Below are 115343 nucleotides of genomic sequence, written 5' to 3'. Positions count from 1 at the left end.
TGCCGGTTATCTCCGACACGGATACGACGCGCCGGCTTCCGTCGTGGAGCCGCTGCACCTGAACGATCAGGTCGATCGCCGCGGCGATCTGTCCGCGAATGCTCATCAGGGTCATGGGCAGGCCGGCCATGCCGACCATCTGCTCCAGTCGGGAGATCGCATCGCGCGGCGTATTGGCGTGAACGGTACACATCGACCCTTCGTGACCGGTGTTCATGGCCTGCAGCATGTCGAACGCCTCCTCGCCGCGCACCTCGCCGACGATGATGCGGTCGGGGCGCATGCGAAGCGCGTTTTTCAGGAGTTCGCGCTGGCGCAGTTCGTTGCGCCCGTCCAGCGTCGGCGGCTTGGTCTCCATCCGGCACACGTGGGTCTGCTGCAACTGAAGCTCCGCGGCATCCTCGATCGTGATCAGCCGCTCCTTGTCCGAAATCTTCGAGGACAATGCATTGAGCAGCGTGGTCTTGCCCGATCCGGTGCCCCCGGAGACGACGATCGACATGCGCCCCTGCACGGCCGCCACCAGGAGGATCCGCATTGCGTCGGCCATCGAGCCGGACTGTACGAGACGGTCCATCGTGAGCGGGTGGCGCGAGAATTTTCGGATCGAGACCATGGGTCCATCCACGGCCACCGGGCGAATGGCCACGTTGACGCGCGAGCCGTCCGCAAGCCTGGCATCGACCAGTGGCGTCGACTCGTCGACACGCCGGCCGACCGCGGAGACGATCTTGTTGATCACCCGCAGCAGATGATCCTCGTCCTTGAACCGGATGTCCGTCAGTTCGAGCTGGCCATTGCGTTCAATGAAGATCTGGCTGTGATTGTTTACAAGGATATCGGCGATGCTGTCGTCTTTCAGGAGCGGCTCGATCGGGCCGAGACCGAGCATTTCATTGGTCGTATCCTCGATCAGAAGATCCAGTTCGCGCGCGCTGAGCGGGAAATGCCTGTCGCGGATGTATTCCCGGACGATCGGACGGATCTCCGTTGCCAGTTCGTCGCTGCTCATCGTGTCGATGAAGCCGAGGTTTATCTTGTCGAGCAGGTATTTGTGCAGGTCGACCCGCTGCGCAAGCATGTCGCTCTTGCCGGATTTCCCGGCAGATTTTGCGTCCGTCTCAGACGAAACAGCGCTGTCCACTCCTTGCGGCGCATCGGGTGCGGGCTGCTCCGCACCAGCGCCGGCGGAGGGCCGCGGCTCCTCACCGGGTTTGAAAAACCGCCCCATGAAAGCATTCGCCATTGTTTCTCGTTGCTCCCGGCTGCCTGTTGTCGTCTTGCAAACTTGCGCCCAAACACTTCAAAGCTTACGCTATGGAATGTTTATTTTACGATAACTTTGGTCCCGATTTTCACGTTTTCGTAGAGTTCAAGAACATCTTTATTTGATAGGCGGAAGCATCCGGAGGATACAAAATCGCCGACACTCCCTGTGTCGTTCGTACCGTGAATGCGGTACAAGGTATCCGTGCCGTTCCTGTAAAGATAAAGAGCCCTTGCCCCCAGCGGATTGTGCGGCCCCGGCGGCACCATTTCCGGCAATCCCGGCTCACGTGCGCGCATTTCGCTCGGCGGGCGCCAGGACGGCCATTCCGCCTTGTGGCCGACTTTCACGACGCCCGTCCAGGTAAAGCCGTCCCGTCCGACACCGATACTGTAGCGGGCGACGGTCGCGGCATCCAGGACCACGTCCAGCGTGCGGTCCTGCGTGGAAATGATGATCGTTCCGGACCGCTCGCCCGTTTCCAGGGAAACGATCTGCTTTGATGCCGGCCCATGGCTGCGCGGAACCTTCCAGCCGGCCGCGTGGGCACTCACCGCCCCGGCGCCGGCCATGGCGAGACTGCAGGCCACGACAACCAGCCAGGTTCTGATCATGGACAATGGGTTCATCAACCGACCTCCCTCAAACTGTCAGCCAGCCGGCTGACATTCTTGTCGAATTTCGATCTGGGACTGACCTCGTTCGGCAGAATGCCGTGATTGACGGCCCGCATCATCACGTCCCGCTCATCCTGGATGATGACGAAACTGTCGTCCTTGAAGATCTTGCCGATTTCCGCGGAGCCGAGCCCGGATCCGAACAGACCGCCTCCATAAGCCTTGTTGGCGATTATCTGCACCGTCCTGCTCTCTCCGCGCAGCCGGGCAATACGGCTTTTCAGAAGCTTGGCGGACTGAAGCGCAGGTATCGACACGGCCGTGACGATCGTGATTGAGTTCACCGATGAGATGACCTTCTCGCGCCAGGGCGTTTCGTAATAGGGCAGATCAAGGACGGTGTGATCGTTCTGGAAAGCGATCACGTCCAGCATGCGCAGCACAAGCTCGTTGGTGCGCGGGGAAAGCAGAAGCTCGGGCTTGAAGAACGAGAACAGTGAAAATCCCGCTTCGTGCTGATTTCGAACCAGGTCTATGAACTCGGTATCGACGCGCTTCGGGTTGTCCAGGGCGCTTTCAAGGTCATACGGATTGATCGAATTGAGATAGGCACCGCAATCCGCCGCGGCAAAATCCAGGTCGAAAAGCGCCACACGCGGCTTGCGGCGTTTGCGGGTCCTGGCAAGGTGGTGCGCAAGGGTCAGCGCGACCGTCGTGCCGCCGGCGCCGCCTCCCGCCGAAACAACGGCGTGAACGAAGCCGCTGCCTGCCTTCACTGTATTCATGTGAGTGTTTATCGCTTCCAGAAACGAGCGCCGCTCCAGCGGCTTGCGCAGCCAGTCCTTGCCGTTGAGCTGGAAAAGCAGCCGGATCTGGCTGTTCTCGAGATGATCGGAGACCAGAACAAGCGGCGTTTCGCCGATCTCCGCCCGGATCTCTGCCAGGGCGGGTCCTTGAAGCAACTCGCCATTGCCGACGTCGAAGACGATCAGGTCGAACTGGTCGGTATCGATGCCCTCGAACGATTTCGGGAAATTGGCCAGCGTCAGCCGTGTGGTCTCGTACTGCGGCAGCGTCGAAATCGCCCCTTCCGTGAACTCGAGCATATCCGCATCATCAGAACAGATCAGAATACGATGTCGTTGCGTTACGCTTCCATATGAACTCATAAAAACGCCTTCCAGTAATTCTGCCTGCCGTAAGTGTGGGCTTTCAATGGCCTGTCCCTTCGACGCTCCCCCGGGCGAAGAAATGCACACACTCCCTCATCCTGAGGAGGACCGTCAGGTCCGTCTCGAAGGATGGGCGGCATACTCCGAGCAAGTGGCCCATCCTTCGAGACAGCGCTTCGCGCTTCCTCAGGATGAGGTTGTGAGCGATCTTGATATGGGCTTCCCTCACGGCCGGATCGCAGCATCGTGCTCCCAATACCGGCGGCCCGTGCCAAATCGAGGGATATACGGTCGGACGGATCATGATCGTTTACAGCCGGCGTTACGTACAATCGTCATCCGGACCTTCTCGGAGATCTTCCGTACTTACCGTCACCGGAAAACCCGGAACGTTGATAGTACCCAGCCCCAATAGCTGGCCGACGACCGGCAGGTCGAATTGCACATTGCGAAGCTCCAGCCTGAGCGAGACCACCGGCCCTTCCGGCCGCCCGTGATAGCCGAGCCCGCTTTGCTCATAGATGACGACCACATTGTCGGGGCCGAAATCGGGTTGCTGGAAATAGGTTGCCATGCCCGGCCATGTGCTTCCCGCCACCCCGTTTACCAACCTGTCGAGCCTAGCGGCGACGCAATTGTTTTCGTCGGGACCACATTGCGAAACGGTGGCGCTGCTTGCCGGGATCAGTTCGCCGCCGAGCGCGGGATCGAAAGCGAAGACCGTTTCGAAATCCTCTGTCAACGGACAGGAGACTGCGGCCTTGCGCGCGCCAAGCTGCACCGCCTTTGCCGCCTGGTTCCACTGATGCATGCCATAGGAGAATTCGATCAGCGCCGAGACCACCAGAACCATGATCGGAAACACGATCAGCCCTTCGGTGAGTGAGATCCCGTCCCTGTCGCTCCAGAAGCCGCGAAGCAGAAAACGCACTACCATCCGATGTCCCTCTGCTGATGATCGAGGGTGACGGTGATGTCATCGATACCGAGGAAACCGAACAGCGGCGAATGCAAAATGGTATGGGTGGTGCTGGCGGTGACCACGTCCTGCGCCGCCTGAGAAGTGCGGATGATCGTGATCGGACTGGTGGCCGCATCCCAGCCGGGAACGCGAAGGGTCCCGCTGCCCGACACGCTGCCGTAATAGGCAATGTTCCTGGCGGTGGCATCGCAGGCCGCCTCGTCACGGATTAGAGGGTCAGTGTCAGGGTCAGTATTTGTGTGGCATCGGGCAACATATCTGACCGCATCGCGAAGGCCTGTGGTGATTTGCTCGCGCTGCCACAGCATGCCCCCGAACTCGAGGATGGCCACGGCGAAGAAGGTCAGGAACGGAACGACCAGGATCGCCTCGGTCATGATGGCGCCCTCCCGCTCAGCAAAAAAGGAGCGGATATGGCTGACGAAATGGCGAACTCTCACGGTCATCGCACCAGCACCGATTCCTCACGGAAGGAGTCGTCGATCAGACCGAAACCGCCCTTCCCCGTCACATCGACGATCTCAAGCGAGAATTCCCTGTTGCTGCCATCTGATACGGCGGGCCTTGTCAGGAACATGAGCGTGTAAGCTTCTACCGGAATATCGGTCGCAGCCCCCTTCAGCTCGCTTTCATGTTCCTGGCAATTGATGACAGCCGAGAAGATCTGGCGCCGGTCGGCAACAGCTTCGCCTGAGGTATGGCACATGCGCTTGTTGCCGGTCTCCTCATTTGCCGAAGCGTGCACATGCGTGCTCTGCGCCAGTTCATGGAGATAGATGTCATATCGGGACGGGACGAAATCCCCGACAGGGTTCGGATTATGATGAACGGAATTCCTAATGTCTAACCTGACATCACTGTGATCGGGCAGCGCATCCGGATCTTTCAAGACCCACGCACCGTCAACTTCCTCGTAAGGACTTTCGGTCAAACCATCGTGCGTAACGTGCCAATACTCATCGAACTGCGTTGCGGTCAATGCAGCGGAAACCTGCCCTCCTGAACTGAGGGGCTCCCCGCCTTCGCCACGCGGCAATCCCATCGCCATGCCGGGGTCTTCTTCCGGGTCATAGTCCTTGCAGTCCTGTGCGGCATTGCCTGTGATCTTCTGTCCGAAGCGGGCGTTCTTGTCCGGCTTGTGTGCGGCGACATTGTTCTTGAAATTGGCATTATAGAGACCAAGGCGCGTATTAATTCCGTGCTCAACCGGGCCCACGGTCGCGCCAGGCTCGGTATCGACGCCCTTTCGACCATAGCAAACGCCGGGATTTCCGGTGGCAAGTGCGTTCGCCAGTACATTAGCGCCGGACCCGTAGGTTCTCAGGAACCCGAAGTTGCCTGGGAGCGTCGAGGAGGCACCCGAATTCTGAAACAGGATCTCTTTGCCGTATGTGTCCCCATCGTTGAAATGGTCGTTGAACGTCGGTTCATCATCCGGCGTCGCGGTTTCTTCAAACGGGTTGCAGATATAAATCGGCGTCACTTCGCAGGCAGCAAAGGTATAGACGGCCACCGCTTCTGTCGAAACATTGATCGTATCGCGTCCGCCGATCGGCAGAGGGAACATGGTCGTCAGGCTCTGCGGCTTTGCACGGACAAGAGCGTACTGTGCCTCATCGGGAGTTGCGGCTTCATTGGTTGCAACAAACGCATCATCGATGGGTGTGTCATCGCTTGCCGGAATGTCGGTCAAAAAAATCAGGTCAACGGTGCTCGCGTCAGCATCGCTCGCGTCATAAACGACGTTGATCTTGGAGCCAAAACTGAGGCCGGTCCCGCCTTGACCGAACCAGGCTTCATTCTGGCTGAGCTCTTCAACTGCGGCCGTTGCCCGGGTGATGGCATCGCCGCGTCCGTCGAGTTCACGCGCGCCGGCGATCGCCATCGCGTCGACGGCGTTCTGCAGGTCCGTGTGAAGATTGTGGATCCTCGACGCGTCGAGGACGAGAACCGCGAAGCCCATGATCAGGGGCATCGCGATAAGTGCGAGCGTCAGCGCATAGCCGTTTTCATCGCAAAACCAGCTTCTTCCAAGCCGTCTGCATCGAGCTGTGAATTTTGGCGTATTCACCATATGACCGGCCTTTCCTAACTCTCATGAAGCCTCTGTCACACAATGCCCTGAGCTTGCCCACCGCTCCGATTTGACCTATTGCACTTCCGCGGATCCTGACGCACCGGATTGTATCACGACGTCCGGGTCACCCGGCGTCAGATAGCGCCCCTGCGCCGTCAGCACGGCTCTTCCATCACCGGGAATGTAGGTATGAGCTGCCGCGGCCGGGAAAGGCGTGATGGTGTGGATGCCGATATTGGCTTCCATTGCATTCCCGGACCCGAGCGTGACGGTGTCGCGGCGGTTCATGTAATCCGCGCAGCCGGAAACCAGCGTCGCAATTGCGAGACCTGCAATGACCTTGAGACAATCACTTTTTCGAATAAACATACCCATCCTCGAACTGCAAATCGATCATGTGGCCATACGGGCCCACGATACCGTCCCCGTTTTTGATTTTCCGGGTCATGTCCTTGTCGACCTCGAGCATCCCCAAGGCAAACAGTTCGAAGTCATCGGAAGAACGGGCCTGGTCAAGCGGCGTTACAAGCTTTTCGCTCGGGTCCGCCGGGCGCACCAGACGGGGAGTGACCACAATCACCAGGTCGGTTTCACGCTTTTGAAAGCTGGTCGAGCGGAAAAGCGCGCCGAGCACCGGCACCTGGCCGAGCCACGGCAGTTGCTGGACGTCCCTCGCATTCACCGTTTCGAGCAATCCGGCCAGGCCGAAGCTTTGCCCGTCGCGCAATTCCACCACGGCCTCGGCCCGGCGTGACGAGAAACCGGGATTGCCGTTCACGTCAATCGACGTATCGATATCGCTGACCTCGGTCAGAACCCGCAGGTTGATGCGCGCACCATCCAGCACCGTCGGCACGAATTCCAGACGAACGCCGAACGGCCGGTAGTCGGTGGAGGTTGCAACCCCGCCCGCATTCGAAATGGCGGTCTGAATGGGCACTTCACCACCGACATGAAAACGTGCCGCTTCGCCGCTGATCGTCGTCAGGTTCGGCTGCGCCAGACGCCGGACAAGCCCCTTGCCTTCCAGCGCGTCGATCAGGATGTCGATATTGAACCCTGAAATGCTCAGAACCTGGGCGACGAGGGTGCCGAAGGGAAGCGCCCCCTGCTGGGTCGGGCTGCCCCCGGCTCCAAGCAGTGTCTCGAGCAGCCCGGTATCCTCGTCGACACCGACACCTCCGCGGCGGCCGATAGCGCCGATCGCATTGTTGCCGCGGCCGAACCAGTTGATGCCGAGGTCGCGGCCGATCTGGCGGCTGGCTTCCAGAACACGCACTTCGAGCGCCACCTGCTGCGGCGCCCGAACGGCGAGCGCATTGATCACCGGGCTCTCGGAAAACTGCTGGGCGACTTCGAGGACCCGCGTGAGCTGGACGGCATCGAGAACGGATCCGCTCAACTGGATCTTGTTGCCGACATTTGACACACTGATGGCCGCCCCGGGCGCAGCCGCACGCACGGCGGCGCCGACTTCGGAGAAATCAAGCTGTACCTTGACTTCAATGATCCCGATAAGGGCCTTGTCGTCGTTGTAGATCGATATGTTGGTAATGCCCAGTGCCTTGCCCTGGATGTAGAGCGACTGCTCGGTCAGGGGCACGATGTCGGCGACATTCGGGTTGCCGACCACGAGATCGGAAAAGGCGCGATTGGTTCTCACCGTCAATGTGGATCCCAGGCGGACCTCCACATTCGAAACGCTGGCGCTGCTGATAGACACCGATATGTTGTCCACCTGGGCCAGACCCGGTGTCGCAACGGCACCCAGCCCTACGCCTGCGATTACCAGTACAAGAAGCGTGCTAAACCGAAACACACACTGACGGCGAAAAAACCAAACCAAAGATCTACACTTCATACCCGCGCCCAAATAACAGTTACTGTCCAAGAGCCGAACCGACATTGAGGTCCTTGCCAACCTTGTATTCAACCCGGTCCACACCACGCGACACACCTATAACAGCGAATCGTGGGATCGTCTTGGTGATTATATCGTCATTGTCGTTCATATCACTTAATTCTTCCGTAACGACATCCCCGATCACGCCGAAAGATACCGGAGCCCCGCCAAGATCAGCGACATTGACCGGCTGGATCTGCTCGAAAGCGGCAGAGGCGTTGTTGCGCAAGGCAAGCGAGAGCTGCCCGACCCTTTGCGCGAGCACCAGCTTCTGCGCCTCGTTCGTGGAGACTTCCAGGGTCACGGTACGCACGACGGAAGGCTTGTTGGTCCGATCGTCCGCGAGCTGGTCGATCGCAAGAACCTTGACGCCCTGCAGCAGCACGTCCGTATAGGCGCCGGCCGTATCGGAGCGCTGTTGTGTCCGGGTCAGCAGGATGTCGACACGGTCTCCGGGAAGGACAAATCCGGCAACGCCGAGCACATCATTAACGCCGATCGAAACGGCCTTCATGCCTGGCGTGACGGCGGACGACAGAGTGGCGCGTTCTCCGAAACCCGTGATTTTCGTTGCAAGAACCGGCTCGCCGGGTTCGATCGACCCCTTAACGAAGCGCGCCTGCTCGCCATCACCGAGAATTTCCTCGATTGTCTGGAACGCCCCCTCGGGCAGCTTTTCGGCCGGCCACTCGATTGTCTTGAACGAGTGCTTCTCAAGGCGCGCGCCGAAGCTCAGCTTCTGGGCCGCGACAACGATTTCACCCGCCTCAACACGCGGCTCGGCAAGCGTGCTCAGCATGGCCAGGCGTTGCTGGTTCAGATAGGTCTTGGCTGCCATAACAGCTGCAACGCCCAGCATGGCGGACACCGCGATACTGAAAAACGTTGATCTACGCATAACTGCCTCCATTGGCTTACGCCCGGAACGCCGGACACGGGCCGTCACGACGTGACCGCCACAAAAACTGCCCAGTTTTTACCCTTAATATTGCAAAGCCAAGCGCAGACCAATTCCACTGCCATCTTACGCTTTAGGCGCGTTTGATTTACTATTTTTGGCAAGTTGCTGTATTTATAGAGTTTATGGCAACCAATCAGTGGAACGATATGAATACGGCAGCCGCGCCACCTCACATGGCGCGGCCGCAGGACTTACCATTAGCCACCAGCAGGAGGGGGCGTAAGAGTGGTTGTCCACCAGGTTCCCCAGCTGGTCCACGCAGCCGCCAGATTTGAGCCCGCAGTCGTAACTGCAAGGATGACCCCACCAATCAACAAGCCGAGAAGCATCAGATATTCAGTAAGCGCAACCCCGTCTTCCTCGCGGGAGAATGCCTTGATCATTTCAACCATTTTCATAACCTTTTCCCCTTATAATTGTCGGAACGGCAACGGTTTTTGGATCTCTTGCCGCAACGGAGGGCGCCCCAAAATCTTCAAGGGATTGCCTTGCTCCTGACTTTATTTAATAAAATTTTAACAATTGGGAGTCAACGAAATATAACTCTGCGTAAGCACTGTCTTAAAATATAGTTAACTACCACAACCAAAGATTGTTTTTACTTGAACTATTCGCGTAAGAATATTGTACTTCTGAATTTTTCTTGATGTATCGGCAAAACAGACAAGGAAATAGATGCATAATCAGGGATTTCATCGGCATTTACGACAGTTTACTGTAATTATTCGGAAAATGACACAATTCCATTTCCTGTTATTGAAGAATAACACATACAATACAAAGACAAATGAGATGCATTTGAATAACTATTGATATGACCTAGATGAGCGTTCCTTGCCTTGAAGGCACTCGCAAGCATTACTCGTCAACACAACCGGGGGAAACAGCATGATCGAAGCGCCGGCCGCGCCGAACAGCCTTGAGGAGACCGGGCTGGAACAGGACTTCCTGCACAAGCTTGTCGCAAAGACGCTTCACGTGCACGGTACCATGACACCTTCGGCGATCGTCCGCGAAACCTGCCTGCCGATCACCGTGGTTTCGGCCCTTCTGTCGGAACTGCAACGCCTGCAGATCATCGAGGCAAAGGGGCTTGCCGGGGCAGACATGCGGTCCGAACTGCGTTATGCCCTCGGCGGCAGGGGCATACCCTTCGCGCTCGAGGCCATGGCGCAATCCCAATATGTCGGCCCAGCGCCGGTCAGCCTCGAGGCCTTTCACGATCAAATAAAAATGCAGACGATTTCCCGGGAACACGTCAACCGGGACGACCTCGTCCGTAGCCTGTCCCACCTGGTGTTGCCGGAAGAGCTGGTCGACCGGCTGGGACCCGCCATCAACTCCGCCCGGTCGATCCTGTTTTACGGCGACCCCGGCAACGGCAAGACCAGCATAGCGGAAGCGATAGGCACAGCTTTCAAGGACACGATCTATCTTCCCCACGCCATCGAAGTGGGCGGGCAGATCATCAATTTTTTCGACACGACCCTTCACACACGGGCCGAGCAGCTCCCTGCCAATGTCGAGCCCGCCGCGCGAAAGCCGTCGTATGATGCCCGCTGGGTTGCCTGCAAACGCCCTGCGGTCCTGACCGGTGGTGAACTCACGCTGGCCATGCTCGACCTGGCCTATAATCCGGTCTCGAATTTTTATGAGGCGCCCATCCACCTGAAAGCGGTCGGCGGGATCTTCATCGTCGACGATTTTGGCCGCCAGCAGACACCTCCGCAGACGGTCCTCAACCGCTGGATCATACCGCTGGAGCGCAAGTTCGATTTTCTAACCCTGCACACCGGGAAGAAGTTTTCCATTCCCTTCGACCAGCTGGTGATCTTCTCGACCAACATCGATCCGCACAAGCTTGCGGACGCGGCCGGGCTGCGGCGCCTCTACTACAAGCTCCACATTCCAACACCGACAGCGTCCGACTATCGGCGGATCTTCCTCAACGCCTGCGATCAGGTCGGCATACCTTTCGACGAAGCAACCTTCGAGCGTTTTTTCAGGAAGTATTATGTTGATAGAAACGTTCCTCCGGCCGGACACCATCCCAAGTACCTGTTGGATTTCATCCATTCGGTATGCAGCTACAAGGGTCAGCCGGCGGCAATGAACGACGACCTTTTGGATGGCGCCTGGAACAACTTGCATGTCGTATAGTGAAGTACAAGAGGGAACTAACCTGCTAACCACTGCCCGAACAAAGCCTCGTGCCAGTTCGCCAACGAGATGAGGCGAACGAAGTCCGGCCGGCACGCTGCGCATGAGAAGGATGCTGCGAGTATGCGGTCTGATCGCAAGAAAAAGCACGCCAGCGGTCTGCGATGGTGCAGATAGAACGGACTATCCCGGGAGAATACCAGCTCATGACGAAGGCGATATACGTTTATAGATATGCCATCTTGTTGCTTGTCTTGCATGTGGCAGCTAGCGTTTTCGCTTTCGAATACTTTAAGTCTACACCAGTAATAATTACAAGCTCAGTTTATGTAACATATGCGGCTTTATGCGCAATTATCGCCGCCCCCTGTATTTTGATTGCCCTCACAATAAAACTATTTGTAAATAAGCATCCCAATCCTACAACTGAGCTTATTCAAATGTCTCGTTTCTGGTTTAATAACAACCATAACGGCATCCACATCATCACAACTTACGTTTTATTTCTTGCTACGTTTTCGGTCTTTGGAACGGTAAAATCGACCCTGCCGCAATTGGTCCCGTTTCAGTACGACTTGTTTTTCTACCAACTGGATCAGAAAATCTTCGGTGTAGATCCATATGAGTTGCTGCTGCCAATATTCGGTGGCGATTGGCAGTTGTTCATCCTGAACAACGCCTACCAAGCATGGCTCGTGGCAATGGTCGCTTCTATCCTATGGGTCACGTTTTCGAGCAATCATTTACGCCGGTTGGAATACCTTTTTGCGAGTATTTTATCCTTTGCCATTTCAGGAAACCTACTTGCTGTGACGTTTTCGTCTGCGGGGCCCTGTTTTTTCGGGCCGCTGCTTGGCCTTGACTATTATGCGCCGCTGCTTGACCATCTCAACGAAGTCAATGAAAGAACCGGCACCGTCTGGGCGCTCGTTGGACAGCATTTACTTTGGGATTATTATGCCAACAGCAAAGGTTTTATATCCGGTATTTCCGCGATGCCAAGCCTGCACACGATATTTGCATGGCTCTGGGTTTTCGCTGCGTGGCAACATCGCGCGCTCAGGATCGTTACAATCATATACGCAATCATGATCTTCATTGGCTCCATCGTGCTGGGATGGCACTACGCGGTGGACGGAATAGCCGGCTTCGTTCTGGCGCTACTGGCCTGGGCGGCGGCCCGTCCGATCGCCAGGGCCTCCTTGCGCGGTGCTGAAGGTCCGGCAGGGGTCTTTGCTTCCGATCAACTGCAAAAAACCGGCAGTCCGGCGCGCAAAACGATCCGTTCTTAACCGTTGCCTAACTCCCTTACGTCAAGCTTGCCTAAGTGACGGGGGAATCATCATGAAACGGCTCATCTTTATTTCCGAACTGAGTGTCGTTGCCGGGCTCTTGCTGCTGACGGCTTTCTTCGGTGTCCGGCTCTGGATCGGACTGGATCCGTCAAGTCCCCTGGCCTGGCGGGCCTTTCTTGAAATGCCTGACGTGATCCGCGAGCCGGCCAACCTGTTCTACTACGGGACCGGTCTGCCGGTCGCCTATTGCGCCGCCTTCTTCGCTCTTGCCACCGGCGTCGGAATAGCCCTCATGCGGGCAACAAATCACCTGAGGCTGCGGCTCGTCTTTTTCAACGCCGCGGTATTGGCCTTCTGCATAGGATACGGACTGGAATTCTTCCAGCTCCCGGTCATGCCGGGCAGCATCAACGAAACGATAGCTTCCGTGATCATCGGCCTGCGCCAGTTCGAGCCCGTGCAGACGATCTTTCTGGCGCTGCTGACCGTTTCGCTGATGAATTCTCACAAGGACATTCTCTACGCCCTGGCGCACAAGTGAACTCGCAAACAGCTTGTTCTTAGCGGCAGGCACCGGCTGCGGGGAACGGTGCTGAGCGCGCCTTGATATCCGCCAATCCGGAGGACCGGACTTGGAATTTGCCGCCTTCTATATCTGCCTTGCCGCCTCTGCTGCATTCTTCGGCTATGTCGCGGTTCAGGACTTCCGCAACTGGAAAATCCGCAACAGGGACGTTCTGATCCTGTGCGGATTTTATACGGTTACGGCGTTTGCCGGACTGTCGACCACCGACATCGCGCTGCAGCACTATGTCGACCCGGCGAGAGACCTCTCCGCCGCAGCGCTTCTCTTTGCCCTGGGCTTCGTCTTCTGGGCTTTCAAGCTGTTCGGAGCCGGCGATGCGAAGCTGCTGTTCCCGACCGGCCTGTTCGTCGGCTGGGATCATATGCTTCTGTTCTCCATCGGCCTGCTCGGCTTTGCCTTTGTGATCCTTGTCGTGCTCAAGTCGCCTTTTCTCAATGCGATCGCGCACACGCGGGTCGGCGTGAGGCTGCATGAAATCGGCAGCACGAGAAAAACGCCCTATGGCGTCGTCATCGTTCTGGCGCTCTATCTGGTGATGTTCGCGAAGTTCGTCGCGTAATACGGATCGCCTCCGCAACACGCTGGTGACCTGCCACGGTGCGTTACCGTTTCTTTTCGAAGCGGATCTTGCCGTCTTCCGTGACGACGCGCCGGAACATCGGAGAGCCCTGGGGCGCCCCGCTGGCAGTGTCCGCGCTTGCCCCGTCACCAGAGCCTGCACCAATACCTGCTTCACCCGCACGCGTGTTTCTCTTGATGTCGCGGATCTGATCCTCGATATAGGCGCCGGTTTCCTGCAGCGTCCCGTTCACCGCCATCAACTCCGACTGTAAACCCTCGATCCGGTCGTCCGTCCGTTCCAACCGGTTCTGAAAACCGGTATTCATGAGATTGATCTTGCCGACGATGCGCTCTTCCAGCTTCTTCAACTCGCCCAGTTCCGCATTGATCTGACGCAGTTTGGAAACGGTGGTCCAGGAAAACACCAGCGCGACCAGCAAGATCACGGCTGTCAGCAGGGAAGCGGCGTTCAAGGCGATCAGGATACGGAATCTGTTCGTTTCGCCAAAATTCGAAGTGCCAGAGTTCGAAGTGCCCGCATTCGAAGCGCCGTCACCAGCCGCTTCGCGTGCTGGCGCAACCAGACGCGTCCCAGCGTTCGGTGATTTGGCCGTCTTGTCCACTTTGGTCAACTTCATACCCTCTGAAGCCGAGCCGCTCGCCCCGTCATCCCCGTTTGGCAAATGACACGCTGTTTCGCATGAGTTCCAGGTTGTTGGCGGTCACCTCATTGGAGGGATCGATTTCGTAGGCCTTCAGAAAGTAGCGGCGGGCAACGAGCAGGTCGCCCCTCAGGAGATGCGAATAGCCGCGGTTGTTCAGATATTCCGGCCGGTTGGGGACCATCTGGGCGAGCCGCTGATAACCCTGGTCCGCATTGTCGAACCGGCCGATCATGTCCGCCGAAGCCGCGTATCCGAGCCAGGCTGCCGGATCCTTGGGATAGACTTCCACTGCCCGCTTGTAGATGGCATAGGACTTTCCGTAGTTCTTTTCCTTGAACTGCACGTTCCCTTGAGCAAGCAACTCGTCGTCCCGGTAATAGGAGACGTCGGGCAGGTCCTTTACTGAAGCGGCACTGTCTCCGAAGCTCGAGTATTCACCGAATTCACCGGACTGGCAGCCAACCAAGATCAGAATGGTCGCAGCGAGTACCGCGCCCTTCCCGATGATCTGCATACCCATCAACTACCCCCAACTGGACCCTGTTTCGCAAGCCCGTTTCCGCCACGTTTTCCGCGGGTGGCTCGCAAGGATGAATAGATCACATCCACTCGGCATGCCCGCAAATCCATCCGCCGTCGCCACGGCCTGCGCCAAGCGATCACCCCGAAGACGGCCTTTTGTGACACATTATCCACCCGAAGGAAATTAAGAGACTGTTTAAATTGACCCTACGGGACCCATAGAATGTTCATAGAGTGAGCATGTTGCATTTTGGCCACGCTTGTTCTCTCCTGCCACCGCAAAATACCACCAGGGCGAGATCGAATTGCAAGTGAACAACCGATTCGGGAAAAGATGGCAGGCCGGAAACTTACTGATGTCGCGAATCCGGATCCCGGAAAAGCCCGCAATTTGGGCGCTCCACAGCCTGCTGGCCCTGCACAGCCCCCTCAGCCACTCTTGTCACTAATCGAACGGAGCCCGGCCGGCCACCGTCAGAATGTCGGCGGCGTGCAGGCACTGATGACTTCGCACGGGTGCGGCCCGACGCATCTGAAGCGGTGCGGCCGGCGGCTTTCGAAATAGTAGGCATCGCCCGGCCCCAGGATTTTCCGCTCGTCCCCGACCGTGACCTCCAGCCGCCCGGACAAGACGATCCCGCCCTCTTCGCCATCATGGACCAGAGGCACCTTGCCGGTGTCCGTGCCGGGCTGATAGCACTCCTTCAAAATCTGCAGATTGCGTCCGAAGAGATTATCGCCCACCTGCCGGTAGGAGATGCCGCCCTTGCCGATCTCCACCAGTTCCTGCGCCTGGTAGAAGGCCTTCTTCGGACGGTCCGGTTCGAAGGCGAAGAATTCGGACAGGCCGATGGGAATGCCGTCGAGGATACGCTTGAGCGCACCCACCGACGGGTTGGTGGCATTGGACTCAATCAGCGAAATGGTCGAGTTGGTAACGCCGGTCCGCTTCGCCAGTTCACGCTGGGAAAGATTATGCGCCATGCGAATGTGGCGCAGGCGCCCGCCAATATCGATTGTCATGCCGCAAGCCTGTTGAGGGTGTTGAATATTTCGAAAATCATCAATTATCCCGCATGGAATTTCAAGGCGATAATTCCGATCAGAAAAGGACTTGTTCCGAATTCAAATCGTACGGACACTCCGCGTAAACGAGGAGACCCCGATGAACATCCATTCCAAGTCCAATGCGCCGGTTCTCGACAGCTACTGGATGCCGTTTACGGCCAACCGGCAGTTCAAGGCCGCGCCGCGCCTCTTCACCGCTGCCAAGGGAATGCACTACACCACCGATGACGGCCGCCGGGTGCTGGACGGCACCGCGGGCCTGTGGTGCGTCAACGCAGGACATGGACGGGAGCAGATCACCCGTGCGGTCGAGCATCAGCTCGCAACGCTCGACTACGCCCCGTCCTTCCAGATGGGCCATCCCATCGCCTTCGACTTCGCCGAGCGGCTGGCGGCCCTTGCCCCGGGCAGCCAGGACAACAAGCTGGACCGGGTCTTCTTCACCGGATCCGGGTCGGAGTCCGTCGACACGGCGCTGAAGATCGCCGTCGCTTACCAGCGCGCCATCGGCCAGGGCACCCGCACCCGCCTGATCGGGCGCGAACGCGGCTATCACGGGGTCGGCTTCGGCGGCATAACGGTCGGCGGCCTCGTCAACAACCGGCGCGTCTTCCCGCAGCTTCCCGGGGCCGATCACCTGCGCCACACCCACGATCTTGAAAGGAACGCCTTCACCAGGGGCCAGCCCGAACACGGGGCGGACCTTGCGGACGATCTGGAGCGCCTCGTCGTCCTCCACGGCGCCGAGACGATCGCCGCCTGCATCGTAGAACCGGTCGCCGGCTCCACCGGCGTCCTGCTCCCTCCCAAGGGCTACCTGCAGCGCCTGCGCGACATCTGCACGAAACACGGCATTCTGCTCATCTTCGACGAAGTCATCACCGGCTTCGGCCGCCTGGGCGCTCCCTTTGCCGCGGACTATTTCGGCGTCACTCCGGATCTGGTCACCACCGCCAAGGGGCTCACCAACGGCGCGATCCCGATGGGTGCGGTTTTCGCAAGCCGTACAGTCCACGACGCCCTGATGAACGGACCGGAAGCCGCCATCGAGCTGTTCCACGGCTACACCTATTCCGGCCACCCGGCCGCCTGCGCCGCGGGCCTGGCAACCCTCGACATCTACGAGCAGGAAGGCCTACTCACCCGTGCGAGCCGCCTCGAGAGCCAGTGGCACGAGGCCATCCACAGCCTGGCCGGCCTGCCGAAGGTCATCGACATCCGCACCATCGGCCTCGTCGCCGGCATCGAACTCGCCTCCCGCCCGGATGCGGCCGGGACGCGGGCCTATGAGGTCTTCGTCAAGTGTTTCGAAAAGGGTCTGCTGATCCGCGTCACCGGCGACATCATCGCCCTGTCGCCGCCGCTGATCGTCGAAGAGGATCAGATCGGCGAAATCGTTTCGGTGCTCGGAGACGTTCTGCGACAGGTCAGTTAGACAAGCCCGATAACAATAATCCTTTCGTCGTCCTCCCGGCCAAGCGCAGCGCGAGCCGGGAGGACGACGTTGACGGATAATCAAACTCAAGCCGCGGCGCGGTCGATGATGATGTGCGGCTCCCCGCGCGAGCAGGACTCGATCCTGGCCTCGACCCGGTAGATCTCGCGCATGAGATCCGGCGTGATGACTTCTGCCGACGGCCCGGCCGCGACCATCCGGCCCGAGGCCAGCACGATGGTGTTGGTGCAGTAGCGCAGGGCATGATTGAGATCGTGCAGGGCGATCAGCACCAGCATGCCCTTGCGGCGGGCGAGCGCCTGCATGAAGTTCAGCACTTCCACCTGACGGTAAAGATCGAGTGCCGAGGTCGGCTCGTCCATCAACAGGACCTGCGGATCGCGCACCAGCGCCTGCGCGATCGAGACGAGCTGGCGCTGTCCTCCGGAGAGTTCACCGAGATTGCGGAAGGCCAGGTCGGTGATCTGCAGGGCCTGCAGGATCCGGTCGATCTCGACCAGCTCATGGTCATGCACCCGCCATCCGGCCCCCTGCTTGGCGGCGAGCAGAATTGATTCATAGACCGTGAGCACCGCGTTGGCGCTCGTGTCCTGGGGCATGTAGCGAATGGCCTCCCGCGCTTCGGAGCGGGCGCCTTCCAGAACCACCGTGCCCGGGCCTTTCAAAAGACCGGCCACGCGCTTGAACAGCGTCGACTTGCCGGCGGCGTTGGGGCCGATCACCGCGGTCATTTCCCCGCCGCGGATCTCGGGCGTGGAGATGCCCTCGACCATCAGTTCGGCACCGTATTTCGCACCCAGTTCATGAAGCTTGAGCGTTACCAAGAGTTCCTCCGGTCAGCAAAGATCAGCGCGAAGAAGAAGGGCACGCCCACAAGCGCGGTGATGACGCCGATGGGCAGGACTGCACCGGGCAGGATCATCTTGGAGACCACCGAGGTCGCCGACAGCATCAGCGAGCCGCACAGGATCGCTGCCGGCAGGAAGAAGCGCTGGTCCTCCCCGACGAGCATGCGGGCAACATGCGGCCCCACCAGGCCGACAAACCCGATCGTTCCGACGAAGGAAACCGGAATGGCCGCCAAGAGGCTGACGCCGAGCAGGGTCTTGAGGCGCAGCGAGCGGATGTTCACCCCGAAGCTCGCCGCCTTGGCATCGCCCAGCCGCAGCGCTGTCAGCGGCCAGGCGTTGCGGGCGAAGAACGGCACGCAGACGACCAGCACCGCGAAGGTTGCATAGACCTTGCCCCACGTGGCCTTGGTGAGCGAGCCCATGGTCCAGAAGACGACCGCCGCCAGCGCCTGTTCGGAGGCGAGATATTGCAGCAGCGAAAGCAGCGCGTTGAACGTGAACACCAGCGCGATCCCCAGAAGGACAATGGTCTGGACGGTCACGCCCCGGAAGGTGGAAAACACGTAGATGAACAGCGATGCGCCCATCGCCATGATGAAGGCGTTGAACGGCACCATGTACTGGACGGCCGCCGGAAAGATGGCAACGCCCGCGACAAGGCCGAGCGCGGCGCCGAAACCGGCGGCGGCCGAAATCCCGAGGGTGAACGGGCTGGCCAGCGGATTCTGCCAGGATGGTCTGCATCTGGGCACCGGCGAGCGAGAGGCACCCGCCGACCGAGATGGCCATCAGGGCGATCGGCATGCGGATATCCCAGATCACCACCCGCGTCTGCAGATCGGCGCTGCCGGGGAAGAACAGCGCCGACAGGACCTCGCTCAGGGGATAGCGCGCCGGGCCGAGCGCAAGGTCCAGGGAGAATGTCGCCGCCAGGGCAGCGAAAAGGCCGCCGATGATCAGCAGCCGCCTGAAGCTGAGGGCGCGGTATAAGCCGCGCCCCGTTTCGACCGGAACCGTGTCCGTCGCCTGCATGTCAGCCATCCGATTTCAGCGAGACGAAGTAGCCCGGCCGGTAGTCGATCGGCAGGAACCGGTCATGCAGCTCCTTGAAGGTGGCATCCGGATCGATATCGGCAAACAGGTCCGGATTCAGCCACTTGGCGATCTGCTGGATGGCCACGAACTGGTACGGACTGTTGTAGAACTGGTGCCAGATGGCGTGCACGTTGCCCTCCTGCACGGCCTTGACGCCCGTGAAGCCCGGCCGCTCCATCAGGTTGGCAAGCTTTTCCGACGTGACCTCCGGATCCGCGCCGCTGCCGACGCCCACCCATGCGCCGCCGGGCACATAGAGGTCCCAGTTGGCCCCGGTGACGATCACGTGGTCCGGATTGGACGCGATGATCTGCTCCGGGTTCACGGTGCCGAAGGTGCCCGGAATGATGTTGCTGGCCATGTTCGTGCCGCCGGCAAGTTCCACCATCATGCCGAAATTCTCGTTGCCGAAGGACATGCAGCAATCGTCGGAATAGCCGCCGGCTCGCTCCATGAAGACGACCGGCCGCTTCAGGTCCTTTTCCGCTGCCAGCCGGTCGGTGACTTTCGCGATTTCTTCGGCACGGAACCTGATGAAGGCTTCCGCCTGCTCTTCCTTGTCGTAGAGCTTGCCGATGATGCGCATGGACGGCTCCGTATGGGCCATCGGCTTTTCGCGGAAGTCGATGAAGACGACCGGAATCCCGACCTTCTCCAGCTTCTCGATGTATCCGCCCTCTTCGGTCGCCGCCTTGGCGTCGATGTTGAGGATGATCACATCCGGATCGAGGGCAACGGCCTGCTCGACATCGAAGGTCCCGTCCTTCATGCCGCCAAAGGTCGGCAGCTCCGCCATTTCCGGATATTTTTCGAGATACTGGTGATAGCCGTCATTATCGGCCTTCTCGAAATCGTCGCGCCAGCCGACGACGCGCCTGAACGGCTCTTCGGTATCCAGCGCCGCGGTGAAATAGATCTGGCGGCCTTCGCCGAGAATGACCTTTTCCACCGGGCCCTCGACCTGGACGGTCCGTCCGGTGATGTCGGTAACGGTGATGGTATCGGCCGCTGCCGCGCCGGCCGGTAGGAGCGCTGCTGTCAGCAGCACAGAAGCTGCGAAATCCCTGATCTTGGTCACGTCTGCCTCGGAATAAGAAAAGATAAAACTGGAGCTTTATACTCCTGTTTTGGTCTTATTTTTCATGACTGCCACAGTCAAGTTTTATCTTTTGGAAGCATTCCAACCTGGAGTAGGGCAAGCGCGACGCGCGATGTTCGCCGGGCCCCTCCGCGCGCGCCGTGCATGCCGGTCAGCACGACAGCGCCGAAGGGAGTGGCGCCGGCGGAAAATCGTCACCTTCAGATGCAGCGCCCGCCATCAACCTCCATGGCAACGCCGGTGACCATGCCGGCCTCGTCCGAACACAGGAAACAGGCGGCGTTGCCCATGTCCTCGGGGGTAGAGAACCGCCCGATCGGGATCGTTGAAAGGAACTTGGCGCGCATTTCGGGAGTGTCCTCGCCCATGAAGCTTTTCAGCAGAGGCGTTTCCCCGGCCACCGGGCAGATCGCATTGACGCGCACGCCGGAGGGAGCAAGTTCCACCGCCATGGTCTTGGTGGCGGTGATCATCCAGCCTTTCGAGGCATTGTACCAGTTGAGGCGCGGGCGCGGGCTGAGGCCTGCGGTCGAGGCGACATTCAGGATCGCGCCCGTGCCGGCCGCGATCATCCGGGGCGCGAAATGCCGCGCCGTCAGATAGACCGACTTGCAGTTGACCGCCATCACGCGGTCGAACTCCTCTTCGCTGACGTCCTGCATCGGCTTGGGCAGATGGGTAATGCCGGCATTGTTGACCAGGATGTCGACTGTCCCGAACGTGGTGAAGGCGGTTTCGGCCAGCAGTTTGACACTGTCATTCGAAGCGACGTCGACCTTTACCGCGATGCCGCCCACTTCGCTGGCGATCTCTTCGCCGAGGGCAATGTTCAGATCCGCAATCAGGACCCTTGCCCCCTCGGCCGCGAACTTGCGCACGATACCTGCCCCGAACCCGGAAGCCCCACCCGTCACGATGGCTGTTTTTCCCTGCAATCTCATCTCGATCTCCCGTTCATATTCCTGCTCTCCGCCGTCATCAGAACCGTTGCTCCAAGACGCGCGATCCTTTGTATCTTTCCGCAAACCCCTCATCCTGAGGCGGCGCAAAGCGCCGTCTCGAAGGACGAGGTTTTCGGCTATCGAGGCCCCTCACGGTTCGTCATCCCGGCCAAGCGCAGCGCGAGCCGGGACCGGAGAGCCCCAACCTTCAAGGCTTCAAGCCGACGGTCCGGCTCTCCGACCGCGGTTTCCCGCGTTGCTTCATCCGCTCAATGGACGCCCCACAGGTTCAGCCGTGATAGGCCGCGACCGTCTTCAGCACCGTGAAACCGTAGAGCGCCTCGAACCCCTTTTCGCGGCCGTGGCCGGACTTGCCCATGCCGCCGAAGGGCAGTTCGACCCCGCCGCCGGCGCCGTAATTGTTGATGAAGACCTGGCCGGTGCGGATCTTCTTCGCCACCCGCATCTGCCGCGCGCCGTCGCGGGACCAGATGCTCGCCACGAGGCCGTAGTCGGTGCCATTGGCGATCGCGACGGCCTGCTCCTCGTCGTCGAAGGGAATGACGACCTGAACCGGACCGAAAATCTCGTCCTGCGCCAGGGTGTGCGTCGGGGAGACACCGGCAAACAGCGTCGGCCTGACATAGTTGCCGCCATCGGGAGCATCGCGCAGGACACCCTCGGCGGCCTTTTCAAGATCCGTACCGCGACCCAGGAAACCGGAGACGATCGACTTCTGCCTGGCCGAGATCAGCGGACCGACATCGAGATCGGCAAGGGCCGGCCCGACCTGGAGCGAGGAATACCGGGCGGCCATGCGCTCGACCACCTGATCGTGGAGCGAGCGATGGACGAGAATGCGCGAGGAGGCCGAACAGGTCTGGCCGGCGTTCTGGATGCCGGCATTCACCAGAAACGGCAGCGCGGCGTCCAGATCCGCGTCGGCAAAGACCAGCTGGGGTGACTTGCCGCCCAGTTCCAAGGTGACGGGCACCACGTTCCTTGCCGCCGCGGTCTGCACCTGAACTCCCGTCGCGACGGAGCCGGTGAAACTGATGTGGTTCACCCCCGGATGCGCGGAAAGCGCGGCACCGGCCTCCGAGCCAAGCCCCGGCACGACGTTCAGCGCTCCGTCCGGCAGCCCGGCCTGCTGTGCCAGATCGGCAAAGGCGAGTGCCGTCAGGCAGGCGTCTTCGGCCGGTTTCAGGACGCAGGCGTTCCCGGTCGCAAGCGCCGCCCCGACGGACCGGCCGATGATCTGCATCGGATAGTTCCAGGGAACGATATGGCCGGTCACCCCGTGCGGTTCGCGCAACGTGTAGACCGTATAGCCGTCGAGATAGGGGATCGTCTCCCCATGAAGCTTGTCGGCCGCTCCGCCGTAAAACTCCAGATAGCGCGCCAGGGCGAGCGCATCGGCGCGTGCCTGCTTCAGCGGCTTGCCGACGTCGATGGCCTCGATCCGCGCAAGATCCTCGACCCGTTCCAGCACCTTCTGGCTGATGCGGAACAGCAGGCGGCCGCGCTCGGCCGCCGTCAGCTTGCCCCACGGCCCTACCCTCGCCGCCTCGGCGGCGGCAACGGCGGCGTCGATGTCCTGCCCATTGCCCCGCGCAATCGCTCCTATCTGCTCACCGGTGGAGGGGTTATTGAGCGGCAGCGTCTCGCCGCTCGCCGAGGCAACCCATTTCCCGCCGATCAGGCATTTCCCCGGATCGTACCAAAGATTCAGCTCCTGGCTCATGCATCCTCCAGATGTCTCAACTGACAGCGGCCATGTCCGCCGGCAGGACCGGGGCCGCGGCCACCAGTTGTCGCGTGTAATCGTGTTTCGGGGCATCGAAGACGGAGCCGGTCGGGCCCTCCTCGACAATCTTTCCGGCTTTCATGACCAGCACCCGGTCTGTGATCGAGCGGACGACGCTGAGGTCATGGCTGATGAAGAGATAGGTCAGGCCGAACCGGTCGCTCAGGGAGGCCAGGAGGTCGAGCACCTGCGCGCGCACCGAGACGTCCAGCGCCGAGACCGCTTCGTCCAGGATGATCAGGTCCGGCTTGATGATCAGCGCGCGGGCGATCGCGATGCGCTGACGCTGGCCGCCGCTGAACTCGTGGATGTATTTGTGCCGGTCGTCCGCGCTCAGCCCGACACTCTCCAGCGCCTCGACAATGGCGTTGTCCCGGTCCGCTCCCCTCGGCGGCTCATCGAGCAGGTGGAACGGCTCGGTGACCAGCCGGTCGACCTTCCAGCGCGGATTGAAGCTGCCATAGGGATCCTGGAACACCACCTGCATGCGCCGGCGGACTGCCCTGTTCGCGTGGCTGCCGGTATAGACCGGCTGTCCGTCAAACAGGATCTCGCCGCCCTGCACCTCCTCCAAGCCGAGAATGGCCCGGGTCAGGGTGGACTTTCCGCAGCCGGATCTCGCCGACGAGCCCCAGGCTTTCGCCCTTGCGAATGGTAAAGCTGACCTCATCGACGGCCCGAAACTGCGATGCCCCGCCCCACCAGCCGTGGCTGTGGGTAACATAGTCGCGCACCACGCTGCGCACTTCCAGAAGCGGATGGTCCGCCCTCTCCCCGGCCCGCTCGGGAACATGGCTCGAGGCTTCCAGGAGTGCCTGCGAATAAGGATGCTTCATGTTGGCGAACAGCGCCTTTGCCGCGCCGGCCTCCACGACTTCGCCCTTGCGCATGATCACCAGGTCGTCGGCAAGATCGGCGACGACTGCAAGATCGTGGCTGATCAGCATCAGCCCCATGCCGTCTTCGGCCACCAGCCGCTTCAACAGGTCGAGGATCTGCGCCTGGGTGGTGACATCGAGCGCGGTGGTCGGCTCGTCGGCGATCAGCAGCCTGGGCCGGAGCGCGATCGCCATGGCGATCACCACCCGCTGGCGCTGACCGCCGGAGAGCTCGTGCGGATAGCGCGACAGCGGGAACCGGTCCTGCGGCAGCTCGGCCCGCCTGAGCGCTTCGGCCGCCCGGGCCAGAGCCTCTTTTTTCGAGACCTTTTCGTGGATCAGGATCGTCTCGGCAACCTGCGCCCCGATGGTCTTCAGCGGATTGAGCGCGGTCATCGGCTCCTGAAACACCATCCCGACATCCCGCCCGCGGATCCGGCACAGCTCGGCTTCGCTTTTCGACAGGATCTCCTCGCCCGCAAGGAAAATCCGGCCCGAGCACTGCGTGCCGTTGGGCAGAAGCTGCATGACGCTGAAGGCGGTGATCGATTTGCCCGACCCGCTTTCGCCGATGACGCCGAGGATGTGTGCGGGGTGGACGCTCATGGAGACGTTTTCAAGGATCGGCAGGCCATGGATTGCCAGCGACAGGTTTTCGATCGTCAGAAGGCTCATGAGCGGGCCCTCCGCAGTTTCGGATCGAGAAGGTCACGCAGTCCGTCGCCGGTCAGGTTGAGCCCGAGCACGGTGAGAAGAATGGCCAGTCCCGGAAACAGTGCCAGATGCGGCGCAAGCGAGATCATCGTCTGGCTGTCGGCGAGCATGCGGCCCCAACTGGCCGTCGGCGGCTGCGCGCCGAGCCCGACATAGCTGAGGCCCGCTTCGGCCAGGATGCCGAGCGAGAACTGGATCGTGCCATGGACGATCAGCAGGTTGGCGACGTTCGGCAGGATATGCTCCAGCGAGATCCTCGCCGCACCCTTGCCCGCCACCCGGGCCGCCAGGATATAGTCCCGGCTCCAGAGCGACAGCGCCGCGCCACGCGTCAGCCGCGCGAAAACGGGAATGTTGAAGATTCCGATGGCGATGATGGCATTGAGGGCCGAGGCACCGAAAACGGCGGTGATCATGACGGCGATCAGCAGGCTCGGAAACGCGAACACCAGGTCGTTGGACCGCATGATGAATTCGTCCGCAAACCCGCCCTTGCGCGCCGCGGCCGCAAGTCCCAGCGGCACGCCGGCGAGCATGCCGATGCCCACGGCCACCAGAGCGACCGCAATCGAGGTGCGCGCGCCGACCATGATCATGCTCAGGATATCCCGGCCGAACTGGTCGGTGCCGAACGGATGGGAGAGCGACGGCGGCTTCATCCGGGCGGAAATGTCCAGGACCGTTATGTCATAGGGCACCCAGACGAGGCTCAGGAGAGCGGCGCCGGCGAAGACCAGGGTCAGCAGAGCGCCGGGAAGAAGCGTCCGGCTGTGGGCGAGGAAGCTCATCTAGCGCCGCCTTCTCAGACGCGGGTCGACCAGCGCATAGGCCATATCGACGGCGAAATTGACCATGATCACCGCGAAGACGAGCAGCATGACGATGCTTTCGACGACGATGATGTCGCGGGCACTGATCGACTGGAACACCAGGCGGCCAAGACCGGGCAGAAAGAAGACGTTCTCGATGATGATCGCCCCGGCCAGCAGGAAGGAGAACTGCAGACCCATGATGGTCAGCACCGGGATCAGCGCGTTGCGCAGCGCGTGGCGCCACAGCGCTTGGCGGCGGTTGAGCCCCTTGGCCCGAGCCGTGCGGATGAAGTCCTCGCCGAGCGTGTCGAGCAGGCTGGAGCGCATCACGCGGGTGAGAATGCTGGCCTGCGGCAGGGCCAGGGCAATGGCCGGCAGGGTCAGGGCTTTCATAGCCACGAAGAACCCGGCGTCCCAGCCCGGAAAGCCGCCGGCGGAAAACCAGCGCAGATTGATGGCAAAGACCAGCACCATCAGCATGGCGAACCAGAAGTTGGGAATGGCAACGCCCAGCTGGGTCACGCCCATGACCGAGGCGTCCACATAGGACCCGCGCCGGGAGGCCGCCCAGATGCCGGCTGGAAAAGCGATCAGGGTACTCAGCGTCAGGGCGTAGAGCGCCAGCGGCAGCGACACCCACAGCCTGTCGCCGATCATTTCGGCGACAGGGGTGCGGTAGGTGTAGGAAACGCCGAAATCGCCGGTCAGCAATCCCCCCGTCCAGGAGAGGTAACGCTGCAGGATGGACCCGGTGAGGCCAAGCTCTTGCCTGAGGGCCGCAAGCGTATCCTCCTGGGCGTTGAGGCCGAGCATATAGGCGGCCGGATCGCCCGGCACCACTTCCAGCGCCAGGAAGATGACGATGGATGCAGCCACGAGGCTCAGCCCGAGGGACAGCAATCTCTTGAGGAAATACCGCAGCATGAACCCGTTATGCGCCTGTCGGCGGGCTGTTTCCGGCTGGACCGGAGAGGATTAGACGAGATGGCACCCGCGCCCCGGCGCGGGTGCCTGTGTTGCAGGCAGGCTCACTCTTCCCAATGGACGGCGGTCAGGTCGGTCGCCTGGGTGGGCTGGTTCTTCCAGAGCCCCTTGATCTTGGCGTTGGCAACCGTCGGAAAGGCGAGCTGGAACAGGTAGCCGTTGACATAGTCCTTGGAGATCATCTCCTGAGCCTGCTTAAGCAGCGCCGAGCGTTCCTCCGGATCGTTGGCCAGCGTCAGGTCCTCGATCACCTTGTTGAACTCGGGGTTCTGATACTGGAAGTAATAGTCCGGCCGGGCATAGATACCGATATCCATCGGCTCGGTATGGCTGACGATGGTCAGGCCGAAATCCTTGCCCTTGAACACCTGTTCCAGCCACTGGGCCCATTCCAGGTTGGTAATCTCGGTTTCGATGCCGACCGCCCGCAGTTGAGCCGCGATGATCTCCCCGCCCCGGCGGGCATAGGAGGGCGGCGGCAATTTCAGCGTGGTCGTGAAGCCGTCAGGATATCCGGCCTCAGCCAGCAGTTTTTTCGCCAGTTCCGGGTCATGGGCGCTGTTGGCGGTCAGGTCGACATAGTCCGGGTGGTGCGGGGCGAAGTGGGTTCCGATCGGCGTGCCGTAGCCGAACATGGCCCCGTCGATAATCGCCTGCCGGTCGATGGCATGGGCGATCGCCTCGCGCACCTTGATGTCGTCGAGCGGGGGAAGCTTGTTGTTGATCGACAGGATCGTCTCGCCTTCCGTCGAGCCGACCAGCACCTGGAACCTCGGATCGGCTTCGAACTGCGGCAGGTTTTCCGGCGCGGGGAAGCCGGCAAAGGCATCCACGTCTTCCGCCATCACGGCAGCGAAAGCCGCGGTCGGGTCGGAAATGAACTTGAACGTCGCCTTGTCCAGTTTGGCGGGCGTGCCCCAGTAGTCGGCGTTCTTTTCCAGCTCGATCTTGTCGCCCTGGGTCCAGTCGGAAAACCTGAAGGCTCCGGTCCCGACCGGTTTGGTCTTGATGTCGCCGATGGTTTCAGGGGCCACGATCACCGCATCGCCCCAGGCCATGTTGAACGGGAAGCTGCCGTCCGGCGCCGAAAGGGTCACCTTCACGGTCAGCGGATCGACGGCCTCGACGCTCTCGATGCCGGAAAAAAGCGCCTTCTGCGCGTTCTGGCTGTCCTCGGCGCGTGCCCGGTCGAGGGTGAATTTCACGTCCTCGGCGGTCATGTCCGTGCCGTCGTGGAACTTCACGCCGGAATGCAGCTTGAAGGTATAGGTCTTGCCGTCGTCGGAAACGGTCCAGCTTTCCGCAAGGCCCGGATTGACCGAGCCGTCGGGACCGAAGCGGGTCAGCCCTTCAAAAACGTTGGAATAAAGAACGGAATCGATCGCGCCGGCGGCCGCACTGGTCGGATCCAGATGCGGCGGCTCGAGCTGCAGCGCGATGGTGAGGTCGCTCTTTGCGTGGGCAACTCCCATGCCGACCGCCAGCGCCACAACGCTGACCAGTCCACTTCCAAGCATGCGCAATTTCATGACTTCCCCCTTATTTTGAGGCTTCGGCCGGAAGATCCAGGTCCCGAGCCCTTGTCAACAGGTCGATCAGCGAAAGGCCCATCACCTTCGCGGAATCGAGCATGTCATCCACTCCCACATATTCATCCGGTTTGTGCGCCAGATCCAGAATGCCCGGCCCGTAAGCGATGCAATTTTTCAGTTTGCCGATCCGGTCGATGTGTTTCTGGTCGTAGGTGCCTGGGCTGACGACATATTCCGCCGGCCGTCCCATCGTCGCCGCGATCGCCCTGGCGACCGTGCGCACCACCGGCGCGTCGCGCTCGGTCATGGTCGGCAGCACCCGGTGCAGCTCGCGTAGATCATAGCGGAAGCTTTCCCGCTGTCCCTGCACGGTCTTCAGTATATCCATGAACTCCGACTGTACTTCCTCGATATTCTCCTCCAGCAGGAAGCGGCGGTCGATCACCATGCGGCAGCTATCGGGTACGCAGGGGCTCGGCAGGCCCGTGAAATCCGCCTCGCCTTCCGACTGTCCGCCATGGATCGAATTGATGTTCAGGGTCGACTGGCGGGCGCCTTCGGGCACGACCGGCATCTCGGTCCGTTTCTTCGCCAGCGCCGGAAACAGCGTGCGCTCCATCTCGTCCATCACCGCGCCCATGTGCCGGATCGCGCAATCGCCCAGAAACGGCATCGACCCGTGGGCAATTTCGCCGAACGTCTCCAGCTCTGCCCACCAGACCCCCCGGTGGCCCAGGCAGATGCGGTCCTTGTTGAGCGGTTCGGGAATGATGACGTGATGGACGCGCTCAGGATTGAAATAGCCCTTCTGCGCCAGATAGGCGACACCGCCGAACCCGCCGGATTCCTCGTCCGCCGTGCCGCTGATCTCGATCGCCCCGGAAAAATCCGGACACACGGCCAGAAAGGCTTCGGCCGCAATGATGCTGGAGGCCAGGCCGCCCTTCATGTCGCAGGCGCCGCGCCCGTAGATCTTGCCGTCCGAGTGTTCTCCGCCGAACGGATCCTTCGTCCAGCCGAGCCCGACATCGACGACGTCGATATGGCTGTTGAAGTGGATGCATTCGCCCGGCCCGGTACCCTCACGGCGCGCCACGACGTTCCAGCGCGGATATTTCTCGCAATCGCCCGGTGTGCCGTGGGCGCGGATCAGCTCCACCTGGAAACCGGAAGATCCCAGGCGCCTGGCGAGGTACTCGCAGATGTCGCGATAGTTCTCGCCGGGTGGGTTCAGCGTGGGGATGCGCAGCAGATCCTGCGTCAGCGCGATCAGATCGTCGCGCCTGTCATCGATTTCCCGGACCAGTTGATCGGCAAGCGGCATGCGGCATTCCATAGATGGCGAAACTTCACGAGAACTATGCTACCGTCATTCTACGGTGCCAATACCGTAGGAACACGGTGACCAGATCAACCGCAGTCAGGGTTGCCCCAAGCAAATCCTCATCCTGCGGAGGACCTTCAGGTCCGTCTCGAAGGATGGGCTGCACGTCCTGAGCAAGCGTCCCATCCCTCGAGACGCCGCTTGCGCGGCTCCTCAGGATGAGGATGTGCGTGCGGATTCTGCTGCAACATGCAGCCAGAGCATCCTGCGCCCGAATGCATGCATGATACCGAAAGGTAGGACTCATCCATATGAACGAATTCGACCGTCTCGCCTTCGACAATGCGCCGATGGGACTGACCCTGACGGAAAACCGCATCATCCGGAGCTGCAACGAAACCTTTGCGCAGATGTTCGGCTACGACAAGGAACAACTCATCGGCCAGAGCTTCCGGCTGCTCTATGGCACCGACCAGGAGTTTCACCAGATCCGCGACATCGGCCTGGAGCCGTTGCGCAAGTCCCTGCCCTATACGGACGAACGGCTGATGCGCCGCTCCGACGGCACACGCTTCTGGTGCCGCTTCCGCGCCCGCACGCTGACGCCGGAAACGCCGCTGGCCCGCACGGTGCTGAGTTTCGCCCTGATCGAAAACACCACCGCCGGCCCGCAACTGACGCCCCGGGAGCGCGAAGTCCTGCTGCTCCTGTCAAAGGGCCAGACCAGCAAGGAAATGGCGCGGGTGCTCGGCCTGTCGCCGCGAACAGTCGAGGACGTCCGCGCGCGCCTCCTGAAGAAGTTTCAGGTCAAGAATGTTGCCGTCCTGCTGGCACGGCTGTCCGGTTTCGAGACGAAGAAACCACCGCGCCAGGGGTGAGCTTTCAACAGGTTGTCCCTTCGGACCTCATCCATGAAACGCGCTGGCACTGAATTGCCTCCCTACACCCCTCATGCTGAGGAGGGCCGGAGGCCCGTCTCGAAGCATGGGCGGCACGCTCCCGGCTAGCAGCCCATCCTTCGAGACAGCGCTTCGCGCTTCCTCAGGATGAGGTGTTTCTGTGGCCCGTCTTATGGATGAGGCCCGAAAGGCAAACCTGTTGAGGCTCCACAGCTGGATCAACTCATCTGCGTTCCGACAACGCGGGATGCTCTACGAGCAGGCGTCGGCATGCGCACAAGACCGCCCGTCAGCAGCGCCATGCCCTCCTCCCTGTCGAACAGATGCACATGCGCCGGGTCGATCGAGACCGGGATCGAGCGGACGCCGTTGTCCATGCGGTGGGGCGCGGAGACCAGGAGGCCCGGATCCGTCGCCGTGAGCACATAGGAGACGGATCCCGTGCGCTCGATCAGCGCGACGGGCAACGAAAAGCCGTTCGCGCCGTCTGCTTCGCCCACGACGAGATGCTCAGGCCTCAGGCCCGCCGTCACCTTCTCGCCAGCCGGCCTTCGCCCGTTGAAGGAGACCACCGGTTGCCCTTCCAGATCGAGAACGACGCTGCCGCCATCCTCGGCGATGACGCCTTCGACGAAATTCATCGCCGGCGAGCCGATGAACCCGGCCACGAACCTGTTGACCGGCCTGTCGTAGAGCTCAAGCGGTGCGCCCTTCTGCTCGATCACGCCGCTGCGCATCACCACCACCTGATCGGCCATGGTCATGGCCTCGATCTGGTCATGGGTCACATAGACCGAGGTCGCCCCGAGCCGGTTGTGCAACTGGCGGATTTCCGAACGCATGTGCACCCGGAGGGCGGCGTCGAGATTGGAGAGCGGCTCGTCGAACAGGAAGGCCTTCGGCTCGCGGATGATCGCCCGCCCCATGGCAACGCGCTGGCGCTGGCCGCCCGAAAGTTCCCGCGGATAGCGGTCGAGCAGTCCGTCCAGCCCGGTGATCCGCGCGATCTCCTCCACCGCCTTGTCGATCTCGGCCTTCGGGCGCCGCTTCAGCCGCATGGAATAGGTCAGGTTCCGCCGCACCGTCATATGCGGATAAAGCGCGTAGGACTGGAACACCATCGCCAGGTCACGCTCCCGCGGCGCCTTGCCGTTAACCACGTCTCCGGCGATCCGCATGGTTCCTCCGGAAATGCGTTCAAGCCCGGCGATGGTGCGCAAGAGCGTGGACTTGCCGCAGCCGGACGGACCGACCAGAGCCACGAACTGCCCCTTCGGGATCTCGAGATTGACGTCCCGGAGCGCATGATAGGCGCCGTAGTATTTCTGGATGTTTTCGAGTTCGATCTGAAGGCTCATTTGAGGGCTCCCGAAGTCAGGCCACTCACGATCTGTCGTTGCAGCAGCACGAAGATGATAAGAACCGGGGTCACGTAGATGGCGGAATAGGTCATCACGCCGGACCAGTCGGACGTGTTCGGTCCCATGAAGGACTGCAGGCCGACGGTGGCGGGCTGCAGGGCCCGCTGCGTGATCAGCGACCGCGAATAGACATATTCGCCGAAGGATTGCAGGAAGATCAGCACCGACGTCACCAGAATGCCGTTGCGCGCCAGCGGCACCATGATCGACAGGAAGGCGCCGATCCGGGAATTGCCGTCGACAAGGGCCGCTTCCTCGAGCTCCCGCGGCACCTGCACGAAAGTCGCCCGGCACAGCACGATATAGAGCGGCAGCACCTTGGCCGCCTGGGCCAGGATCACCGCCGTCCGCGGCACCTCGTTGAGGCCCACCTGGTTGAAGGCGACGAAGATCGGCGTGATCATCAGCGACGACGGCAGCACTTGCATCATCAGCACGGTGAACAGGACCACATCCATCCAACGGTTGCGGATGCGGGCGAGCACATAGGCACAGCCCGTGCCGCAGATCGCAACGATCACGGTCACGCCGGAGGCGATCAGCAGCGAGTTGCGCAGATAGACATCCATCTTCAGCCGTGTCCAGACCTCCGCCACGGCCCATTGCGGGTTTTCCGGCCAGAAGGTCGGCGGGTTGGCGAAGATCTCGGTGCCCGTCTTCAGCGCCGTTATGTACATCCAGTACAGCGGGAAGAGGTAAATGCCGGAGAGGCACAGCGCGACGGCGAGAAGTCCGTATTTCTTCATCATCATCTCCCGCCTCAGGCCACGTGTTCATGGCGCGTGGAGCGCACATAGACCGCCGCGACCAGGATCACGAACAGGATCATCAGCACCGAAATCACCGAACCGACACCGATCTCGTAATGCTGGAACGACAATTGCCAGCTCCAGTACTGGAAGACGTTGGAGGCGTTCGACGGGCCGCCCTGGGTGAGCGCCGCGAACAGGTCGAACTGCTGCAGGGTGAAGATCACCCCGAGCGAAATGACCGCGCCAAGCTGGGCGCGCATCATCGGCAGCGTGATGGTGAAGAACCGCTGCACGCCGTTGGCACCGTCCATCTCCGCCGCCTCGTAGATATCCGCGGGAATGCCCGCCAGGCCCACCGAAAGCAGGATCATGTTGAACGGCACGCCGAGCCAGATATTGGCGATGATGACCGAATAGAGCGCCACGTCGGGATCGGAGAGCCAGAACACCCGGTCCTCCAGCAGCCCGAACGACATCAGCAGATGGTTGAGCACTCCGAAGTCGCCCGCCAGGATCCAGCTCCACACCGCGCCGACGACCAGCGCCGGCATGATCCAGCCGGCCAGAAACAATCCGCGCAGCCAGGTGCTTCCCGGAAAGTCCTGCTGGAAGAACAGCGCCAGCGCGAAGCCGATCGCCAGTTGCGCGGCAACGGAAATCCCGACGAATTTCACCGTGTTGAGAAAGATGCCCCAGGCCTCGGGACGGCTCAGCACGTCGTAGTAGTTGTCCAGGCCGACAAACGGCCGGTCGAAGGAGGCCAGGGAGAACAGGTCCACCGACTGGAACGACATGACCAGGTTGTAGACCAGCGGAAAGCCGGAAAAGAGCACCAGGTACCCGAGCGCGAACGCCACGAGCATGGTGTCGAAGCCGGCCCCGTCCCGGAATGACTTGGCAACGCGAAGCATCCCTCTCCCTCTTCCTGGCGGACGTTCCAAGGCAGGGCGGCTGTCCGCCCCGCCCGCCTTGAAGCCCTGGTTGTCGAGCCTCAACAGTTTGTTCATTCGACCCACCTCGCAACATGGAATGCCGCAAAACCACCTCATCCTGAGGATGCGCGAAGCGCTGTCTCGAAGGATGACGTTTTTCGTGCGGTGAGGAATGTTCATCGGTTCCTCTTCAGAGCAGAATCTACGTCCGGCAAACCTTCAGAATTCGGGTGTCTACTTGAGCACCTTGTCGATACGCGTCTGCGCGGCCTCGAGCGCCTCCTCCGGGGAAGACTGTCCCGTCAGCGTCGACTGGATCGCCGCCTGGATGGCCTGGCTGATGCGCGGCCATTCGGGGTGCGGACCGCGGTTGCGGGCATATTTCATCGATTCCGCGAAGACGGCATAGATCTCGGGATACTTCGGATCCTTGACCTCCACTTCGGACGCCGGCAGATAGCCGAAGTCGTTCCACACCCGGTCCATGTTGGCATAGAGGAATTCCAGGAACAGGAAGGCCTCGTCCGGATTGTCGGTGCTGGCCAGGATGACGTTGTCGCCTTCCCCGAGCGCCGAGGCGCGCTCCGCGCCCTCTTCGGGCACCGGCAGGAGCGCCGCCCGGAAGTCGAATTTTGCCTCCGAACTCATCCGTGGCAATTCCCAGGGGCCTGAGATCGACATGGCCGCCGTGCCCGCATTGAAGGTGCCGGTGCTGTCCCACTGGCCGCGGATCAGCGTATCGGGAGAGGCAAGACCCTCGTCGATAAAGGCCTTCCAGAGTTTCAGCGTCCGCACGGCACCTTCCGTATTCACGGTGTCATAGTCGCCGCCGGTCATCTGCAGCCAGGGCAGGAACTGGAAGGTGCCTTCCTCTGTCGCCACCGCCGAGAAGGCCAGTCCGTAGACATTCTCTTGCGGTTTGGTAAGCGCCTTGGCCGCCTCGTAGAGCTCGTCCCAGGTGCTTGGCGGATCGTCCGGATCGAGCCCTGCCTCGCGGAACATGTCCGCGTTGTAGTAGAGCGCGATCGTGTTGGCGCCGCGCGGAATACCAAAGATGCCGCCCTCATAGGTGACCGAGGCGAGCGGACCGGGGAAGATGTCGTCCGCATCCACGATCTCCGACTTTTCGATATACGGCCGCAAGTCGAGCAGCAGGTCGCGCGATGCGAAAAGGGCGACTTCCGGATTGTCGATATAGGTGATGTCGGGCGCATCCCCCGTCGCCACGCCGCGGGCCAGGTCATTGACCATGTCCTCGAACTGGACGGTGCGCACGTTGATCTTGATGTCGGGGTGCTTGGCCATGAATTCGTCGGCCATGACGTAATGATATTCCCCCGGATCATCGATGGTCCAAAGATCCAGTTCGACCTGGTCGGCCAGGGCGCCGGTTGCCATCGCAACCAGGCCGGAAGATGCAAGTACTACTGATTTCAGGTCCATTTTGGGTCTCCTCCTTGATACGGACGTGAAGGATGGGGGCGTGGCGTCACAGGAGGGACGGGTCGCCGCCTTCGTATTTGCCGGAGCCGGGGATGAAAGTGCCGCCCCGGCACGTCTTGAGATGTTTGAGGGCGTGAACCTGCCCGGTCATCTCCAGTTCGTCGCGGTAGACCGGATCGTGCCAGCCCTCGATGTCGATGGAGCCTTCGTAGCCGGCAAGGCGCAGTTCGCTGATGACGTCTGTCCAGTTGCTGTCGCCGAACCCCGGCGTGCGCATGAAGACGAAAGGATGCTTGCCGAAGATGCCGTGCTCGCGGATCACGTCATGACGCACGGTCGCGTCCTTGCCGTGGACGTGGAAGATCTTGTCGGCCCATTTGCGGATCTGCGGCAGCGGATCGATCAGGTAGACGAGCTGGTGACAGGGCTCCCATTCCAGCCCCAGATTGTCGTCCAGCGTCTCGTTGAACATCAGTTCCCAGGCATCCGGGTTATGGGCGATGTTCCAGTCGCCCGTCTGCCAGTTGCCGTCCATGGCGCAGTTCTCAAAGGCGATCCTGACGCCCCGGTCGGCCGCCCGCCTGGCAAGCTCCGACCAGACTTCCCGGTAGCGCGGCAGGCTGTCCTCGATCGGCCGGCCGCGCAGCCGTCCCGTGAAGCCGGCAACGCAGGTCGCGCCGAAATGGTGGGCGTTGTCGATACAGTCCTTCCAGCCCTGAAGCGTCTCCTCGTCCAGGGGCTCCTTCTCCAGCGGATTGCCGAACATGCCGAGCGTGCTGATGGTGATGTCGCGGTCGCCGATCGCCTCGACGCAGCGCTTGCCGAGCTCGCCCACATCCTGGCCGTTGGTGGTCTGCCAGAAAAACGGCTCGAAGCTCTCGAACCCCAGGTCCGCGATTTCGGAAATGCGCCTGGCGGCCTCACCGCCGCTGGCGGCGACCATGGTTCCGATGCGGATGGATTTCGCGGCGTCGGTCATGAATGGCTGTCCTTTCAAATAAAAATCTCGACGACCTGGTTGTCCTCGGCGCTTTGAATTGCGGCAAAGGTCATCGCCAGGGAACGGATGTTGTCGGCGGAGTCGGTAAGCGGCACGCTGCCCCGTTCCCGGGCATCCAGAAAATCGGCGATCACGCCGGCATGGCCGTCGCCGCCGAAAGGTTCGGCCAGATCCGGAACCTCGATGCTTTCCAGCGGAAACAGGAAGCCTTCCTTCGTCTTGACGATTTCGGCGCGGAACCCCTCGTTGCCGTCCCAAAGCAGCGTGCCGCGCGAGCCGACGATCCGCCAGGACGCCTCCCAGCTTGTCGGCGCGCCCTCCGCGCACCACGAACCGCGATAGGTCATGGTCACGTCGTTCTCGCATTCGAAGATCGCCACCGCGCTGGCCCCGTGGCGGTACCAGGAATGGACGGGATTGCTCTCGTGACAGAAGACCCGGGTCGGCTCCAGGTCGGCGACGTAGCGCGCCGCGTCGAACGTATGGATGGCCATGTCATGCAGGAGCACATGGGCCATATCTTCGCGAAAACCGCCGAAATGCGGCGCGATGAAGAAGTCGCAATGCACCTCGGCGACCGTTCCGATGGCGCCGCTCTTCAGGAAATTCCGCGCCCGGCGGATGCCTTTGAGAAACCGCCGGTTCTGAATGACGGCATGCAGCCTGCCGCTCTGCCTGCGGCTCTCAAGCAGCGCCTTCGCATCCGCGAGGGAATTGGCCATCGGCTTTTCGGACAGCACATCGCAACCGGCCTGAAAGGCGCGGGCCACCACATCGTTGCGCGCGGCCGGAACGACGATGTCGAACACAAGGTCCGGCTTCAGCCGGGTGAGCTGGTCCGCCAGGTCGCTGCCTGCGGCCGCGTTGACGAAGCCCGAGCCCTGAGCCCGCCTTTGCGCCAGTTCGCCGTCCAGATCGACGAAGCCGACGATCTCGACGCGTTTGCCCCCGGCGTTGATGTCTTGTAGCGCGCGCAGCCAGCCCTCGGACATGGCTCCGCACCCCACCATGACGGCGGTATGCATGAACTTCCTCCCTTGATACGCAAGCTGCGGCATTTCGGTCATCGCGCTTCCGTAAACGTTTACGACGCTAGATTATGTTGGATCTTTGTGTCAAGAAGTTTTCGTAAACGTTTTCGGAAAATGCATCAGGAGCCCTCGTCGTTGAACATCAAGGACCTCGCGCAACATCTTGGCATCTCGATCGGAACGGTGTCCCGGGCCCTCAACGGCAAGCCGGACGTCAATGCCAGGACGCGCGAGCGTGTGCTCCAGGCCGCCATCGAACTCGGCTACAGCGCCAATGCCTCCGGACGCTCGCTGCGCCGGGGAACGACTCAGACGATTGCCTTCATGCTCGAGACGGGAAAGTCGGAGCTGCGCAGCGGCGACAATTTCTTCATGCGCGTCATCGATGCCATGCAGGCGGAACTGGACAGCGAGGGCTACGACCTGATCATCCTGCCCTGCCATTCCGCGACGGATCCGACCGAGTTCCTGAAGCGCGTCATCGCGCGCGGCTCCGCAGACGCGATCGTCGTGACCGCGACCCTGAAGGACGATCCGCGGATCGAATTCCTGCTGAAATCGCGGCTCCCCTTCCTGACGCTCGGCCGGTCGCGGCTGGAGGACAAGCATCCGTGGATCGATCTCGACTTCAAGGGCTTCGTCGATCAGACGGTCCGCAAACTGGTCGAACTCGGTCACGAGCGCATCGCCATAACGGTGCCGCCATCCGGGTCCAACATTGCCAGCCTGCTACGCGGCGCCTATGAGGCCGCGCATGCCGAGCATGGGCTGCGTTTCGATCCGGAACTGATCTTTGCCTGCGAGGTAAGCGAATACGGCGGCAACCAGGTGACGCGGCAGATCCTGACGATGCCCGACCGGCCCACGGCCCTGCTGCTCAATTACGAAATCATGGCCTTCGGGGTCTATGCGGCGCTGCGCGAGGCGGGTCTGTCCCCGGGCACGGACCTGTCGGTCGCCGCGATCCGGCGCAGCAAGCAGCTCCGCTTCCTGGACCCGCCCGTGACGGCATTCGACATCGACCTGGAAGACCTCGGCCGCACGCTCGCCCGGGAAGTCCTGAAGGTCCTGCGCGGCGAGGGCCCCTTCGCCCGCCTCATCTGGCCGGCGTCGATGATCCTTACCGACAGCTTCGCCCCGCCGCCAAAGGTGTGAGCGGCTGACGATCCGATCCTGCTTCCCGCCCAAGGCCGGAACCCGCGCGGCGCGCAAAACGTTACGTCGCCAACCAGGCCGGCGCCCGCGTCCGGCAACGGCCGCCGCAGCGGCCAGAGGCAGACCCACGGCGCGGAGCCGGCGCTCGAGCCAGAACAGGGAGCGTGCAAAATGGCAGGGTGCCTCTCAACCTCCACCGGAATGCTCGCGGCGTTTTCCGTCGTCATCCTCCTTTCCGGTGCAAGTGCCGGGGCGCAGAGCCCCTGCGCCGGGGAATACGTCATGCAGCCGGGCGACACCTTGCAGAAGGTAACTCAGCAATGCCGGGTTGCGTTGCCGGAACTCATGGCCGCCAATCCGCAGATCGGCAACGTGCGCAACATCGCCGTAGGAACCCGGATCAATATACCCGGAGCGACCGGCGGTGACGATGATGCGCGGCTGCCGCATGCAACCCGGAAGGTTGCACCGGGCGACACGCTCTTCTCGCTGGCCGAAAGCCTGGGAACCAGCGTCGATGCGCTGCTGGAGGCCAATCCGGACCTGGAAATGGACGACCTGCCGGTCGGCCTTACCATTCGTATCCCGAGATTCGCGCCGGGCGGGCCGGATGGTCCGATCGCCAAGGACCCCACGATCAACGTCCAGCCGCGGGCGGGCGGGCCCGGCACGCCCATCACCGTGAGCGGCGACAACTACCTTCCCGGCCAGACAGTCCAGATCGGTGTCGGGCCGCCGGAATCGGAATGGCGCTCGCTCGAGCGGACGCGGGTGCAGGCCGGCGGTGAGGTGGAGGCCCGCGTGCGGATACCCGAGAACGCCGCTCCCGGCGAGGATCTCGTCTTCGTGATCCACACGAGGGACGGCCGCACAGAGGTCAGCGGGCCGGTCCAGGTCGTCGAGCAGCGCGACCCTGACGCACCCGACGACGGTGCCGGCATGCGCACGGTGGAGGGACGGCTTGCGCACGGTGCGGAATGCATGCAGATCAACACGCCCAATGGCCGCAGTTACAGCCTGACCGGCACCGGATCCCGGTTCAAGGCCGGCGACTACGTGCGCGTGAGGGGTGAAATCGCCGAGATGTCCTTCTGCATGCAGGGCGAGGCGACGATCAATGTCGAAAGCATGGTCCGGGCGGAGCCCCTGGAATAGGCGTCCGCACCCTACCTCTTCAGCCGGTAGCCGTCCGGACCGAACAAATGGGCCTTTTCAAGATCCAGGGCGATATGGACCGGCTCGCCCGCCTTCAGCGGGAAGTGGCCGTGCTGGCGCACAAGCATCTGGCCGATGCCCGGCACGCTGGCGTGGATGTTGGTGTCGGATCCCAGATGCTCGACGAGCTCGGCAACGCCGGAAAGATGCGCGGCCTCCGGGGCAACGACATTGAGGTGTTCCGGGCGCACGCCCAGTTCGCACGCGCGTTGCTGGCGCGCGCCAAGCTCCAAGTTCAGCACCGTGCCGTCCTTCAGCCGGATGCCGCCCTCCGCGCGCTCTACCTCCAGCATGTTCATGGTCGGAGAACCGATGAATTGCGCCACAAACCTGTTCGACGGGCGCTCGTAGAGATCAAGCGGCGTGCCGACCTGCTGGATCTTGCCCGCATTCAGGACGACGATCCTGTCGGCCAGCGTCAGCGCCTCGACCTGGTCATGGGTGACGTAGATCATCGTCGCCTTGAGGCGCTGATGGAGCCGCGCGATTTCCAGGCGCATTTCCACCCTGAGGGCGGCATCCAGGTTCGACAACGGCTCGTCGAAGAGAAACGCGCTCGGATCGCGCACGATCGCCCGTCCCATGGCGACCCGCTGCCGCTGCCCGCCCGAAAGCGCCTTCGGCAGGCGCCCGGTCAGCGCGGACAGACCGAGCGTCTTCGCCGCAGCTGCCACCTTACTCAGCCGTTCCTCGGAAGGCGCTTTGCGGATTTCCAGCGAAAAGCCCATGTTGCGCGCCACATCCATATGCGGATAGAGCGCATAGGACTGGAACACCATGGCCATGTCCCGGTCGCGCGGCGGCACCTCGTTGAGGCGTTTGCCGTCGACGCTGAATTCTCCGGCCGTGATCGGCTCAAGCCCGGCGATCATGCGCAAAAGGGAGGACTTCCCGCACCCGGAAGGGCCGACCAGCACAATGAACTCGCCATCCTCGACCACCAGGTTGATGTCGCGCATGACTTCGACGGAACCGTATGACTTGCCGATGTTCTGCAGCTCGATGCGTGCCATGGAACGGGGCTCCTATCCCTTGACGGCGCCAGAGGTCAGCCCCTGGACCAGGTAGCGCTGGATGAAGATGAAGAACAGGCAGGACGGCACGAGCGCCATCACGCCGGCGGCCATCATCTGCCCCCAGTCGACCGAGAATTTAGACACGAAGGTCAGCAGTCCCACCGGGAAGGTCATCGTGTCGTTGGAATTGATCAGCATGAGCGCGAACAGCAGTTCGCTCCAGGCAGCCGTGAAGACGAAACCGAGCGTTGCCCCGAGCCCCGGCAGGGTCAGCGGCAGGACGATTTTTCTCAGGGCCTGGAAACGGGTGCAGCCGTCGATCATGCCGGCCTCCTCCAGATCTTTCGGGATGCCGTCGAAAAACGACTGCATCAGGAAGGTGGCGAAGGGAATGTTGAACGCCGTGTAGACGACGATCAGGCTGGTCAGCGAATTGAGCAGGCCCACGGCCGCGACGATCTTGTAGATCGGCGCAATGATCATCAGGAGCGGAAACATCTGCGTGATCAGCATGAGTGCGACGACCAGACGCTTGCCGCGAAAATCGAAGCGCGAGAAGGCATAGCCGGCCATCGCCGCGACACAGGTCGTGATCGCGGCCGTACCGAGCGAAACGATCACGCTGTTGCGGAAATAGGCCAGAAAGTCCGTGGCAAGGAGAACGGTCCGGAAGTTGTCGAACGTGAACCGGCTCGGGATAAGCGCCGTGCCTTCCGAATAGATCAGCCTGTCCGGGGTCACCGCGATCTTGGCGAGCCAGTAGAGCGGGAAAAGCGCAAATCCCACATAAAAGGCCAGGGCCAGGTATTTTCCGGTCACCGCGAGGGGCGTGCTTTGACGAAGGGATCTCATGGCCACCTCAGATCCTGACAAGCTTCCGGCGCAGCACCAGAAGGATCATTGCATAAAGGAGCAGCACGCCCAGAAGCGCGACGGCAATGGCCGAGGCATAGCCGAAATCGAGCCGGCGGAAGGCGGTCGTGAAGATGTAGGTCGACAGGATCTGCGTGGAATTGGCCGGCCCGCCTCCGGTCATGACGAAAATGAGATCCGCGAAATTTGCGATCCAGATGGTCCGCAGCATCACGGTGATGGCAATCATGGGCGCCAGGAACGGCAGTGTGATCTTGGTGAACATCTGCCAGGCCGTCGCACCGTCGATTTCCGCCGCCTCGTAGAGCTCGCCGGGGATCGACTGCAGGGCCGCGAGCAGGGTGATGGCGAAAAACGGGACACCGAACCAGACATTGGCCGTGATCGGTCCCCACATGGCAAGGTTCGGATCCCCCAGGATGTTGAAGGGCTCCGACAGAACGCCGAGGGCTGCCAGCCAGTGCGGCAGCGGGCCGATCGTCGGATTGAACAGCCACGCCCAGGTCAGCGCCGACAGGAAGGTCGGCACGGCCCAGGGCAGGAAGACCAGCGCCTGGACGAGCCGCTTGCCATAGAATTGCGTGTTCAGGATGAGGGCCAGTCCAAGCCCCAGAAAGAACTGGAAGACGATCGACCCCAGCGTCCACCAGAACGTGTTCGTCAGAGCCAGCCAGAACTTGTTGTCCGCCCACAACGCGCGGAAATTCGCAAGGCCCACCCAGCCCGTATCGAACGGGCGCAGCAGGTTGACCGCCTGAAAGGCGTATGAAATGCCGATCACCAGCGGAACCAGCATCACCAGCGCGATCAGCAGGATCGCCGGCGACAGATAAAGATAGGGCTCCACCATGGTGCGGAAATAGAAGGATGGCCGCGCCCGGGTACCCCCGGGCGCGATACGTTCCACCGCAGTCATTGCTGGGCTTTCCAGCGGGCGTATTCCTCCGTCAGGAACGCGGCCCAGGTATCGGCGAGCTGCTGCGCGCTGATCTGGCCGAGCAGGGCTTCCTGACTGGTTTCCAGGGCGATGGAATCGGCAAAGTAGCCGAACTGCTCCAGATAGGTCGGCATCACGGTGGGAACATATTCCTCGCCGTTCAGCGTCTCGAACCAACCGGCGAACTGCTCGGTGCGGAAATGGGGATCCTGCTCGGCGCCTTCATGGATCGGAATGACGCCGACGCGCTTTGCCCATTCCTTGTTGGCCTCGGGGCCGGAAAGGTGCGCGATCAGCTTCCAGGACAGGTCCTGGTTCTCGGAGCTGTCGAACATCGCCCAGCCCGCGAAACCGATCGTCGGGAAAGCCTTGCCGGCGGGTCCGACCGGCATCGGCACGACGGCGAAATCCTCCGCATCCATCCGCTCGGCAACGGCGATCAGGGCATCGGGATCCTGGTCGAGGAACGCACAGGTGCCCGAATAGAAGCCGGCGACGATTTCATTGAAGCCCCAGCTGACGGAATCCTTGGGCGCATAACCCTTCTGGTACATGTCGATCAGGAACTGGAGCCCCTCGACGGATCCTGGCTGGTTGAGCGTGCTCTGGCCGTTTTCGTCGAAGAAGGTGTTGTTACCGTTCATGGTCGCGGCCATCATGATCCAGCCGTTGAGACCGCCCGGTCCGCCGCGCAGGCAATAGCCGTATTTGCCGTCCAACTCCGAGACCGCCCTGGAAGCGTCCATGAATTCCTCCATGGTGCGCGGCGGATGGTCGACGCCGGCCTGCTCAAGCAGCTTCTTGTTGTAGAACAGGGCGCGCAGATAGAAGCCGTAGGGAATCATCCGGGCCGTCTTGCCGTCCGTCTGCCGGGCCATGTCCAGGGTCTTCTGCGTCAGCGTCCCGCCGTACTCCCATTCGGCGATCCGGCTGTTCAGGTCGACAAGCCTGTCCTTGTAGATGCCCGCCCACCGGTCCGGCATTTCCACCACATCGGGAATGTCGCCGCCGGCCACCATGGTCGCGAATTTCTCGAACGCCTGCCCCCATGGCAGCGAGACGATTTCCACCTCCGTTCCCGGGTTGTCGGCTTCGAAGGCCTCCACCTGTTTGCGCAGGACTTCCGTGCGCTCCGGGCTTGTGATGACCTCCACCAGTTTCAGCGTTTCGGCCTCTGCCGCAGTCCAACCGAGAAATACCAGTCCGCTGATCGCTCCTATTAGTCCCCTCATAGTCTGCTCCGCTCTTCTCTAGGTTTTAGTTGGAAGGCGCCGGGCTGTTTACCGGACGCTTTCTCTCAGGGCCGCTTCGAAATCGGCCCAAAGGTCGTTGGGGTCTTCCAGCCCCAGGCTCAGGCGCACGAGCCTGCCGGAGACGCCAAAGCGCTGCATGGAATTCATTTCGCCCGCCTGGCGCAGGCCGATCTGCACGGGCAGGATCAGACTTTCGAAGCCGCCCCAGCTCACCCCGAGCCGGAACAGTTTCAGCGCATCCGCAAGGCGGGGAATATCGATGCTCTCGTCCAGTTCCACCGACATCAGGCCGGAGCGCCCGGTCAGTCCGGGGACCATATTGGGACCCGGCGAAAGGACCGCCGTCACGCTGGGATGGCATGACAGCCTGTCGACGAAGAAATCCGCGCTCGCCTGGTGCTGGCGCATGCGGGCACCGAGCGTGCGCAGGCCCCTCGTCAGCAGAAACGCCTCGAAGGGCGCCAGCTTGCCGCCGAGCAGCGGCAGGCTCAGGTCCCGGATCCGGTTGACGAGCTCGGCGCGGGCCACCACCACCCCGGCCACAGTGTCCGAATGGCCGGAGATATATTTGGACGCCGAATGAATGACGATATCAATACCGAGCGTCAGCGGCCGCTGAAACAGCGGCGTCGCCCAGGAATTGTCGACAGCCGTCAGGGTCCCGTGTCTCTTTGCATGGGCGGCCACGGCGCCGAGATCCATGGCCTGGAAGACCACCGAATTCGGGCTTTCCAGATAGGCGAGCTTCACGCCCGCCAGGAGGTCCGGATCCTTCTCGAATGCCTCGACGGGATGGTAGCTCACCTCCACGCCGAACGGCCGCATCAGCCGTTCGAAGAGGCGATAGGCATCCGGATAGACATGTTCCACGCAGGCGATCCGGTCGCCGGGCCGGACAAAGGCGAAAACGGTCGATGAGATGGCCGCCATGCCCGAGGCGAAGCCGACCGCCGCCTCTCCCTGTTCGGCCGCCGCAACCAGGTCTTCAAAGGCCGCCACCGTGGGATTCTGGACGCGGGTGTAAAGCGGATCGTTCGACCGCCCGGCCATCCGGTCCTCGAACGCCTGGTAACTGTCGAAGGTGAACAGCGATGTCTGTACAATCGGCGGCACGACGGCCCCGCCGGCATCCTCGGCGGCAGCCGCCAGCAAGGTATCGAGCGAAAACCCGTCCGGGCCGGACTCAGCCATCATGTGCCTCATGTGCCTCGGAGATTTTCTGCGTCTCGGCGCAGACCATGTCGATGATGGTGCCGGCCAGTCCGGCGGCCGCATCCTCGTCACCGGCGATGATCGCGTCGGCGAGCGGGCGGTGCAGCGGGATCGACTCCTGGCCGAGATGGGGCTTGCCGAACGGTGTGTCGTAAATGTCGTGGAAGCACTTCTGGATCTGGTCGATGAACTGACGGAACAGGGGATTGCCCGTCGCATCGTGAATGGCATAGTGAAACCGGTGGTCGGCCGGGCGCCAGTCTTCGCCGGCCTCGTAAACGGCCATCAGCTCGGCGGCGCGCGCATTGATGAGTCTGCGCTGGTCCGGCGTCGCAAGGCGGCAGGCGATCCGCACGGCCTCCATCTCCAGGGGACGGCGCACCTGAAGCATGCGCAGGAGACTGTTCGCCTCGTGCTTGATGGTGAGCGCCACGCGCAAGGTGTTGCGGGAGATCTCCGCCGTGAGCCTGGTCCCCGCCCCTTTGTTGCGGCTGACGACGCCCATGCTTTCCCAGGTTTTCAGCGTCTCGCGAATGGTCGAGCGGCCGATGCCGAGGCGCTGCACCAGCGCCAGCTCGGGCGGCAGTCGGTCGCCGACCTTGAGCCCGTCGTCCTCGATCAGCTTGATGAGCGCATGAGGTACGTCCCGGGGCCCTTTTGCCGGAACGGTTTCGATTTCGACCCTCTTTTGCGGTGATATTTCCGACATGAACCGACGCCGACCCCACTTCTGCTTCCATCAAACGATATCACTATGTCTGACATTGTAAAGACTATGTCTGACATAGTTTTCGGGAAAATCGTTTCGGGCAGCAACCGGCTAGGGAACTTTCCCCGTTAGGGCGGGTTGAAAAAGGCCGGTGCGCGCAACATCCGGCGTGAGGAGGCCGGTTTCGCGAAGAAAAAATCCGGACACCAAGAAGAAAGCCCGGTGGCGGCACCGGTAATTTCACCAAGGCAGATGGACCGGATGGTCAAAAAAGCCATGTAAGGAGTGCCAGTTCAAACGGAATGATGAGAAAAATTGCAGGAAATGACCTTGAATATCAACAACTTGAAAGACCTGCATTCCGTGCATTCCAGACATGCAAAATAGGAGGGGTCTTCTTGAATTCCGTCATTGAATTCTTAACTTTCGTAGGTTAGTTGTCGCCGAAAGTCAGACACCATCATCCCAGCCAAGGCTGGGCCTTCAGGAGGTCGCCATGACCCGTGATGAGCTTATTCGTGAATACAAAGTACACAGTGGAACATGGCCGGCGCTGGTCGGCGTCTACGCTCTTATCGTGGGCACCATGGTCCTGTCCGGCTATATGATGGTCGGCTGATCGGCCACGCGCCTGCAATCAGCCGAACGAATACCAAACACCCCCGGTCTTGCGAAGACCGGGGGTGTTGGTTTTTGCCTTGCGGCCAGCCGTGACAAGTCCGGACTGAGCGGCCGGCCCCGGATTTCCCGGAGCCGGAGCCTCAGACGTTTGCGCTCTCGCCGATCTCGTCGACGCCGCGTTCCTCCAGCAGCGTCGTGAGCCAGTTCGGGTCCATTTCCGGCACGGACGACAGCAGCAGGTCCGTATAGGGATGGTGCGGCGGCGTGAACATTTCGTCCTTCGGCCCCTGTTCGACCACCCTTCCCTTCTGCATCACCACCACCTCATCGGCAATCGAGCGCACCGTTGCCAGGTCGTGGGTGATGAACATATAGGCGAGGTTCAGCTCCTGCTGCAGCCTGTCGAGCAGCTTGAGGATGCCTTCCGCGACGAGCTGGTCCAGAGCACTGGTGACCTCGTCACAGATGATGAAGGACGGCTCGGCCGCCAGGGCGCGGGCAATGCCGACACGCTGCTTCTGTCCGCCGGAGAGCTCCGGCGGGTAGCGGCTGTAGTATTGCGACGGCTCCAGCTCGATGAGGTCGAGCAACTCGTCCACCCGGCTCTTCAGGGCGGCGCCATGCAGCCCGCTGTAGAACTGCGCCGGACGGCCGATGATGTCGCTGATGCGGATTTTCGGGTTAAGCGCCGTGTCCGCCATCTGGTAGATCATCTGCGCCTGGCGAAGCTGTTGCTTTGTCCGGTCCGTGTATTTGGGCGGCAGTTCTTCGCCGTTGTACAGGATCTTGCCCTTCGTCGGCGGCAGCAGCCCCGTGATGCAGCGCGCCGTCGTCGACTTGCCGGATCCCGATTCCTCGACGACGGCAACCGTCATGCCCGGATAGATGTCGAACGAGACGTCCTCGAGCACCTTGGTCTTGCCGTAGGCAGCATCGATGCCCTGAACCGACACGATCGGCTTGACGTCGGGCCCGGTCGGCCGCGCCTTTTGCGGGCGTTTGAAGCTGCGCACGGCCCACAGGCTCTTGGTGTAGTCCTCCTTGGGCCTGTCGAGCATCTGCTCGGTCGGCGCCTCTTCGACTTCCTCGCCCTTGAGCAGCACCTTGATCGTATCGGCCATCTGCGCCACGACCGCCAGATCGTGGGTGATGTAGATCGCGGCGGTGTTGAACTGATCGACAATGTCCCGGATCGCGGCCAGAACCTCGATCTGCGTGGTCACGTCCAGCGCCGTGGTCGGCTCGTCGAAGATGATCAGATCCGGGCGGCAGGCCATGGCCATGGCGGTCATGGCACGCTGCAGCTGGCCGCCGGACACCTGGTGCGGATAGCGGAAGCCGATTTCCTTCGGGTTGGGCAGCCTCAGGCGATGGTACAGCTCCATCGCGTCTTCCTGCGCCTCGACGCGCTTCTGGATGCGATACTGGATCGGCGCTTCCGTATGCTGGTCGATGATCCTGTGGGCGGGGTTGAACGAAGCCGCAGCCGACTGCGCCACATAGGCGATCCGCGAGCCGCGCAGGGCCCTCAGGTCGCTTTCAGAGGTCGTCGTCAGCTCCATCCCGTCGAACTCGATCGAGCCGCCGGAAATCCGGCAGCCGTCGCGGGCAAAGCCCATGGCGGCCAGGCCGATGGTCGATTTTCCGGCACCCGATTCCCCGATCAGGCCCAGCACCTCGCCCTTGTGCAGGGTAAGGTCGACCCCGCGGACGATCTCGATCCATTTCTCGTCGGAATAGCCTTCGATGCGAAGGTCCCTGATTTCGAGCAGTACGTCTCTTTTCGGCACCATGCTCAAACCTCCTTCAGTCCGGATGTGCGGAACAGCATCCAGTCGACGACGAAGTTCACCGCAACCGTCAGCAGCGCAATGGCTGCTGCGGGAATGAGCGGCGTCAGTTCGCCGAATGATATCAGCGTCGCGTTCTCGCGCACCATCGAGCCCCAGTCCGCGGTGGGCGGCTGAATGCCCAGGCCGAGGAAGGAAAGGCCGGCGATCAGCAGGAACACGAAGCAGAACTCCAGGCCGAACTCGGCAATCAGCGGGGCGGTCGAGTTCGGCAGGATCTCCCTGCGGATAAGGTACCACGTCCCCTCCCCGCGCAGCTTTGCCGCCTCGATATAGTCCATCACCACCACGTTACCGGCCACCGCCCGGGTGAGACGGAAGACGCGCGGCGAGTAGATCACGGCGATAACCACCACGATGACGAACAGGTTGGTCCCGAAGATACTGAGCATCAGCAGGGCGAAGATCAGCGACGGCACGGACATGATCACGTCCGCGGCCCGTCCCATGAGCTGGTCGAACCAGCCGCCCTTGGTCGCCGCGAGGAGGCCGGCGAAGGCCCCCATCACGAACGCCATGGCGGTTGCCAGCAGGGCGAGCCCGACGGAGTTGCGCGCGCCGTAGATGATACGGCTGAACATGTCCCTTCCGAGCTGGTCGGCGCCCAGGAGCAGGGTCTCATCGGCCGGGGCGAAAGCGGACGATACCACTTGCGCCTCCCCGAACGGGGCAATGACCGGCGCGAAGATCCCGGCAATGGCGTAGGTGAAGATCACGAACATGCCGAATGACGCTGTCAGCGGCGCGGTTCGCAACTCCTTGCCAACGCCTTCCGGAGCGATGATGATCAGGAATTCGCGGAACGCATAGGACGTCCCCGCGGCCAGCGCCAGGAGCCCCGCAGCGACGGTGACGAACCACAGGGCAGGCACCCCGCCGATGATCCCCATGATGAAGGATGCCAGGGTGAGCGAGAAGATCAGGACGAATACTTCCCGCTTGTTGAAATAGGCTGCCAGACAGGATGCTCCGATCAGCAGCGCGTAATAGCCGACGACAAATGTGCTCATATCGCTGCCCTCACTTCGGATGCCGCAAACGCGGATTGGTCAAGATCGCTCCGACATCGGCTGCCAGGTTCAGCAGGATGAAGGTTGCCGCGAAGATGAGGCAACAGGCCTGGACGATCGGGAAATCGCGCTTGGCCACCGCGTCGACCAGAAGCTGGCCGATGCCCGGATAGACGAAAACCACCTCGACCAGAACCACGCCGGTGATGAGATAGGCCAGGTTCAGTGCGACGACGTTGATGATCGGCGCCCACGCATTGGGCAGGGCATGTTTGACGATGACGCGCCAGGGCGGCACGCCCTTGAGCCGCGCCATCTCGATATAGGGCGAGGCCAGAAGGTTGATGATCGCCGCCCGTGTCATGCGCATCATGTGGGCGGTCACCACCAGCACCAGCGTGATCGCCGGCAGGAACGTCCGGTGCAGCAGTTCGGCGAAGGTCAGGTCGCTGCCGAGGCTTGCAATCGCCGGAAAGTAGTTCGTCTTCACCGCCAGATAGAGGATGAGGACATATCCGAGGAAGAACTCCGGAGACGAGATCGACGTCAGCGTCACCACGTTGGCGACACGGTCGAAGAGCGTGTTGCGCAACAGGGCGACGATGATGCCGAGGACGATCGAAACCGGAACCGCGATCACCGCAGCGTAGGTCGCAAGGAACAGTGTGTTGACGAACCGGGCACTGATCGCGGTGCTGACCCGTTCGCCTGAGACGAGAGACACTCCGAAATCACCCGTCAGCGCCCCGCCCAGCCACGCGAAATAGCGAACGAAAACAGGCTGGTTGAGGCCGAGCCTTTCCCGAAGTGCGGCAACGGTCTCTTCCGTCGCCCCCTGGCCGAGAACCGCCTGGGCAATGTCGCCGGGAAGCAGTTCGACCGCAAAAAAGATAAGGATTGAAACCACAAACAGCGTGATTACACCCAAGCCAAGCCGCTTCAGGACCAGCTGCAGGATGTCCCCCATATGTCCCTCCAGAACATGAACGCCTCCCGCTGAGGGGCAGGCACATAGCCGGGCGACATCCTGTCTGCGTTTATGAAAATGCTTCGACGGCGCCCGGTAACGGAGTTGGGACTGCCCCGGGTCCGGGACAGTCCCTGTCTTGGGGACCGCGGTCACCTGACCACGATCCCGTCTTGTCCCCTATCAGGTTTCGAACCACCAGCGGCTTGCAGCCCGGCCGCCGTCGTTCTCCCAGCTGGCTGCCAGGTTCTCGGGCGTCCCCACCTTCGAGCTGTTCGCGTAGACGAAGTTGTTGAAGAACGGGATGATCGTGCCGCCGTCGTCCTTCGCAAGGACCGCCATCTCGCTGTACATTTCCTTCCGCCGCTCCTCGTCGAGCTCGGCTTTCGCCTGCAGCAGAAGTTCGTTGAAGCGCTCGTTCTGCCAATGGGACTCGTTCCACGCCGCGTCTTCCTTGTAGGCCAGCGTGTACATCACGTCCGGCGTCGGACGTGCGCCCCAGGATACCAGGCAGAAGGGCTTCTTCAGCCAGACATCAGAGTAGTAGCCGTCGTTCGGTTCGCGCACGACGTTGATGTTGATGCCGGCGGCCTTGGCATGCTCGGCATAAAGAACCGCCATGTCGACGGCACCGGCATAGACGCTGTCCGCGGTGCTGAGGCTGACGGAAAGACCTTCCGCGCCCGCCTTCTTCAGCAGGGACTTGGCCTGGTCCGGGTCATATTCGCGCTGCGGAATGTCTTCCGGCCAATAGGGCTGGGCCGGCGAGTGGTGGAAATCGTTGGCCTTGGTCGCCGCACCGAAAGTGATCTTCTCGATGATGTCGTCCCGGTTCATGGCCAGCTTCAGCGCGTTGCGCACGTCGACATTGTCGAACGGCGCCGTGTCGCAGAACATCGGCAGCGTGATGGCCGCCGCGGACGGGATGTTGTGAATGACGATATTCGGATTACGCTGCAGGAGCGCCATCGTCTTCAGTTCGATGAGCGACACGGCATCCACGTCGCCTGTCACCAGCGCGGTCTGACGTGCATTCGGGTCGTTCAGCGTGATCATGACGACTTCGTCGAAATAAGCGCCTTCCCGGTGCCAGCCGTCATGCCGGCTCAGGTTGAACTGAACGCCGAACTCGCCGCTGTCGATCTTGTACGGGCCGGAGCCGTCGCCGGATTGCCAGTCGATCGTCCCGTCGTCGTTCGCCGGGCAGATCGCCAGGTGGTAGTCGGTCATCAGCCACGGGAAATCCGCGTTGCCGCGGGACAGCTTGACCACCACCGTGTAGTCGTCGTCCTTGGTGATGTCTTCGACGTCTGTCAGAAGGGCTTTTGCCGCCGAGGTTGTGTCTTCGCCGCGGTGGTGGTTCAGCGATGCGATCACGTCATCGGCTATCACCTTCTTGCCGCTGTGGAAGGAAGCCTTGTCCGTCAGCTTGAACGTCCACTGCTTCGCATCGGGAGACGGTTCCCAGCTGTCCGCAATATCAGGGCCGAGAGAACCGTCGCCCATGATCATGGTGAGATAGCTGCGGTGGGTGTGGCCAAGGAAAATCATCACGCGGGTCAGGTAGGTGCCCGGATCGTGAGAGTCGGAGGTGTTCCCGTCGTGGATCCCCCAGCGGAACGTGCCGCCTTTTTTCGGTTCCGCTTTCGCTTTGGTCGACCAGAGGCCCGTCGCCGTGGTTGCAGTCAGACCGGCCAAAACGGAATAGCGGATAAAATCGCGTTTCGTGATGCCACCCGTACGGGCCGCCTTTTCTAGGCGATTAAGTAACTCGGTGTCTTTGGACTTTGTCATGGTGTCTCCCCTTCGGATCCTTGCGTCGCCGTTTTGCCGGTCTCGTTGTCCCCAGCCAGCTTCGCAGACTCCTGCGATCTGAAAAGCTGATTTGCGACATGGCCCTAGCAAAACACGAACTCCCGAAGACCGCCACCCCTTTGAGCAAATTCATTGTTTCAATTTTTTAATGCTCCGGAAGACAGCCGGCCCTCCAAACAAGCAGACTGTTTTCGCTCAACTGTCCGCGTTTCATCCGCAGTCTGTGAGCGCTTCCTGACAATGTTTTCATTTTGCCGACATTTTCTCGAAAACATCTGTGAAGGGGCCTCAAATATGATTGCTCTGTCATTGATATACCTCCATCCCATCAGGTTAGAGGCGGCAGGAAAACCCGAAAAAGCCTTGTCATTCCTGCGGATATCCTCGTGTTATGCCACCTCCCCGCCTGCCGGAGGGTCCGGTCGCGTTGCAGGATGGGCCCGTTGTCGCTTGAGGTGGATTTTATGCCGGTGTTCGCCGGGATACCTGACAGTTTCGGGACCTTTCGTTTCCGCAGGGCGCACAGCATTTGCGGACGGCCCGCACCGTTGGAAACCGGTTCCGGCACACGGCGGGCCGGTTTCAGCGGCCCTGAACAGGTTGTATCAAAAGTTGTGGAGTTTCAATTTCACGCAAACTTCAGGATCGGTCGCGGCCTTCAGGCCGGCGGCCGTGACCCCGCAAGGCGCGCGAAAACGGGGCAGGGCAGATCTTAACCGATCTGCGCCGTCGCCTCGATTTCGATCAGCGCTTCGTCCTCGATCAGCCCCGCGACCACCACGACCGACATGGCCGGGAAATGCCGGCCGAGCACCCGCCGGTAGGCCTCGCCGACCTCCTTCTGGCGCGCCAGGTATTCGCGCTTGTCGGTGATGAACCAGGTCAGGCGGACGATATCGGTCACCGCGCCGCCGGCTTCCTCGACGATGGCGGCGATATTGGCCAGCGTCTGTTCCATCTGGCCGACAAAATCCGCCGTCTCGAACACCTGGTCCTTGTTCCAGCCGATCTGGCCGCCGATATGCAGCGTCTGCCCCTTGGTCAGCACCCCGTTGGCGTAGCCTTTCGCGGGAGCCCAGCCGTCCGGATGAATGGTTGTGATCGTCATGGTTCCTGTTCTTCCCCTGCACAGACCTGGAGCGTTTCGGGCCGGACCTGCGGCCTGCCCCCGGCAATTGCGCTTTCAAGCGCCTGCCCTGTTGAAAACCGCGGGCCGCCCCGCACACACGAAGACGAGCCCCGCCGGATCGCAGCGCTTGGACATGACGGCTGCCGGAAGCGGGACATGGCTCAGACCCCGATATACTGATGGGTGATGTCGTCGCTCAGTTCCCCGATCGCACCGGCCCATACGGTCCTGCCCCGTTCCAGGATCGTCGCCCGGTCGCAAATCTCTCTCAGCTCCCTGAGCGACTTGTCGATCACCAGGATCGACAGGCCGGTTTCCGCCTTGAGAAGCCGGATCACCGACCAGATTTCCTGGCGGATGATCGGGGCGAGGCCCTCGGTCGCCTCGTCCAGGATCAGCAGTTTCGGATTGGTCATCAGCGCCCGCCCGATGGCCAGCATCTGCTGTTCGCCGCCCGACAGCGAGGCCGCGCGCTGGCCGCGCCGTTCGCCCAGGCGCGGGAACAGCTCGACGACGCGCTCGAACGTCCAGGCGCCGCGCCGGGCGGCGGCGGTCAGGTTTTCCTGCACGCTCAAGCTGCCGAAACAGCGCCGCCCTTCCGGTACAAGGCCCAGCCCGAGCCGCGCTGCCCGGTAACTTGCCAGCCTGCCGAGATCTTTGCCGTCAAATGTCAGCGTCCCGCCTGCGGGCAGCATCCGGCAGATGCATTTGACCGTCGTGCTCTTGCCCATGCCGTTGCGGCCGAGCAGGGCCAGCACCTCGCCTTCCCCGATCTGGAGGTCCACCCCGAAGAGGGCCTGGCTCGGGCCATAGGACGCCGTGACGCCGGACAGTGTCAGAAGACTCATGCTTCGTCCCCCAGATAGGCTTCGCGCACGGCCGCATCGGCGCGGATCTCATCGACGGTGCCGGTGGCGATCACCTCGCCATAGACAAGCACGCTGATCCGGTCGGCCAGAGAAAACACCGCATCCATGTCGTGCTCGACCAGCAGGATCGGCGCTTCCGCCCTGAGCGCGTCCAAAAAGCCGGTCAGCCGCTTGGAGCCTTCCGGTCCCATGCCGGCCATCGGTTCGTCCATCACCAGCGCCTTCGGCCGCAGCGTCAGCGCCACGGCAACCTCCAGCTGGCGGCGCTGGCCGTGGCTGAGTTCGGCCGTGCGGCGGCGGGCGTGATCCTGCAGGCCGACCCGGGCAAGCGCTTCTTCGGCCGTCTCGCGCAGGCCCTTGTCGCTGAGCGCGTTCGACCAGAAGCGCCAGGGTCTGCCACCGGCCCCGAGCGCGCCGAGAACGGCGTTTTCCAGCACGGTGTCCTCCATGGCGAGGGAAGAGATCTGGAACGTCCGCCCCAGCCCGGCCCGCGCCCGTTCGCGCGCGGCCTTGTGGGTGACGTCCCGCCCGTGCAGGCGGACGGAGCCGGCATCCGGTCTCAACGTGCCGCAGATCTGGCCGATCAGCGTCGTCTTGCCTGCACCGTTCGGCCCGATGATCGCGTGGATTTCACCGGGCCTCAGGTCGAGGGAAATGTCCCGGCTGGCCCTGAGCGCACCGAAACTCTTGCTGATGCCGAGGGTTTGAAGAACCGGCTCAGTCATGGACCGCCTCCCGTCCGCAGATCATGCCGATCAGGCCGCCCCGGCCGAAGAGCACGATGAGAAGCAGGAGCAGTCCGAGATAGATGTGCCAGTACTCGCTCAAGCCGCCGAGCCAATGTTCGAGCGCGACGAAGACGAGCGCGCCGATCACCGGACCGAACAGACGCCCGACACCGCCGAGAATGACGAAGATCATGATCTCGCCGCTGGTCTGCCAGCTGAACATGACGGGACTGACGAACCGGTTCAGATCCGCAAACAGCGCGCCCGCAAGGCCGGCAATGGCGCCGGAAAGCACGAAGGCGACGAGACGCAGGCGCGTCGGATCCAGCCCGACGGTCTCGACCCGCACCGGCGCCTGGCGCGCGGCGTTGAGGGCGAGGCCGAACGGCGAGCCGGCGAGCTTCCAGGCAAACACCAGCACCAGGCAGAGCAGGCCCAGGCACAGCCCGTAGAACTGGATCGGGTCCAGCGTATTGAGCCCGGGGAACCCGTTGCGAACATAGATCGACAGGCCGTCCTCGCCGCCGTATTCCGCCCAGGAAATGGCGAAGAAGAAGAACATCTGACCGAAGGCCAGCGTGATCATGATGAAATAGACCCCTGTCGTGCGCAGCGACAGGATCCCGATCACCAGCGCGGCCAGCGCCGACAGGACCACCGCCGCCAGCCAGATCACCGGCATGGACTTGGTGCCCTCGATCAGGAACGGCCATTCGCTGAGCGCCGTGTAGGTCTGGGCGTGATGGGCCAGAATGCCCATCGCATAGCCGCCGACCCCGAAGAACACCGCATGCCCGAGACTGACCAGCCCGCCGAGCCCCAGGGCAATGTTGAGCCCGATCGCCGCGATGGCGAAGATCGCCGCCCGGGTCATCAGGGTGATGGTGAAAGGCTCGTCCGCCAGCACCGCCCAGAGCGGGATCAAGGCGAAGAGGGCGAGCGTCAGCGCGTTCACATAGGCTTCTCTGATCATGCGCGCACCCCGAACAGTCCGGAGGGCTTGAGGATCAGCACCGCCGCCATGAGAACGTAGATCGCCATGGAGGCCAGCGAGGAGCCGATCGAGGTTGCCGTCGAGGGATCGAAAAACAGCTTCATGATTTCAGGCAGGAAGATGCCGCCGAGCGTGTCGGTCAGGCCAACCAGGACGGCGCCGATCAGCGCGCCCTTGATCGAGCCGATACCCCCGATGACGATGACCACGAAGGCCATGATCAGCACGGGCTCGCCCATGCCGACCTGGACGGATTGAATGGCTCCGACCAGCGCCCCGGCAAGCCCCGCCAGGGCCGCGCCGAGCGCAAAGACGATGGTGTAGAGCCTGGCAATGTCGATGCCGAGCGCGGCGATCATCTCCCGGTCGTTTTCACCGGCGCGGATCTGGACGCCAAGGCGTGTTTTCGAGATCAGGAGATAAAGGCCGGCCGCAACCGCCAGTCCGACGATGATGAGCGCCAGACGGTAGAACGGATATTCGATCCCGCCGGGCAGGGTAACAGGTCCGGACAGATATGCCGGAACGTTCAGATAAAGTGGGAACGAACCGAATATCCAGCGCGTGCCCTCGGAAAAGATCAGGATCAGCGCGAATGTGGCCAGCACCTGGTCGAGGTGATCCTTGTCGTAGAGCCGCCGGATGACGATCAGTTCCACCAGCGCGCCGGCAATCGCCGCCCCGGCAAGCGCCGCCACCAGCCCGAGCAGAAACGATCCGCTCCAGGCCGCCACCGCCGCCGCGCAGAAGGCGCCGATCATGTAGAGCGAGCCGTGGGCGAGGTTGATCAGCCCCATCACGCCGAAGATCAGGGTCAGACCGGCCGCCATCAGGAACAGCATGATGCCGAATTGCAGGCCGTTCAGAACCTGCTCTATGAGCAATATCAGTGACATGAATCCCCCGCCCGTAGTACCGGCGCCTGGCTCGACCGGCTTGCGCGTGAAGACGCGAAGCTGATCCGGCCATGGCGCCGGTACAGGGTGCTTACCTTACATGCTGCACTCGGACCAGTAGGCATCGGCATGGCTGGTCAGCGCTGTGCCGATGATCTTGTTGGTGTAGACGTCACCCTCCTTGATCACCTCGCGGACATAGATGTCCTGGATCGGATGGTGGTTGGGGCCGAACCTGAAGTTGCCGCGGGTCGACTTGAAATCGGCTTCTTCAAGAGCCGCCCGGAAGGCGTCCGCGTCATTCACGTCCGCCTTCGCCATGGCGGAGAGCAGCAGGTTGGCGGTGTCGAAGCCCTGGGACGCATAGAGCGACGGCAGGCGGCCGTATTCGGCCTGGAAGCTCTCGACAAAGGCCTTGTTGGTCTCGTTGTCGATGTCCTTGCTCCACTGGCTGGTGTTCTTGACACCGAGCGCCGCATCGCCGACGGCCTGCAGGATGCCCTGGTCGAAGGAGAAGGCCGGGCCGACCACCGGAAGGTCGACACCGGAATCCTTGTACTGCTTCAGGAAGGAAATCCCCATGCCGCCGGGCAGGAAGAAGAACACGCCATCGGCGCCCGAGGCCCGGATCTGGGCGATCTCGGCAGCATAATCCGTCTGGCCGAGCTTGGTGTAGATCTCGCCGGCAAGCTCACCCTTGTAGAAGCGCTTGAAACCGGTCAGGGCGTCCTGGCCGGCAGGATAGTTCGGCGCCAGGATGAAGGTATTCTTCAACTCGGCGAAATTCGCATAGGCACCGGCCGCCTCGTGAAGGTTGTCGTTCTGCCAGGCGACGTTGAAGTAGTTCGGATGGCAGCCCTTGCCGGCAAGCTGGGACGGACCGGCATTCGGCGACAGATAAAACTTGCCCTGCGCGGTGACCGAAGGAATGACCGCCATGGCCAGGTTCGACCAGATGATGCCGGTCAGCACGTCGACTTTCTCCGCCTGCACCATCTTGTCGGAGAGTTGCACCGCAACGTCCGGCTTCTGCTGATCGTCCTCGACGATCACCTCGATCTCTTCATTGCCCGATTGCTTCACCGCCAGCATGAAGCCGTCGCGCACATCGATGCCGAGACCGGCGCCGCCGCCCGACAGGGTCGTGATCATGCCGACCTTCACCGGCTCGGCCTGCGCGCCAGCGACGCTCACGGCCAGGGCGGCCGCGGCCGCCATCGTTACCAGTTTCATCATTCACTCCTGTTGATTAAAACCTGCTGTTCCACTTGGTTTCCACTCCATCCGCCCGGACTTGGGCGGCGGAAGCTTCGGGCTGTCATTTGTTCCCCGCATGCTTGCCCTGGCATGCGGGTTGATGGCACTCGTCGGTTCAGTGATCCGGCCGCAGCCGGAAACGCTGGATCTTGCCGGTTGCCGTTTTCGGCAAAGTCTCGGTGAAGACGATCGAGCGCGGATACTTGAATGGCGCGATCGTCGCCTTCACATGGTTCTGGAGCGCCTTGCGCATGTCGTCGGACGGCGCGGCGCCCTCGCTCAGCACCACATGAGCCTGGACGATCGCCCCGCGCTCCTCGTCCGGAACGCCGATCACGGCACATTCCTGGACCGCCGGGTGTGCCAGCAGGGCGGCCTCCACCTCGGGTCCGGCGATGTTGTAGCCGGCCGAGATGATCATGTCGTCGTTGCGGGCGGCAAAGTGCAGGTGGCCGTCCTCGCTCATGGAGAAACTGTCGCCGGTGATGTTCCAGCCGTCGGCCACATACTGGCGCTGGCGGTCGTCGGCGAGATAGCGGCAGCCGGTCGGCCCGCGCACCGCCAGCCGCCCGACCTCCCCGGCCGGGACCGGCTTGCCGTCCTGGCCGATGATCCTGACCTCATAGCCGGTCACCGGTTTGCCGGTGCAGGCGGGCTTGTGGTCCTCGAAGCGGTTGGAAATGAAGATGTGCAGCATCTCGGTCGACCCGATGCCGTCCAGCATCGGTTTGCCGGTCTTTTTCATCCAGGCTTCGTAGATCGGCGCCGGCAGCGTTTCGCCCGCGGACACCGCCGCGCGAAGCGACGACAGGTCGGCCCCCTCCTCCATCGCCTGCAGCATCACCCGGTAGGCCGTCGGCGCCGTGAAGCACACGGTGGCTTTGTATTTCTGGATGATGTCGATCATGTTCGGCGGCGAAGCGTTCTCCAGAAGCGTCGCGGCCGCGCCGAACCGCAGCGGGAACACCGCCAGCCCGCCGAGGCCGAAGGTGAAGGCCAGCGGCGGCGAGCCGACAAAGACGTCGTCGGGCGTCACGCCGAGCACTTCTTTGGCATAACCGTCCGCGATGATCAGCAGGTCGCGGTGGAAATGCATCGTGGCCTTCGGCGTACCGGTCGAACCGGAAGTGAAGCCGAGCAGCGCGACGTCGTCGCGGCCCGTCGGCACCGCGTCGTAGTGCACGGGTTTTTCCAGCGCCAGATGGTCCAGTTCGGCCTCGTGGTTGGACGTGCCGTCAAAACCGACCACCTTTTTCAGGAACGACGAGGTCCTGGCGCAGGCCTCCATCTCGTCCATCAGGCGCGTGTCGCAGAGCGCGAACTCGACTTCGGCCTTGTCGACAACCTTGGAAAGCTCGCCCGCCCGCAGCATCGGCATCGTGTTGACGACGACGGCCCCGGCCTTGGTGGCGGCGAGCCAGCAGGCGACCATCGCCGGATTGTTCGCCGAACGGATCAGCACCCGGTTGCCCGGCTTCACGCCGAGATCGTCGGTGAGGGCATGGGCGAGGCGGTTGGTCCAGTCGGACAGTTCCTTGTAGGTCCGCCGGCGGCCGTTGCCGATCAGGGCCGTATGATCGCCGAAGCCCTTCTCGACCATCCTGTCGGTGAGTTCCACGGCGGCATTCAGCCGCTCGGGATAGGAGAACCCGTCGAGCAGGAAGACGGGCCACGTGTCTTCCGGCGGAAGGTTGTCGCGGGTGAAGGTATCGACATGAGCGGACGGACCAAGCATTGGATCAGTCTCCCTGGAAGGCGCCGATTGTCTGGCGTGCGATTATGATTTTCTGGACATCCGAGGCTCCCTCGTAGATGCGAAGGGCGCGGATCTCGCGATAGAGCTTCTCCACGGCGGAGCCGGAGCGGACGCCGTCGCCGCCGTGAAGCTGGACGGCCTTGTCGATGACCTGCTGCGCCTGGTCGGTGGCAAACAGCTTTGCCATGGCCGCTTCGCGGGTCACGCGCGGCGCGCCGCTGTCCTTCGTCCAGGCCGCCCGGTAGACCAGCAGTGCGGCGGCATCGATGTCCAGCGCCATGTCGGCGATATGCCCCTGGACCAGTTGAAGGTCGGCCAGCGGCGCGCCCTGGATTTCGCGGGTCGTGACGCGCTTGAGAGCTTCGTCCAGCGCGCGCCGGGCAAATCCGAGCGCGGCGGCGGCAACGGTCGAGCGGAAGATGTCGAGGACCGACATGGCGATCCTGAACCCTGCTCCCGGCGTGCCGATCATATTTTTCTTCGGAACACGGCAGCCGGTAAAACGCAGGGTGGCAAGGGGATGGGGCGCTATCGTCTCCAGGCGTTCGGTGATTTCGAACCCATTGAGGTCGGGCGTGACGATGAAGGCGGACAGGCCTTTTGCTCCCGGGGCCTCGCCGGTTCTGGCAAAGAGCGTGTAGAGATCGGCAATGCCGCCGTTGGAAATCCAGGTCTTCTCGCCGTCAAGGACATAGGCGTCGCCGTCCTCCATCGCGGTCATGGTGGAATTGGCGACATCGGAACCCGACTGGGGCTCGGTGAGGGCAAAGGCCGAAACCGCCGCGCCGGACCGGGTCTTCGGCAGCCATTCGGCCTTCTGCTCGTCCGTGCCGAACAGCGAAATCGCGCCGGTGCCGAGGCCCTGCATGGCAAAGGCGAAATCCGCCAGCCCGTCATGGCGTGCAAGGGTCTCGCGGATGATGCACAGGCTCCGCACGTCGAGCACCCCGTCCGCAGCCCCGGAATAGTCCAGAAAACCGGCCGCGCCCAGGTCCTTCACCAGGCCGAGGCAGGCCGCGTCCGTGTCGCTGTGGTCGACATGACCAAGCGCGGAGCGGGCCCACGTCTCAAGATCATCCGCCAGCTTCCGGTGCCGATCCTCGAAAAACGGCCAGTGAAGGAAGGACTTGTCTGGCATCAGTCGCCCTCGAACACCGGTTTTTCTTTTTTCACGAACGCCTCGTAGGCGCGGTGGAAGTCCTTGCCCTGCATGCAGATCGCCTGCGCCTGGGCTTCCGCCTCGATGGCCTGGTCCAGGCTCATCGACCATTCCTGGGCAAGCATCGTCTTGGTCATCGAATTGGCGAAGGTCGGCCCGGCCGCGATCCTTTCGGCCATCTCCATCGCCGCCCCTTCGAGGGCAGCCGCCTCGACCACGGAATTGAAGAAGCCCCAGGCGAGGCCTTCCTCGGCCTTCATCGAGCGGCCGAGATAGAGAAGTTCGGCCGCCCGGCCCTGGCCGATGATCCGGGGCAGGATCGCGCAGGCGCCCATGTCGCAGCCGGCCAGCCCGACGCGGTTGAACAGAAAGGCGACCTTCGCCTGCGGTGTCGCGATCCGCAGGTCCGACGCCATCGCCATGATCGCCCCCGCCCCGGCGCAGATACCGTCGACGGCGGCAATGACCGGCTTGCCGCAGCCGAGCATCGCCTTGACCAGATCGCCGGTCATGCGGGTGAAGGCCAGCAGTTCCTTCATGGTCATCCGGGTCAGCGGGCCGATAATGTCGTGAACATCGCCGCCGGAACTGAAATTGCCGCCATTGGGCAGGATCACCACGGCATGAACGTCGTCGGCATAGACCAGATCGCGGAACCAGTCGCGCAGTTCCGCATAGCTTTCGAAGGTCAGCGGGTTCTTCCGCTCCGGCCGGTTCAGGGCGATGCGGGCGATACCGTCCGCGATCTCGCACCGGAAATGGCTCACGTCACTGCGCATCGATCGGCTCCTTCTCGCTCTGTCGGCTCAGGATCATGTCCAGCGTGCCAGACAGTTCTTCGACATGCTGTGCCGAGAGACCGGCCAGCAGCGTGTCGATCCAGCCCTCGTGGTGCCGCGCCAGACGTTGGAATTCGGCGGCGCCCTTCGGCGTCAGCCGCGCCACCTGCGCCCGGCGGTCGCCGGGAACGGCGACGCGAACCGCCAGTCCTTCCTGGGCCAGCTTGTCGACGATGCCGGTGACATTGCCGTTCGAGACTTTCAGGAAGGTGGAAAGCTCGCTCATCCTGAGCCCGTCGGGAAACCGGGCCAGCGCCGACATCACGTCGAAACGCGGCAGCGTCGTTCCATGCCGGTCGCGCAGATTGCGGCGGATTTCGGCCTCGATGCCGTTGACGGACTTCAGAAGCTTCAGCCAGACGCGCAACCGCGCCTTGGAAAGGGGCTCCTGCTGATGGGCTGGTGCGGACTTCAAATTTCCCCTCCTGAAAGGCTCAGCGCATGACCGTTGACGGCGGCGGCTCCCGGCGAGCAGAGCCAGAGCGCCGTCTCGGCGACTTCCGAGGGCAGGATGAAACGGCCTTGAGGATTGTCGGCCTTCAGCGTCTCCGCGGCCGCTTCGCGGCTGAGACCCGTCTTGGCGACGATGGTTTCGATCGAGCGTTCAAGCAGCGGCGTTTCGACAAATCCGGGGCAGATCGCATTGACCGTGATGCCGGTCCTTGCAAGTTCCCGCCCCAGCGACCGGGTCAGGCCGACAACCGCGTGCTTGGCGGCGCAATAGGCGCTGACATAGGGATAGCCCTTGAGCCCGGCGGTGGAGGCAATCGCAATCATCCGCCCCCAGCCCGCCGCCTTCATGTCCGGAAGGCCCGCCTGCCAGGCATTGACGACGCCGATGAGATTGACCGCGAGCATCGACTGCAAGGTCTCGGGCGTCATCTTGGCAAAAGGCACGCTTTCCGCCGCGCCCGCATTGGCGATGACGGCTTCGATCGGACCTATTTCGGCGCGCGCCGCTTCGAAGGCCGCGGCGGTCTCGTCCGGACTGGTGACATCGCAAACCTGATAGGGCAGCGCCTGCGCCGCCAGCTTTTCCTCGGTGCGACCGAGGATCGTGACGCGCGCGCCATGGGACGCAAGCAGCCGGGCGCAAGCGGCGCCGACGCCGCTGCCTCCCCCGGTGATGACGATGTGGCGTCCGGAAACACTCATGCCCGCAGGACCTCCGCTTCGCGGTCGGCCAGCCGCCACAATTGATCCCGGCCCGCCAGATAGGGCAGAGGCCAATCGGTCGCCGCGCGGTCGCCGATCCTGGCGGCCTCATGGAACGTCCAGTAGGGATCGGCCAGGTGCGGCCGGCCGACGGCGACAAGATCCGCCCGCCCGGCCATGAGAATCGAATTGGCGTGATCGGCCTCGTAGATGTTGCCGACGGCCATGGTCGGCAATCCGCCTTCGTTGCGGATGCGGTCGGAGAACGGCGTCTGGAACATGCGGCCGTAGACCGGCCTTGCATCGACCGACGTCTGGCCGGCGGAGACATCGACGAGGTCGACGCCGGCTGCCCGGAACATGCGCGCGATCTCCACCGCGTCGTCCGGCGTGATGCCTTCATCGCCCACCCAGTCATTGGCCGAGATGCGCACGGACATCGGCTTTTCCTGCGGCCAGACGGCGCGCATCGCCTTGAAGACCTCCAGCGGCCAGCGCATGCGGTTTTCCAGCGATCCGCCATAGTCGTCCCGGCGGATGTTGGAGACCGGCGAAATGAAGGAAGACAGCAGATAGCCGTGGGCGGCGTGCAGTTCGATCATGTCGAAGCCGGCGCGCCCGGCCATTTCCGCCGCGGCGACGAACTGGGCCTTGATCTCGTCCATCTCGCCCGGTGTGATCTCCCGCGGCATCGCGTTCCTGTCGGACCAGGGAATGGCAGAGGCCGAGACCACGTCCCAGTTGCCGTCCGGCAAGGGTTGGTCCATGCCTTCCCAGCCGATCCGCGTGGAGCCCTTGCGGCCCGAATGGCCGATCTGGCAGCAGATCTTGGCACTCGTTTCCAAATGGACGAAATCCGTCAGTCGTCTCCAGGCCGCCTCGTGCTCGGGCGCATAAAGCCCCGGGCAGCCCGGCGTGATCCGTCCCTCGGCGCTTACGCAGGTCATCTCGACAAACAAGAGCCCCGCCCCGCCCTTGGCGCGTTCGCCGTAGTGAACCATGTGCCAGTCGGTCGGCGCCCCGTCCACCGCCTTGTACTGCGCCATGGGCGAGACCACGACGCGGTTCTTCAACTCCATGTCCCGCAATTTGAACGGCGCGAACATCGGCGGTCTCACCGGCGCGTTGGAGGCGACGCCGGCCTGTTCCATGAACCAGCGCTCGGCCGATTCCAGCCATTTGGGATCGCGCAGGCGCAGGTTCTCGTGGCTGATGCGCTGCGAGCGGGTGAGCATGGAATAGTTGAGCTGCACGGGGTCGAGATGGAGATAGCGCCCCACATGCTCGAACCATTCCATCGAGTTGCGCGCCGCCGACTGCAGGCGCAGCACTTCCAGCCTGCGATCCGCCTCGTAGCGCGCGAAGGCAGACCGCATGTCCGCTTCGTCATGCAGGAAATTCGCCAGGGAAATCGCCGATTCCAGCGCCAGCTTGGTGCCCGATCCGATGGAGAAATGCGCAGTCGCGGCCGCGTCGCCCAACAGGACGACATTCTCATGGCTCCACTTCTCGCACAGGACGCGCGGGAACCTGATCCAGGCCGAGCCGCGCAGGTGCCTGGCATTGCTCATCAGCGCGTGACCGCCCAGGTGATCCTTGAAGATCTCCTCGCAGGTCCTGATGCTTTCCTCCTGGCTCATCTCGCCGAAGCCGAAGGCGTCGAACGTGTCCTGCGCGCACTCGACAATGAACGTCGCCGTGTCGGCATCGAACTGGTAGGCATGCGCCCAGACCCAACCGTGCTCGGTTTCCTCGAAGATGAAGGTGAAGGCGTCGGCAAATTTCTGGTGCGTTCCCAGCCAGACGAACTGGCACAGGCGCCGGTCGATTTCCGGCTTGAACGTATCGGCATAGAGCGCACGGGTTTTCGAGTTCAGACCGTCACTGGCAACCACCAGGTCATAGTCGCGCCGATAGTCCTCCGCGCTTTCCGCTTCCGTTTCGAATTTCAGATTGACGCCGAGCTCTATTGCGCGCGCCTGAAGGAGCAACAACAACTTCATGCGGCCGATGCCGCAAAAACCATGGCCGCTCGAGACGAGCCGCTGGCCGCGGAAATGCAGGGCAATGTCGTCCCAATAGGCGAAATTCTCCCCGATCGCCTTGGCGCTGACCGGATCGTTGGCGGCAAGGTTCTGAAGGGTCTCGTCGGACAGGACCACGCCCCAGCCGAACGTATCGTCGGCCCGGTTGCGCTCGATCACGTCGATCTCGTGAGACGGATCGCGCAGCTTCATGGAAATGGCGAAATAGAGACCTGCAGGCCCTCCGCCCAGGCAAGCAATGCGCATAAGACCCTCCCTGTCCTGACACGACCCCACCAGCGAAACACAGATCCGGATTTACTTCAAGATTAAAATTTCAAGCTTAAAATAGTTTGCCTTGCCCGCGCGCCGATCCGCTCCCGGACAGCGCCGCCGGTGATCGCATCCGCGTAACCGGAGGATTGCACTCCGCAATAGGAAACCTTTATCCTGCAAGTGCGTTAGGGCTCGAAGACCACAACCAGGCTGGAAATGAATTATGTCAGGAGAACAAAGATCATACCGGCAGGCAACCGGTTTCGGGGCGCCCGGGCGGGCGGGCGGTGCGGCCGGGAGCACGCACCGGGTCGCTCCCCGGCTCAAGAAACTTTACGACGAGGCGCTCGTCGACGACCTCCCGGAAAGAATGCGTGAACTGCTGTATCTTTTGGATGAAGCCAGTTACAAAGAAAGACGGTCCGCCGAGGGGCATGAGGCCAGCGCATAGCGGCCGCACCACGGCGACACCTCCCAACACCTGATCGGACAGATGACAAGTGAAGGGCCGGCGCTGCCGGCCCTCTTGTCTTGTGCTGTCAGTGGCGCGATCAGCTGAGCGATGTCAGCGTCAACTGGGTAACGCCAAGGGTCAGGTTGACCCCCGTCTGGCTCTCGACGCTGACCGGATTGAGCACGACGGATTCATTGAAACCGCCGATCAGGGCGTTGGCCTTGACCCCGGCACCGAGGCTCGCGCCTGCGGTCAAGCCCCCGTATGTGCCTTCCAGCGCACCGGGCTCGATATCCGTCGTCGGGGCCATGACCGCCCAGACGAGCGTCGCGTTGTTTGTCGTTCCGATATCCAGACCGAAATCGCTCACCGTGCCGGTGTAACGTTCCACCTGGTTGGTGTTTGCTTCCTCATAGGTGCAGTCAAGCGTCGCCCTGGAGCCCACGACAAAATTCGTTTCTCCCTCGACCGCGCAGGTCAGCACGCCAATCTTCACACCGGCATTGCCATCTTGTGCGAATGCGGGCGTGGCCAGAAGCGTTGTACCGGCCAGAACCAGTGCCATCTTGCTTAGCCGTTTCATCAAAAACCTCCTTAGCGGTTGACCGAACGGCGATCAGATCGGCGACCCGATCGACACGCTCGCCATGTCAAAACAACGTATGCCGCTCCTGAAAGGTTCCACCGGCGCTTGTGACCCAGGCTGCCGCAACGCCGCCGGTCGCGTGCGCAGACGAGCGCTATCGTTCGCTCCAGCCCGCGCCGGCCGGTTTTCCGGGCATTTCGTCAAACTGTCTGATTTAACCAGCATTCTCAATCATATGGATCAAGGCTGCGAACACCCTTTGACGTCCGGACGGAATCAGGTTTATCGATAAACCTGATCCGCCGGAAAGCCGGTCCGGAGCCCGCGTCAATCCGCCCTACCGGAGTGTTACCCGTGAACAGCCACAGCACCGCCACGACACAGGACCCTCGGTCCGTGCCGCAAACAATCATCCGCCGCCTTCACGAAGGTTGGCAGCTGAGCTGTTCGCGCGCCGTGCCGGCTGCCCCCGTCACGCCGGAAATGTCGTGGCCCGCGGCCGTCCCCGGCTGTGTCCACACGGATCTCCTGGCGGCAAAGGTCATTCCCGATCCCTATCTCGACTGCAACGAACTGGCGGTCCAGTGGATCGGCGAGTGCGACTGGGTTTACGAGACCGAATTCGACGCGGATCCGACAAGCGGCGAGCGCCACACGCTCGTCTTCCACGGGCTCGACACCGTGGCCACCGTGTCCCTCAACGGCGAGGTGATCCTTGCCAGCGAGAACATGCACCGCACCTACCGGGTCGACGTGACGGGCCAGCTGAAGGCGCAAGGCAACAGGCTGAAAGTCACGTTCCTGTCGCCTTACGAGCACGAGAAGACGCTGGAGCTGGAACCCCGGCCCAACTGCTATCCGGGCCCCGGAAACCTGATGCGCAAGATGGCCTGCAATTTCGGCTGGGACTGGGGCCCCAACCTGGTGACCGCCGGCATCTGGCGGGACGTGGAACTGGTCAGCTGGTCCGGCGCGCGCTTCGAAAGCCTCAGGCTGGACGTGTCCATGGCCGGGCAGGACGGCCTGGTGCGGATTTTCGCGGCCATTGACGGCGACGACAGCGGCCTGGAACTGGAGGCCCGCATCGGCAGCCATTCGGCCTCGGTTTTCCCCGAGGGCGGCGAGAGCACACTGGAGCTGACCTGTCCCTCGCCCAATCTCTGGTGGCCGCATGGCATGGGCGCGCAGCCGCTCTATGATCTTGAAATCACGCTGAAGAAGGACGGGGTGGTCCTCGACCGCGAGACCAGAGAGGTCGGCTTCCGCACCATCGCGCTGGATCTGTCGGGAGACGAGACACAATCCGCCTTCTCGTTCATCGTCAACGGCAAGCCGATGTATGTCTTCGGCGCCAACTGGATCCCGGACGACTGCTTCCCTTCGCGCATCACCAAGGAGCGCCTGGAGCAGCGCATCACCCAGGCGAAGGACGCCAACATCAACATGCTGCGCGTCTGGGGCGGCGGCATTTACGAAAGTGACGACTTCTACGAGCTTTGCGACACCCACGGCATTCTTGTGTGGCAGGACTTCCTGTTCGCCTGCGCCGCCTATCCGGAAGAAGGCAACTTGCCCGACGAGGTGGACGCCGAGGCGCGGGACAATATCGCCCGGCTGATGTCCCATCCCTCGCTGGCGCTGTGGAACGGCAACAACGAGAACATCTGGGGCTATCAGGCCTGGGGCTGGCAGGAGGCGCTTGCCGGCAAGACCTGGGGCGAAGGCTATTATCTGGATCTCTTGCCGCGCCTGGTCAAAGAGCTGCATCCCAGCGGCACCTACTATCCCGGCAGCCCCTATTCCGGCTCCATAGACCGCTTCGCCAATGCCGACGAACACGGCTGCCGGCACATCTGGGATGCCTGGAACGAAGTCGGCTATGAGGTCTATGCAAATTACCAGCCGCGTTTCGTCGCAGAATTCGGCTGGCAGGCGCCGCCCGCCATGGCAACGCTTCGCGAAGCCATTTCAGACGACCCGCTGACGCCGACCTCGCCCGGCGTGATGCACCACCAGAAGGCGGACGGCGGCAACACCAAGCTGATGCGCGGCCTTCAGGGCCACCTGCCCGATCCGTCGGGCTTCGACGACTGGCACTTCACCACCCAGCTCAATCAGGCTCACGCCATCGCCTTCGCCATCAGCCATTTCCGCGCCTTGCAGCCGACCTGCCGGGGCGCCATTGTCTGGCAGCTGAATGACTGCTGGCCGGTCACCTCCTGGGCGGCGATCGACGGCTACGGCCGCAAGAAGCCGCTCTGGTACGCGCTCAAGAAGGTCTACGCCGCAAAATTCCTGACCGTCCGGAAGTCCGGAAGCGGCCTGGCCCTTCACGTCATCGCCGACACCAACCTGGAATGGCGCACGCCCGTCTCCATCAAGCGGGTCCGGTTCGACGGCACGGTGCTCGCCGAACACAAGATCTGGCGGGTCTGCGTGGAGCGCAACAAGCCGGTCACCATCCCGCTTCCCGACAGCATCGCGCGCCCGGCCGATCCCAGGCGCGAACTCATCGTGGTGACGGCCGGCAACACGAAGACGCATCACTTTTTCGAAGAAGACCTCAATCTCGACCTGCCGGCCGCCCGCTTTCGGCTGGGTGTCGACGCCTCTCCGGCCGGAACAAGGGTGCGGATCGCCGCGCTGACGCTCATCAAGGACCTCTGCCTCTTCGCCGACCGGATAGACCCCGCCTGCAGCACCGACCGGATGCTCGACACCCTGCTTCCCGGCGAGGAGGTCGTCATTCAGCTGGAAAACTGCCCGGATATCTGCGCCGAAGACCTGCAGAAGGTCGGCGTGATCCGTTCAGCCAATGATCTCGTTGCGTACAGGCCCGGAGGTTAGGCTGGATCTGGTGGCCCTCCCGGGAGGGCTGCTGCGGTTCGCCTGACGACACTCCGAGGAGCTACATCGAGCCAGCTACTACCCACACCCTCATCCTGAGAGTCTGACTCGAAACTCATTTTGTTAGCTTTGCCTGTCGCCTGATGATTAGTTCGATGTTTGCGATATAGATCCAAGCGGTTTGGGTTTCCTGTTTTGCTTCAAAGTCTTTTGCGAGGCGTCTGCGTCGGCCGAACCAGGCAAAGGTTCTCTCAACAACCCATCGTCTTGGCAGGAGCGCAAATCCCTTGACCCCAGGTGGCCGTTGCACGATTTCGATCGACCATGGCCCGCAATCCTTGAGCTTTTCCAGAAGCTTCGGGCCACGGTAGACGCGATCGGCGAAGATATGAGTAAGATCGGGATAGATCCGCCGCAGGCTTTGCAGCAGCGGCACAGCTGCGTGCACGTCCTGGATATTGGCGGGATGCACCAGAACGTCCAGAACGAGCCCGTCTGTATCGGTGACGATGTGACGCTTGCGACCCTTGATGCGCTTGAAGGGATCAAGGCCTCGTGGCCCGCCGACTTGGGTCGTTGCCACGCTCTGGCTGTCGATCACACCGGCGGACGGAGTGGCACTGCGTGCCTGCGCTTGTCGGTGCTGCTCCACTATCCGCCGGTTCAACCCACGCCATAACTCATTGTCACGCCACGCATAAAAGTATCTCTGGACAGTCGAGCGCGGCGGAAAATCACTTGGCAAAAAGCGCCAGGGGCAGCCCGTACGCAGCAGATAGAGGATCGCGTTGACCACTTCCCGAAGCGACGTTGTGCGCGGCCTCCCACGCTCTCGCCTCTCCGGAAGATGAGGCGCGACCAAATCCCACTCTTCGTTCGTCAGATCGCTTGCGTAACGCTGGCCACGACGCTCATAGTTGGCACGGGTGATCTCGGTCCACATGGTGAAGCTCCGTTCTGTTAGCGCAATAACGGAATCACAAGCGACCGGGATCACTCAATACATTTCGGGCCAGTCTCTGAGGAGCGAGCTTGCTCGCGTCTCGAAGGATCGGCGGCATACACCGGAGCAAGTTTCCCATCCTTCGAGACAGCGCTGCGCGCTTCCTCAGGATGAGGCTGTGGTTGAAGCGAGGACCGGTCAGTTGGCCGCCTCTCAGAGCAACAACCAAGAGAAGCAGCAGCGGCCCCTGAAGCCCTCTGAGCCACGCCGGGCGAACGCAAGGGAGACCCGGAGCCTACTCGTTTCCAGAGAGTTTACTGCCTGAACGCGGCCAGTCCGGCGCTGTTCTCTTCGGCTTTGCCGAGCGGACCAGCGAGTAGGCCCCGGCTCTGCGCTTCGCTGGGCCGGGGTGACCCGTGTGCCTGAACGCAATTGACGCGGGATGCCTTTCTGGGAACGGGTCTGAAGGCCCTCCCGGGAGGTCAGCAGCGGTTCGCCTGACGACACTCCGAGGAGCCACATCGAGCCAGCTACTACCCACACCCTCATCCTGAGGAGCGAGCTTGCTCGCGTCTCGAAGGATCGGCGGCATACCCCGGAGCAAGTGTCCCATCCTTCGAGACAGCGCTGCGCGCTTCCTCAGGATGAGGCTGTGCTTGAAGCGTGGACCGGTCAGTTGGCCGCCTCTCAGAGCAACGACCAAGAGAAGCAGCCGCGCTCAAACCCGAACCGACATCCCGCTACCGCAGCTCGGTCCGCACCAGTTTCTGCAGCTCCTCCACCGGCTGGCCTTCGATCCGGCGGATGAGCATGTCCGCCAGGCTCCAACCGGCATCGATGCGGGAGAAATAGGACGTGACCGGCCGCGTCTCCAGGTAGTCGCCAAGGTTCGTGCCGCTGCGGACGGAAAAGCCGAAGTTCTTGAACCGCTCCGGCGCCGCATCGCGCACGCCTCTGCGCGCTCCCATCAGCACCACGTCGTTCACGCAGACGATGCCGTCGACACCGGTGGTGCGGACAAGCTCGGCAGCGGCGAGCCGGGCGGCATCGGCCTGCGGGTCCAGATTGCGCACCAGCTCTTCGCGGTAGCTGAGACCGGCCTCGGCCAGGGCACGGCGGTAGCCGGTCATGCGTTGGCGAACATAGGTATAGGCCTCAGGCCCGTCGAGCAGCGCGATGTTGCGGTGACCGCGCCGGATCAGTTCGCTGGTCCCCTGCCAGGCGGCGAATTCATTGTCGACATCGAAAAAGGCGTGAGGCGAAAACAGCTCCGTCCTGCCGAAGGTGATGAACGGCATCCCCGCTTCGAGCAGATATTTGACGCGGCGATCCTGAAGGCTGGTGTGATCCAGAACGACGCCGTCGCACCCACGCCCCTTCACCAGCCTTTCAAGCTCGATTGTATCCTCGCCCGTCTCCGGTGCGATAATCGTTCGCACCGAATAGTCCGTATCCCGGCAGCGCTGATGAATGCCCTGCAGCAGCCCGAGCAGGGTCGGATCGCCGATTTCGGTGTCGGACGGAAACTTGAGCAGGGCGGCGAGCACGTATGTCCGCCCGGTCCGCAGCTTGACGCCTTCCATATTGCGGACATAGCCGAGCTCTTCGGCCACCCGGTTGACCCGTTCCGCCATGCCGGCGCTGGTCTTCGGCGATCCGTTGATCGCCCGCGCAACGGTGGTCACCGAGACCCCCAGCCGGTCGGCGATCATCTTCAAGGTCACGTTTTTGGGAGTTGAACGGCGCGGCATGCTGAAGACGGAGGCGAGTCACTGCTGTTGGCAAGGGCGCCGAGACTACCCCGACAACGAACCGCAGTGCAAAGTGGAATGCGAAGCGTCCCCCGGAAGGTGTTATCCCCACGGTTCAGCTTTTTGTTGCAGGCGCCTTTACCACGGCGGTCATCCCCGACTCGATCGGGGATCTAATCATTTCCAGAGCGACCGCGTTCGAAGCGAAGTGTGAGCCGCCCATCCTGCGATCCATCTCCAATATTCTGCGATCTGGAAACGCCAATAGGTCCCCGATCGAGTCGGGGATGACCTCAGCAAGAGGAGAGAGGCCGCCGCTTGCCATTGGCCCACCGGGCAGCACTGCCGAAGAACTCGCTTTATCCCCTGGCACCGAGTCACCCCGGCCAAGCGCAGCGCAGAGCCGGGGCCTACTCGCTGATCTGCGTGGTAAGGCCGAAGAGAGGTGCCGGTACGGCGGCGTCAAACAAGATCCGCTCTGCAAACGAGTAGCCCCGGGTCTCGCGTAGCTCGCTCGGCGTGACCAGGCGGGACACTCAGGCGCGCGTACCATTCACGCCGAATTCACCACACAAGCCATCAGCCGCTCCGACAGGCAAGGGTGACGCGGAGGGGTTCGAGAGGCTGTTTCTTGCCGGAGTCCCAAGGGTCCCTACCCCGCCCGCGCATTCAGCATCTTTTCGGCAAGGCGCCGGATGCGCTTCGGGTCCCGGTGGAAGTCGGCCTTGTCGGCCATGCGTGTCCACAGGCACTCCAGCAGCACACGTACCGTCATGCGCATGAAGTCATGCGCCATTGAAGCAGGGTCCGGGCTTGCCAGGACGAGGTCCCGCTCGTGTCGCCATTCGGCAACCCATTCCGCAAGCCGGCCGTTGCCGCTGCCGCATTCCAGCAGCAGGAACGCCTCGAAGGCCCGGCCGGGCGCGCCGGGCAGGAGGCGGGTCACGAGGTTGCGCTCGTGAATGCCGTTCGCACCCTCGTAGATCGCGGTGATGCGGACATCGCGATAGGCCTGCTCCAGTCCGTATTCCCTCAGGTAGCCGTAGCCGCCCAGAACCTGCATGGCCGTCTCGCTCGCGCGCATGCCGGCTTCAGTGCAATAGACCTTGGCAACCGGTTTCAGGAACTCCGCCAGGTCGGGATCGCTACCGGCTTCGAGCGTCACGAGCGCCAGATGGGCCATCGCCCGTCCGCCCAGGGCCAGCGCATCAATCTCATCGAGCATGCGCTGCACGTCGGCATGCCGGTCGAGCGTCACCGGCTTGCCGTCCGGCCCGCGTCCCTGCACCCGTTCGCCGGCGTAGCTCAGCGCAATGTCGAAGGCGCGCGCCGCGTGGGCAACGCCTTGCAGGGCCACATCGATGCGGGCGTGGTTCATCAGGGTGAACATCGCCTTGAGACCCGCGCCCGCTTCGCCGATGAGCTCGGCCTCCGCGCCGTCGAAATTCAGCTGGCAGGTGGGAGAGGCATGCAGGCCCATTTTCTCTTCGATCCGCGTCACGCTGACCGCGTTCCTTGAGCCGTCGGCACGGTGAGACGGGCACAGGAACAGCGACAGGCCCTTCACGCCGTCATCGGAGGTGCGCGCAAGCACCAGGTGAAGGATCCGCGCGCTGATGTCCTGGTCGCCCCCGGAGATGAAGATCTTCTCGCCGGTGATCCTCCAGCCGCTGTCCGCCTGTTCGGCCCGGCAGCGGATGCGCGACAGGTCCGAGCCCGCCTCCGGTTCGGTCAGGCACATGGTGGCGAGAGCCTCTCCGGACGCCAGCGAGGCAATGTGGCGCTGCTGCTGGCCTCCGGTGCCGAACGCAAGCAGCGTGCTGACGGCCCCGGGCACGAGCCCGGCGACCATCTGCAGGCTGTGGTTGGCGCCGGAAAAGATCTCCGAGACGATCGCCTGCACGACCGCGTCCAGCCCCTGCCCGCCGTGGTCCTCCGGCACCGTCAGACCCGGCCAGCCCTGCTCCGCATAGACCTGATAAGCCTCGCGGAAGCCGTCGGGCATATAGACGCGCCCGTCCTCCAGCCGGCATCCCTGACGGTCACCGGGTTCGTTGAGCGGTGCGAGTTGCTCTTCGGCAAAGGCGGCAAAGTGCCCGCCGATTTCGGCCGCCAGTTCCGCGTCCCAGTGCGGCAGGTCTGCGGCGCCGGCCACATGGGTCAGGGAAAAGAGGATATCGTCGAGAGGTGCGGAAAACGGCTTCATTTGCGCAGCGCTTCACGGTTGTGGGTTGATCATGCCAGCCCCAGGAGCCGTGCCGCATTGCCCTTGATGATGTCCGGGCGCAACTCGTCCTTGATGGCGATGTTTTCGAAATCGGCCAGCCAGCGTTCCGGCGTGATCATCGGCCAGTCGGAGCCGAACAGGACCTTCTTCTTCAGGATCGAATTGCAGTATTTCACCAGGATTTCCGGGAAGTATTTCGGCGACCATCCCGACAGATCGATATAGACATTCGGCTTGTGCTGGGCGACGGCCAGCGCCTCCTCCTGCCAGGGGAAGGAGGGATGGGCGAGAATGATCTTCATGTCCGGAAAATCGACCGCCACGTCGTCCATGTACATCGGGTTGGAATATTTCAGCCGCATGCCGTTGCCGCCGCGCATGCCGCTGCCCACACCCGTCTGGCCGGTGTGGAACAGCGCGATTGCGCTTTCCTCGGCGATCGCCTCGTAAAGCTCGTAGGCCATGCGGTCGTTCGGATAAAAACCCTGCATCGTCGGGTGGAACTTGAAACCCTTGATGCCGAACTCCCGCATCAGCCGGCGCGCTTCGCGCGCGCCCATCTTGCCCTTGTGCGGATCGATCGAGGCAAAGGGGATCAGCACGTCGTCGTTCTCGGCGGCAAGCTCGGCCACTTCCTCGTTCTTGTAGCGGCGGTAGCCGGTCTCCCGCTCCGCATCGACGGGAAAGATGACCGCGGCGATGTTCTGCTCGCGGTAATGCGCCGCGGTTTCCGGCACGGTGGGCGGATGGCTCCAGGGCGCGCGGAAATACTTGGCCATCGTCGCCTGCAGGTCGTCATAGCCGTCGTCGGCATGACAGCCGCAGGGCTCCTCCGCATGGGTATGGATATCGATCGCCCGGACCTTGGTGATGTCGACCATTGCTGACCTCCTCAGATTGTGACCACGGCGGGGTCGTTGTCGTCGTAAAGCCGCTCCAGAAGCTCCGCGCGCCGCGCCAGAACCTTGCGGATGTTCAGATTGCCCTTGGCGGTCATTTCGCCCTCCGGCATGGACGGCGGCTCGGCAAGCACCATCGCCCGTGCGACCCGCGCCGAGCTGCCGCTGATTTCCCGCGCCCGTTCACTCAGGCGGCGATGGATTTCCCCCTGCAGCAGCGTGCAGGTACAGGCGCCGCCCTCTTCGCGAAGCTCGAAGCCGGCCCGGGAAAGTTCCTCCCGGTTCGGGAAGATCATCACGCCGATCTGCTTGCGGTCCGCGCCGGTGATCACAAGGTCGGCGGCCAGCGGGGCAAGGCGCGACAGCATGTCGAGCTTCAGCTGCGCGGCCCGCACCCAGGTGCCGGACTGCAGCTTGAAATCCTCCGAAATCCGGCCGTCGAACCGCATGCCCTTGTTCGGGTCGGTCGCGTCGAGGAACAGCATCGCATCGCCGGTGATGAAGAAGCCTTCCTCGTCGAATGCCGCGGCGGTCTTTTCAGGGTCGTTGAAATATCCCGGCATGATGTTGGGGCCCTTGACGCGCACTTCGCAGCGCATGTCCGCATCGGGAACGAGCTTGACCGTGACCCCGTTCACCGGCACGCCGACAATCCCTGAGCGCGGCGCCGGTTCCTGCTGCATCATGGCCGAGGGGGCCGTTTCGGTGAGTCCCCAGGAAGACGTCATCAGCGGGATTTCGCCCTTCACCTCCATCGCCATGCGCTCGAAACCAGCCCACACGTCCTGCGGCAGGGAGGCGCCGGCATAAAAGATCAGGTCGAGACCCTCAAAGAACCGCCGGCGCAGGTCCTCGTCCTTCTCCAGCGCGCCCAGCAACATGCCGAAGCCGAGTGGCACGTTGAAGGCGATCGTTCCGGTCTTCATCGCCAGGTTTTCCAGCGTCCGGTCGAACAGCCCCTTCACCGGCTTGCCGTCGTCGATATAAAGACTGCCGCCATTGGAGAGCATCATGTTGAAATTGTGCGACCCGCCGAAAACGTGGTTCCAGGGCAGCCAGTCGACGATGACCGGCGGCCGCTTGCGCAGGAACGGCAGCAGAATCGGCCAGCTGGGCCTGGTTGACGCACATCATCCGGTGCGTCGTCAGCACGCCCTTGGGGCTGGAGGTGGAGCCGCTGGTCATCAGGATCTTGCCGACCGTATCCGGCGTCACCCTGGAAAACGCCTCATCCACATCCACGCCGCTGTCGCCCTTCAGGAGATCGGCGATGGCGATTGCCCGCCCGCTGCCGGGACGGCTTGCCAGGATGTCGACAGACTGCAGCGCGTCCAGCTTCAGCGCCTCGGCGAACTGGTCGGCATCGGACACATAGGCCATTTTCGGCCGGACCAGGTCGATAACCTCGCGCAGGCGTCCATGGGCGCCGCGGACCAGCGAATACTGCTCCGCCACGGGCACCACCGGCACACCGACATATTGCGCGGCGAGCGCCAGGATGCCGTGGTCGACGCTGTTGCCCGACATGACCAGGATCGGCGTGTCCGGCCCCATGCCGCGTGCCCGCAGCGCAGCGCCTAGGGCGCGCACCTGCTGCAGCACGCCGGCATAGCTCTCCTCGCGCCATCCCGCCCCGCTCCGCTCGGCCAGGAACACCCGCCCGGGCGCGGCCTCCGCCCACTGGTGCAGCCAGTCTCCGGTCCGCCCGGCCGCCGGGGTGAGCGCATGCCTGGAGCGCAGCAGGATGGTCCCGTCAGCCCGGTCTTCCCGCTCGACGGAATGGGGCTGGTATTCTCTCGTTCGTTGCATGACTGCCTCCTCCCGGAACGTCGTCAGCTGTCTCGCCGGCGGTTGTTTTCGATCAGTTGCATGACCTTCATCGCCATGGCCTGCGCATCCGGGTTCAGGTCCCGCAGAAGCCTTTTTTCATGCTCCTCCGCCGCGGCGACCGCCTTCTCGCAGAGGCGCCGCCCGGCCAGCGTCGGCAACAGGGCATAGGCCCGGCGGTCATTGGGCAGCCGGTCGCGGATGATCAGGTCGCGCCGTTCCAGTTCGTCGATGATGACGACCAGGTTCGGCCGTTCGATATCCATCGCCTCGGCCAGTTGCGACTGGCGCAGGCCGGGATTGTCGACGATCAGGACGAGGGCCGTATAGGTCAGCATCCTGAGGTCGAAGGGCTTCAGCGTCTGGCTCAGGTCGGACTGAATGACGTTGAAGGTCCGTTTCATCTGATAGCCGAGAAACGCACGCAGGGTCTTGTCGCTGACATGGACGACGCCTGTCTGTGCCTCCGGCTCGGGCGCGGGCTTCTTCATGAGGTCACCTGAAGTTGGGACTGCGCTTTTCCAGGAAGGCGGCAAGGCCTTCCAGCGCGTCCGGGCTTGTCTGGGTAATGGCCGCACACAGGCTTTCGGTGAAGAGGCCGTCGGCCTTCGACATGTCCTCGATCCGGGCGAGCGCCTGGATCATGATGTAGTTGGAGAGGGGCGCATTCGACGCGATCCTGCGGGCGAGTTCCTGAGCCTTTTCAAGCGCCTCCCCTTCGCCCACCGTGTAGTGCGCAAGGCCGAGCCGAAGCCCCTCCTCGGCGGAATACTTGCGCCCGGTCAGCATCATCTCGGTCAGCCGGTCGGCGCCCAGGATGCGCCCCACGCGGACAGACGCGCCGCCGCCGACGAAGATGCCGCGCCGGCCTTCCGGCAACTGGAAGAACGCGGTCGGGTCGGCCACGCGCACATGGGTGGAGGCGGCAAGCTCCAGCCCGCCGCCGATCACAGCGCCGAACAGCGCACTCACCACCGGCAGCCCGCCGAACTGGATCCTCTCCATCACCTGATGCCAGCCGCGCGAATGCCGCATGGTGCCTTCCGCGTCCCGCGCCACATGTTCGCTGAGATCGAGCCCGGAACAGAAGTGGCCAGCGGTACCGGTGATCACGGCCGCCTTCACCCCTTCCGGCGGTCTGGAGAAAAAGCCGTCCAGGGCCTCCAGCAGCTCGTCGCACATGGCGTTGCGCTTGCCGGGCCGGTTCATGGTGAGGGTCGCGACACCGTCGCTCAGTTCGATTTTCAAGATCTGGTCGCTCATTGGCTCATCCTCAGCGCGGCGGAAGGCGCACGGCCCCGTCCAGGCGAATGGTCGTTCCGTTGAGGAACGCATTGGTGACGATATGCTCCGCAAGAAGCGCGTATTCCTCCGGTTCCCCGAGGCGCGGGGGAAAGGGAATGTTGGCGGTGATCGCCTCGGCGACTTCATCGGGCAGCCCTTCCATCATCGGCGTGCGGAAGAGGCCCGGGGCGATCGCCATGACGCGGATGCCGGCGCGGGCGAATTCCCTCGCCGCCGGCAGGCACATGGAGGCGATCCCGCCCTTGGAGGCGGCATAGGCCGCCTGGCCCAGCTGCCCGTCCTCCCAGGCAACCGATGCGGTGTTGATGATCACGCCGCGCTCGCCGCTCTCCAGCGGTTCCAGCGCCATCATGCGTCTGGCCGCATGGCTCATGACGTTGTAGGTGCCGAAGAGGTTCACCCGCAGCGTCTTCTCGAAGACGTCGAAGGACAGCTTGCCCTCGCGTCCGACGATCCGCGCCGCATGGCCGACGCCGGCGCAGCTCACCGCAATGCGCGGGCTGCCGCCGAGCTGCTGCGACGCCTCCTCAAGCGCCTGGTCCACGGCCGCCTGGTCGGAGACGTCGGCCTGGACGGCGAGGCCGCCGATTTCCGCGGCAACATTCCGCGCGCGGTCGATGTCGTAATCGAGAATGGCGACCCTGGCGCCAAGGCTCGCGAACCGGCGCGCCGTCGCCGCGCCCAGGCCGCTGCCGCCGCCGGTCACGAGCGCGCTATGTCCTGAAATCAGCATTGCCTTGCCTCAACTCGTGTCTTCTCATCATTATTATGTCTCATATCTATTTAAACGTGCCGATTGGGTTGTCTTCCGGCCGGCCGGGCTAGCCGGCCAGCAGGAACAGGGTGATCGACGGAAACAGCACCAGCAGGATGACCCGGACGACGTCGGAAGTGATGAACCACAGCACCGCCTTGTAGGTCTCCTTCATGGGCGTCGACCGGTCCATGGCATTGATGATGAACAAGTTCATCCCGACCGGTGGCGTTATCAGCCCGACTTCGACCACGATCAGCACGAGAATGCCGAACCAGATCGCCAGGTGTTCCGGGCTCATGCCGAAATCCAGGACGCTGATCACCGGAAAGAAGATCGGGATGGTCAGGAGGATCATCGACAGACTATCCATCAGGCAGCCGAAGACCAGGTAGAACAGCAGGATCAGGGTAAGCACCACCCAGGGGCTGAAGCCCTGGCCGACGACCCAGCTTGACAGTTCCTGCGGCACCTGGCTGAGCGCCAGGAAGCTGTTGTAGAAGCCGGCGCCGAGCACGATGAAGAAGATCATCCCCGTGCTGAGCGCCGTCTGGATGATGCTGTCAAGGAACATTTTCCAGGTGAGATTGCCCGAACCAAGGGCAAGCAGCCCCGTTCCGGCCGCCCCGACGGCCGCCCCCTCGGTCGGGGTGAACCAGCCGAGATAAATCCCGCCGACGACGAGACCGAAGACCAGCAGCACCGGCCAGACGTTGGCGAGCGCGCGGAACCGTTCGGCATAGGGCATCGGCTCGCGCGTGCCGGCGGCCTTCGGATTGCGGCGCACATAGAGCGAGATGGTGATCATGTAGCCGATCGCCGCCAGAATGCCCGGTATGAAGGCTGCCAGGAACAGCTTGGCGATGTTCTGCTCGGTCAGGATCGCGTAGATCACCAGGATGACCGACGGCGGGATCAGAATTCCGAGCGTGCCCCCGGCGGCGAGCGTTGCCGTCGAAAACCCGCCGGAATAGCCGTAGCGACGCAACTCCGGCAGCGCCACGCGGCTCATCGTTGCCGCGGTGGCAAGCGAGGATCCGCAGATCGCGCCGAAGCCCGCGCAGGCGCCGACCGCCGCCATGGCGACGCCCCCCTTGCGATGCCCGAGCCAGCTTTCGGCTGCCTTGAACAGGGACGAGGACATGCCCGAATGGGTCGCGAACTGGCCCATGAGCAGGAACATCGGAATGATCGACAGCGAATAGCTGGAGAATGTCGAATAGGTTTCGCTCTTCAGTTTCGACAGGAACATGTTCGGCGTTCCCGTCGCCAGATAGAGACCGCCCAGGCCGCACAGCATCATGGCAAGCCCGATGGGGGCCCTCAGGAAGATCAGCACAAGAAGCAGAGGAAAGGATATGTATCCCAGTTCAAGCAGGCTCAATGGATTCCCCCTCGGCATCCGGTGTCAGGTCCTGTCCGGTAACGTATGCGGCAATCCGGGCAATGGCGCAGTAGACGGCAACCACCGAAGCGATCACGGCGGCCGCAAAGCTGAGGCCGTAGGCCCACCAGACGGGAAACTGCAGGATGAAGGTCGTCTCGCCGTAGCGCATCTTGTCCTCCATGCCGACATAGAGCCGCCAGGTGATCAGAATGATGAGGGCGCTGAGGAGCACTTCCCAGAACGTCATCAGAAACCGGTTCAGCCAGCGCGGAAAGCTGTTGGCGAAAACGTCCACCGTCGCATGTGCGCCGCGCAGCTGGCAGATCGGCAGGAAGGCGAAGATCGTAAAGGAGATCCCGGCTTCCACCAGCTCGAAGTCGCCGGACACCGGCCCGACGCCGGTCGCGGTCAGGGCCTTGGCGGCAGCCTCCGAAAGGGAGGTCAGAAAAGCCGAATGCCCCAGGGTGTTCAGGCCGCGTCCCAGCACGCTGACGCAGGTCAGCGCGATAAGCGCCGTCAGCACCAGCCCGCCGAGGATCGCCATGGCGCGTGCGAGACGGTCCATCAGATTGAGCAGCATTATCTCGTTCCTGTCGGAAGAAACCCCCGGAAGTTCAGACTTCCGGGGGCAAGATGGTAGGCACGATCAGTTGGACGCCGTCAGTTCCTGCGCCCGCTTGAACAGGCCCGCTCCGTCGAGGCCCTTTTCATCCATTTCGGCGATCCACGCGTCGATGGTGCCCTGTGCGGCTTCCTTCCATTTGGCCGCCTGTTCCGGCGTCAGCTCGATGATGTTGTTGCCCATATCGATCGCCGCCTGGCGCGGACCGGCATCGTCTTCCTGCATCTTCTTGCCCGCGAACGCCGAGAATTCCAGGCCCGAATTGGAGTCGATCACCGCCTTCAGGTCGTCAGGCAGGGACTCGTATTTTTCCTTGTTCATCGCCAGCACGAAGGTCGAGGTATAGATCGCCTCTTCCGGGAACTCGGTGTGGTTCTTCACCAGTTCGCTCACCTTCAGAGCGCCGACGACTTCCCACGGAATGACCGTGGCATCCACCACGCCCTTGCTCAGAGCTTCCGGAATGGCGGGCACCGGCAGGCCGATCGGCGTTGCACCGAGGTTCGAGAACAGCTTGTTGGTCACGCGGGTCGGCGCGCGCAGCTTCACGCCGTTGAGATCCGACAGCTCGTCGATCGGCTGGCTGGAATGGATCACGCCGGGACCATGGACCCACAGGCCGAGCGGCTTGATGGGCGCAAAGTCCTGATCCATCATGGTTTCTTCGGCGAGTTTCCAGTAGGCGCGAGAGGTGGTCTCGGCGTCGTTCATGGTAAAGGGCAGCTCGAACACCTCTGTCCGCGGGAAGCGGCCGGGCGTATAGCCGGGAAGCGTCCAGACGATGTCGACCACACCGTCGATCACCTGGTCCATCAGCTCCGGTGGCTTTCCGCCGAGCTGCATGGCCGGATAGCGCTCGATCTTGATTCGGCCGCCCGATTCCTGCTCGATCTTGTCCGCCCACGGATCCAGAATGTTCTTGGGCACATTGGCCTGCGCCGGCAGGAACTGATGCAGGCGAAGCGTCACTTCCTGCGCAAACGTGGTGGACGTCGCGCCCGCAAGGCCGATCGCGGACACCGCCGCGGCCAAGGCCAACTTCGAGAGCTTTTTGTGCAAACTGGTCATCTTGTCCTCCCTGACAGATCACTTTTACAGCCTGGCCGGTTTCCTCGTCCCGATCAGGTGATGATCTATAATAGTTATATCTTATAACTTCTTTTTGCTCGTTGTCCATCCGGAAATGATGGAAATGATGTGCCGAGGCGCATGGCAACGTCCCCCTCTTTCGGGCCAGCACCGCAATACAAGCCGTTTTCTTGCATCCATGCGGTTCGATGAAAGCAGACGGATGCCGCCCGAACAACGGCAGAACCGATAGAGTGCCGGGTTACGGCTTGATTTCAAGAAAAGAATTCCGGAATCGGGATAGCCATTCGTAGGAACCCGGCTGCGGCGCGACCCGCCCGCCACCTGAGGGTATCGGGGCATTTCGGGTGCCGAGCCGCCCGAACGGCAACCCAGGGGTTATTTCCGCCTCTGGTACTCAACCTGTCGTCGGGCCGATTTCGCCCTCCCCGGTTGAGAATATCTTGAGGAATGTATTATATTTCAACAAGTTAACACGAAAATTACACCGACTACGGACCAACGCACTTTACAAAAGTAATAAAGTAATACTTAATGACTTTTGTGAGGAGAACATACCTTGTGGAGGAAAGAATGAAACTCAAGGCAATGCTTATTGCCGGTGCAATGGCTTTTGCACCCGTGACCGCCATGGCTGCCGATCTGACCATCGGTTTTTCGCAAATCGGATCCGAATCCGGCTGGCGGGCAGCTGAAACCACGGTGACCAAACAGGAAGCCGAAAAGCGTGGCATCGATCTGAAATTCGCCGACGCCCAGCAGAAACAGGAAAACCAGATCAAGGCGCTCCGGTCCTTCATCGCCCAGGGCGTTGATGCGATCCTGCTGGCCCCGGTTGTCGCAACCGGCTGGGACGACGTGCTGGAAGAAGCAAAGGATGCGGAAATTCCCGTCGTCCTTCTCGACCGGACCGTCGATGCACCCGAAGACCTCTACCTGACCGCGGTGACATCCGACCTCGTGCATGAAGGCCGGGTTGCCGGCCAGTGGCTGGTCGACGATGCGGCCGGCGAGAAATGCGATATCGTCGAGCTGCAGGGCACCACCGGGTCTTCCCCGGCGATCGACCGCAAGACAGGCTTTGAAGAAGCCATTGCCGGTCACGACAACCTGGAGATCGTCCGCAGCCAGACCGGCGACTTCACCCGCTCCCAGGGCAAGGTCGTGATGGAAAGCTTCCTGAAGGCCGTTGGCGGCGAAAACATCTGCGCGCTCTACGCCCATAACGACGACATGGCCGTCGGCGCCATCCAGGCGATCAAGGAAGCCGGCCTGAAGCCGGGCGAGGACATCAAGATCGTGTCCATCGACTCCGTGCCGGATATTCACCTGGCCATGGCCAATGGCGAAGCCAATGCCACCATTGAGCTGACCCCGAACATGGCCGGCCCGGCACTCGACGCGCTGGAGACCTATTTTGCCGACGGTACGGTTCCGCCGAAGTGGATCCAGACCGAATCCAAGCTCTACACGCTCGAAGATGATAACATGGCCGTCTACGAGATGAAGAAAGACCTGGGTTACTGATCCGGGTGCTGACGACCGGGCGGCATCTGTCCGCCCGGTCCTCGGCCATGTAATCTCATAAAACAAAAGAGCGACGGACTTCGGGGGAAGCCGACTGATGGCGAGCGCGACTGGCCCTGTGCTGGAATGCAAGGGGATATCGAAGTTTTTTCCGGGCGCGATTGCGCTCGACGCCGTGGACCTGGCCCTGTATCCGGGCGAAGTACATGCCCTGCTGGGCGAAAACGGCGCCGGAAAATCCACACTCATCAAGTGCCTGACGGGCGCCTACCGGCGCGACAGCGGCAAGATCCTGCTCGAGGGCGAGGAAGTGTCGCCGCAAAGCACGCAGGACAGCCAGAAACTGGGCATCGGCACCGTCTACCAGGAAGTCAATCTCCTGCCCAACCTGAGCATCGCGGAGAACCTGTTTCTCGGCCGCCAGCCCATGCGGCACGGCTTCATCTCGCAGCGGCGCATGAATTCCATGGCCAAGGACCTGCTCGCCGAATTCGGCCTCGACGTCAATCCGGCCGAACTGCTTTCCGGCTATTCCGTTGCCGTCCAGCAGGTCGTAGCGATCGCCCGTGCCGTCGAACTCTCCGGCAAGGTGCTGATCCTCGACGAGCCGACCGCAAGCCTCGACCGCGACGAAGTGGAGCTGCTGTTCTCGGTGATCGAGAAGCTCAAGGCGCGCGGCCTGGCAATCGTCTTCATCACGCATTTCCTCGATCAGGTCTTCGAGATTTCCGACCGCGCCACCATCCTGCGCAACGGTCGGCTGATCGCGACGCGGCGGCTTGCCGAGACCACCCAGACCGAGGTCATCACCCTGATGCTCGGCCGGCAGCTGGAGCACCGGATCCAGGACCGCGCGCCTTCCGAGGCCGGCGACACGCTGATCGAGCTTCGCAATTTCGCCAAGCGCGGCGTTATCGATCCCTTCAACCTGACGGTCAGAAAAGGCGAAGTCGTTGGGCTGGCCGGACTGCTCGGCTCGGGCAGAACCGAAACCGCCAACCTCATCTTCGGCGCGGTCCAGGCCGACCAGGGCGAAGCCCTGTTCGAGGGCCGCAAGATCGGCCTGCGGAACCCGCGCGAAGCCGTAGCCCACCGCATTGCCCTGTGTCCGGAAGACCGCAAGAGCGACGGCATCGTCGGCGATCTTTCCGTGCGGGAGAACATCATCCTGGCCCTGCAGGCCCGGCAGGGCTGGCACCGGCCGCTGCCCAAGGCCAAGGTCAACGAACTGGCCGAGGCTTACGTCAAGGCGCTCGACATCCGCCTTGCCAGCCTCGACATGCCGATCCGTCTCCTGTCGGGCGGCAACCAGCAAAAGGCCCTCCTGGCGCGCTGGCTGGCGACCAATCCGTCCTTTCTGATCCTGGACGAGCCGACCCGTGGCATCGACGTCGGCGCCCATGCGGAAATCATCGCGCTGATCGAGAGACTTCGCGAAGACGGCATGGCGCTTCTCGTCGCCTCATCCGAACTTGAGGAACTGGTCGCCTATTCCACCCGCGTGATCGTCCTGCGCGACCGGCGCCACGTCACCGAGCTCAAGGGGGACGAAATCACCACGTCCAACATCATCACGGCGATCGCCGACGAACCGTTGGCGGAGGCAGTATGATGTCGAACATGGTCCATTCAACGCTCAAGCGCATTGCGCCGCAGCTCATCATCCTGGCCGCCGTCCTGTTTCTCAACTTCCTGGTCTTTCCCGGCTTCTTCAGCATCGAATTCCAGAACGGCCGCCTGTTCGGCAACGTGATCGACGTGCTCAACCGCGGAGCGCCGACGGCCTTGTTGTGCATCGGCATGACCCTGGTCATCGCGACGAAGGGCATCGACCTTTCGGTCGGCGCGGTCATGGCGATCGCCGGGGCCGTCGCGGCCTCGCTCGTCGCAGACGGCCACGCCTGGCAGGTCGCCCTCATCGGCGCGCTGGCCACCGGCGCCCTGTGCGGTTTCTGGAACGGCGTCCTCGTCGCCGTGCTGCGCATCCAGCCGATCGTCGCCACGCTGGTCCTGATGGTCGCCGGGCGCGGCATCGCCCAGCTCGTGACCGAAGGCACCATCCTGACCTTCGTGAACCCGGGGCTCATCCATCTGGGCGCGGGAACCGTCGCCGGCGTCCCGACGCCGATCCTGATCTGGTTGGCGCTCGGGCTGCTCGTTGCCGCCGTGGTCCGCAGGACGGCACTCGGCATGCTGATCGAGGCGATCGGCATCAATGAAAGCTCCTCGCGCCTTGCCGGCATCAACAGCCGCGTGCTGATCATTTCGGTCTACCTGATCTCCGGCTTCTGCGCCGCCATCGCCGGCGTGATCGTCGCCGCCGACATCAAGGGCGCCGATGCCAACAATGCCGGGCTCTGGCTGGAGCTAGACGCGATCCTTGCCGTCGTCATCGGCGGCAATTCCCTGCTCGGCGGACGGTTCTCGATCATCGCCTCGCTGATCGGCGCACTGATCATCCAGTCGGTGAACTCCGTCATCCTGCTCTCCGGCATGCCGCCCGAGTTCAACCTGGTCATCAAGGCGCTGCTGATCATCGCCATCCTGGTGATCCAGTCGCCGACGGTGAAGCACGCGATCTACATTCTGCGCGCCTCCGCACAACCGCTGCCGCCCGAACCCGTCCAGGAAGCAAAAGAAGGCACACAATGATCCGTTCGACCCATCTGCCGCTTCTGATCACCATAGCCACCTTCATCCTGGCCTATACGCTGTGCGCGTCCCAGTATCCGGCGATGCTGTCGACACGGGTCGTGGCCAACCTTCTGACCGACAATGCCTTCCTCGGCATTGCGGCGGTGGGAATGACCTTCGTGATCCTGTCGGGAGGCATCGACCTTTCCGTCGGCTCGGTCATCGCCTTCACGGGCGTCTTCCTGGCCGTGATCCTGCGCGAAACGTCGATCCATCCGATTGTCGCCTTCGCGCTGGTCCTGATGATCACCATTTCCTTCGGCGCCGCCATGGGCGCAATGATCCACTATCTGGAAATGCCGCCCTTCATCGTCACGCTGGCGGGCATGTTCCTGGCGCGCGGTGCAGCCTACGTCCTGTCGACGGACAGCGTGCCGATCACCCATGAATTCTACGACACGCTGCAATCGCTCTACTGGAAGGCGCCGGGCGGCGGACGCTTCCGGCTGACGGGCATGATCATGCTGCTGACCTTTGCCGTCGGCATCATCGTCGCGCACCGCACCCGTTTCGGCCAGAATGTCTATGCCGTCGGCGGCGGCCTGCCGACTGCCAGGCTGATGGGCGTGCCGCTGGCCAGGACGACGATCGGGATCTATGCCACCTCCGGCGGCCTTGCCGGCCTGTCGGGAATCATCTTTTCGCTCTACACCTCCGCCGGCTACTCGCTTGCAACGGTCGGCGTCGAACTCGACGCGATTGCGGCGGTGGTGATCGGCGGCACGCTGCTCACCGGCGGCACCGGCTTCGTTGCGGGTACATTCTTTGGCATTTTGATAATGGGGTTGATACAAACGTTCATCGTATTCGACGGAACGCTATCGAGCTGGTGGACCAAGATCGTGATTGGCGGCCTGCTCTTCGGGTTCATCGTGCTTCAGAAGGGGCTCACTTGGGCAACGACACTGCGCAGAAGACCAGCGACAGAGTTCGCCGCGCAATCATGACCTTCGTCGCCACCGGCGGGTTGGGGAACCAGATCGGAAACCATACTGACCGGGTTGTCGAGCAGCTCGGAAGGGCCATCGTTGCCGGCGAATACCCGCCCGAGACCATGATCCCGCTCGATCCGGACATCTCCGAAATGTTCGACGTCTCGCGGACCGTCGTGCGCGAGGCGAAGAAGACCCTGATCGCCAAGGGCCTGATCCAGTCCAAGGCCAAGGTCGGCACCCATGTGCGCGCGGTCTCGGAGTGGAACATGTTCGACCCGGATGTCCTGCGCTGGCATGCGGCGCTCAAGAATGCCCGCCCGTTCCTGGAGGAGCTCTTCGAGATCCGCCTCATCTTCGAACCGGCCGCGGCCGGCAAGGCGGCCAAGCGCGCAACGGACGCGGAATGCGCCGCGCTGGCGCGGCTCTGCGACGACCTTGCCACCGGCAAGGACCGGGCCGCCGTCGCCGTCGCCGATCTCGAGTTTCACAAGATGATCCTGAAGCTCTCCGGCAACCGCTTCCTGCAGTCCCTCGGCGACCTGGTCCAGGCTGCGCTTTATTCCCTGTTCATCGCCGAAGCGAACGAGCGGAACGACCAGGAAACCCACGATTTCGTCGAACGCCACCGGGCAATCGTCACCGCCATCACCGCCGGTGACGCCGACGGCGCCCAATCGGCCATGCAGGCCGTGATCATGGCCGGCAAACGCTCCGAAATGCCTGCGTGACGAGCACCGGCGGAAGAGAGCCGCCAATAGCATTCTCCTATCAGTCCGGCCTCGAACCGAAAGAGCCTTTATCCGCTTCCGGATCAAGAGTTCTATTCAAGGAAGCGAGCACATATGTTTGAATGGATACTTCCCGTATCGCTCAAGTCAGTAAAAATAGGCGCCGCTATTTTCAATTAAACCAGCGGGCATGAGACATTTGTCAAGTATACTTGAATTGCTTGTAGAGAAAGCGATGGCGTGGTTCTATATTATTTGTGTTGCTGACAAAAGGAGTGGTAGCCAGAATGAACTCTGATACTTCTTTCTACAAGATAACGCTAGTTGATAGGATTTTCCTATTCAGAAAGAAAATACTAAACTCGTTCAAAATCAACTCTAATGCAGTAATTTTCATTTGCACCGGTCACGAAGATTGTATCTACTTGAAATTCTCCTATGCCAGCAATGTTCAGTACCACAAAATTCAAAATGATGATCTCGAAGCGTACATAGAATATCTCGAATTTGCAAAAGATGTACTGAGAAAAGGTGGTCGTTGATGCGCGATATCATTAGTTCAATTAAGACTGACGCTGGTGCTATTTTGGAGAATAGACTGCACCATCAAAATCTGGGATCAAACACCTAAGCCATCTTTCCGCATGGCTACCAGTGCCGGTTTTCATGCGAAAAACATCTGGACGTATTTTAAAATTCCGTGCCATTGCGACTTGGTTCGACGGCTGGCAATTTCGCCGTTTCAAAAGCCCGCACACCCCGTGACCCCACACATTGCGATAGACTTTTTCGCCGGGACAGCAGAAACTTTTCGGCAAACGCAACTTCTTGAGGATCAAAGGTCGCAATCTGCCGCCGTAATTGTAATTCCATTCAGAATTGCTACATAGGATCGGTAATATTGCAGAACATTTTGGGAAGGGGCCCATGGTAGATTTCAACACTCAGATTGAAAAATCGAAGAAGGAAGTTGCCGCTGCGAGGCAGAAGATCGACGAGGTGACTTCGAAGATCGAAACCGCCCGGTCGAAGCTCGAGACCGGCCAGGATATTTCCATCGACATCGAGAACGCTACCCTGGACGATGTCCATGCCCATACCGAGCTGATGGGCGCGAACATCGCCGAACTGATCATGGGCCTCGACGACGTCACGGCGACCTTTTCCAAGGACTTCGACGCCATGCGCTCGAAGACCGGCTGGGAGACCTTCGTCGGTTTCTTTTCCAAGCAAAGGTCCGACAGCATCCGCCAGGAGCGCATGCGCTCGGCGAGCATCGACGACAAGCTGCAGGACCTGATCGCCAAGTCCAACGTGATCGGCCAGCTCCTCCAGGAGCAGCTCAACACGCTGAACGACCACAGCCAGCGCGTGGAAGGCAATCTGGGCGAGACCCTTGCCCAGCGCGAACAGACGGTGGAAACGCTCGAGAGCATCAAGAAGCAGCTCGTCGAGATGGATCCGGACATCATCGCCCTGGAAAACAAGATCTCCGTGGAGACGGATGCCGCCGCGCGCACCAAGCTGGAGAGCGACCTGGCCGAGCTGAACGCCAAATACAACAAGCTGGCCCAGGACGAACAGGTGAAACTGGCCGAAAGCCAGACGCTGGAGCGCTACATCGAAAAGGGCAAGACCTGGGTCGACAGCCTGCAGAACCAGGCGGCAACCCAGATGGTGCTGATCAACAAGCTGCAGACGGATACGAAGCAGCGTGTCGTTCTTTACGATGCTCTGGTAAAATCCCTGAAAACCGCCCAGCAGCAGGACGTCGCCCACAAGATCAACGAGATCGGCGTGGCGACCGACAAGGAAGCCCAGTCCGCCATGGCCGCCATCGGCTCGGCCACCAACCAGCGGATGGCCGACATGATGGAAGCCCACGAAGACCATATGGTGTTCGCGCGCAAGGTTCTGGAAGAGAAGGCCAAATCGGACGAGCGCTTCGTGCGGCGGTTCCAGAAGATCGTGGAAAAGCACGACAAGAACGCCTACGGCGCCTGAGGGACTGAGCGTTGGATCTGACACTGGATCACAGGACTTTGGAGGAAGCGCATGAAACACGGCGCTACTTCGCAAAGTTTGAGCGGATCATCTCCCATCTGCAGGGAGTGGCGGAAAGCGTCGTGTCCGAGGACACGGCGCTGGCCTCGGAGATCCCGATCCTGAAGGACTATCTGGACGCGCTGTCGGGAACCTTCACGGCGCTTTCCTACAAGTACCTGCTCGCCGGCCGCGTCTCGCAGATGCTGCCGTCGCTGCTCAACATCGACCGCCAGGACAGCGGCTTCCCGATCTATCAGGAACTGCTGCAGATGGCGAACGATGCCATGCAGGCGGAAAATCATCTCAAGTCCCTGCCCGCGATGCGGGACCTGAAGCTGGCGATGGTCAACCACATCCTGCGGGAGCAATCCGCCCCTCTCAACGTCCAGTTCGCCGCCTCCCAGCGCCAGTACTACGAGAAACTGGCCCAGGGCCACCTGTTCTGGGCGCGCAACGACCCGCGCCTCACCTGGACCGGGAATGTCGATGCCGGCCGCCGGAGCTACCGGCTTCACTGGGCGGCCTACGACAGCCAGCAGAACATTCCCCTCGTCTACATCATGGACCTGGAGGACAGCGGCAAGCACGCCCTCGCCAGGGACGCGCGCAGATGGCCGCGGGTGCAAAGCCATCTGGGCGCGCAATCGTCGTCATCCATGAAGCTGGTCACGATCGCCCGCGGTTTCGACCGGGATTTCGACGATCTCCACCCCAAGAGGCTGCGGCGGTTCTTCATCGGCCCGATGTACAGCCACACGTTCACCCAGCAATCCGGCCCCTTGCGCGATGTCCTGAGCGAGGTCTCCGGCAGGCCGGGCGAAGACTGGGCGCTCGCCTGGACGACGGAGACGCTGGTCGCCTCCGGCTCCGAGTTCGAGGCCGCGGGCTTCTTCTCTTCGGTCGAGCGGCAGATCTACCAGCTCGACCCGTTCACCGCCTCCGGAGACCCGCAGGACGCCAAGGGCCACACGCATCAGCAGCGCTCGCTGATCCTGCCGCAGCGCCCCTATCAGATCCTGGCGGAGCTCGATCCGCCGGGTCTTGCCAATATCCGCAAGTATGCCGTTAGCCCGTCGGGCAATATTCTCAGCTACAAATAGGTTTTGACGCGTGACCCTTTCCAACGACCTCATGGAACTGAAAGAAGACAAGATCCGCGAGAAATACCGGCTCGCCGAGACGATGCTCGAGGGCTTCGACCACACGCCGCGCATCGCGGCGAAGCGCGAGCCCGACCGGGTCCAGGAACGCTCCGCAGGGCTCGGCACGCGCCGGCGGTTCCGCTCCACCACGCCGGGCCTTGTCACCCGCTCCACCGCCCGTCCGGAAGGGGTTCAGCTGACCACCCGCATTCTGGAAAGCGACGACGACACGCTGACCACGCCCGAGCAGGCGAGCGTGCTGCAATCCCTGCGGCGCGCCCTTTCGGTTGCCATGGTGGCGTCGGATCAGTTCGCCGAGCAGACCGGCCTCGATGACCTGAAACGCAAGAACCTTGCCGGCACCCTGGACCCGTCGCAGAAGGTCCGGTTCCAGGACCTTCTGACCGCTTCCGCCCTGGTCTCGCTGCACGTCTTTGCCAACATGACGGACTTCCTCCTGTCCGGCCTGAGTGTCGACACCGGCGAAACGGAGGTTCACTGCGGCGAGGTGGAAGAGATCCTGCTCGACAACGACCAGCTCGCCCTGCACGGCACGCTGTGGGAGCTGGACCAGGAAATCGCGGCCGCGGGCACGGAAACCGACGGCCATCTCATCGCCCTCATCACCTCCTTCTGCGAGCAGCTGATGGAAAAGGTGACGCTCCGCGCCGAGGGCCTCAGTCAGCTCGCTCCCTTTTCCGACGCCCGCTACCGGGTGGAAGCGGACGATTTCGAGATCACCGGCTTCACGCCGGCGGCGCGGGCACGCTCCACCACGCTGACCATGGCCTTCAAGAAGCCGAACGAGGTCGTCGGCAACCACATCGCCAAATACCAGGCCATGAAGCTGTCAAAGATGCTGATGGCCTATGATTTCGAGCGCAAGCTCAACCCGTTTGCCGAGCTTGGCGGCTTCATCTTCACCTTCATGGGCGACGGCAAGCCGGGCACCGGCAAGACCACGCTCATCCAGATGATGGCCGGCTTGATCAACGAATACTGCAACAATGCCGGCTACGCCTTCCGCTACCAGAACCTGTCGACCGACAGCATCGACAGCTACCAGGGCAAGTCCGCCCAGAACGCCAAGGCCTTCATCCGCAATGTCCTGGACCCGAACGTCATCGGCTTCGGCACCATCGACGATATCGACCAGCTCGCCGGCAAGCGCGGCGACCGGCAGTCGTCGGCCGGCCAGCTCGAGATTACCGCCGTGCTGATGGAAAGCTTTGCCGGCGCCAACACGGTGGTGCGCGGCAACTGCACCTTCGGAATGTTCTCCAACTATCCGGAGAACGTCGATGATGCCCTGCGCCAGCGCGCCGGCGCCCGCTTCCTTGTCGACGGTCCGCAATCGCGCGCGGACTATATCGACATCCTGCATCTGCTGATGGGCAAGAACCACTCGATCCCGGTCGGCGAGCATGACCTGTTCGAGGCCCAGGCCATCAAGAAGGCCGTCGCCGCCTCCTATGAGCGCCATTCCAGGCCCCAGGAGGACGCGCTCGAGAAGGTCTTCGACAGGGTGCACGATCAGCTCGGTCCGCTCGATACCATCGCCAAGCTCGGCACCTACCTGAAGGCGATCCAGGAGGCCGATGAACGGTTCACGGGCCGCGCGATCAAGAACATCACCGACGCCGTCAAGGTGCGGGCCATGGATTTCGAACTGCCCGATGACTGGATGGAAAATCCGGACCTCTTCCTGTTCAAGGACTACGAGACCAAGAAGGCCATGATCGCCGAGCTGGCGCAGCCGATCACGGTCGAGATGGTGATCCAGGAAATCAACCGCTATGCCGACAGCGAGTTCCGCTATGCGGACAAGTCCGACGAAGCCGCCATCGAAAACGCGGTTCGGGACATGCAGCGGATGGAGGAAGCCAAGCGCCGCTATATGGAAGCAACCCGCTCATGATGAGACTGGTGCAGCTCGGCCTGATCTACGGCAACCTCTATGAGGTGTCCTCGCCGTCGATGGTCGCCCGGTACAACAGGGCGCTCGAGCACCTGACCGGCCGGCGCACCGGCCTGGACGCGTTTCACATCGACATTTCCGGCTATTCGCCCGAGATCGGCGACGAGTTCGGCGACGAGCTCTATCTCAATCCCAGCGGCTGCAACCGCCAGTTCATCCTGCTGTCGGTCGAGCAGAAGACGGCGCCGCTGCTGAATGCCAAATTCTCCACGTCGCGAACGATCCTGCGGCGCTTCATCGATGAAAACGAGGAACAGCTCTTCGCCCTGTCCATTCGCGACTGCGTGGTCGGCGAGCTCGTGAACTCGATCTATTCGCTCACGTCCCCGCAGGATCTGTTTCACCTCACGACCATTCACGTGGAGGCCGACACGGTCGGCGGGCATTCGCAGGCGAGCGAAGAGCTGGCGGACAGGATCGACCGCTTCATGAGCGAGCCGGACGGCTGGTGGGATGACGTGCTGATCGCGGAGATGATCGAACTCTCCAAGCACACCGGCGATATCATCCGCACGCCGCTTGCGCTCAAGTCCCAGGGCTTCGAGCAGGGCAACTTCCACACCTCCCACTATGGCGGCCTCTATGTTTTCCGCGATGCCAGGGAGACCGCCTGCATTGCGGCCGGAAAGCTGGAAACCACGGAGGGCCTGCCGGTCAAGAGCGTGCTTTCCCTGGAGGACCGGCACGAAATCGCCGACTTCCTGAACCGCAACGCCCTGGTCGAGCTGGTTTATGCGCAGGGCAGCACCCGCGCCGTCAACATCCTGAAGCAAAAGCTCGATTTCATCGTGATCGATGCCGCCGCCAACAGCGGCGAGAACCTGCTCGACGTCTCCCGGCGCGACATGCGCACCCTCAAACGCAGGTACCACGGCAGCCTGCCGGAGGAATATCACGCCATCGAGGACGTGGTCCGCCGCCTGGCGGCCGGACAGGACGTGCCGTGGCCGCAGCCGGATGATCCGGCCTATTTCTATCTCCTGAGATCCCGCAATCACCGCGACAAACTGCTGGTCAACAGGCTTCTGGCCGAGCTGACGCCGCTCGATTTCCGCCAGCTGTTCATCTGTCACAAGGATGCGTTCTATGCGCAGTACCGCATCTGGAGCGATGCCAAGAAAGCCTATGCGGCGCATTTCCTCGCCGCCGAATACATGGTCGACAAGGCCGGCACGCGCGAGGAACTGTTCGGCCCCGAACCCGGCCTGGACGAAGAAGACGACGACTACGGCTTCGGCAGGAACATGGGCCCGTGGGGCGCCATCCCGCGCGACGACGATGATGATGATGACGACGATGACGAGGACGACGAGTGACCAAGTGGTTTAAATGGATTATCGGCATTCCGGTGGTGCTCGTTGTCGTTCTCTTCGCCCACTACACGCTACCGGGCCGGGACGTGGTGCGGATTGTCGGCACCGATGTCAAACGCATGGACATCGGCGCCTCCTCGCTGTTCTGGGCGGCACCTGATGCCGGAACCAACCCGAACTGGACCCGGGACGTCCGCTTCATCAACACGGTCTGGCCGAACGGCAGGCCGCGGGTCTACCGCAACGAGGACACCGACTGGGGCTGGCCGCCCTATTTCAAGTTCGACAGCAGCAACATCACCGCCCAGGCGCAATCTCTGTCGAAGAAGGATGAAGATATCTGGGTCGCCGTCACGCATTACGGCTGGCGGCTGGAGCTCTTCACGATCTTCCCGAATGCCATCGACATCGATGTGGTGTCCGGGCCGGACGTTTTCCTGATTCCCTGGTTCAACATCCTGTTCTTCCTGGTCCTCGGCGTGATCGGCTACCTGGCCTTCCGGACGGTTCGCGCCTTCAAGCGCACGCGCGTCGATCCGATCGTGGACGGGATCGATGATTTCTTCGATGATGTCGGTGAAAATGCAGGGCAGGCCCGAGAGGATGCCCAGAAGCGCGCGAGCGAAGCGACGAGCGGCCTCCGCCGCTGGTTCAAGCGCTGGTTCGGCTGACTGGTCCCGATGGAATGAGCACACCTTACGCAAAGACCGCCCCTTCAAGGGTCGACCTCGTCATCTTCGACTGTGACGGAGTGCTGATCGACAGCGAGGTGATCAGCGCGCGCATGCTGGTTGCCGAACTCGCCAACCGAAACGTCTACATCACCATGGACTATGTGGCGCATCATTTCCTCGGCCGCAGCTATCCGATTGTCCTGCAGCAGATCCGCAAGGAGTTCGGCGTCGACCTGCCGCCCGAATTCGAGGTTCAGTACCGGGCGAGCCTGCTTGCCGCTTTCGAAAAGGACCTGACGCCGATTTCCGGCGTTCTGGACGTCATCGGCGAGCTGGTGCCCGACTACTGCCTGGCCACGAGCTCCAGCCCGCCGCGGCTTGCCAAATCGCTGGAGATCACCGGACTGACCGGCGTCTTTTCCGGCCGCACGACGACCGCCTCCGAAGTGTCGCACGGCAAGCCGGCACCGGATCTCTTCCTGCTGGCCGCCGAAAAGCACGGGGTCGACCCGGCCCGCTGCCTGGTGATCGAGGACAGCGAGAACGGTATCAGGGCGGCCCTTGCCGCTGGCATGCAAGTGTGGCGGTTCATCGGCGGGGCTCACCTGAAAAATCTCGTGGGAACCGATGACGCCGCGGCCGGCGCCGCACAGACATTTGCATCTTTCGAGGAATTCTATCAGCTTAGGCCGGACTTGCGGCGAGATCCTCCTGCATCCCGATGAACGCGAGGCGAGGAAGGCACCCCTCAGCATCGAACAGCTTTCAGGCGAGATAACATGAAAACGAAAAACACCGCCGAGACATCCCGCCTCGATGACGCTGCCCGGGCGGGCTGGCTGTATTACGTGGCCGGCAACACCCAGGACGAAATCGCCCGCAAGCTCGGCGTCTCCCGGCAATCGGCGCAGCGTCTCGTCTCGCTCGCCGTCAGCGAACGGCTCGTCAAGGTGCGGCTCGATCACCCGATCGCCCGTTGCATGGAACTCAGCCAGAGGCTCGTCGAGCGCTTCGGTCTGCAGAGCTGCGAGGTCGTCCCCAGCGATCCCGACGCGCCCTCTTCTACAGTCGGCATTGCCCAGGCGGCGGCGGCCGAGATGGAGCGCCATTTCAGCTCTCAGCAACCCAAGATCATCGCTTTCGGAACCGGGCGCTCGCTGCGCGCCTCGGTCGACCAGATCCCGTCCATGGACTGCCCGCAGCACCGGATCGTCTCGCTGCTCGGCAACATGATGTCGGACGGCTCGGCCTCGGCCTATAACGTCATCATCCGGCTGGCCGACCGCATCAATGCCAAACACTACCCGATGCCGCTGCCGGTCTTCGCGCGCTCGCGCGAAGAGCTGCAGCTCCTGCACAACCAGGAGGCCGTTCACAGCATCCTGGATCTCATCCGCCAGGCGGACGCGACATTCGTCGGCATCGGCAACATGGGCGCCACGGCCCCGCTCACGGTCGACGGCTTCGTCGGCCTGGACGAAATGCGGGCGCTGGAACGCGCCGGGGCGGTCGGTGAAATCACCAGCTGGGTCTATGACCGCAACGGCAGGCTCATCGAAGGCCTCTCCAACGATCTCGTGGCGAGCGCGCCGTTGCGGCCGGCCGGCGACAAACCGGTCTACGGCGTCGCCGCCGGCGCAGCCAAGGTGCCGGCGATGCTCGGCGCGCTGACGGGCAGATTCATCAACTGCCTGATCACCAACGAGACCACGGCTGAGCAATTGCTCAAAGACTGAGCGATTATTCACAGCTCATAACACGTTGATATAAAAAGACTTTTTGCGATGCAGCAAAGAGTCTTTTGATTTTCGGGCGATTCAATCCTTGACTCCCGGCCAAACTTGCTGCGAGTATTTGCCCGCAAGAATGGCAAATGCCCGATCTCGCTTGGGAGGAAAACATGGCATTTAATACTCGTGCGCTGCTCAGCGCATGTGCGATTGCTGCGCTCTGTGTGCCGGCAACAGCAGAAACCATTACCATCGCCACCGTGAACAACGGCGACATGATCCGCATGCAGGGTCTGACGAAGGATTTCACCGATAAGAACCCGGATATCGACGTCGAATGGGTGACGATGGAGGAGAACGTTCTCCGCCAGCGCGTCACCACGGACATCGCCACGAAGGGCGGTCAGTTCGACATCATGACCATCGGCACGTACGAAGTTCCGATCTGGGGCAAGCAGGGCTGGCTGGTCTCTCTGAACGATCTGCCGGACAGCTATGACGTCGATGACCTGCTGCCGCCGATCCGTGAAGGCCTGACCGTCGACGGCGAGCTCTACGCCGCACCGTTCTACGGCGAAAGCTCCATGGTCATGTACCGCAAGGACCTGATGGAAAAGGCCGGCCTGGAAATGCCGGAAGCCCCGACCTGGGACTTCATTGCCGAAGCCGCCAAGGCCATGACAGACAAGGAAAACGAAATCTACGGCGTCTGCCTGCGCGGCAAGGCCGGCTGGGGCGAGAACATGGCCTTCCTGACCGCCATGTCCAATTCCTTCGGCGCGCGCTGGTTCGACATGGAGTGGAAGCCGCAGTTCGATACCCAGCCGTGGAAAGACACGCTCACCTTCTATCTGGACCTGATGAACGAAGCAGGCCCTCCAGGCGCCTCTTCCAACGGCTTCAACGAAAACCTTGCCCTGTTCCAGACCGGCAAATGCGGCATGTGGATCGACGCGACCGTCGCAGCCTCTTTCGTCACCAATCCGGACGACTCTCAGGTCGCAGACCAGGTCGGCTTCGCACTGGCGCCGGACAAGGGCCTGGGCAAGCGCGGCAACTGGCTTTGGGCATGGTCCCTTGGCATCCCGGCCGGCACCCAGAAAGAGGAAGCTGCAAAGAAGTTCGTCGAATGGGCGACCTCCAAGGAATATCTGGAACTGGTCGCCTCCGAAGAAGGCTGGGCGAACGTTCCTCCGGGGACGCGGACCTCTCTTTATGAGAACCCGGAGTATCAGAAGATTCCGTTCGCCAAGATGACGCTGGACAGCATCAACTCCGCCGACCCGAAAAACCCGACCGTCGATCCGGTCCCCTATGTCGGCGTCCAGTTCGTTGCCATCCCGGAATTCCAGGGAATGGCCACGGTCATCGGGCAGATCTTCTCGGCCGCTCTCGCCGGCACCATGGATGCGGAAAACGCTCTTGCCTCCGCCCAGGCGACCGCCGAGCGCGAAATGACGAAGGCCGGCTACATCAAGTAGGCGTCTTCGCGCGGACCGGCGGGCTATGCCCGGCTCGCCGGTCTCCTCCTTTCCCTGAAAAGACAACACGCTCCTGACCGAGCAAGGGTCACACCATGGCTACGCAACACTCACGGGCCGCAGCCCGTTTGATGATCTCGCCTGCAGTGCTGCTGCTGCTCGGCTGGATGATCATCCCGCTGTCAATGACCGTCTATTTCTCGTTCCTGCGTTACAACCTGCTCGTTCCCGGCATGGAAGAATGGGCCGGCTGGACCAATTACGAGTACTTTCTGACGGACCCGGCCTTTTTCGCCGCCTTGAAAAATACCCTGCTGCTTGTCGGCGGTGTCCTCTTCATCACCATTGTCGGCGGCGTGCTTCTGGCGCTGCTGCTGGATCAGCCCTTCTGGGGCCAAGGCATCGTGAGGATCCTCGTCATCGCGCCGTTCTTCGTCATGCCGACCGTGTCGGCGCTGGTTTGGAAGAACATGTTCATGAACCCGGTCAACGGCCTTTTCGCCTATATCGCCAAGGCGTTCGGGCTCGCTCCCTTCGATTTTCTGGCGCATGCGCCGCTGTTCTCGATCATCCTGATTGTCGCCTGGGGATGGCTGCCCTTCGCGACCCTCATTCTCCTGACCGCCCTGCAATCGCTGGACAGCGAGCAGCTGGAGGCGGCGGAGATGGATGGCGCGAATTTCCTCAACCGCTTCGCCTTCATCATGCTGCCGCACCTGGCCCGGTCGATCACGGTCGTGATCCTGATCCAGACGATCTTCCTGCTGTCCGTCTTTGCCGAAATTCTCGTCACCACCAACGGCGGACCGGGAACGGCCTCCACCAACCTCACCTTCCTGGTCTACGCCCAGTCTCTGCTGCAGTTCGACGTGGGCGGCGGTGCGGCCGGCGGTGTGGTGGCCATCATCCTCGCCAATATCGTTGCGATCTTCCTGATGCGGATGATCGGCAAGAACCTGGAGGCCTGACCGATGGCCCGCTCCGTATCCACACGCCGCAAGACCGTCACCACCATCTGTGCCTGGGCTGTCGGCCTCATCATATTCTTTCCCATTCTGTGGACCGTGCTGACCAGCTTCAAGACGGAGGCAGAAGCAATCGCGTCTCCTCCCAGCTTTCTGTTCTTCGACTGGACGCTGGAAAATTACAGCACGGTCCAGGAGCGCTCCAACTATTTCCGCCACTTCTGGAATTCGGTGGTCATCTCCCTCGGTTCGACGCTTCTGGGTCTGCTGATCGCGATCCCGGCAGCCTGGTCCATGGCCTTCGTGCCCGGCAAGCGCACCAAGGACGTGCTGATGTGGATGCTGTCCACCAAGATGCTGCCGCCGGTCGGCGTGCTGATCCCGATCTACCTGATCTTCCGCGACACGGGCCTGCTGGACACGCGCACCGGACTGGTGGTCGTGCTCACGCTGATCAACCTGCCGATCATCATCTGGATGCTGTTCACGTATTTTCGCGAAATTCCGGGCGAAATCCTGGAGGCCGCCCGGATGGACGGCGCCGAGCTCTGGTCGGAAATCGTCTACGTGCTGACGCCGATGGCCGTGCCCGGCATCGCCTCGACCCTGCTCTTGAACATCATCCTGGCCTGGAACGAAGCGTTCTGGACCCTGAACCTCACGGCGGCCAATGCCGCGCCCCTCACGGCATTCATTGCCAGCTACTCCAGTCCGGAAGGCCTGTTCTACGCAAAGCTGAGCGCCGCCTCGACCATGGCGATTGCGCCCATCCTGATCATCGGCTGGTTCAGCCAGAAACAGCTAGTGCGCGGCCTGACCTTCGGCGCGGTTAAATAGGAGCCCTGATCATGGGTCGGATTACTCTCAATCAGATAACCAAGAGCTTCGGCGACGTGCAGGTCATCCCGCCTCTGGACCTGCAGATCGAAGACGGTGAATTCGTGGTGTTCGTCGGCCCCTCCGGCTGCGGCAAGTCCACCCTCCTGCGCCTGATCGCGGGCCTGGAAGACGTGACGAGCGGCGCCATCAAGATCGACGGCAGGGATGCGACCGAAGTGCCGCCCGCAAAACGCGGTCTGGCGATGGTGTTCCAGTCCTATGCGCTTTATCCGCATATGTCGGTGCGCAAGAACATCGCCTTCCCATTGCGCATGGCCGGTCTCGACAAGAGCGCCCAGGCGGCCAAGGTCGAGGCGGCTGCAAAGGTCCTGAACCTGACCGACTATCTGGACCGCCGCCCCGGCCAGCTCTCCGGCGGCCAACGCCAGCGCGTCGCCATCGGCCGGGCGATCGTGCGTGAACCGGACGCCTTCCTGTTCGACGAGCCCCTGTCCAACCTGGATGCGGCGCTGCGCGTCAACATGCGCCTGGAAATCTCCGAACTCCACCAGTCCCTCAAGACGACGATGGTCTACGTCACCCACGATCAGGTGGAAGCCATGACCATGGCCGACAAGATCGTCGTTCTGCAGGCCGGCGTCATCGAGCAGGTCGGCTCGCCGCTGGACCTCTATCACACGCCCCGCAACAGGTTCGTGGCCGGCTTCATCGGCTCGCCGAAGATGAACTTCCTCATGGGGAACTACGCCGCGGAATACGACGCGGCGACCATCGGCATCCGCCCGGAGCATGTTTCCGTCTCGCAGAGCGAAGGCAAATGGACGGGCAAGGTCGGCGTTTCCGAACATCTCGGCTCCGACACGTTCCTTTACGTCGACGTCGACGGCCTGAGCGAACCGATGACCGTGCGGGCCTCCGGCGAAGTCGCCTTCCGTCACGGCGATACCGTCCACCTCACTCCCGAAGCGGACAAAATCCACCGTTTCGACAATCAGGGTCTCAGAATCGCATGAAGCGCCTGGAAGGAAAATCCGCACTGATCACCGGTGCCGCGCGGGGCATCGGCAAGGCCTTTGCCGCCCGCTACGCCCTGGAAGGTGCGCGCGTCGCCATCGCCGATATCAACATGGCAGGCGCCGAAGCCGCTGCGGCGGAGATCGGCCCGAATGCCTACGCGGTCAAGCTGGACGTCACCGACCAGGCCTCCATCGACGCCGCCATCGGCGCGGTCGAGGCCCAGACCGGCGGCCTCGACATCCTGATCAACAACGCCGCGCTGTTCGACCTGGCGCCGATCGTCGAAATCACCCGCGACAGCTACGCGCGCCTTTTCGAGATCAATGTCGCCGGAACCCTGTTCATGATGCAGGCCGCCGCCAAGTCCATGATCAGCCGCGGCAAGGGCGGCAAGATCATCAACATGGCGAGCCAGGCCGGCCGCCGCGGCGAACCGCTGGTGGGCGTCTACTGCGCCACCAAGGCCGCCGTCATCAGCCTGACGCAGTCGGCAGGCCTCGACCTGATCAAGCACGGCATCAACGTGAACGCCATCGCCCCCGGCGTGGTGGACGGCGAACACTGGGACGGCGTCGATGCTCATTTCGCCAGATACGAGGGCCTGAAGCCGGGAGAAAAGAAAGCAGCGGTCGCCGCCACCGTGCCCTATGGCCGGCTGGGAACCGCGGAAGACCTCACCGGCATGGCCGTATTTCTGGCCACGAGCGAGGCGGACTACATCCTCGCGCAAACCTACAATGTCGATGGCGGCAACTGGATGAGCTGACCAATGACCCAGAAACTCAACGACACTGTGCTCGCCGCCGTTCCCGAAAAGATCGAGGCCCCGGCCTTCAACCGCGCTGACCTCACGCCCGGCATTTTGCATATCGGCGTCGGCAATTTTCACCGCGCCCATCAGGCCGTCTACCTGCACAGGCTGTTCGGGCTCGGCGAGGGCCATGACTGGGCGATTGTCGGCGCGGGCCTGAAACCCTACGACCGGGCCATGCGCGACCGGCTGAAGGATCAGGACTGGCTGACGACGGTGGTGGAACTCGACCCCAACGGTCTCAGCGCCCGGATCTGCGCGTCGATGATCGACTTCATCGATGTGGACCCGGCCGCGCTTATTGCCAGGCTGTGCGAACCGGACATCCGTATCGTATCGCTGACGATCACCGAAGGCGGATACTTCGTCGATCCCAATTCCGGCGGTTTCGATGCCGCCCATGCCGACATTCGCGCCGATCTCGGTCATCCGGACGCCCCGCACACGGTCTTCGGCATCCTGGTCGCCGCCCTGTTGAAACGCAGGGAGCGGGGAATCGCGCCATTCACCGTGATGTCCTGCGACAACCTGCCGGAAAACGGACATGTGGCCAGGCAGGCCGTCGTCGGCTACGCGTCCGCCCTTGCCGCAGATGCCGGGGCCTGGATTGCGGAAAACGTCGCCTTTCCGAATGGCATGGTCGACTGCATCACTCCGGCAACCGGCGAACGCGAGCGCAATCTGGTCAAGGAAAGATTTGGCCTGGAGGATGCAGCCCCCGTCGTTTGCGAGCCGTTCCGCCAGTGGGTGCTTGAAGACAACTTCCCGTCCGGACGTCCGGCGCTGGAGAAGGTCGGCGTGGAATTCGTCGAGGATGTCGCTCCCTACGAGCTCATGAAGCTGCGCATCCTGAATGGCGGCCACGCCGCCATCGCCTATCCGGGTGCGCTTCTCGGCCACCACTTCGTCCACGACGCCATGGCCGACCCGCTGATCCGGGCCTTCCTGACCAAGCTGGAGAAAGAGGAGATCCTGCCGACCGTCCCGGAAATTCCCGGGGTCAGCTTCCAGGATTATCTGGCGACGGTCGTGGAACGCTTCTCCAATCCGGCCGTCGGCGACACGATCGCGCGCCTGTGCCTGGACGGCTCCAACCGCCAGCCGAAATTCATCCTGCCGGCAATCCGGGACCGCCTCGACAAGGGTCTTCCCATCCGCGGCCTCGCCCTGGAAACCGCCCTGTGGTGCCGGTACTGCCTGTGCCGGGACGAAGCGGGTAATGAGATCACGCTGGAAGACGACAATGCCGACCGGTTGAAAGCCTGGGCAAACAGCGTCTTCGGCGCCGGCGAGACGGCCTACGACATGCCGGACCTCCTGGGCAACCTGGCATCGGACCCGGCCTTCCTGGCAGCCTTCCGCGAAGCGGCCGGGAGCATTTCCAGGATCGGCGTTGCCGAAACGCTCAAGGCGTATCTGGACGACAGGGTTCCGGCGTAGATGAGCGGCGGTTCAAGCGGATCCGGTCGAACCTCCGGGACGGTCGCCGCTGAAACGACAACCTCGCCCCGAGGAAGCGCAAAGCGCTGTCTCGAAGGGTGGGCCGCTTGCTCAGAGTATGCCGCCCATGCTTCGAGACGGGCCTGAAGGCCCTCCTCCGCATGAGGTGGTGTGAAGCCGCACGCCGTTTGATTGCCTTTGCTGAAACATCCCGCGTCCGTGCGTCCAGCCACACGGGTCACCCCGACCCAGCGCAGCGCAGAGCCGGGGCCTACTCGCTGGCCCACTTGCCGAAGCGGATGATGGACTTGCAGGCAGGCCCTCCGTGCCCGGCCATAGAACTCTCATGAAGTGGGTACGCGCCGGCGCGCCACCAAAACCCACTCCCTGCCCTCTCATGGTGCCGGAAAGGTTGTCCGCCAGCGTCTCAGGAAGGCGTCCCGGGTCATTGCGTCGAGGGCCACCATGAGCGAGGGGGAGAGATCGATCGGGCGCAGTGCTGTCGGGCTCAGGCCTTCGCCCTCGGTGCCTTCCTCCGTTTCCAGCAGGGGGCTGATCAGCAACGCCTTCTGCAGCTCGAACGTTCCTTCCGGCGACAGCAGGAAATCCAGAAACTCCTTGGCCGGTAGTTTATTCTTTGCCTGTTTCGGGATCATCAGGGCGCGCGACAGGACCAGCGTGTAGTCGGAGGGCAGGACGATGCCGATCCGCTCGTCGCGCTGCTGGAAATCCTGGGCATAGGAGCCGAGCACGTTATAGGCCATCAGATAGCGGCCTTCGGCGACGCCCTGGATGATTTCCGCCGAACAACAGGTGGAAACGGTCCGCGACCTGCCGAAGGATTCCTGCAAGGCACCGAAGGTCGACGCTTCCTGGGCATCGGCAAAGGCAAACAGGTAGCCGAGCCCCGACTCCTCGATGTCGTAGGTCGCGATCCGTCCCGCATAGGGCGTGTCGAACGGCCTGAGAAGATCAAGCAGGTCGAAGCGTGTCCGGGGGACATCGCCGGGCGGAACCAGATCCCGATTATAGACGATGACGGCAGGCTCGCGGGTGATTCCCCACAGCTCGTCCCGCCAACTGAGCGCGTCGGGCAGCTGCCCTGTGAGCCGCGAGCGGTAGGGGGCGGCGCAGGCTTCGTTGACCAGCCGCACCATCTGGTGGACGGCCGAACTGACGACGATATCGGCCCCTGTCGCCCCGTCGTGACACTCGGTGCGGGTCAGTTCGTAGAGGTCGTTCGACCCCCACTGCTCGAAGCGCAGCCGGATATCCGGTCTCGATTTCAGGAAAGCTTCCACCACGGGGCCGAAAACGGCAATGTCGGTCGTCGACCTCAGCAGAACCGTCTGCCGCGCGTTTTCCGAGCCGAACGTCTCGATGATTTCCTGAGCCGCGCAAAGACCGCCGGACAGGAGGAATACGGCACATGCGAAAAGGCCGCGGAATGGTGCCGCAAGCATCCTCATGAAGCTTTCTCCGCAAGGGCTTCGAAGACCAGTGCCGCCCGGAACCGGTTCTCGGAGGTGTTTTCCAGGACGAGGTTTCCGCCAAAGGAAACGGCCACCGAATGGGCGATGGCCAGACCGAGCCCCGATCCGGTCTGGCGGGAAAGGACGCCCTTGTTGAACCGCGCGCCGATCCCGGCCAGGATCTCCTCCCCCGGTCCGCTGCCCGAATCCTCAACCCAGATGGCCGCCTTGCCCTTCTCGAGGGACGCACCGACCCGGACGGGAGACCGGCCGTAGCGGAGCGCGTTGCCCAAAAGGTTCTTCAGCGCCTCTTTCAGGGACAGCTCGTCCGCCAGGACCCTGACGGGAACCTCGCCGATCTCCAGCATCACATCCGTGTCCGGGTAAAGAACCGCATGATCGCCTTCCTCGAACAGATCGAGGGCAATGTCGCGCAGATCCACCCGTTCGCGCCGGGCACTGTCGCCACGATGGATCACAAGCGCCTGGGCCAGCATCTGATCCAGCAACCTTCCGAGGCTGCCGGTCCGGGTCTGGAGCCGTTCGACGATCTTTTCCTTGCGGCCCAGATCCGTTTCCTCCGAAAAAAGATCCGCCTGAGCCCGCAGCGCCGCGACGGGCGTCCTGAGCTGATGGGCGGTGTCGGAAATCAGGTGGCGCATGGAATTCATCTGCCGGTCGAGCCGCGCCATGAAACCGTTCAGCGCGTGGATCATCACGGCCGTTTCCCGGGGAACGGCGGTATCGACGGGCGTCAGGTCATGGGGATCGCGGGCGGACAGTCCTCCGGCGATCTTCTCCAGAGGTCTCAGAACCGATCTGACCACCAGCGCGGCCAGCAGCGCCATCGCAAGTCCGGATGCCGCCAACACGAAGAGCGCGTTGCGGGTGATCTCGTAGGCCATGGCATTGCGGGCGAGCAGGGTCTGTCCGACCACCACCTTCACCGTGCCGTTCAAGGTCCGCTCGGCGAAGCGGCGGGGCACGACGGCGAAACGGGCGGGCTCGCCGAAAAAGCTGCCGTCGAAGAAACCTTCGTCGAAGTCCCGACGGCCGGACGGCAAGGCGATTTCGTCATATCCGGTCAGGGTCTCGCCGTCCGGCCCGATGATCCGGTAGCCGATCCGGTCGTCCGGCGCGAATTCCAGAAGCTCGAAGGCAGGCACGGGGAGATTGATTGCCGGCCTGCCGTCCCGCACGGTGATCGCCGATGCGATGTCGTTTGCCGCCCCCAGCAGCAGCCTGTCATAGGCGCTTCGGGCGGCTTCCCGGCCATAGGCAAAGGCGGCAATGGAGACGATCACGCCGCCGATCACCAGAAGCAGCGCCATCCCCAGGGCGACACGGGCCTTGAGCGATGTGGTCTCCAACCTGCGGGCAAAATCAGGCATCGGCGTCCAGCTTGTAGCCGAGCCCCCGCTGGGTCTCGATCCGGATCGAGCTGCCAGCGAGCTTTTTGCGCAGGCGCGCAACGTAGAGTTCCAGCGCGTTCATGCTGACATCGGTGTCGTCAAAGCTGAAAATGCCCTCGAACAGCCGCTCCTTGCTGACCGTCCGGCCCCGGTTGCGGATCAGGATCTCCAGAAGCGAGAACTCCCGTCGTGTCAGGTTGATCGGACTGTCCTCCAGCCTGACCACGCGGGCGGAGGCGTTGAACGTCAGGTTGCCAAGTGTCAGTTCCTCGGCCTTGTCCCCTTGTTCCCTGCGGTAGAGCGCCCGGATGCGGGCTTCCAGTTCCCTGTGGTCGAACGGTTTGACGAGATAATCGTCCGCTCCCGAATTCAGCGACGAGACGCGATCGTCCACGGAAAATTCGGCCGTCAGCATCAGGACCGGCGTCCGGTCGCCTCTCGACCGCATTTCCTTCAGAAGCTCGGTCCCGAGCCCGTCCGGCAGGTTGATGTCCAGAACGATCACGTCATAGTGCTGCACCCCGATACAGGCGCGCGCCTGTTCCAGCGTCCGGGCCAGATCGCAGGCGATCCCCGACCGGTCCAGGCGGATCATGATCGCTTCGGCCATGTCAAAGGTGTCTTCAACGAGCAACAGGCGCAACGCTATATTCCTCCCCCTCCTTTCCTTTGCCCCGCATTTTGCTTCCATGCAAGCGTCCCGGCACATTGCCGGCCCGCGTGACAGGTTGATGACAGGGTTTGTCGCTAGGCTTGCCTGACATCCGTTGGGAGGGATCGCGGTCTTCTGCGGCACAACGGATCTCAAAGGCTCACCAAAAGCCTCATCATGTGGAGGAAACACATCATGGCATTGAAAACGACCCGTCTCCTGCTGGCGGCCGCCTTCCTTGGCGCATCCGCATTCAGCGTCTCAGCTCAGGATTACAAGCCGGAAAATCCGGAATGTATCGCGCCGGCCAACCCGGGCGGCGGCTGGGACTTCACCTGCCGTCAGGTCGGCAAGACCCTGCAGGATCTCAAACTCATCGACACGACCATGCAGGTCGTAAACCTGGCAGGCGGCGGCGGCGGCGTGGCCTATGCCGAAGTGGTCAACAAGCGCAACGACAGCAACGACCTGATCGTCGCGGCTTCCACCGCGACCGCGACCCGTCTCGCCCAGGGCGCCTATCCGGGCAACACCATGGATCAGGTCCGCTGGGTCGCCACCGTGGGTGCTGACTACGGCGTGATTGCCGTTGCGGCCGACAGCCCGATCAACACGCTGCCCGAACTGCTCGACCAGATGAAGTCCGATCCGGCTTCCATCTCCGTCGCAGGCGGCTCGGCGGTCGGTGGCTGGGACCACCTGAAAGTGCTGATCGCCGCGAATGCCTACGGCATCGAGGACGTCCGCACCATCAAGTACATCGCCTTCGACGGCGGCGGCGAAGCCGTCACCCAGCTTCTGGCCGGCTCGGTCCAGGCCTTCACGGGCGATCTTTCCGAAGCCAAGGGCTTCGTGGACAGCGGCGACATCAAGGTGATCGCGGTTCTCTCTCCGGAGCGTCTGGACGGCGAATTCGCCGACTTCCCGACCGCCAAGGAACAGGGCATCGACGCCATCGGCGCAAACTGGCGCGGCTTCTACGCTCCGGGCAACATGTCCGACGAGGCCTACAACAGCTGGGTCAGCATGATCGCTGAACTCTATGCCAGCGACCAGTGGAAAGGCGTGATGGCCGCCAACGGCCTGGCCCCGCTCGACCTGCAGGGCGAAGAGTTCGAGCAGTTCGTCTCGGAGTCCGTGGCGAAGATCCAGGACATCTCGAAAGAAATCGGCATCATCAAGTAAGGCTGCCGTCTTCGGTTCGGAGGGCACAGCCGATGTGCCCTCCGCATTCTGACTAAGCCGCTCCGTGGAGCGGCGCTTCGGCAAGAGGGCCGCAGGTTTGCCCCTCAGATCAGGCCCATGTCTTTCCTCCAGGTGAGGATCATGGCGCCGCCGGCTGTCAGAAACTCGCGTGGCACAGTGAGACGTGCCTCTTTCGATAGATCCGTTTCAGGCGGCTACCCCACCAGGTAACGACCGCTTGCTGGAAGGTACCCATGAGCGACCGTATTTTTGGCGCGGTCGGGCTGCTCCTTGCACTGGGATACGCCTGGTCTGCCCTTGTCATCGAAGAAAGCTTTCTGTCGGACGCTGTCGGCCCGAAAGCCTTTCCCTATATCATCGCCGCCGTGCTCGCCCTGGCGTCCCTGGCGATCATCCTGAGGCCCGATGCGGCCCCGCACTGGCCCACCCTGCCCCGCCTTCTGGAAGTCGCCGCTGCCATTGTGGTGATGCTCCTTTACGCGAACCTGTTGCCGGTGCTCGGCTTCGTGTTCGCCACGGCGCTTGCGGCAACCTACCTGACCTGGCGCCTCGGCACGGCTCCGATCTCGTCCGCCGTCTCCGGATGCCTGACGTCGGTCGGGATCTATGCGGTCTTCCATCTTGTCCTTGGCCTTTCCCTGGCCAAGGGTCCCCTCGGCTTTTGATCGGAGCGCCCCATGGAAACCTTCTCTTCTCTGGCCGACGGCTTCGTGATCGCCCTCACCTGGCAGAACCTGCTGCTGGCGCTTCTGGGCTGTTTTCTCGGCACCATGATGGGTGCGCTGCCGGGCCTCGGCCCGTCCAACGGCGTTGCCATCCTGATCCCGCTCGCCTTCACGCTCGGGCTCGGCGCCACGCCGTCCCTGATCCTGCTGACGTCCGTCTATTACGGCGCCATGTACGGGGGGCGTATCTCATCGATCCTCTTGAACATTCCCGGTGACGAGCCGGCCATGATGACCTGTCTGGACGGGTATCCGATGGCCCAGCAGGGCCGGGCGGGAGAGGCCCTGTCGCTGTCGGGCATTGCCTCCTTCGTCGGCGCGTTCCTGGCCACCTGGGGCCTGATCCTGCTGGCCCCGCAGCTGGTCAAGATCGCTCTGCTGTTCGGGCCGGCCGAATACTTCGCCCTCTTCACCCTCGCCTTCGCGACCCTCGGCGGCGTGGCCTCCTCCAACCAGGCCAAGACCGCCTTCGCGGCCGCGCTCGGCATCGGCCTTGCCACGGTCGGCGTCGATACCCAGACCGGTGTGCCGCGCTTCACTTTCGGCGAAGTGCATCTTTACGACGGCATCGACTTCCTCGTCGCCATCGTCGGCCTCTTTGCCCTGTCCGAAGTGTTCCTTTTCCTGGAGCACCGCCACGGCGACTCGGATGCCAAGGGCAGCAAGGTGGTCATCGGCCGCCTGATGCCGAGCTGGGCGGTGGTGAAGTCCTGCATCCCGACCATGCTGCGCACGAGCTTCCTGGGCTTCCTCGCGGGCGTCCTGCCGGGCGCCGGCGCCTCGCTCGGCTCGTTTATCGCCTACACGTTCGAAAAGAAGCTGGTGGACAAGGAAGGCACGTTCGGCAAGGGCGACCCGCGCGGCGTCGCAGCCCCCGAGGCCGGCAACAACGCGGCCGCCGGCGGCGCTCTGGTGCCCATGCTCGCGCTCGGCGTGCCGGGCTCCGGCACCACGGCCGTCCTTCTCGCCGTCCTGCTGGCCCTCAACATCACGCCCGGCCCGCTGCTGTTCACGCAGCAGCCGGAAGTGGTCTGGGGCCTGATCGCGGCGCTGTTCATCGCCAACTTCATGCTGCTGGCCATGAACATCCCGATGATCGGCCTGTTCACCCGCGTCCTGCTGATCCCGCCGCGCATCCTGATGCCGATCGTCGCGATGGTCAGCTTCGTCGGGATCTACGGCATCTCCGGCTCGACCTTCGACCTGATGGTGATGGTGGGCTTCGGCGTCATGGGCTGGGTCTTGCGCAAGCTCGACGTGCCGCTCGTCCCGATCATTCTGGGAACCCTGCTCGGCAACGCGATGGAGAACAACCTGCGCCGCGCCATCACCATCAGGAACGGCGACTGGACCGCCCTGATCGACAGCCCGCTCTCCATCGGCCTGTGGAGTCTTGCCGCCATCGGCTTCATCCTGCCGATCGTCGTCGGCAGGTTCGTCAAGGCACGCATGCGCCGCATGGCCAAGGACGAGGAAGGGTCGATCGTCGATTAGGCTCCGGCCGTTTATCCGCGAATATCGGCCGCCCCTCGCAAGGGGGCGGCTTTTTCCTGCCCGCAGGCCGCCCGGCCTCAAATCTCCGTCCGCATCCGGTAGCCGGGCGCGAAGATCAGGCGGACATGGGTGATGGGAACGCCCCCCGCCCAGGTGATGCGCTCGATAGCGAACAGGGCGGTCCCGGGGGTGGTATCGAGCTTGCGCGACAGGGTTTCGTCGGCATTCAGCGCGAAGAGGGAAATATCTCCGTGGCTGTAGGGCGCGTTGTGCACCAGCCACTCGTTGGCGCTGATCCTGGCGAATGTCTCCTCGCGCGCGGTCGGTGCCGCTTCCAGGTTGATGTACCGCTCTTCGAACGCATAGGGCCGATCATCGGCGAAATGCAGCGTTTTCAGGAACAATACGTCCGCGCCGAGAGAGACCTGGAAGGCGCCATGCAGCATTGGCGGCAGGGGTCTCAGGTCCCGTTCCAGGAGGCTGTGACGGTATTTGCGGCCAAGAGCCTCCACTTCCTCGCGGATGATCGGAATGGTCAGCGTCGCCCGCTGGGGCGGATTGAGCGCGACGCGCGTTCCCGCCCGGCGCTTGCGCACGACGAGACCGCTTTCGGCCAGGTCCCGCAGGGCGCGGTTGACGGTCGTGCGGGCGCAGCCGAATTCCTCGGCGAGATCCGCTTCATGGGGGATCCGCTCGCCCGGCTGCCAGATCCGGTCGTGAATCCGGCGCAGAAGTTCGGTGCGAATGCCGGTCCAGGAATTTGTATCGGTTACCGTCAACTTTCAATCAATCCCGTTAAAGACGCGCGCGAAGCGAGGCGATGACAGCCCTGTAGCCGGCCCGGATGGCGTCGCCTTTTACATGGTTTCCATCCGAAACAACATGCCGCCCCGCAGACCAGACGTCGGAAACCATCCGGTCGTCGCCCGCGAACAGGTAGGCATCGAGGATTTCATCGCCCTGCCGGCCTCCCAGGTCGATCGCCGTGCCATCAAGGGCAAGAAGATCGGCATGGCGGCCCTCGGCTATGGAGCCGGACGCCCGTCCCGTCGCCTGTGTACCGCCCTGGACCGCCCCCTCGAACAGCACCCGGCCGGTGGATTTTTCCGGCGTTGCCACCGAGGCGCGGCACTTGTCGCGCAGCCGCTGGGAGTATTCCAGGGTCCTGAGTTCCTCCGACAGCGAGATCCGGATGTTGGAATCCGAGCCGATGCCGAAGCGGCCGCCTTGCGCCAGGTATTCGACCCCGTCGAAGATACCGTCCCCGAGGCTCGACTCGGTGATCGGGCAAAGTCCCGCGACAGCGCCCGTCGCGGCAAGCCCCTGCGTCTCTGCCGGGGTCATCTGCGTGCAGTGGATCAGGCACCAGTTTTCCTGGGCCCGATGATTGGCAAGCAGCCATTCGACAGGGCGCTTGCCCGTCGCCTCCAGCACCTCCTCGACTTCCGCAACCTGCTCGGCCAGATGCATATGCAAGGGTTTGTTGCCGGCAAGCGCTACGGCATTGCCAAGACCTTCCGCGTCGACGGCGCGCAGGGAATGCGGGGCAACGCCGATCACCGCGTCGGCGGGCAGGAATTTCAGGCGTTGTGCAGCCAGTTCGTGGAGCCTGGCGAACCGGTCGAAATCGTTGCCGAACCGGATCTGCCCCGGCGCCAGCGGACGCCTGTCGCAGCCGCCATACTGGTAGAGGACCGGCAGATGGGTGAGGCCGATGCCCGTCTCGCCGGCTGCCGCCATGATCCGGTCCGAGAGTTCGGCAAGGTTGTCATATGGCGTCCCGCCGGGCTGGTGGTGCAGATAGTGGAATTCGCCGACCGCCGCATAGCCGGCTTCCAGCATTTCCATCTGCACGAAGGCGGCGATCGCTTCGACATCCTCCGGCGTCAACGCATCCAGAAAGCGGAACATGATCTGCCGCCAGGTCCAGAAACTGTCGCGGGCCTCGCTGCCGCGCCGCTCGCTCATGCCCGCCATCGCCCGCTGAAAGGCATGGCTGTGCAGGTTGACGGGGGCCGGAAGCAGAATGCCGACGCGTTCGCCTCTGGCGGCGGCATTGCGCTCAACGGCGGAAATCCTGCCGTCCGCGCCCACGGTAACGGCGACATTTTCCGCCCAGCCGTCGGCCAGGAGCGCCTGTTCCGCAAATATGGTCGCGCCAGAAACTGTCGACATGCCGCCTTTTCCTCCGTTGACACGTTAATATGTGCATGCATATTATCCTATAACGCAATCTAATCAAGCCGGAGATGGTCCGTGTCTCAACGCCTCCTCACCAATGCCAGGCTGGCAACCCTCACCGGGAACGGGGAGCCCTATGGCCTGATTGACGGCGGCGCACTGGCGATCGTGGGCGATACGATCGCCTGGATCGGCGAGGCAGCGCACCTTCCCTTCCGCTACTCCGCCCTGCACGCGGAAGACCTCGACGGCCGGCTGGTGACCCCGGGCCTGATCGACTGCCACACCCATGTGGTGTTCGGCGGCGACCGGGCGCGGGAATTCGAAATGCGCTTGCAGGGCGCCACCTATGAGGAAGTGGCCCGGGCCGGCGGCGGCATCGTCTCGACCGTGTCGGCAACCCGCTCCGCCAGCGAAGACGACCTGTTCCAGGCCGCCCTTCCCCGTGTCGATACGCTGATCGGCGAAGGCGTCACCGCCATCGAGATCAAGTCCGGTTACGGGCTCGACAGGGACACCGAACTGCGCATGCTGCGCGCCGCCCGGCGGATCGGCAAGGAGCGGCCGGTCCTCGTCAGGACCAGTTTCCTCGGCGCCCATGCGATCCCGCCCGAATACAAGAACCGGGCCGACGCCTACCTGACGGAAGTCTGCCTGCCGACGCTCGAGGCCGCCCATGCGGAGGGCCTTGTCGATGCGGTCGACGGGTTCTGCGAGGGCATCGCCTTTTCACCGGAGCAGATCGCCCGCGTCTTCGACAAGGCGAAGGAACTTGGCCTGCCGGTGAAACTGCATGCCGAACAGCTTTCCAATCTGGGTGGCGCGGCGCTCGCCGCCTCTTACGGCGCGCTGTCCGCCGATCATCTGGAATATCTCGATGAAGCGGGCATCAAGGCCATGGCGGCAAGCGGCTCGGTGGCCGTGCTCCTGCCCGGCGCCTTCTACACGCTGCGCGAGACGCAACAGCCACCGCTGGATCTCTTGCGCGCCCACAACGTACCGGTCGCCCTGGCGACCGACTGCAATCCGGGCTCTTCCCCCTCGCCTCTTTGCTGCTCACGCTGAACATGGGCTGCACGCTGTTCCGCATGACGCCCGAGGAGGCGCTGGCCGGCGTCACCCGGGAAGCTGCAAGGGCTCTGGGTCTTGACGGCCAGGGCACGCTGGAAGCCGGCAAGCGGGCGGATCTCGCCGTCTGGAACGTCAGTCATCCGGCCGAACTTTCCTACCGGATCGGCTTCAATTCCCTTCACAAGCGCATCTTCGGAGGCTCTGAATGAGCACGCTCATCCTGACGCCGGGCACGGCAAACCTGGCGGATCTGGAACGCATCTACCGGGAAGAGCTTCCCGTGCGTATCGACAGGTCAGCGGAAGCGGCGATCAATCTGGCCGCCGAGCGGGTGGCCGAGGCAGCCCGGGGCAGCGTGGCGGTCTACGGCGTCAACACCGGTTTCGGCAAGCTCGCCAGCGTCAAGATCGCACCGGAGGACACCGAAACCCTGCAGCGCAACCTGATCCTGTCCCATTGCTGCGGTGTCGGCGAGGCCCTCGACCGGACCACCACACGGCTGATGATGGCCCTGAAACTGCTCTCCCTCGGCCGCGGTGCGTCGGGTGTGCGTCTCAAAGTCATGAAGCTGATCGAGGACTGCCTTGAAAAGGGCGTTACCCCCGTCATTCCCGCCCAGGGCTCCGTCGGCGCATCCGGCGACCTTGCCCCGCTCGCGCACATGACCGCCGTGCTGATCGGCGAAGGCGAAGCCGAGTTCGGCGGAGTGCGCATGCCGGGCGGCGAGGCCCTTGCCAAGGCCGGCCTGACGCCGGTCGTCCTCGGACCGAAGGAAGGTCTCGGCCTCATCAACGGCACGCAGTTCTCCACCGCCTGCGCGCTGACCGCCCTCTTCGATGCATGGCGGCTTGCCGAGGCAACGCTGGTGACCGCAAGCCTTTCCACCGACGCCATCATGGGCTCCACCGCCCCGCTCCTGCCGGAGATCCACGAGTTGCGCGGCCATCTCGGCCAGATCGAGGTCGCCCGCGCCATGCGCACGATCATGGAGGGCTCGGAAATCCGCGAGAGCCACCGCGAGGGAGACGTCCGGGTCCAGGATCCCTATTGCATCCGCTGCCAGCCGCAGGTCGCCGGCGCCTGTGTCGACCTGTTGCGCATGGCGGCCAGGACGCTGGAAATCGAGGCAAACGCTGCGACCGACAATCCGCTGGTGCTGATCGATGCGGACCGGATCGTCTCCGGCGGCAATTTCCACGCCGAACCCGTCGCCTTCGCCGCCGACCAGATCGCCCTGGCAATCGCCGAGCTCGGCGCGATCTCGCAGCGCCGGGTGGCGCTGATGGTCGACCCGACCCTGTCCTTCGACCTGCCGCCGTTCCTCGCCAGGGACCCAGGCCTCAATTCAGGCATGATGATCGCGGAAGTCACCACGGCAGCGCTGATGAGCGAGAACAAGCATCTGGCCAATCCCTGCTCGACCGACTCGACGCCGACCAGCGCCAACCAGGAAGACCATGTCTCCATGGCCGCCCACGGCGCGCGCCGCCTCGGCCGCATGATCGCCAATCTTGCGCAGATCCTCGGCGTGGAACTGCTGTGCGGCGCCGAGGGCATCGAGCACCGCGCCCCGCTGAAGACCAGCACACCGCTCCAGTCGGTCATCGCCAGGCTCCGCGAAGCCGTGCCGCCCCTCGACAAGGACCGCTACATGGCGCCGGACCTGGACACGGCCGCCGGCCTGATCCGCTCACGGGCGCTGGTCGCGATCCTTTCCGAAGACTACATGATCGGACTTGGAGGCAGCCATGCAGCCGGTTGAGGTTTATCGCGGGGATAGACCCATCGTCCTTGGCGTTCCCCATGCAGGCACGTTCGTGCCGGACGACATCTGGGCGCGCCTCAACGAGACGGGCCGGAAACTTGCCGATACGGACTGGCATGTGGACCGGCTCTATTCCGGCCTCCTTGCCGGCGCGAGTATGGTGAAGGCCAATTTCCACCGCTACGTGATCGATGCCAACCGGGATCCGCAAGGCGTCAGCCTCTATCCGGGCCAGAACACGACGACGCTCTGCCCGACAACCGATTTCGACGGCCGCCCCATCTATCATGCAGGCACGGAACCGGACGCGGACGAGATCGAAACCCGCCGTCGCACCTGGCACGCGCCCTACCATGAGGCCCTTCAAGCCGAGCTGGAACGGGTGAAGGCGAAGCATGGTATCGCCATCCTCTACGACTGCCATTCCATCCGGTCCGTCGTGCCGTTCCTATTTGACGGCACATTGCCGGACTTCAACACCGGCACCAATAACGGCACCACCTGCGACCCGGAGATCGAGGCCGCCGTCGTGGCCCGCACGGCCGCTGCCGAAGGCTACTCATCCGTTCTGAACGGCCGCTTCAAGGGCGGCTGGACGACGCGCCACTATGGCCGCCCGAGCGAAGGCTTCCACGCCATCCAGATGGAACTGGCGCAAAAGACCCATCTTGCCAGCGAAGACACGCCCTTTGCCTATGACGAGGAAAAGGCCGCCCGCCTTCGCATGCATCTTAAGGCTATCCTGAGCGCGCTGGAAACCATTGCATCTGATCTGCCACGGAGAGCTGAACAGACATGATGGCAACACCTTTGGCTGCAAATGAAGTGTCT

99 protein-coding genes and 4 pseudogenes (1 of these 103 running past the window's edge) are annotated in these 115343 nt (G+C 62.5%); 34 read left to right on the top strand and 69 right to left on the bottom strand.

The window, feature by feature from the left end:
- The 10 genes from ON753_RS25415 to ON753_RS25370 all read right to left on the bottom strand — a co-directional run.
- A protein-coding gene (locus tag ON753_RS25415) for a CpaF family protein (RefSeq protein ID WP_265966750.1) crosses the window boundary here: on the bottom strand, positions 1–1246 show its 5' portion. It extends 185 nt beyond the left edge of the window; the window shows 1246 of its 1431 coding nt (coding positions 1–1246); its start codon is at positions 1244–1246; the stop codon falls past the left edge of the window.
- Between the two features lie 80 nt (positions 1247–1326).
- Entirely contained in the window at positions 1327–1896 is a 570-nt protein-coding gene (locus ON753_RS25410) for a L,D-transpeptidase (RefSeq protein WP_377047209.1), read from the bottom strand.
- Positions 1896–2990: a pilus assembly protein gene (locus tag ON753_RS25405; protein ID WP_265966749.1), complete on the bottom strand. Its 1095-nt coding sequence runs from the start codon at positions 2988–2990 to the stop codon at positions 1896–1898. The genes ON753_RS25410 and ON753_RS25405 overlap by 1 nt, the downstream gene beginning before the upstream one ends.
- 388 nt (positions 2991–3378) lie before the next feature.
- The gene (locus tag ON753_RS25400; protein ID WP_265966747.1) at positions 3379–3993 is read right to left on the bottom strand and encodes a TadE/TadG family type IV pilus assembly protein; all 615 of its coding nucleotides are present in this window, start codon (positions 3991–3993) and stop codon (positions 3379–3381) included.
- Positions 3987–4415 (bottom strand): TadE/TadG family type IV pilus assembly protein, encoded by a 429-nt coding sequence (locus ON753_RS25395; RefSeq protein WP_265966744.1) that lies wholly within the window; start codon positions 4413–4415, stop codon positions 3987–3989. Before ON753_RS25395 ends, ON753_RS25400 begins: the two co-directional genes overlap by 7 nt.
- Before the next feature lie 65 nt (positions 4416–4480).
- Positions 4481–6112, bottom strand: a complete 1632-nt coding sequence (locus ON753_RS25390; protein ID WP_265966742.1) for a TadE/TadG family type IV pilus assembly protein — start codon at positions 6110–6112, stop codon at positions 4481–4483.
- A gap of 75 nt (positions 6113–6187) precedes the next feature.
- Entirely contained in the window at positions 6188–6484 is a 297-nt protein-coding gene (locus tag ON753_RS25385; RefSeq protein WP_265966740.1) for a hypothetical protein, read from the bottom strand.
- A complete protein-coding gene (locus ON753_RS25380) occupies positions 6465–7976 on the bottom strand; it encodes a type II and III secretion system protein family protein (RefSeq protein ID WP_417715137.1) in 1512 nt (503 codons plus the stop codon). Before ON753_RS25380 ends, ON753_RS25385 begins: the two co-directional genes overlap by 20 nt.
- A gap of 19 nt (positions 7977–7995) precedes the next feature.
- Positions 7996–8916 carry a Flp pilus assembly protein CpaB gene (gene cpaB, locus ON753_RS25375; RefSeq protein WP_265966737.1) on the bottom strand — a complete coding sequence of 307 codons (921 nt, stop codon included), beginning with the start codon at positions 8914–8916 and terminating at the stop codon, positions 7996–7998.
- 260 nt (positions 8917–9176) lie between these two features.
- Entirely contained in the window at positions 9177–9377 is a 201-nt protein-coding gene (locus tag ON753_RS25370; protein WP_265966736.1) for a hypothetical protein, read from the bottom strand.
- A 490-nt stretch (positions 9378–9867) separates the two neighbouring features.
- Here ON753_RS25370 and ON753_RS25365 point away from each other — a divergent pair, with 490 nt between their 5' ends.
- The 4 genes from ON753_RS25365 to ON753_RS25350 all read left to right on the top strand — a co-directional run bounded on the left by ON753_RS25365 (position 9868) and on the right by ON753_RS25350 (position 13579).
- Positions 9868–11139 carry a P-loop NTPase and SpoVK domain-containing protein gene (locus ON753_RS25365; protein WP_265966734.1) on the top strand — a complete coding sequence of 424 codons (1272 nt, stop codon included), beginning with the start codon at positions 9868–9870 and terminating at the stop codon, positions 11137–11139.
- Positions 11140–11345: 206 nt separating this feature from the next.
- Positions 11346–12431, top strand: a complete 1086-nt coding sequence (locus ON753_RS25360) for a phosphatase PAP2 family protein (RefSeq protein WP_265966733.1) — start codon at positions 11346–11348, stop codon at positions 12429–12431.
- Between the two features lie 52 nt (positions 12432–12483).
- Complete coding sequence (locus tag ON753_RS25355) at positions 12484–12975, top strand: hypothetical protein (RefSeq protein WP_265966731.1); 492 nt, start codon at positions 12484–12486, stop codon at positions 12973–12975.
- 91 nt (positions 12976–13066) lie between these two features.
- Positions 13067–13579 (top strand): prepilin peptidase, encoded by a 513-nt coding sequence (locus ON753_RS25350; protein WP_265966729.1) that lies wholly within the window; start codon positions 13067–13069, stop codon positions 13577–13579.
- A 43-nt stretch (positions 13580–13622) separates the two neighbouring features.
- Here the strand turns inward: ON753_RS25350 and ON753_RS25345 are convergent, their stop codons facing one another.
- From ON753_RS25345 to ON753_RS25335, 3 genes are all read right to left on the bottom strand, one after another.
- Positions 13623–14219 carry a hypothetical protein gene (locus ON753_RS25345; protein ID WP_265966727.1) on the bottom strand — a complete coding sequence of 199 codons (597 nt, stop codon included), beginning with the start codon at positions 14217–14219 and terminating at the stop codon, positions 13623–13625.
- A gap of 28 nt (positions 14220–14247) precedes the next feature.
- A complete protein-coding gene (locus ON753_RS25340) occupies positions 14248–14766 on the bottom strand; it encodes a tetratricopeptide repeat protein (protein ID WP_265966725.1) in 519 nt (172 codons plus the stop codon).
- A 476-nt stretch (positions 14767–15242) separates the two neighbouring features.
- Positions 15243–15791, bottom strand: a complete 549-nt coding sequence (locus tag ON753_RS25335) for a cupin domain-containing protein (protein WP_265966724.1) — start codon at positions 15789–15791, stop codon at positions 15243–15245.
- A 142-nt stretch (positions 15792–15933) separates the two neighbouring features.
- On the opposite strand from ON753_RS25335, the gene aptA reads away from it, so the two are divergent.
- Positions 15934–17271: an omega-aminotransferase AptA gene (gene aptA / locus ON753_RS25330; RefSeq protein WP_265966723.1), complete on the top strand. Its 1338-nt coding sequence runs from the start codon at positions 15934–15936 to the stop codon at positions 17269–17271.
- 86 nt (positions 17272–17357) lie between these two features.
- On the opposite strand, the gene ON753_RS25325 is transcribed toward aptA, so the two are convergent.
- The 10 genes and pseudogenes from ON753_RS25325 to ON753_RS25280 all read right to left on the bottom strand — a co-directional run bounded on the left by ON753_RS25325 (position 17358) and on the right by ON753_RS25280 (position 29329).
- A complete protein-coding gene (locus tag ON753_RS25325; RefSeq protein ID WP_265966721.1) occupies positions 17358–18116 on the bottom strand; it encodes an ABC transporter ATP-binding protein in 759 nt (252 codons plus the stop codon).
- A pseudogene (locus ON753_RS25320) lies at positions 18110–19175 on the bottom strand (FecCD family ABC transporter permease). Before ON753_RS25320 ends, ON753_RS25325 begins: the two are co-directional and overlap by 7 nt.
- 1 nt (position 19176) lies before the next feature.
- Positions 19177–20286 carry an ABC transporter substrate-binding protein gene (locus ON753_RS25315; RefSeq protein WP_377047268.1) on the bottom strand — a complete coding sequence of 370 codons (1110 nt, stop codon included), beginning with the start codon at positions 20284–20286 and terminating at the stop codon, positions 19177–19179.
- 251 nt (positions 20287–20537) lie between these two features.
- Positions 20538–21278 (bottom strand): SDR family oxidoreductase, encoded by a 741-nt coding sequence (locus ON753_RS25310; protein ID WP_265966719.1) that lies wholly within the window; start codon positions 21276–21278, stop codon positions 20538–20540.
- A gap of 289 nt (positions 21279–21567) precedes the next feature.
- A complete protein-coding gene (locus tag ON753_RS25305) occupies positions 21568–23022 on the bottom strand; it encodes an aldehyde dehydrogenase family protein (protein WP_265966717.1) in 1455 nt (484 codons plus the stop codon).
- A 16-nt stretch (positions 23023–23038) separates the two neighbouring features.
- Positions 23039–24638, bottom strand: a pseudogene (locus ON753_RS25300) (ABC transporter ATP-binding protein).
- A complete protein-coding gene (locus tag ON753_RS25295) occupies positions 24635–25465 on the bottom strand; it encodes an ABC transporter permease (protein ID WP_265966715.1) in 831 nt (276 codons plus the stop codon). The pseudogene ON753_RS25300 and the gene ON753_RS25295 overlap by 4 nt, the downstream one beginning before the upstream one ends.
- Entirely contained in the window at positions 25466–26413 is a 948-nt protein-coding gene (locus ON753_RS25290; protein ID WP_265966713.1) for an ABC transporter permease, read from the bottom strand.
- A 104-nt stretch (positions 26414–26517) separates the two neighbouring features.
- Positions 26518–28002 (bottom strand): ABC transporter substrate-binding protein, encoded by a 1485-nt coding sequence (locus ON753_RS25285; RefSeq protein ID WP_265966712.1) that lies wholly within the window; start codon positions 28000–28002, stop codon positions 26518–26520.
- A gap of 10 nt (positions 28003–28012) precedes the next feature.
- Positions 28013–29329: an acetylornithine deacetylase/succinyl-diaminopimelate desuccinylase family protein gene (locus ON753_RS25280; protein WP_265966710.1), complete on the bottom strand. Its 1317-nt coding sequence runs from the start codon at positions 29327–29329 to the stop codon at positions 28013–28015.
- Positions 29330–29640: 311 nt separating this feature from the next.
- Between ON753_RS25280 and ON753_RS25275 the strand changes: the two genes are divergently transcribed.
- A complete protein-coding gene (locus tag ON753_RS25275) occupies positions 29641–30207 on the top strand; it encodes a PAS and helix-turn-helix domain-containing protein (RefSeq protein WP_265966708.1) in 567 nt (188 codons plus the stop codon).
- Between the two features lie 239 nt (positions 30208–30446).
- On the opposite strand, the gene ON753_RS25270 is transcribed toward ON753_RS25275, so the two are convergent.
- The 6 genes from ON753_RS25270 to ON753_RS25245 form a co-directional block, all read right to left on the bottom strand.
- Positions 30447–31586, bottom strand: a complete 1140-nt coding sequence (locus ON753_RS25270) for an ABC transporter ATP-binding protein (RefSeq protein ID WP_265966706.1) — start codon at positions 31584–31586, stop codon at positions 30447–30449.
- On the bottom strand, positions 31583–32398 hold the full coding sequence (locus ON753_RS25265; protein ID WP_265967266.1) for a carbohydrate ABC transporter permease: 816 nt from the start codon (positions 32396–32398) through the stop codon (positions 31583–31585). Before ON753_RS25265 ends, ON753_RS25270 begins: the two co-directional genes overlap by 4 nt.
- A gap of 11 nt (positions 32399–32409) precedes the next feature.
- On the bottom strand, positions 32410–33312 hold the full coding sequence (locus ON753_RS25260) for a carbohydrate ABC transporter permease (protein WP_265967264.1): 903 nt from the start codon (positions 33310–33312) through the stop codon (positions 32410–32412).
- Positions 33313–33567: 255 nt separating this feature from the next.
- Complete coding sequence (locus ON753_RS25255) at positions 33568–34776, bottom strand: ABC transporter substrate-binding protein (protein ID WP_265966704.1); 1209 nt, start codon at positions 34774–34776, stop codon at positions 33568–33570.
- A 46-nt stretch (positions 34777–34822) separates the two neighbouring features.
- The gene (locus ON753_RS25250; protein ID WP_265966702.1) at positions 34823–35755 is read right to left on the bottom strand and encodes a sugar phosphate isomerase/epimerase family protein; all 933 of its coding nucleotides are present in this window, start codon (positions 35753–35755) and stop codon (positions 34823–34825) included.
- 14 nt (positions 35756–35769) lie between these two features.
- Positions 35770–36801 (bottom strand): Gfo/Idh/MocA family protein, encoded by a 1032-nt coding sequence (locus ON753_RS25245; RefSeq protein ID WP_265966700.1) that lies wholly within the window; start codon positions 36799–36801, stop codon positions 35770–35772.
- A 141-nt stretch (positions 36802–36942) separates the two neighbouring features.
- On the opposite strand from ON753_RS25245, the gene ON753_RS25240 reads away from it, so the two are divergent.
- A complete protein-coding gene (locus ON753_RS25240; RefSeq protein WP_265966698.1) occupies positions 36943–37962 on the top strand; it encodes a LacI family DNA-binding transcriptional regulator in 1020 nt (339 codons plus the stop codon).
- Between the two features lie 171 nt (positions 37963–38133).
- A complete protein-coding gene (locus tag ON753_RS25235; protein WP_265966697.1) occupies positions 38134–39117 on the top strand; it encodes a LysM peptidoglycan-binding domain-containing protein in 984 nt (327 codons plus the stop codon).
- An 11-nt stretch (positions 39118–39128) separates the two neighbouring features.
- On the opposite strand, the gene ON753_RS25230 is transcribed toward ON753_RS25235, so the two are convergent.
- Genes ON753_RS25230 through ON753_RS25205 form a run of 6 tightly spaced genes read right to left on the bottom strand, consistent with a single transcriptional unit; the run spans position 39129 to position 45177 of the window.
- Positions 39129–40190, bottom strand: a complete 1062-nt coding sequence (locus tag ON753_RS25230) for an ABC transporter ATP-binding protein (protein WP_265966695.1) — start codon at positions 40188–40190, stop codon at positions 39129–39131.
- A gap of 12 nt (positions 40191–40202) precedes the next feature.
- A complete protein-coding gene (locus ON753_RS25225; RefSeq protein ID WP_265966693.1) occupies positions 40203–41045 on the bottom strand; it encodes a carbohydrate ABC transporter permease in 843 nt (280 codons plus the stop codon).
- 7 nt (positions 41046–41052) lie between these two features.
- Positions 41053–41982, bottom strand: a complete 930-nt coding sequence (locus tag ON753_RS25220; protein WP_377047206.1) for a carbohydrate ABC transporter permease — start codon at positions 41980–41982, stop codon at positions 41053–41055.
- Complete coding sequence (locus ON753_RS25215) at positions 41979–43235, bottom strand: ABC transporter substrate-binding protein (RefSeq protein WP_264417314.1); 1257 nt, start codon at positions 43233–43235, stop codon at positions 41979–41981. Before ON753_RS25215 ends, ON753_RS25220 begins: the two co-directional genes overlap by 4 nt.
- A 48-nt stretch (positions 43236–43283) precedes the next feature.
- Complete coding sequence (locus tag ON753_RS25210) at positions 43284–44447, bottom strand: aminotransferase class I/II-fold pyridoxal phosphate-dependent enzyme (RefSeq protein ID WP_265966692.1); 1164 nt, start codon at positions 44445–44447, stop codon at positions 43284–43286.
- Positions 44440–45177, bottom strand: a complete 738-nt coding sequence (locus ON753_RS25205; RefSeq protein WP_265966691.1) for a FadR/GntR family transcriptional regulator — start codon at positions 45175–45177, stop codon at positions 44440–44442. Before ON753_RS25205 ends, ON753_RS25210 begins: the two co-directional genes overlap by 8 nt.
- Positions 45178–45673: 496 nt before the next feature.
- Between ON753_RS25205 and ON753_RS25200 the strand changes: the two genes are divergently transcribed.
- A complete protein-coding gene (locus tag ON753_RS25200) occupies positions 45674–45796 on the top strand; it encodes a hypothetical protein (RefSeq protein ID WP_264417310.1) in 123 nt (40 codons plus the stop codon).
- Positions 45797–45938: 142 nt separating this feature from the next.
- On the opposite strand, the gene ON753_RS25195 is transcribed toward ON753_RS25200, so the two are convergent.
- The 17 genes from ON753_RS25195 to ON753_RS25115 all read right to left on the bottom strand — a co-directional run bounded on the left by ON753_RS25195 (position 45939) and on the right by ON753_RS25115 (position 65559).
- Positions 45939–47591: an ABC transporter ATP-binding protein gene (locus tag ON753_RS25195; protein WP_265966687.1), complete on the bottom strand. Its 1653-nt coding sequence runs from the start codon at positions 47589–47591 to the stop codon at positions 45939–45941.
- Between the two features lie 2 nt (positions 47592–47593).
- Complete coding sequence (locus ON753_RS25190) at positions 47594–48658, bottom strand: ABC transporter permease (protein WP_323054786.1); 1065 nt, start codon at positions 48656–48658, stop codon at positions 47594–47596.
- Positions 48659–48668: 10 nt separating this feature from the next.
- Positions 48669–49625, bottom strand: coding sequence for an ABC transporter permease (locus tag ON753_RS25185; RefSeq protein WP_265966686.1), 957 nt, complete (start codon positions 49623–49625; stop codon positions 48669–48671).
- A gap of 183 nt (positions 49626–49808) precedes the next feature.
- Positions 49809–51419, bottom strand: a complete 1611-nt coding sequence (locus ON753_RS25180) for an ABC transporter substrate-binding protein (RefSeq protein WP_265966684.1) — start codon at positions 51417–51419, stop codon at positions 49809–49811.
- Between the two features lie 733 nt (positions 51420–52152).
- Positions 52153–52548 (bottom strand): RidA family protein, encoded by a 396-nt coding sequence (locus ON753_RS25175; RefSeq protein ID WP_265966683.1) that lies wholly within the window; start codon positions 52546–52548, stop codon positions 52153–52155.
- A gap of 182 nt (positions 52549–52730) precedes the next feature.
- Entirely contained in the window at positions 52731–53417 is a 687-nt protein-coding gene (locus ON753_RS25170) for an ABC transporter ATP-binding protein (protein WP_265966682.1), read from the bottom strand.
- Positions 53414–54163 (bottom strand): ABC transporter ATP-binding protein, encoded by a 750-nt coding sequence (locus ON753_RS25165; protein ID WP_265966680.1) that lies wholly within the window; start codon positions 54161–54163, stop codon positions 53414–53416. The genes ON753_RS25170 and ON753_RS25165 overlap by 4 nt, the downstream gene beginning before the upstream one ends.
- Entirely contained in the window at positions 54156–55139 is a 984-nt protein-coding gene (locus tag ON753_RS25160) for a branched-chain amino acid ABC transporter permease (protein ID WP_265966678.1), read from the bottom strand. Before ON753_RS25160 ends, ON753_RS25165 begins: the two co-directional genes overlap by 8 nt.
- The gene (locus ON753_RS25155; protein ID WP_265966676.1) at positions 55136–56056 is read right to left on the bottom strand and encodes a branched-chain amino acid ABC transporter permease; all 921 of its coding nucleotides are present in this window, start codon (positions 56054–56056) and stop codon (positions 55136–55138) included. Before ON753_RS25155 ends, ON753_RS25160 begins: the two co-directional genes overlap by 4 nt.
- 96 nt (positions 56057–56152) lie before the next feature.
- Complete coding sequence (locus ON753_RS25150) at positions 56153–57289, bottom strand: ABC transporter substrate-binding protein (RefSeq protein ID WP_265966675.1); 1137 nt, start codon at positions 57287–57289, stop codon at positions 56153–56155.
- Between the two features lie 139 nt (positions 57290–57428).
- A complete protein-coding gene (locus tag ON753_RS25145; RefSeq protein WP_265966673.1) occupies positions 57429–59048 on the bottom strand; it encodes an AMP-binding protein in 1620 nt (539 codons plus the stop codon).
- Positions 59049–59052: 4 nt separating this feature from the next.
- Positions 59053–60207, bottom strand: coding sequence for an acyl-CoA dehydrogenase family protein (locus ON753_RS25140; protein WP_265966671.1), 1155 nt, complete (start codon positions 60205–60207; stop codon positions 59053–59055).
- Positions 60207–61007 carry an enoyl-CoA hydratase family protein gene (locus ON753_RS25135; RefSeq protein ID WP_265966669.1) on the bottom strand — a complete coding sequence of 267 codons (801 nt, stop codon included), beginning with the start codon at positions 61005–61007 and terminating at the stop codon, positions 60207–60209. Before ON753_RS25135 ends, ON753_RS25140 begins: the two co-directional genes overlap by 1 nt.
- Positions 60997–61482, bottom strand: coding sequence for a MarR family winged helix-turn-helix transcriptional regulator (locus ON753_RS25130; RefSeq protein WP_265966667.1), 486 nt, complete (start codon positions 61480–61482; stop codon positions 60997–60999). The genes ON753_RS25135 and ON753_RS25130 overlap by 11 nt, the downstream gene beginning before the upstream one ends.
- On the bottom strand, positions 61479–62222 hold the full coding sequence (locus ON753_RS25125) for an SDR family NAD(P)-dependent oxidoreductase (RefSeq protein WP_265966665.1): 744 nt from the start codon (positions 62220–62222) through the stop codon (positions 61479–61481). The genes ON753_RS25130 and ON753_RS25125 overlap by 4 nt, the downstream gene beginning before the upstream one ends.
- Positions 62219–64513, bottom strand: a complete 2295-nt coding sequence (locus ON753_RS25120) for a bifunctional salicylyl-CoA 5-hydroxylase/oxidoreductase (protein WP_265966663.1) — start codon at positions 64511–64513, stop codon at positions 62219–62221. Before ON753_RS25120 ends, ON753_RS25125 begins: the two co-directional genes overlap by 4 nt.
- Positions 64514–65073: 560 nt before the next feature.
- Entirely contained in the window at positions 65074–65559 is a 486-nt protein-coding gene (locus ON753_RS25115; protein ID WP_265966661.1) for a DUF992 domain-containing protein, read from the bottom strand.
- A 399-nt stretch (positions 65560–65958) separates the two neighbouring features.
- On the opposite strand from ON753_RS25115, the gene ON753_RS25110 reads away from it, so the two are divergent.
- A complete protein-coding gene (locus tag ON753_RS25110) occupies positions 65959–68409 on the top strand; it encodes a glycoside hydrolase family 2 protein (protein WP_377047267.1) in 2451 nt (816 codons plus the stop codon).
- 115 nt (positions 68410–68524) lie between these two features.
- On the opposite strand, the gene ON753_RS25105 is transcribed toward ON753_RS25110, so the two are convergent.
- From ON753_RS25105 to ON753_RS25050, 12 genes and pseudogenes are all read right to left on the bottom strand, one after another.
- Positions 68525–69352, bottom strand: coding sequence for an IS5 family transposase (locus ON753_RS25105; protein ID WP_265965358.1), 828 nt, complete (start codon positions 69350–69352; stop codon positions 68525–68527).
- 740 nt (positions 69353–70092) lie between these two features.
- Positions 70093–71064: a LacI family DNA-binding transcriptional regulator gene (locus ON753_RS25100; RefSeq protein WP_265966659.1), complete on the bottom strand. Its 972-nt coding sequence runs from the start codon at positions 71062–71064 to the stop codon at positions 70093–70095.
- 691 nt (positions 71065–71755) lie between these two features.
- On the bottom strand, positions 71756–73309 hold the full coding sequence (locus tag ON753_RS25095; protein WP_265966657.1) for an acyl-CoA dehydrogenase family protein: 1554 nt from the start codon (positions 73307–73309) through the stop codon (positions 71756–71758).
- A 29-nt stretch (positions 73310–73338) separates the two neighbouring features.
- Complete coding sequence (locus ON753_RS25090) at positions 73339–74211, bottom strand: amidohydrolase family protein (protein ID WP_265966655.1); 873 nt, start codon at positions 74209–74211, stop codon at positions 73339–73341.
- Positions 74212–74222: 11 nt separating this feature from the next.
- The gene (locus tag ON753_RS25085) at positions 74223–75242 is read right to left on the bottom strand and encodes an AMP-binding protein (RefSeq protein ID WP_265966653.1); all 1020 of its coding nucleotides are present in this window, start codon (positions 75240–75242) and stop codon (positions 74223–74225) included.
- A gap of 154 nt (positions 75243–75396) precedes the next feature.
- Positions 75397–76038, bottom strand: a pseudogene (locus ON753_RS25080) (AMP-binding protein); the annotation flags it as partial.
- 23 nt (positions 76039–76061) lie between these two features.
- Positions 76062–76547 carry a MarR family winged helix-turn-helix transcriptional regulator gene (locus ON753_RS25075; RefSeq protein WP_265966651.1) on the bottom strand — a complete coding sequence of 162 codons (486 nt, stop codon included), beginning with the start codon at positions 76545–76547 and terminating at the stop codon, positions 76062–76064.
- A 4-nt stretch (positions 76548–76551) separates the two neighbouring features.
- Positions 76552–77319, bottom strand: coding sequence for a crotonase/enoyl-CoA hydratase family protein (locus ON753_RS25070; RefSeq protein WP_265966649.1), 768 nt, complete (start codon positions 77317–77319; stop codon positions 76552–76554).
- A 10-nt stretch (positions 77320–77329) separates the two neighbouring features.
- Positions 77330–78094 carry an SDR family NAD(P)-dependent oxidoreductase gene (locus tag ON753_RS25065; protein ID WP_265966646.1) on the bottom strand — a complete coding sequence of 255 codons (765 nt, stop codon included), beginning with the start codon at positions 78092–78094 and terminating at the stop codon, positions 77330–77332.
- Between the two features lie 88 nt (positions 78095–78182).
- On the bottom strand, positions 78183–79499 hold the full coding sequence (locus tag ON753_RS25060; RefSeq protein ID WP_265966643.1) for a TRAP transporter large permease: 1317 nt from the start codon (positions 79497–79499) through the stop codon (positions 78183–78185).
- Complete coding sequence (locus ON753_RS25055; protein ID WP_265966641.1) at positions 79486–80082, bottom strand: TRAP transporter small permease; 597 nt, start codon at positions 80080–80082, stop codon at positions 79486–79488. Before ON753_RS25055 ends, ON753_RS25060 begins: the two co-directional genes overlap by 14 nt.
- 66 nt (positions 80083–80148) lie before the next feature.
- A complete protein-coding gene (locus ON753_RS25050) occupies positions 80149–81192 on the bottom strand; it encodes a TRAP transporter substrate-binding protein (RefSeq protein WP_265966639.1) in 1044 nt (347 codons plus the stop codon).
- Positions 81193–81786: 594 nt separating this feature from the next.
- On the opposite strand from ON753_RS25050, the gene ytfQ reads away from it, so the two are divergent.
- The 18 genes from ytfQ (at position 81787) to ON753_RS24960 (ending at position 102534) form a co-directional block, all read left to right on the top strand.
- On the top strand, positions 81787–82740 hold the full coding sequence (gene ytfQ, locus ON753_RS25045; protein ID WP_265966637.1) for a galactofuranose ABC transporter, galactofuranose-binding protein YtfQ: 954 nt from the start codon (positions 81787–81789) through the stop codon (positions 82738–82740).
- A 97-nt stretch (positions 82741–82837) separates the two neighbouring features.
- Entirely contained in the window at positions 82838–84352 is a 1515-nt protein-coding gene (locus ON753_RS25040) for a sugar ABC transporter ATP-binding protein (RefSeq protein WP_265966635.1), read from the top strand.
- Positions 84352–85392: an ABC transporter permease gene (locus ON753_RS25035; protein WP_265966634.1), complete on the top strand. Its 1041-nt coding sequence runs from the start codon at positions 84352–84354 to the stop codon at positions 85390–85392. The genes ON753_RS25040 and ON753_RS25035 overlap by 1 nt, the downstream gene beginning before the upstream one ends.
- Positions 85392–86381, top strand: a complete 990-nt coding sequence (yjfF, locus tag ON753_RS25030; protein ID WP_265967257.1) for a galactofuranose ABC transporter, permease protein YjfF — start codon at positions 85392–85394, stop codon at positions 86379–86381. Before ON753_RS25035 ends, yjfF begins: the two co-directional genes overlap by 1 nt.
- Positions 86327–87097, top strand: a complete 771-nt coding sequence (locus ON753_RS25025; RefSeq protein ID WP_265966632.1) for a FadR/GntR family transcriptional regulator — start codon at positions 86327–86329, stop codon at positions 87095–87097. The genes yjfF and ON753_RS25025 overlap by 55 nt, the downstream gene beginning before the upstream one ends.
- Before the next feature lie 927 nt (positions 87098–88024).
- Complete coding sequence (locus ON753_RS25020) at positions 88025–89101, top strand: GumC domain-containing protein (RefSeq protein WP_265966630.1); 1077 nt, start codon at positions 88025–88027, stop codon at positions 89099–89101.
- Between the two features lie 11 nt (positions 89102–89112).
- Complete coding sequence (locus ON753_RS25015) at positions 89113–90243, top strand: hypothetical protein (RefSeq protein WP_265966628.1); 1131 nt, start codon at positions 89113–89115, stop codon at positions 90241–90243.
- Positions 90244–90253: 10 nt separating this feature from the next.
- Positions 90254–92203: an AAA family ATPase gene (locus ON753_RS25010; RefSeq protein WP_265966626.1), complete on the top strand. Its 1950-nt coding sequence runs from the start codon at positions 90254–90256 to the stop codon at positions 92201–92203.
- Positions 92200–93579 (top strand): DUF6638 family protein, encoded by a 1380-nt coding sequence (locus ON753_RS25005; protein WP_265966624.1) that lies wholly within the window; start codon positions 92200–92202, stop codon positions 93577–93579. The genes ON753_RS25010 and ON753_RS25005 overlap by 4 nt, the downstream gene beginning before the upstream one ends.
- Positions 93576–94247 (top strand): DUF1523 family protein, encoded by a 672-nt coding sequence (locus ON753_RS25000; RefSeq protein WP_265966623.1) that lies wholly within the window; start codon positions 93576–93578, stop codon positions 94245–94247. Before ON753_RS25005 ends, ON753_RS25000 begins: the two co-directional genes overlap by 4 nt.
- A 14-nt stretch (positions 94248–94261) precedes the next feature.
- The gene (locus tag ON753_RS24995; RefSeq protein ID WP_265966621.1) at positions 94262–94975 is read left to right on the top strand and encodes an HAD family hydrolase; all 714 of its coding nucleotides are present in this window, start codon (positions 94262–94264) and stop codon (positions 94973–94975) included.
- Positions 94976–95029: 54 nt separating this feature from the next.
- On the top strand, positions 95030–95986 hold the full coding sequence (locus ON753_RS24990) for a sugar-binding transcriptional regulator (protein WP_265966619.1): 957 nt from the start codon (positions 95030–95032) through the stop codon (positions 95984–95986).
- 164 nt (positions 95987–96150) lie between these two features.
- Positions 96151–97461: an ABC transporter substrate-binding protein gene (locus tag ON753_RS24985; protein ID WP_265966617.1), complete on the top strand. Its 1311-nt coding sequence runs from the start codon at positions 96151–96153 to the stop codon at positions 97459–97461.
- Positions 97462–97556: 95 nt separating this feature from the next.
- A complete protein-coding gene (locus ON753_RS24980) occupies positions 97557–98429 on the top strand; it encodes a carbohydrate ABC transporter permease (protein ID WP_265966615.1) in 873 nt (290 codons plus the stop codon).
- 3 nt (positions 98430–98432) lie between these two features.
- Complete coding sequence (locus tag ON753_RS24975) at positions 98433–99263, top strand: carbohydrate ABC transporter permease (RefSeq protein ID WP_265966612.1); 831 nt, start codon at positions 98433–98435, stop codon at positions 99261–99263.
- Between the two features lie 11 nt (positions 99264–99274).
- Entirely contained in the window at positions 99275–100279 is a 1005-nt protein-coding gene (locus ON753_RS24970; protein ID WP_265966610.1) for an ABC transporter ATP-binding protein, read from the top strand.
- Positions 100276–101049 (top strand): L-iditol 2-dehydrogenase, encoded by a 774-nt coding sequence (locus ON753_RS24965; RefSeq protein WP_265966608.1) that lies wholly within the window; start codon positions 100276–100278, stop codon positions 101047–101049. The genes ON753_RS24970 and ON753_RS24965 overlap by 4 nt, the downstream gene beginning before the upstream one ends.
- A 3-nt stretch (positions 101050–101052) precedes the next feature.
- Positions 101053–102534: a mannitol dehydrogenase family protein gene (locus ON753_RS24960; RefSeq protein ID WP_265966607.1), complete on the top strand. Its 1482-nt coding sequence runs from the start codon at positions 101053–101055 to the stop codon at positions 102532–102534.
- A gap of 395 nt (positions 102535–102929) precedes the next feature.
- Here ON753_RS24960 and ON753_RS24955 read toward each other — a convergent pair whose 3' ends face one another.
- From ON753_RS24955 to ON753_RS24945, 3 genes are read right to left on the bottom strand one after another with little or no spacing between them, the layout of a single operon-like run.
- Entirely contained in the window at positions 102930–104003 is a 1074-nt protein-coding gene (locus ON753_RS24955) for an ABC transporter substrate-binding protein (protein ID WP_265966605.1), read from the bottom strand.
- The gene (locus ON753_RS24950) at positions 104000–105397 is read right to left on the bottom strand and encodes a sensor histidine kinase (RefSeq protein WP_265966603.1); all 1398 of its coding nucleotides are present in this window, start codon (positions 105395–105397) and stop codon (positions 104000–104002) included. Before ON753_RS24950 ends, ON753_RS24955 begins: the two co-directional genes overlap by 4 nt.
- Positions 105390–106061 (bottom strand): response regulator transcription factor, encoded by a 672-nt coding sequence (locus ON753_RS24945; protein ID WP_265966601.1) that lies wholly within the window; start codon positions 106059–106061, stop codon positions 105390–105392. Before ON753_RS24945 ends, ON753_RS24950 begins: the two co-directional genes overlap by 8 nt.
- Positions 106062–106265: 204 nt before the next feature.
- Here ON753_RS24945 and ON753_RS24940 point away from each other — a divergent pair, with 204 nt between their 5' ends.
- The 3 genes from ON753_RS24940 (at position 106266) to ON753_RS24930 (ending at position 109495) form a co-directional block, all read left to right on the top strand.
- Positions 106266–107255 carry a Bug family tripartite tricarboxylate transporter substrate binding protein gene (locus ON753_RS24940; RefSeq protein ID WP_265966599.1) on the top strand — a complete coding sequence of 330 codons (990 nt, stop codon included), beginning with the start codon at positions 106266–106268 and terminating at the stop codon, positions 107253–107255.
- A 254-nt stretch (positions 107256–107509) separates the two neighbouring features.
- Positions 107510–107941, top strand: a complete 432-nt coding sequence (locus ON753_RS24935) for a tripartite tricarboxylate transporter TctB family protein (RefSeq protein ID WP_265966598.1) — start codon at positions 107510–107512, stop codon at positions 107939–107941.
- Positions 107942–107953: 12 nt separating this feature from the next.
- Positions 107954–109495, top strand: coding sequence for a tripartite tricarboxylate transporter permease (locus ON753_RS24930; RefSeq protein WP_265966596.1), 1542 nt, complete (start codon positions 107954–107956; stop codon positions 109493–109495).
- Between the two features lie 77 nt (positions 109496–109572).
- Here the strand turns inward: ON753_RS24930 and ON753_RS24925 are convergent, their stop codons facing one another.
- Together ON753_RS24925 and ON753_RS24920 are read right to left on the bottom strand one after the other, a co-directional pair.
- Positions 109573–110274, bottom strand: a complete 702-nt coding sequence (locus tag ON753_RS24925; RefSeq protein WP_265966594.1) for a GntR family transcriptional regulator — start codon at positions 110272–110274, stop codon at positions 109573–109575.
- Between the two features lie 16 nt (positions 110275–110290).
- On the bottom strand, positions 110291–111670 hold the full coding sequence (locus ON753_RS24920) for a formimidoylglutamate deiminase (protein ID WP_265966592.1): 1380 nt from the start codon (positions 111668–111670) through the stop codon (positions 110291–110293).
- A gap of 81 nt (positions 111671–111751) precedes the next feature.
- Between ON753_RS24920 and hutI the strand changes: the two are divergent.
- From hutI to hutG, 3 genes and pseudogenes are all read left to right on the top strand, one after another.
- Positions 111752–112956: pseudogene (hutI, locus tag ON753_RS24915) on the top strand (imidazolonepropionase).
- A complete protein-coding gene (gene hutH / locus ON753_RS24905) occupies positions 112953–114509 on the top strand; it encodes a histidine ammonia-lyase (RefSeq protein ID WP_265966591.1) in 1557 nt (518 codons plus the stop codon). Before hutI ends, hutH begins: the two are co-directional and overlap by 4 nt.
- Positions 114496–115311: an N-formylglutamate deformylase gene (hutG, locus tag ON753_RS24900; protein ID WP_265966589.1), complete on the top strand. Its 816-nt coding sequence runs from the start codon at positions 114496–114498 to the stop codon at positions 115309–115311. Before hutH ends, hutG begins: the two co-directional genes overlap by 14 nt.
- Positions 115312–115343: the final 32 nt, after the last annotated feature.

The organism is Roseibium salinum (genome assembly GCF_026240905.1).
GTDB classification, from domain to species: Bacteria; Pseudomonadota; Alphaproteobacteria; order Rhizobiales; family Stappiaceae; genus Roseibium; species Roseibium salinum.
Note: the sequence above shows the minus strand (reverse complement) of the source record. Positions and strands in the feature narration are given on the sequence as shown.

Bases quoted from the DNA above. Each gene is read 5' to 3' on its own strand.
- ON753_RS25165 (WP_265966680.1), bottom strand. From the start codon at position 54,163: ATGACTGAGCCGGTTCTTCAAACCCTCGGCATCAGCAAGAGTTTCGGT.
- ON753_RS25095 (WP_265966657.1), bottom strand. From the start codon at position 73,309: ATGAAGCCGTTTTCCGCACCTCTCGACGATATCCTCTTTTCCCTGACC.
- ON753_RS25305 (WP_265966717.1), bottom strand. From the start codon at position 23,022: ATGAGCCAGGAGCTGAATCTTTGGTACGATCCGGGGAAATGCCTGATC.
- ON753_RS25370 (WP_265966736.1), bottom strand. From the start codon at position 9,377: ATGAAAATGGTTGAAATGATCAAGGCATTCTCCCGCGAGGAAGACGGG.
- ON753_RS25335 (WP_265966724.1), bottom strand. From the start codon at position 15,791: ATGACAATCGATATTGGCGGGCGCCTGCGCCACATTCGCATGGCGCAT.
- ytfQ (WP_265966637.1), top strand. From the start codon at position 81,787: ATGAAACTCAAGGCAATGCTTATTGCCGGTGCAATGGCTTTTGCACCC.
- ON753_RS25235 (WP_265966697.1), top strand. From the start codon at position 38,134: ATGGCAGGGTGCCTCTCAACCTCCACCGGAATGCTCGCGGCGTTTTCC.
- ON753_RS25055 (WP_265966641.1), bottom strand. From the start codon at position 80,082: ATGCTGCTCAATCTGATGGACCGTCTCGCACGCGCCATGGCGATCCTC.
- ON753_RS25020 (WP_265966630.1), top strand. From the start codon at position 88,025: ATGGTAGATTTCAACACTCAGATTGAAAAATCGAAGAAGGAAGTTGCC.
- ON753_RS25385 (WP_265966740.1), bottom strand. From the start codon at position 6,484: ATGTTTATTCGAAAAAGTGATTGTCTCAAGGTCATTGCAGGTCTCGCA.
- ON753_RS24975 (WP_265966612.1), top strand. From the start codon at position 98,433: ATGGCCCGCTCCGTATCCACACGCCGCAAGACCGTCACCACCATCTGT.
- ON753_RS25100 (WP_265966659.1), bottom strand. From the start codon at position 71,064: ATGATCGCCGACCGGCTGGGGGTCTCGGTGACCACCGTTGCGCGGGCG.
- ON753_RS25255 (WP_265966704.1), bottom strand. From the start codon at position 34,776: ATGGACCTGAAATCAGTAGTACTTGCATCTTCCGGCCTGGTTGCGATG.
- ON753_RS25195 (WP_265966687.1), bottom strand. From the start codon at position 47,591: ATGGTGCCGAAAAGAGACGTACTGCTCGAAATCAGGGACCTTCGCATC.
- ON753_RS25115 (WP_265966661.1), bottom strand. From the start codon at position 65,559: ATGAAACGGCTAAGCAAGATGGCACTGGTTCTGGCCGGTACAACGCTT.
- ON753_RS25005 (WP_265966624.1), top strand. From the start codon at position 92,200: ATGATGAGACTGGTGCAGCTCGGCCTGATCTACGGCAACCTCTATGAG.
- ON753_RS25125 (WP_265966665.1), bottom strand. From the start codon at position 62,222: ATGAGTGTTTCCGGACGCCACATCGTCATCACCGGGGGAGGCAGCGGC.
- ON753_RS25250 (WP_265966702.1), bottom strand. From the start codon at position 35,755: ATGACCGACGCCGCGAAATCCATCCGCATCGGAACCATGGTCGCCGCC.
- ON753_RS24970 (WP_265966610.1), top strand. From the start codon at position 99,275: ATGGGTCGGATTACTCTCAATCAGATAACCAAGAGCTTCGGCGACGTG.
- ON753_RS25090 (WP_265966655.1), bottom strand. From the start codon at position 74,211: ATGGTCGACATCACCAAGGTCCGGGCGATCGATATCCATACCCATGCG.
- ON753_RS25355 (WP_265966731.1), top strand. From the start codon at position 12,484: ATGAAACGGCTCATCTTTATTTCCGAACTGAGTGTCGTTGCCGGGCTC.
- ON753_RS25085 (WP_265966653.1), bottom strand. From the start codon at position 75,242: ATGATGCTCTCCAATGGCGGCAGTCTTTATATCGACGACGGCAAGCCG.
- ON753_RS25405 (WP_265966749.1), bottom strand. From the start codon at position 2,990: ATGCTCGAGTTCACGGAAGGGGCGATTTCGACGCTGCCGCAGTACGAG.
- ON753_RS25190 (WP_323054786.1), bottom strand. From the start codon at position 48,658: ATGAGCACATTTGTCGTCGGCTATTACGCGCTGCTGATCGGAGCATCC.
- ON753_RS25230 (WP_265966695.1), bottom strand. From the start codon at position 40,190: ATGGCACGCATCGAGCTGCAGAACATCGGCAAGTCATACGGTTCCGTC.
- ON753_RS25295 (WP_265966715.1), bottom strand. From the start codon at position 25,465: ATGAGCTTCCTCGCCCACAGCCGGACGCTTCTTCCCGGCGCTCTGCTG.
- ON753_RS24995 (WP_265966621.1), top strand. From the start codon at position 94,262: ATGAGCACACCTTACGCAAAGACCGCCCCTTCAAGGGTCGACCTCGTC.
- ON753_RS25205 (WP_265966691.1), bottom strand. From the start codon at position 45,177: ATGTCGGAAATATCACCGCAAAAGAGGGTCGAAATCGAAACCGTTCCG.
- ON753_RS25140 (WP_265966671.1), bottom strand. From the start codon at position 60,207: ATGCCAGACAAGTCCTTCCTTCACTGGCCGTTTTTCGAGGATCGGCAC.
- ON753_RS25290 (WP_265966713.1), bottom strand. From the start codon at position 26,413: ATGCTGCGGTATTTCCTCAAGAGATTGCTGTCCCTCGGGCTGAGCCTC.
- ON753_RS24920 (WP_265966592.1), bottom strand. From the start codon at position 111,670: ATGTCGACAGTTTCTGGCGCGACCATATTTGCGGAACAGGCGCTCCTG.
- ON753_RS25160 (WP_265966678.1), bottom strand. From the start codon at position 55,139: ATGATCAGAGAAGCCTATGTGAACGCGCTGACGCTCGCCCTCTTCGCC.
- ON753_RS24960 (WP_265966607.1), top strand. From the start codon at position 101,053: ATGACCCAGAAACTCAACGACACTGTGCTCGCCGCCGTTCCCGAAAAG.
- aptA (WP_265966723.1), top strand. From the start codon at position 15,934: ATGAACATCCATTCCAAGTCCAATGCGCCGGTTCTCGACAGCTACTGG.
- ON753_RS25120 (WP_265966663.1), bottom strand. From the start codon at position 64,513: ATGCGCATTGCTTGCCTGGGCGGAGGGCCTGCAGGTCTCTATTTCGCC.
- ON753_RS25200 (WP_264417310.1), top strand. From the start codon at position 45,674: ATGACCCGTGATGAGCTTATTCGTGAATACAAAGTACACAGTGGAACA.
- ON753_RS24980 (WP_265966615.1), top strand. From the start codon at position 97,557: ATGGCTACGCAACACTCACGGGCCGCAGCCCGTTTGATGATCTCGCCT.
- ON753_RS24985 (WP_265966617.1), top strand. From the start codon at position 96,151: ATGGCATTTAATACTCGTGCGCTGCTCAGCGCATGTGCGATTGCTGCG.
- cpaB (WP_265966737.1), bottom strand. From the start codon at position 8,916: ATGCGTAGATCAACGTTTTTCAGTATCGCGGTGTCCGCCATGCTGGGC.
- ON753_RS25105 (WP_265965358.1), bottom strand. From the start codon at position 69,352: ATGTGGACCGAGATCACCCGTGCCAACTATGAGCGTCGTGGCCAGCGT.
- ON753_RS25050 (WP_265966639.1), bottom strand. From the start codon at position 81,192: ATGACCAGTTTGCACAAAAAGCTCTCGAAGTTGGCCTTGGCCGCGGCG.
- ON753_RS25170 (WP_265966682.1), bottom strand. From the start codon at position 53,417: ATGAGTCTTCTGACACTGTCCGGCGTCACGGCGTCCTATGGCCCGAGC.
- ON753_RS25380 (WP_417715137.1), bottom strand. From the start codon at position 7,976: ATGAAGTGTAGATCTTTGGTTTGGTTTTTTCGCCGTCAGTGTGTGTTT.
- ON753_RS25175 (WP_265966683.1), bottom strand. From the start codon at position 52,548: ATGACGATCACAACCATTCATCCGGACGGCTGGGCTCCCGCGAAAGGC.
- ON753_RS25065 (WP_265966646.1), bottom strand. From the start codon at position 78,094: ATGCTGATTTCAGGACATAGCGCGCTCGTGACCGGCGGCGGCAGCGGC.
- ON753_RS25075 (WP_265966651.1), bottom strand. From the start codon at position 76,547: ATGAAGAAGCCCGCGCCCGAGCCGGAGGCACAGACAGGCGTCGTCCAT.
- ON753_RS25345 (WP_265966727.1), bottom strand. From the start codon at position 14,219: ATGAAGTTGACCAAAGTGGACAAGACGGCCAAATCACCGAACGCTGGG.
- ON753_RS25070 (WP_265966649.1), bottom strand. From the start codon at position 77,319: ATGAGCGACCAGATCTTGAAAATCGAACTGAGCGACGGTGTCGCGACC.
- ON753_RS25265 (WP_265967266.1), bottom strand. From the start codon at position 32,398: ATGATGAAGAAATACGGACTTCTCGCCGTCGCGCTGTGCCTCTCCGGC.
- ON753_RS25280 (WP_265966710.1), bottom strand. From the start codon at position 29,329: ATGCCGCTTGCCGATCAACTGGTCCGGGAAATCGATGACAGGCGCGAC.
- ON753_RS25180 (WP_265966684.1), bottom strand. From the start codon at position 51,419: ATGACAAAGTCCAAAGACACCGAGTTACTTAATCGCCTAGAAAAGGCG.
- ON753_RS24935 (WP_265966598.1), top strand. From the start codon at position 107,510: ATGAGCGACCGTATTTTTGGCGCGGTCGGGCTGCTCCTTGCACTGGGA.
- ON753_RS25215 (WP_264417314.1), bottom strand. From the start codon at position 43,235: ATGAGGGGACTAATAGGAGCGATCAGCGGACTGGTATTTCTCGGTTGG.
- ON753_RS25135 (WP_265966669.1), bottom strand. From the start codon at position 61,007: ATGCGCAGTGACGTGAGCCATTTCCGGTGCGAGATCGCGGACGGTATC.
- ON753_RS25220 (WP_377047206.1), bottom strand. From the start codon at position 41,982: ATGACTGCGGTGGAACGTATCGCGCCCGGGGGTACCCGGGCGCGGCCA.
- ON753_RS25040 (WP_265966635.1), top strand. From the start codon at position 82,838: ATGGCGAGCGCGACTGGCCCTGTGCTGGAATGCAAGGGGATATCGAAG.
- ON753_RS25365 (WP_265966734.1), top strand. From the start codon at position 9,868: ATGATCGAAGCGCCGGCCGCGCCGAACAGCCTTGAGGAGACCGGGCTG.
- ON753_RS25400 (WP_265966747.1), bottom strand. From the start codon at position 3,993: ATGGTAGTGCGTTTTCTGCTTCGCGGCTTCTGGAGCGACAGGGACGGG.
- hutG (WP_265966589.1), top strand. From the start codon at position 114,496: ATGCAGCCGGTTGAGGTTTATCGCGGGGATAGACCCATCGTCCTTGGC.
- ON753_RS25185 (WP_265966686.1), bottom strand. From the start codon at position 49,625: ATGGGGGACATCCTGCAGCTGGTCCTGAAGCGGCTTGGCTTGGGTGTA.
- ON753_RS25150 (WP_265966675.1), bottom strand. From the start codon at position 57,289: ATGAAACTGGTAACGATGGCGGCCGCGGCCGCCCTGGCCGTGAGCGTC.
- ON753_RS25275 (WP_265966708.1), top strand. From the start codon at position 29,641: ATGAACGAATTCGACCGTCTCGCCTTCGACAATGCGCCGATGGGACTG.
- ON753_RS25225 (WP_265966693.1), bottom strand. From the start codon at position 41,045: ATGAGATCCCTTCGTCAAAGCACGCCCCTCGCGGTGACCGGAAAATAC.
- ON753_RS25145 (WP_265966673.1), bottom strand. From the start codon at position 59,048: ATGCTTGGTCCGTCCGCTCATGTCGATACCTTCACCCGCGACAACCTT.
- ON753_RS25035 (WP_265966634.1), top strand. From the start codon at position 84,352: ATGTCGAACATGGTCCATTCAACGCTCAAGCGCATTGCGCCGCAGCTC.
- ON753_RS25155 (WP_265966676.1), bottom strand. From the start codon at position 56,056: ATGTCACTGATATTGCTCATAGAGCAGGTTCTGAACGGCCTGCAATTC.
- ON753_RS25285 (WP_265966712.1), bottom strand. From the start codon at position 28,002: ATGAAATTGCGCATGCTTGGAAGTGGACTGGTCAGCGTTGTGGCGCTG.
- ON753_RS25310 (WP_265966719.1), bottom strand. From the start codon at position 21,278: ATGAGATTGCAGGGAAAAACAGCCATCGTGACGGGTGGGGCTTCCGGG.
- ON753_RS25390 (WP_265966742.1), bottom strand. From the start codon at position 6,112: ATGGTGAATACGCCAAAATTCACAGCTCGATGCAGACGGCTTGGAAGA.
- ON753_RS25210 (WP_265966692.1), bottom strand. From the start codon at position 44,447: ATGGCTGAGTCCGGCCCGGACGGGTTTTCGCTCGATACCTTGCTGGCG.
- ON753_RS25270 (WP_265966706.1), bottom strand. From the start codon at position 31,586: ATGAGCCTTCAGATCGAACTCGAAAACATCCAGAAATACTACGGCGCC.
- ON753_RS25245 (WP_265966700.1), bottom strand. From the start codon at position 36,801: ATGCATACCGCCGTCATGGTGGGGTGCGGAGCCATGTCCGAGGGCTGG.
- hutH (WP_265966591.1), top strand. From the start codon at position 112,953: ATGAGCACGCTCATCCTGACGCCGGGCACGGCAAACCTGGCGGATCTG.
- ON753_RS24990 (WP_265966619.1), top strand. From the start codon at position 95,030: ATGAAAACGAAAAACACCGCCGAGACATCCCGCCTCGATGACGCTGCC.
- ON753_RS25395 (WP_265966744.1), bottom strand. From the start codon at position 4,415: ATGACCGAGGCGATCCTGGTCGTTCCGTTCCTGACCTTCTTCGCCGTG.
- ON753_RS24950 (WP_265966603.1), bottom strand. From the start codon at position 105,397: ATGCCTGATTTTGCCCGCAGGTTGGAGACCACATCGCTCAAGGCCCGT.
- ON753_RS24940 (WP_265966599.1), top strand. From the start codon at position 106,266: ATGGCATTGAAAACGACCCGTCTCCTGCTGGCGGCCGCCTTCCTTGGC.
- ON753_RS25260 (WP_265967264.1), bottom strand. From the start codon at position 33,312: ATGCTTCGCGTTGCCAAGTCATTCCGGGACGGGGCCGGCTTCGACACC.
- ON753_RS25360 (WP_265966733.1), top strand. From the start codon at position 11,346: ATGACGAAGGCGATATACGTTTATAGATATGCCATCTTGTTGCTTGTC.
- ON753_RS24955 (WP_265966605.1), bottom strand. From the start codon at position 104,003: ATGAGGATGCTTGCGGCACCATTCCGCGGCCTTTTCGCATGTGCCGTA.
- ON753_RS24965 (WP_265966608.1), top strand. From the start codon at position 100,276: ATGAAGCGCCTGGAAGGAAAATCCGCACTGATCACCGGTGCCGCGCGG.
- ON753_RS25410 (WP_377047209.1), bottom strand. From the start codon at position 1,896: ATGAACCCATTGTCCATGATCAGAACCTGGCTGGTTGTCGTGGCCTGC.
- ON753_RS24930 (WP_265966596.1), top strand. From the start codon at position 107,954: ATGGAAACCTTCTCTTCTCTGGCCGACGGCTTCGTGATCGCCCTCACC.
- ON753_RS25340 (WP_265966725.1), bottom strand. From the start codon at position 14,766: ATGGGTATGCAGATCATCGGGAAGGGCGCGGTACTCGCTGCGACCATT.